The following is a 108,287-nucleotide window of genomic DNA, read 5'->3' on the forward strand; positions in this document are numbered from 1 at the left end:
TGGCGCCTCTTCTTCAACGCCGCGCGGGGTGCTCGCGCAGTTCCTGACAGCTGATGCAGCATTCGCAGCCCGGGGCGGCCTGGCGGCGGGCCTCGGGTATCTGCTCGCCGCAGTCCTCGCACCAGAGGGCGCTGGGCGCCGGGCGAGTGTTCGTCCGCTGGGCCAGGGCGGCCTGGATCATGTTCTCGGCCCGTTCGTTGGCCTGGTCGATCACATCCACAGTCAGTCTCCCTATGCCTGTACTACCGGTGGTACGCCCTTGCTGAGCATGCTGCGCACATTGGCCGCTAGTTCGGTGGGGGCCAGGGCCTTGTCTTGTTTCACAGGCTGCGGGAGCAGCTTCGCAGCCTCGGGGAACAGGTCTTCAACCTGGCGGGAGGTGCGGCAGGCAAGCAAAACGTCCATGGCCTGACTACGAAAAGCGAGGCCTGCTTCAACCACGGACTCCAGTTCTGAGCAGATCAGCAGAGCGAGGCCTTTCAGCTTCAAGTCGGTGATGTCCTCCATGCCATGGAGGCGAGGTACTGCGCCGTTGGGGCAGACGAGGCGTATCTTCCAGTCGCGGTCGTGTCTGGAGTCCAGAAAGCGCTTGACGCCTTCGAATGCCTGGGAAGCGAGCAGGCGTGCGACGAAAGTGTTGCGGAGCTCTTGCTTGTAGTGGCGGGCTACTGCAACGAATTCTTTCGTGACTGGGCTACGGTCCTCCCCACGCTGTTTCTTATAGGTTGGGAAACAGCTCGAAGTGGCAGTGACGGCACCAGCCTGAATCAGGCTTGCCCAAAGCTTTTTTTCGAGCCCGGGAAGGGCTTCGACCTTGGAGCAATGCGCTGTCCAGAACTGCGTATTGAGCGCCTCGAGGTAGCCGGCAATGGCAACCGCATGATGCGCTACGGCCTGGATAGTGAGTTTGTCGACAACCTCCTCACGCATTGCTTGTGTGACAGGGAAGTGCTTTTTCATGGTGTCTCTCCTTCATGGTAATGGCGCCGGGGGAGTTGCCGCTCTCCCGGCACAGGCTCTTGTGTCAACCGAGGCGGTACTTCTTCTCGCCGTCGATCACGTAGAAGTTCACGTCGCTGAGGCGATACACGCCACCGGGCCCCCCGTGCACGACGTAGTCGTCGTAGGGCGCACGGCCGACGCGCACAGCGAACAACTTGTCGGTCTGGTGGGCATGAGGGCTGGATTTCTTCAGCCGTGCATAGAGTTGTTGGCCGACGGGACGGCAGCCCGCAGACCCGTGTGCCGCCTCGAAGCCAAGCCAGGCATTACGGGTTTCCAGCGACAGGAAGCTGTTGCCGTCGTCGCACATAGCCAGGTCATAGCCGCGAGGTTTTGCCCACGCGGCGAAGGCGATCTCCAAGCGCTTCAGTAGCAATTGCTCGGGCGTAACGAATTGGGCCTGCATGGTGTCTCTCCTATCGGGTTGTGGTGCCGGCGTTGCCGCGCCGGCTTGGTGATTCAGAACGGAAGCTGGACGCGACGCCATGCCATGTCCCAAACCTCGCAGTGAGCATTGGTATGGGCCTGATCGGGTAGGTCGTAGAGGCTGTTCAGAGCGTCCAGAAGGGCGAGAATCTGTGCGTGGTTCAAAGCTGTCCGCGCATCCAAGGAGTCGCCCATGTCGTCATGCAGGGCGCTGATGTAGTGCCCGGTCTTGCCCAGGCTGTAGGCCACCAGGTCTTGCCGATGGTATGGGACTGCAAATTGGTTCTCGCAATACGTGCCCAAGGCCTGCAGCGCTGTGCTGCGCTGAGTATTCACGCCGACCTGTTCCTGCTTCAGGTTGACCACGCGAGAGGCGAATGCTGGGGAACCATCAGCCCTGCCGACAATGGCAATCGCGCTTTCATAGGTACTACTGACAGAAACCCCGTCGTGCACACTGAAAGAGCAGTTGTTGAAAAGTGGTTTGAGCATGTCCCAATCGAAATGGGTGGCGGGCTCAAGGACGACTGGCAGGTTGTCCGAATTGAACAAGCGAACCATCAGGGCGGTCTTGGTGTGGGTTTCCGGCGTGACGTTCTGAGCATTTGGCTGACCGGTGAGTCGCCAGAGGGTAGCGATCAAGCTGTCCTGTCCTACTCCCGTGTCTCCGTCAACGAGCAGGAAAGGGTAAGAGCCCTGCAGGTCACGGATGCGCTTGGCGTGCATCGCGCCGAGCCACCAGGCCAGGGCTACCAGCCCCTTCGGGCCGAAACAGGTGTGGAATAGGTCGATCCATTCCGGGGTTTGCTTGTGCATGGTGTCTCTCCTTTGGGGTTGCAGTTCCGGCGTTGCCGCGCCGGTCAGGCTTGGAAAATCCAGCACTTGACGGTGCTGGGTCGGTTGGTGAAAGGGTTCTGGCGGGCGTGTGCCGCCCGCACTGCGCTGTCGACGGCCTTGTATTCGATGAATTTGTGCCGGCGGGACTCTTTCAGCAGGTCGCGCAGGGTTGCCGCGTCGGCCACCTTCTGGCGGTGGTCGGCGGCCAGCTTCACGAACTCGTTGAGGTTGATGGCGATGGTTCCGGGGTTCTTGCTGTGGTTGAGCACTGGCTCTTCGCTGAGGTTTTCGAGGTAGTCGTAGACCTCCCAGAACTCGGCCACCTCGGGCGCGTCGGCGTTGACGGCGTCCTGGCGCTCCAGGGCCATCGTCATCAGGGTCTGCTGAGCGCAGGCGAGCTGGTGCTCGGACAGCGGCACCACCAGGCGCAGTGCGTCGACCAGGGCCATCATCTGCGCGTGGTTGAGAATCAGCCGCTCGATACGAATCTGTTTCAGAGCGCGCAGCGTCGCGCTGTGAACCTTCAGCCGCTCGCGGAAGCACTCCAGCACGCGGGCCTCGGCGCGGATGGCCATCAGCAGGAAGTGGCTGACCTCGAGCACGCCCAGGTGGTTAAGGTTGTCGGCCGCGGCCTGGCTCTCGCGTGTGATTTCCGGGCGAATGAAGTGCAGCTTCACGATACGGGTCATGATCGCTTCGGAGGCCTGCACCGTGGCGTTCTGGCTCATCACCAGGGTGCCGCGGAAGGGGGGCTCGTAGGTCTCGTTGCCGGCGGTCTTCTGGCCGGTCACGCCCAACGCGCGACCGTTGAACAGCGGCTTGAACTCGTCCCAGTCGAAGGACTTGGCGGCGCCGCCGGCGCGGCTGTTGTCGCTGCGGTCGGCCTCGAGCATGACCATGGGCATGTTCGACAGCTGGGTCAGCCAGCGGCGCAGGCCCGCTTTGGTCATTTTCGACGGGTCCTGGCCTTCCTCGTCCGCCCGGCCGAGCAGCTTCCATAGGAAGGTGATCAGCGTGGACTTGCCGGCACCGGCCTCGCCGGTGGCCTCGAGGAACGGAAAGGACTGGAACTCGGCGCGGATCTGCTCCGCGAACAGCGAGCCGAACCAGAACGCCAGCGCCACCAGGCCCTTGGCGCCGAAGCAGGTCCACAGCCAGTCCAGCCACTCCGGGCGGTAGTCCTTGGCGTCGGTGGCGATCTGCAGCTTGATCGAGCGCTGCAGGGTCTTCAGGCGCAGTTTCTGGAACTCGAAGAAGTCTTCGGCGTTGGCCTTCTCGATCACTCCTCCGCGCACCGCCACGTCGCCCAGGACGTAGCAGGCATGCTCCCGGCTGTAGCCCAGATAATCGATGGTGGCCACCGTCTTCAAGCCGGTGAGCTGCAGCTTCATGATCTGGTCGAGCTGCGCACCGCTACCGGTGAATATTGCCCCAGCGGCCACGCCGAGCAGGCGCTTCTTGAACTCGCTGGCCGCCGCGACCTGGGCGCTGGTGAAGGTGTTCTTCACGCTCTCGTCGTCGGGGCGATCGATGCGGAAGTAGTACCAGCTCTCGTCTGTGACCTCGTTGCGCTGGAAGTACAGGGCCTGGGGGAAGCAGTTGGCGATTTCCACGACGCCGCCGGCTTGCTGCAGGGCCTTGTCGCGCATCTGTTTCTGGTTCAGCAATTGGTCGTCGTGGTTGTCGCTGTCCTCGAGGCTCTGCATGGCCTTGTTGAACTTCTCGATATCCAGCTTGAACCAGTAGAGGCGGTTGGCGAAGCGGAAGTGGAATTCACCGCGCTTGCCCCAGTCGTACATCAGCAGGGCCTTCTCGGCGGCACTCTCGGCGATCAGCAGCGCGCCCTCATGACGCGCGGTCTTGAGGTCTTTCTCGATCTGCGCGACGCGCTCGGCCGCGTCATCGATGAACATCCAGCGCTGGTGCAGGTCGTTCCAGTCGAATTTGCGGTTGTTGCGCTGCGGTAGTTGGGCCGCTTCGCAGACGTAGCCCAGGGCACGCGCCTCGGTCACCCACCGCCGGGTGTACCTGTGGGCGCCGGGTTCGTTGTCCAGCGCCCAAATCAGTTTCGGCAGCTTGCCGCCACGGGCTGTCGCGAGTTCGCGCAAAGACTGCTCGGGGAAGGCGTTGGAACTCATGGCCGACACGGCGTCGATGCCGTGGTGCAGCAGCGCGATGGCGTCGAAGATACCTTCGACGATCCACAGCTCCTTCACCTCCTGCAGGTCGACGCTGGGTGGGCACCACCAGACGCCGCGCGGGCTGTCGCCCGGCTTGAAGCGCGCCTTCTTCTTGCCGAAGCGGCTCGGGCGATCGATCAGGCGTTCCCAGTAGCCGCCTTTCTTCAGCGGGAAGCGTACTGTCGCGCTACCGATCTCAAGGTCGCGGTCCCAGTAGTTTTCCTGGCTGTACCAGCCATCGATCAGCGTCAAGTCGAAGCCGCGGGCATGTGCCAGGTACGCCCGGGCCGAGGCGGCGGGTTCCTTGTCGGTGGCCGGCGCTCGCTTGCTCCAGTCGTCGAAGAGCTCCGGGTAGATTTCCTTGATGTGCCAGGTGTCGCCGCACTTGCCGCGCCCGCAGCGGATGAACCAGGGGCTGTCGACCAGGGTGTAGAGCTCCTTTTTGCCGCACGTCGGGCACTCGCCCTTGCGCATGTACTTCGTGCCCTTGATCGGCGTCAGGCCGTACTGATCCTGTAGGCGGCGCAGCACGTCGGCCTTGAGCTCGCGGTCCATTTCCTTCATGCGCGCCCCCGAATCTGCTTGCGCAGTTCGCGGATGGTCCGGCAGATGCCGGCAATGTGTGGGCGGTCCTCGAGGATGCGCTTGCCGCGCAGCCCCTGCGGCGTATAGCGGTAGCGATCGTCGTACCAGCACTCGGCCATGGCGGCTTCGTACTGGCTGACCAGCCAGAGCAGGTACTTCTCAGCCTGGTTCTGGTCGACTTCGACGGTGATTGAAATGTGGCCGCTCATGGCGGAATACCTCGAATTCTGGGCGTAACTTCCCCAAACCCACGGCAGTGGGTAGGGCGTGTCTCAGGGATTACTGGGTGTGCTGGGGGCGCTGTTTGAGCAGGTGCGCGGGCAGATAGCGGGCCGGGATCGGGAAGCGGCAGTGATTGCGGGTGTCGATCAGGTAGACCACCTCGTCGTCTCCCTGGCCCCAGTCGATGCCCAGCCAGATCGGCTCTGGCCCCGCGAAGACTTCATCCCACGCGCGCTGGGCGAGTTGTTCGGCCATGAATTGGGGGACCTCAAGGCCTTTGGCCAGATGGTTGACACAGGCATCGAACAACCGGTCGGAGCCGGAGGAAAGATACTGGTTGGCGTTGGCCTGCAGGTACGCTGCGGCGGCTTGCTGCATGGTGCTGCGGTAGTCGTTGGTGCCGTTCATTGCATGCACTCCACATGATCCAGCAGGTCCAGTTGGTTGGTTGCGGCCGCGAGGTCGCGGCGTGCCAGTTGACGGGTTTTCGAAGGTGCCATGGGGAGCACCAGCAGTGGCCGCTCGAGGCCCGAGGGGCTGAGCTGGTAGTCCCAGCTCAGGGAGCCGGTGAAGGTGGCGCCGCAGAGCGCGTTTGTGCATTGCGCGTACATCGAGCGGAAGCACGGGGTTTGGCCCTCGGAGGAGCGAATCCGCATCCGGCTGTGGCAGCAGGGGCAGACGAGCTTGTAGACGCTCACGCCTTGACCCTCCGGTGCAGGGTGATCACTGCGCCGACCTCGGCGTGCCGTGCGGCCAGGTGTTGGCGGTGGGCGACGATGATTTCGGCGAGTTCGGCCTCGTCGATCTCTCCATCGCGCAGCGCCTCGGCGATGATGCGGTCGACCTCGCCGCGCTTGATGGCGGTGGCGACGCCACGGGCGTACAGGTCGAGGTTGTCCAGCTGAGCCGGATCGGGCATCTGCACGAACATGCCGCCGTACAGGTGGGCGACGTACTCGGGGAAGTGGCTGGTGCCGGTTTCCTGCTCGAGCAAGAGCAACTGGTCGTCGCTGAGCGGCTTGCTGCCGGCGTTCTCGTAGGCGTGGTTGTCGAACTTCTTCAGGTCGAGGCCCAGGCGGGCGGCGGCGCATTCGCGACCGCCGGGGTAGGCGCCGATAATCGCGCTGACCACCTGGCGCCGCGTTTCTAGGAGCGGGCGTTTCATCTTCTGGTGTCCCCCCAGTGCGGTGGCCATTATTGTGCGATCACGCCGTCTTTGATGCCGAGAAGGACAGCCGCGCGATGGGCTTCGCCGCGCAGGCACTTCTTCTGCCGGTTGAGGACGGCGTACACGGTCGAGGGGGTGAGGTTGTTCTTCACCGCCCATTGCCTGGCCGACAGCCCTTGGCTCGCCAGATGCTGGCGCGCTTTCTCGCACGCTTGCTCGGTGGGGTAGGCGTTGTGCATAGTCTCGTTTCGTGTGATTTCGTGTGAATGCAAGGCGATGATGTCCCTGAAAACAGGTAATGTCAACGCTTGAGGTCCAACTTTTATGACCATAGGCGAACGCCTGAAGGAAGAGCGGCAGCGGTTGGGGATGAGCCAAACCGAACTTGCCGAGCAGTGTGGTGTGTCGAAAAACACCCAACTGGCATATGAGAAAGGCGAACGCAGCCCTGACGCGGCCTATCTACTGAGGGCCTCGTTGCTTGGCGCTGATGTGCTTTACGTTATAACTGGGCGTCGCCAGCCTGCAGAGCTTGAGTCACTCAGTCAGGAGGAACTTGATGTGCTGAGGTACATGAAGTCCATGGAGGAAGAAGACCGAATAGCGTACCTACGGGTGGGGCGAGGTATCTCAGAGTCAACTGAGTCGCGTCGTACAAGCAAATAGGACACCTCGCCAGCAGGGAAAAAAATCCCGGGCGACCTACCGTGGATTTCTGCTTCTGGCACGCGGGCCTATGTGAAGAATGGGGTACTCCCGGGCTGCTATCACGGTGACATCGTGTCGCCGGGTGGCCTGTCAAAGGAGTAGACCAATGGATAACCCCATCAACCCCATCGTGCTTACTGCCCTGCTTATCTGCCTTAGCCAGATGAGCGAGCAGGACCAACTGGACCTGCTGCGGTTGGCGTGCGCTCTCAGGGGGCATTGATTGAATGGGCCTTCGGTTGCAGCCGAAGGCCCCACTGTGAAGAGAGGGACGTATGAACTGGCTCAAGGGAACGGCCGCTGCGGTCGGACTGATGGTCTCGTGTGTTGCGGTGGCTGACTCGGCCGCCCAGGTCGAACTGATGGACAACCTGCACCAGAGGATGCTGGATGCGTTGCAGGCCTCGAGTGTTGACCAGGTGACTGAGGTTTTTGGCGATCTGGACCGATACCGCCCTGGTATCCGCAGTAGCGCCAGCGAAACCTGCTTTAAGGCCTATGAGGCATTGGGATGGGTGTTGTCCGATCTGGTGGTACAGGCTGATATGGAAGATCCATTGCCTGAGCTAAAGGGGCACCAGAAGGACTACGAGCAGAAGCGTCTAGCCTGCAAGGCTGGCGCTTGATCTAGCCGAAGATACGTCAGTCGGTGGGCCGAGCGTAGCGATTTTCAGCCGGAAAAGTTCCCACAGGCCGGGATGCATGCGCCGGTCGCCGGCCTCCCATTGCTGCCATGTGCGCAGCTTGCTGTGCACCAGGTCCGCGGCGGCCGTCTGAGATAGTTCTGCCGCTTCGCGGGCAGCGCGGATTTCTGCGGGACTGGGAGTCATTTGACGCGCACCATCTCGGCATCATGTCCCAGCATGTCGATCATGTAGCAAGTGCCTTGCTCATCCTGCATCGAAACACCACGGAATCCTAGAGTCTTCGCGGCCTTGGCGGTGATGGCCTGGATTTCCCACGACAACTCGGCAGCATCCGAGGCGTCGATGTCATCAAGGTTGAAAACGTCGATGCGCTGGGAAATGAGCTCTTCAGCGGTATCTTCGTCACAGCCAGTTAACTGCATCACACGCTCGACCAGGCCGGACAGGTCAGCAGCCCTCTCATGGTAGAAAATCGAGCCCGCCATGATGATGTCGCTCTCGTCTACCTTGATTCTATAAGTGACGTGATCACCAGCAGTCATGACGTACTCGTCGGCGGCGAAGCAAAGGAACTCACCGAAGCGGCCTTGAGTGTTGATGGTGGTGATCTCAACGGGGCTGGTGTGGAAGATTTCCATGTCTATCCTCAGCGGTGCTAACAGAGCAGGGTAGGTCTGCGGCTTTTGTGCTTAAAATACGCTCAATGAGCGTATCGCGCAAGTGCCATTTCCACACGCTTCCCCGACTCCCCGCCTTTAGGCGTTGCTCTCCTGCAACCGCTTCCACTCCCGATCAACGGCCCGCTTCGCGCTGGCCTTGGTGCTGTACAGGTAGCGCAGTCGGCGTGGCGTGCTCTGGTCTCCTGCGGTGATGGTCTTCTCCGTCCCGCTCTTCTCGTCGCGGTAGTAGGCGATGATGCCGGTGTAGTCGCCGCCGGTGTCGTCGGCCAGGTCGCTGACCAGGTCCTCGGGTAACTTGCTTTCCAGCTCCAGGCTGGTGATGTAGCCGCCGTCGGCGCTGAGGCTGTGCTGCACATTGCCGCCGTACCAGATGATCGCGTCTATCTCCGTCTTCACGCCCTGCAGGGTGTATGTCAGTTCCGGGATCAGGTCCGGCCGGCCCCTGGCGAGCACGTAGCTGAGCGTGGCGCTGCCACGCTGCAGGCGGTTCCACTCGGCGCGGGCGGCGCGCAGGGCGCTCTGGCGGTCGCTGTAGGTGTGGCGCAGGTCCTTGAGGTTGTCGCCCTTGGCGCCGGCGATCGCCTCCTGCTTCTTCGCGCTGTTCACGTCATAGAAGTACGCGCGCACGCCGTCGTAGCTGTCTCGATCGGCCTGCAGGTAGCGGTGCTGGTCGCCATCCTGGCGGGTGAGGGTGATGTGCGGCAGCGCCAGACCGCTGGCAGTCTTGCCGCCGCCGGCCGGCAGGCAGAGCAGGCAACCGGCTTTCACGGTGGCCACCGCATCGAAGTCCTCACCCAGGCGGGTCAGCAGGTTGGCGTCGGACTCGTTGGCCTGGTCCAGCTGCAGGATCGGCAGGCCCGCCAGCGCCGGCGCGAGCACCGGCTTCAGGTTGTTGCCGAGGGCGATGTCGGTGAGCACGTCGCCCAGCGTCTTCGGGTTGCTCCAGCTGCGCTCGCGCTTGACCTTCAGGCCCTTGCGCAGGTCCGCCGAGCGGGCACGGATGCTGAGCACGTCCGGCGCGCCGCTGTGCTCGGTTTCGTCGACCGTGTAGGTGCCCTTGTCGACCAGTCCGCTGTCACTCCAGCCCAGCCAGAGGTGCAGCACGGCGCCGCGCGGGGGGATCGCGAGCAGCCCGTCATGATCGCTGAGTGTCACGCTCAACTGATCGGCCTCGAGGCCGCGATTGTCGGTCAGGTCCAGGGCGATCAGTCGTGGGCTGATGAGCTGGGCGATGTCGTTGCCGTCGACCGTGAGCCGGAACACCGGCACCGGGTAGCCGGCGTCGCGCTGCAGCTGGTCGACGGCGCTGGTCAGGTAGCCCGTCACGCGGGCGAGGGCGGCATCGATCACAGGATGCGTCTCAGCAGGTTGCCAGCGGTACCGAGGACCGAGCCGAGCAGATCGGTGCGGCCATCATCGATGCGCTTGAGCTCGAGGGAGAACTCGATCCGCCGCGGGGTACCGTCGGCGAAGAAGAGCGTTCGCGTCTCGGTGACACGCTCGATCACCCACAGGCCGTAGATGCGTCCGGTGCCCTCGACCATGGGCCAGGCCGACCCGGTGTCAGCCATCTGCCGCAGCACGTCCAGGCTCAACGCGCTGCCGGCCAGCTCCGGCAGCAGCACGCCGGGCAGGGTGATCGCGTCGTCGCCGCGACCGACGAACTGGCGCGCCGGCTGGGCGCCGATGCGGCTGCTGCTGGCGTGTCGCCACTCGGTCTGCCGCTGGAACTCTTGGTAGGCCAGCGTGTGCAGGCTGAAGACGAACATCCCGAGGGACAGCATCATAGTGGTTACTCCCGGTCCTGCAGGCGGGCGCGTAGGCGCGCCGCCTTGTTGCGTTCGCGCTCGTCCAGCAGTTGGCTGAGCGTGCGTTTCAGGTCTGCGGTGTCGCTACCCGCGCCGGCCTGGATGGTGATGTAGTAGGTGTCGCCGCCGATGTTGACTGCCGCTGGCGCCGAGCTGACCGGGGGACGGTTGTCGATTGTGATGGCCTGCGCCGGGGCGCTGGCGCCGAGCACCAGGGCACCGATGGCGCCGGCGCTCTTGCCCAGGTCGCCCAGCATGGTCAGCAGCGGCTGGTCGAGCATCGGCGAGCGTTGGCGCTGGGCCGCGACCAGTTCGGTCACCACTGCCGGCGGGGTGATCGTAGAGCGGGTGCCTCGGGTCAGCTCACTGTCCAGGCCGGCGACAGCCTGGCGGCCTGCGTTGACCAGGCCTTGGCCGAGACGTGCAATCACGCCCAGCGGGCCGGCCTGGCCGGCGCCGAGGCCCTGGGCCAGGCCGACCATAGTGAACCCGCCCAGGTCGGCGAACACCCGCGACGGCGAATGGATGCCGAGCTTGTCCTTGAACCAGTCGATCGCGGCGCCGCCGACGCGCTGGACCGCGCGCTTGATCTGCCCGATGCCGGCGAGCAGGCCGTTAACCAGGCCCTGGACGATCATGTTGCCGAAATCGGTAAAGCGTGCCGGTAGATCGATGCCCAGGTAGCCCAGGACGCCGGAGAACGCACGGTAGATCAGACCGAGGGGGCTGAAATTCATCAGGGTTGAAAGAATGCCCCCGATACCGCCGTCGAAACCTGCCTTGATCTCTTCCCACAGTCCCAGCAGGTACGCCTTGACGGCGTCCCAGTTGCGATAGATCAGGTACGCGGCGCCGGCCAGCACCGCCACGACGGCGGCAATTGCCAGGACCACCGGGTTGGCGGCCAGGCCCCACAGCGCGATGCTCACGACGCGCAGTCCGCTCACCAGCGGGCCGATCAACAGACCGGCCAGCATGCGGATCGGTGCGAACAGCAGTTTCAGCAAGCCGATCAGACCGGGCAGGCGAATGCCGATGGTGCCGAGCATGAAGCGGACCGCGATCATCGGGCCGAGGATGCCGGCGAGGGTGATGGCCAGGCTGCCGACGGTGGCCATCAGCGCCGAGAACGCGGCGACGGTGATGACGATGCCCTTGCTGACCTGCGGGTTGGCCTTCAGGAACTCGCCGACGTTGTGCAGCAGGTGACTGAGGTCGGCGGCGAGCTCGCGCAGCCAGGGGCTGTTCTTGTCGAACAGCTCGACCGAAATGTTTTCCAGGGCCGCATGCAGCATGGTCATGTCGCCCTTGAGGTTGTCCAGCTGGGTAGCGGCCACCCTCGCGGCCTCGCCCTCGGAGTTGTTCAGGCTTTCGCGCATGGTCTGGAACTGGCCGCCCTCGACGGCGCGCATCAGGGTGCCGAAGCTGGTCACCGCGTACTGCCCGGCGATGTCCTTGAAGATCGCGCCGCGCTGCACGTTGCCCATGCCGGCGGTCTTCTTGTTGATGTCCTTCAGGATGTCCAGCATATCGCGCATGTTGCCGTTGGCGTCCTTGGTCTGGACGCCCAGCTTGGCTACCGCCTTGGACGTGCCCAGGCGGGTCAGAACAGAGCGCATCGAGGTGCCGGCCATGCTGCCCTGGACGCCGGCGTTGCCGAGCAGAGCCGTGGCGGTGGTGACTGTCTCCAGGCTCTGGCCGTACTCGCGGCCGACGCCGGCGGAGTACTTCAGCGAGTCGCCGAGCATGCGGATGTCGACGTTGTTCCGGGTGAACGCCGCAGTCAGTACGTCGGCCACCTGGTCCATCTTCTCGGCTGGAATACCCATCGCCGTCTGGATGTTCGAGGCGATGTCAGCAGTGTCGCCGAGGTCCATGTCGCCCGCGGCGGCCAGGTTGAGCATGCCGGGCATTGCGCCGAGGATCTGCTTCGCGTTGTAGCCGGTGCGGCCCAGGAAGTACTGGCCCTGGGCGACTTCCTTGTCGGTGAACTTGCTGGACAGCGGCAGGGTTCGGGCCTGTTGCCGCAGCGCTTGCATCTGCGGATCGTCCTTGCGCTCGATGCGGGTCACCGCTTGGGTGGCCGACATCGTTGCGTCGAACTCGTAACCCACGCCGAGCATCTGCCGCAGCTTGTCGCCGGTGTACATGCCCGTCGCGCGCGCCGCCATGCCGGTGCCGGCCAGCGCGGCAGCGCTCTGGATGCCACGGCTGTAGGTGTTGCGGGCGTGGGTTAGGCGCTCCTGCTGTTGGCTGAGGTTGCGTAAGCGCTGCGCCTGGCTGCTGATGGCGCCATTGGCCGCCTGGATCTGCGCGCGCAGGTCGCGCTCATGCTGGCCGAGGTTGCGGGTGCTGATGCCGGCGTTGCCGAGGCGCGTGCGCAGTTGCTGCAGGGCTTGGCTCTGCTGCAGGTGCTGCTGCTTGAGGAAACCAGCTTCACGGATGGCCCGGTTGTAGTCGCGGGTGAGCGCACGGGTGGGGTTGCCGGCGGCGGCCATCTGCTGGGCCAGCGCTTTCACCCGGGCCTGTTGCGCGGCCAGCGCGGTGCTGACCTGCTCCAGGGCGCCGCGCTGGGTACGGAATGCGCGCACGTCGCTCTGCTGAGCGTTGAGCTGTTTCAGGCGCTCGCGAGTTGCCTTGAGCGCCCGGGCCGTCGCGTCGCTGCCTTGCATGATGCGACGCAGGGGGGCGGTGGCTCTGTCGATCGCGCTGAGCAGCACGCGCAGCTGCAGGTCATTCGCCATCGGCGGAACTCCGTACCCGGGCGCGTTCGCGCCATTCCATCAATTCGGTGAGCGAGAGCCGGTCCATATGGTCCGGCGCCCAGTGAAACGTCACGGCCAGGTCGGCCATGGCGTTTTCTACGCGATCAGGGAGGCTGCCGCCAGCGCCCGCTTCTGCAGCAAAAAACCGGCGATCACCTGGCCGCAGGCAAGCAGGTCGGCCGGGTCCATGCCGGCGGCCTCGGGCTCGGTGATGGTCGGCTGGCTGATGCGCGGCAGGATTTTGATGGTCGCGGCCACATCGAACTGCAGCAGGTCGAGCAGGTGCAGGCCGCGCAGTTCGCCAGAGGAGGGCTTGCGCAGAGTGAGGGTGTTGATGATTTGCTCCCCGCGCTTGATGTGCTGGTCGAGGACTACGAAGTTGTCGGTGGTGGTCTGGTCTTCGGCCGGCGTTGCGGTGTTTTTTTCGTTTTTCATGGGTTCGGTATCCAAGGGGGAAAGAAACCGCCGGCCGGGCCGGCGGGAAGGGATTACAGGCCGATGGCCTTGCGCTGTGCCTCGAGCAGGTCCTTGCCGTTGACCTTCTCGACGAAGTTCAGCAGGTCGATCTCGATGACTTCCTCGCCGTTGACGACGAGCTTGTAGTAGCTGCAGGTGGTGGTGATCTTGTGCTCGGTGTCTTCGCCGGGCTGGGCGTCACCCATTTCGATGGTCTCGTGCCGGCCGCGAACGACGATTTCGACGGGCGTGACTTCGCCGGTATCGTCTTGCTGGAATGAGCCGGCGAAGCGCAGCATGACGCCGCTGGCACTGACTGCGCCGTACTGCTTGAGGGCTGTCAGATCCAGGCCGCCGAGGGTCCACTCGAACTGGATGCCGTCATCGTCGATGCCTAGGTCGGCCTTGACCGGGCCGTTCATGCCGCCCCCGCGGAAGGGCTCCATCTTGCGGGCCAGCGGGGGCAGGGTGCAGGACTTCACGACGCCCTGGTAGCTACCGCCGTCGTTGAAGAGGTTCATGTTCTTGAGCTTGCGCGGCATGGCCATGGTAGGGCTCTCCGGGAATCAGGTGGGTCGGCTCCCCGTCCGGGGAGCGCTGGGTGTCAGGCGTTGACGCGGCTGGCGAAGTCGACGAGGTAGCTGTCGGTGATCTTCTGGAAGAAGGTCAGGTCCTCGAGCGGCGGCACCGGGGTGTAGTCGTAGGTGATGCGCAGCTTGCCGGCCTTGAGCGTGTCCTTGTCGTTCACGTTGGGGTCGTACCAGGCTTGGGCGTCGATGATCAGGCCGAGTCCCTTGAGCTCGCGGAACTTGGCGTTCACGCCCTCGAGGATGTCGCGCACAAGCGACGGGTGCATGGGCTTGTCGACCGCCCACATGTGCGCCTCGGCGATGGTGTCGGCCAGCACCTGGGCGGTGCGGGTGTAGTTCTCGAAGGCGAACAGCGGATCATCGCTGCAGGTGCGCGAGCCCCAGAAACGGAATCCGCCTTCCTGCACCAGGGTGGTGACCTCGTTCTCGTTGAGGTAGTTGGCGTCGGTGCTGGGGCTCTGCAGGTCCCAGAACACGTCGGCGCTGATGCCGGTCACGCCGTTGACGGCGACGTTCGACAGGGTCTTGTGCCAACCGACCTCCTGATCGATCCGGGCGCGCAAGCCCAGTGCCTGGGCAACAGCTGGCGCAGGCACGGTCTGGTTGACCACGGTGCTCCACGTCAGGAAGTCCGGCCAGATCACCATGGCTTCGCGCGCGGCGAAGTTCTCGCGGTAGGCGGTGGCCTCTTCCTTAGTCTTGCAGCCGTTGGCGGAGACGTAGGCGAAGCCGCGCAACTGCTGGGCGATGGCGATGAGTGCGGTAGCGACCGGCTGGGTGTCCAGACCCGGCGCGCCGAGGATGCGCGGTACCACGCCCAAGCGGGCCTTGGCAGCGAGCAGGGCCTTCATGCCGGTGTACTTGCCTTCGGCGCTGACGCCGCCGATGACGGCGCTGTTGGTCGTTGCTTCATCTTCGCCCGGCTTCACCCGCACCACCACAGTGGCGGCGTTGGCCTGGTCGGCGATTGCTTGCAGGCTTGCGGCCAGCGTGCCGCTGGTGCCCGCCTTGCCGATGGCGGCCTGAACGTTGGTGATGAGTACCGGCGTATCGAGCGGGAAGGCGGTGGCGTCGGCGTCTTCGGCGGTGGCTACCAGGCCGATGATCGCGGTGGCGATGGTGCGAATGGGGCGGGTCCCGTCATTGATCTCTTGGACCCGGACACCGTGATGGTATTGGTCAGCGGCCATGGGGTGTGCCTGTGCAGTGGTTGGATGACACTGCACAGGCTGCCGCGCGCGCGGCGAAGGGGCGAGGCGTGGGCCTTGTACGGTTGGCCGCTACAAGGTTTGGATCATGCGGGGGAGACAGGCCATTCGACCAGGGAGGGGTAGCCCGCTTGCTGATCTACCCGGTTCAGCGCGATCCGGTATTGCTTCCAGGCCTTGAGCTCTGCCACTTCTGCCTGGGTCGCTTCGTCGAGGTCAATGGCATCCTGCAGCGGTGCAATGCGCAGCGTGGCCTCCTGCAGGAGCGTATCGCGCCGTTTCTCTACATCCGCCACCTGGGCGCTCCGCTCTGCCTGTTCGTCCAGTTCCCAGCTCCTACCACTCCAACGATAAAACGGGCCTGGGGGGGCGGTGCTGGTGTAGCCGTCAGGAATCGGTCCCAGCTCAACCAGCTCGGCCCGTTCGCCGTTACTTGTCGCGTAAATCGGGCCGCGATGATCTTCGACCAGTTCCCAGCCGTCGTTGCCCGCAGCACGCCGTGCGACCTGTCCGTCGCCAGACTCTGGCGGCGCGTCGAGATAGGCGTGTGCCGGGATGAGCCAGTTGCCAGGCTCGCGCGGGTCGGGCTCGGCATGGCCCGTGCCCAGGAACTCTCCCGTCTGCCTGTCGGCGTGGTAGACCGTCAGTTGCTCCATTTTCGTCCTCACTCAGTACTTGATGCAGATCAGCGCGGCGACGTTACGCGAGCGCGTTTCGGTTGCCACTCGCGCCCCGGAAACCTCGACTACCCGATCAGTCACCCGCGTGCCGCCGGGAGAACCCGCGGCGCCGGAGAATTCGCCGGTGCCGCCAGACTGGCCGATGGCGGTGACGACAGACACGTGCGTATGCGCCTGCAGGGCGTCGAGCTGAAGTGAGCCGAACGCCCGGCCTGGGTCGACCCCGCGGCCTAGGTCGACGCCGCGGATGAACTCGCCGCGGTAGTCGGGGAGGTTGAAGGTCGTTGAGCCGTTTCCCGCGCCGTAGGTTGTGCCGATGCGCGCGAAGAGCTCAGCGTACGTAGCTCGCGAGATCGCGGCGCCATTTGCGATGAGGAAACCCGCTGGCGGGTTGGAGCAAGCAAAGGCGACCACCGCGCCGACCACATCGAGATTGCCGTTGTGCCAGAGCTCCCGAGTCGGGGTCCAACTGCTTCCGTCGTTGAGTACCGAACGGACCAGGACCGTAGGCTCCGTGGTGCCTTGCTTGAATCCGATCTGCGCGGCGTAGTCGTTTCGGCCGTAGGGGATATTCACCAGGCAGCTGTATCGGGCGAACGATGTCGGACCGTCGCCGTAGGAGTAGAAGCCACCGGGCAGGCCAATGGTGTCGATCGGCGTATTGGGGGCGATGTTCGTACCGATGCCGAAGTCGCCGCGGGCCAGTGCGTCGGTGATGCCATAGCCGCCGAGCGTGGTCGGTTTGCCACTGTTGATCTTGCTCCAGGGCAAGCTGGGGACATCTGCGACAGAAAGTTCCGCGCCAGCGGTCACCACACCTTTGGCACTCACCGTTACCTTCGGGTAGCTGCCGGCGATGGCTCCACTGTCGGCCAGGGTCAGAGCGATGTTGACATTCGAACCTCCATCGAACGCTGCGCTACCCGAGGCCGCGCCACTGATCGCAATGGTCCGTGGCGTGGCCAGCTTGGTCGCGCTGGCGGCGGTCTCATTTTTCCCAAGCGCATCGGTGATACCGTAGCCCACCAGAGTAGTGGCCTTGTTCGCTTTCTCCGCCAGCTTGTTGTCGGTATCGGTCTTGGTGTAGGCGTCGCTGATCGCGTAGCCGGCCAGGGTGGTCGCCTTGGTGGCGTAGCTGCCTGGGTTGAAGTTTCCCGAGTGCCAGAGTGTGCGCGTCGGTGTCCAACTGCCATCCTGCTTGGTCGAGCGAATGTAGATCGCCGGTTCTGCGGTGCCCTGCTTGAAGCCCAATTGAGCAGAGGATTCAGCGCTGGAGTACGGGATGTTGATGAGCCCGCAATACTCTGTGAATGAGGTCACTCCGCTGCCGTAGGAGTAAAAGCCGCCGGGCATACCGATCTTGTCGATCGGCGCGGCCGGAGCGAGCGATCCGCCGAGGCCATAGGCCCCGCGGGCCAGCGCGTCGGTGATGCCGTAGCCCTCCAGAGTTGTCGGGTTGGCCCCTTCCTCGACGATACCGCGGTTATTGACCTTCACCTTGGTGAAGGTGCCCGCCTTGCGGGTCGCTGGCAGTACATTGAGGATGCTGCTGTCGACGTACTGCCGAGTCGCCAAGACCACGCTGGGATCTATCTTCAGCTCGATATTCGCAGAGCTACTGACGATCAGGTTGAGCCGGACAACCTGGGTACGTCCGCTACCCTGGCTCAGGATCGGCTTGAACGATGGGGCGCAATTGGCCACTGCGACGAGGTCGTTGTCGGCATCGTAGAGTCCGATTTCTCGAATCCACCAGCCGCCGATATTCTCTGGAATGATCTGCTCAGCGATGATAACCGCGGCATTGTTTGGGTCCACTTTCAGCTGGTTCAACGGTGCGCGGCGCCTCTCGTTGATCAGCTTCGTCTGTGCGGCGGATGGAATCGGGTCGGTGCCGTTGGCGTCGCCGACGCCCATCTGGGTCAGCTTCCACGGGATACCCAGCGCGTCGGCATTGGCCTGCTTGGCCGCGCCGACCTCTGTGAGGATGGCGAAGAACTGCGAGTTCTGGTCGATCATGGGTAAACGTCCAGGGTGTCGATGGAATGATCACGCCCGCCGCGACCGATGCTGCCGGTGACCTCGATGTCGCGGTTCTGGGGTGGGTAAACGTCGATCTCGTCGCCATCGTAGATGGCCGCGCCGAGTGGCAGGGCGCCTGTGCTTTCGAGGCTGATGGAGAGTCCGACCAGGTGGCGGGTGAGGGGCTTGGCGTCGTCGATCAGCCAGGTCAGTTCCTCGTACATCTCTTCGGTGATGCCGGTTTCGAGCACGCCCACCAGCAGCGAGAAGGTGCCCGGCACGCCGGCCGGCGCTTTCTGCCACCACTCATGCACTTCGATCAGGTAGCCCAGCGGCTCAACGACACGGCGTAAGGCGCCGATCGTGCCCTTGCGCGAATGGATGACATAGGCGGCACGTATTGCCGCGCGCTTGGCGGACTCCGGCCATTTGCTGTCCCAGCGGTCCACGGAGAATGCCCAGGCAAGGTATGGCAACAGCGGTACAGGGCAGGTGCTGGGGTTCCATAGCGTGCGTAATGGAATCGGGACGCGCTGAATGTCGGCTAGCGCCTGTGCGGCCAGTTGCTCGAGCTCGGTGGCGTTACGAGGCAGGAGAGGCATGCTCATGAGCTTTGCCCCTGTACCAGGGTGACGCCTGCGCAGTACGGTGCCTGCGCCTCCGTGGCGATGATGTCCGCCCACCCGGATAGCTCGACCTTCTTCACGCCCTCGACGTGCAGAGCGGCATGGATCGCGGACTCGGAGACTTCCATGCCCAGTCGGCGGCGCTGCTGGACGAAGGCCAGAAGCCGCATGCGAGCGGCCTCGAGGATCGGCTCGGACTCAGGACCGACCGTATTGAGGTAGAGCGTTGCGCTGACCCTGTATTCGAGTACCTCCGCACTGCGGACGATAAGGCGGTCTGCTACCGGCCGGCGGTCCTCGTCGTTGAGGTACTGCTCGACAACTCTCAGCAGGTCAGCCGATGCGGCACCGTTGCCCAGCGCCGACTGCACGGTGACAACGGCGACCGCGGGCGATGGGCTGACGGCCGAGGCATCGCCGACGCGGCCGTCAGCGGCGCGGGCGTGGAAGATGTAGCTGTTACGCGGTCCCGCGGTGCTGAGGCCTTCCCAGGCCATCTGCGCCCGCTCGCGCAGGCTGTCGTCGGACTCCAGCAGTTCCGGCACGGGCGGCACCTTCGACGGATCTCCGGGCTGGATAACCAGGCGCTTGACGTTGTAGTTCGCGGCGAGCTGGTCGAGGTCGGCGCCCTGGGCGCTGGCCAGCATGTTGGCGAGAGCCGCCTCGTTGACCCGCTGGCGCCAGAGCATTTCGCGGTACGCGTTTTCCTCGAGCAGCTTGGTCAGCGGCTCGGACTCCAGGGCGAGGCGGGCGGCGATTTCCGCCTGCTGATCCTCCGGCCAGAGGCTGATGGCGTAGGCCTTGCGCTCGGCGAGTATCTGCTCGTAGTCCAGCTGCTCCACCGCGTGTGGTGGTGGCAACTGGCTGAGGTCGATGGCGACGAAGTTCGTTGTCATGCGCTGGCGCCCATCTGCAGGGGGATGCTGAGGTTGTGCGGCTCGTTGCTGTCCACCAGGGTGGCGTCAATCTCCATGAGCACCTGGCCGGCCAGGTTCTGGCCGGTGATCTGGACACGGCTCAGGCGGATGCGCGGCTCCCAGCGCATGAGGGCCATGGCGGTGGCGGCATAGACCTGCAGGCGGGTGGTGTCGTTGAACGGAGCATCGATCAGCTCCGGCAACTGGCTGCCGTATTCGCGCCGCATGACGCGGCTACCAATGCGAGTGGTGAGGATGTCGGCGATCGACTGGCGGATGTGTGCCAAGCGGTCGATGGCGCCGCCGGTGTGGGCGTTCATTGCGGTTTCCCCGTCGTAGCGCCGCCCGGCATGACGCCGCCGTGGGTATGACCGACCAGGCTGATGCCCTTGGCGATCACGTCGACGCTCACGGTGACCTTGCCGGTGACGGTTTGGTTGCCGGTCTGGATGTAGTCGCCCTGGTGGGTGATGTCGCCGACGATGTGGATGCCGCCGTCGCTGATGAGCTCGGTGGTACCGCCGGCGGGAAGAACTGCGCGCAAGTGGTGGGCGGCGCTGTCGTACTCGATCACCGCGCCGTCACGGTAGGTGGTGCGATGCAGGGCGTCGCGGTCGCCGTTGGGCGGGGTCAGGTCACTGAACAAGCCGGTCAGGACCACGCCATTTGCGGTCTGCCCGGATGGGCTGAAGAGCAGTACCTGCTCGTCCAGGGTGGGGGCGTTCCATTCGCGGTCGGCGCCGGCCCGCGGCGATGCCCAGGGCAGCCAGCCGGTCAGCAGGTCACCGGTCAACACACGGACGCGCTGCGCGGCATGGTCCACCGCAGCTATCGTGCCGAGGCGGATCAGGTTCTCGATCATGCGGGAGAGGGCGGCGAAGTCGTTCATGCCGCCGATAGTGGGCGACGCGCGCGCGGGAGGCAGCCAGCGGCGTTTGTAGCGGCCACGCGTACATGCTCAGGCTGGAATGTGAGCGAGCAGCCCCTCACGGATCATCTCAAGGTCGGCTTCGGTGAAACCGAGTAGACGCCGCTGTGCATAACGGACCTCTGGGGCGCCACGCTCGGCGCGATCCTTCAGCCCGTACTGGTGGACTCGCGCGATCCGCGTGACCCGGCCGGCGAAGGAAACCGTGATCGCCTGGGCGTCGCCCTTGGCGCGCAGATAGCGCACCGTGCGCAGCTTCTGGAACATCTTGATCTTGCGCCGAATACGGCCCTGCTTGCCGCGCAGTTCGCGCTTCTTGCGTGGCTCGTAGGCGCTGCCGTCGGGGTTGCGCTGTGCCATCACGCGCTTCTGTTGGCTGCGCCGTAGATCGCGGGCGAGCGAACGCGCGAGGGCAGCACGAGGGCCTGGCTCGAGGGCGCGGAGAATCGGCCCTGCCCAGTCTTCCAGAGCCTGAAGGCTGTCAGCCATTGGCCGGGCGCCTGATCTGCGGCGTCTCGAGCATGACGGCCTCGGTAGGCGTCGGCGGCGTCCACTCGGCCAGATGCTCGCCGTTGGCGAGCATCTGCATCGGCCTATCGACCTCGATGGCCTCGGTGAGCTGGGGCTCTTCCGGGTGACTCACATCGTAGCGGCCATCCTCGCGACGCTTGACGACGACACGCTCGGTCAGTGGCAGGACGATACCGAGGTCGACCTTGCTGCGGTCGAGCATGTCGGCCTCGAAGGTGATGCCGTCCTGCACCTTGGTGAGGTTGGCCAGCAGATCCGACTGGTTCACCAGCAGCCAGCCGAGCAGCGGCAGAAACACGCTGTCGGGGTGCCCGGCGAAGTCGGTGAGGATCACCTGCAGGTCATAGGCGTATTCGAAGGACAGGCTCTCGGCCGAGGTGCTGCGGACCCGGCCGTTGTCGATGAATATCACCAGGCGGTCGCCGTTGTTCCTGAGTTCCGGCACGGCGGCGAGCAGATGCGCCTTCAGGCTATCGGGCTTGTTCATGGGTAGCCCCTTGGGTGCGGATGATCATGTCGACCTTCGCGGCGCATTCGGCCCAGGCCAGGCCGATACGCTCGACTTCAGTCTGTAGGTCGCCGTTGTCCTTCGGTGCCGCTGACTCCAGGCTGCAGGGCGTCACGGCGGGACAGCCACTGATGGTAAGCGGCCGCTCCGGTGATAGCGGGGCGCTGTTGCAGCCGGCGAGCAACATCAGGCAGAGGCTGATCAGCCCACTGGCGATAGGGTTCATCGTCACGTTTCAGGTCCTCGATCAAGCGTTCGCGGATGGCCAGCGCCTGGCGCAGCTGCTGCCGCTGTTGGTCCAGGTCGGCCTGGGCCAGGCGCTCGCGGGAAAGGGCGGCCTCGAGGGCCGTGATGGTGCCGGCCTGGCGGGAAAGCTGGGCGTCGCTGGCTTTCCTCGCCAACTCGGCCTGGGCCAGGCGGGCCTGCGCCAGGTCGATGCGCTGCTGCTGTACCCACAGGAGCAAGCCGAGGGCACCGAGCAGGGCGGCGCTGTACAACACCTGGCGCAGAAGGCTCACGTGCTGGCCTCGGCGCAGTTGGCGTGTTGCTCGTAGGCTCGCGCGAGCTTGGTGTCGTAGAGGTTCCGCTTGTAGTCGGGGCCGTTGTAGAGGCGGGCGAAGTCGGCCCATTTGCGAGCCTTCAGCGCCTTGTGTAGCGCCGGGTCGGTGTCGATGAAGCGGACGAACGCTTCGAACTGAGCCGACTCGCTACGCCCCATGGACTCGGCGAAGGCCTGCACGCTGACGTAGCCCAGGCGCTGCCAGTGGAACCCCATGATCTGGAAGGCGCCCCAACTGGCCGACTCCAGGGCGGCGGTATCGTCGATCTGGCGAGCGTTCGCCAGGCGCTGGTGCTCGGCGGTGCCGCCGGCATAGCCGCCCGGGCGAGGGTTCACCAGCGCGGGGAACTGTGCGGCCAGTTGGTCGGCGGTGACCTGATCGTGGGCGGCGAGACGGCGGTACATGATGTGGCGTTCGAACAGGATTGCCGGCTTGCCGTTGCCCAGGAACCCCTGGCCGTTCGACTCGACCTGGTTGACTGCATAGATCGTCGCCAGCGGCAGGTCGAGGCGAGCTCCGGCGGCGACGAGGTCGGCGTTCTGCAGCAGGTGCGAGCAGTCAGCGCCGCCGAGGGCGGCCAGGGTCTTCGGGCCAGCGATGCCATCGGCGACCAGTCCATGCGAACGCTGGAAGGCACGCACCGCGTCCTCGGTGGCGGCGCCGAAGTGGCCGTCCTCGTAGAGGTTGGCGCCGGCCCAGGTGTTCAGTCGACGCTGAAGCTGGAGGACCTCTTGAGAGCGGTCACCATATCGAAGGGTCATGCGGATGGCCTCAGCAGGGCGGCGACGTTGCCGCGGGAACGGAAGATCAGCAGGCACAGCAGGGTGGCGACGATGGCGTGCCAGATGCTGACCGGTGGGCGGTAGAGCAGGATTTCCAGGCCGCAGATGGCCATGGATGCGCCGAGCAGGCTGGCGAGCAACGAGACGCTGCGGCGGAAGCGGGCGCCGCAGCGCTGGTAGCAGACCAGGCGCAGCGCGGCAGCGATGTAGGCCAGGGCGGCGATCAACGGAACGGCAGTCATGAGCATGTCAGCGACCTCCTCGGATGCGGCGCCAGAGGTCGTCGAAGTCGACCTTGTCGACCCAGGCGACCGCCTTGAGGCTGAGGGGAATGACCACCAGGGCGCAGACGAAGGCAGAGAAAGCCAGGTTGGTCAGCCAGGGCACACGGGCGAGGGCGACATCTGCGAACAGGTAGCCGACGCAGGTCGGCAGGATCAGCGACAGCAGGCGCGACCAGGCCTTCAGGTCCTGCTTCGTGCCGGTGGCCAGCCAGGCGCCGAGCAGGGCGCCGAACAGCATGCCGCCGTCAACCGGAAGGGTTACGCCCAGGCCGAGGCCCATGATGGCGCCGGCCGTGGCGGTGGTGGTGAGGTCAGCCATGCGGGGTGGTTCCTTGCAAAGTGGTCAGTCCCATAGGTTCACCATCTGCCGTTCCGGGGCGGCCGTCGGAATGTCCGGCATGGTGACCTTGAGGCCAGGGGGGAGGGTGGGGCCGTGGTCGGCCAGGCCGTGGTTCGCCTCGAGGACCGCCTCGGTCACGCCGGCGGTGCGACCGTAGTGCCGCCAGCACAGCGCCTCGACGGTGTCGCTCTGGTTAGCGATCACGGTGGCCATTAGTTGCACTCCTGGTGCTTGAGCTGATCGGGATAAACGAACGGGCCGTCGTCCGAGACGAGCGCGCCTGGGGAGCGACCGGTTTCTACCTCGCGGCACACGGCATAGCCGAGCGGGTGCATGATTTCCCGGTTGATGCGTTCCAGAAGCCCCAAACGGGAAATTTCGTTCCAGTCGATGATCTTTGGCTCGTTCATCAGATCAGCTCCACCGTCGTGCGGGGACGCTTGAGAAAGTCGCGGATCGCCCAGCGCTGGTCGCGGCGGTAGTCGTCGATGGTGGTTGCGATGTCCTGGGCCTTGTCGTTGCCGCTGGTGGTGGTGTCGTACCAGCGGTAGCGCTCGGCCACTTCGGCGGCGGTGGCAGACTGCACTGCGCGCAGATACAGCTGCACCAGTTCGGAGGTATCCCGCACCTTGTCGGACGGCACCTGGGCGAGTTCGGCATAGCCGGCCGCGATCTTCTCAAGGCGCCAGGCCCGCAGCTCGCGGTTGACGCTGATCACCGCGGCAATGACCGCAACTTCGAGGCGCGCTGGATCGACGCTGGAGTCGATGCGCAGGTTCGCGCGCACATGCTCGAGCACGATGGTGGGCCAGAAGGGATCGCTGTTGATGTGCCCGGCTGGGACCGGGCCGTTGGCGATGAATCCGCTCATGCTGCTGCTCGCTTGAGGTCGCCGGTGGTCGGGGCGTCACTGCTCAGGAAGGAGAGGACCTGGCAGATCGGCCCCGAGCCGGCGGGGCGCGGGGTACGCTCGGTCAACCGCCAGAGGCGGTCAGTTTCTTCTGGAGCCGTTCGGCGGCCTCCAAATCCTTCTTCCCGCCGCACTTGTCGTGCAGCTGGATCGCGCGCTTGAGCAGATCGATGCCGGCTTGCACCTGCCCGGGTTGCCCGGGGCTCTCCACAGAAAGGCCTTCCAGGGTGGCATGGCCGGCGGCGAGGTAGAGCTTCGCGCGGGCTTCGTCGGGCATGTCGGCCTGGTCGGTGAGCAGGAGGGTGCGATGCAAGGTCGCAAGGTCGAAGCTGCCGCCGGTCTTCTGTGCCTTGAGCGCGGCCTCGGCGATCTCTTCGGCGATGACGCAGCCGGCGGTACGCGCGAAGCGGTCGGGCATGATCAGATCGTGTGCGAGCACGTAGTCGGCGATGTCCAGGGCGCCGGCGTAATCGCCGGCATCGATGCGCCAGAGCATGACGGTGGTGACCACCTCGTCCTGGGCGCCCTTGCCGGCCTGCAGCACGCCGGAAATGTACGGCTGGTAGGCCGGCAGCAGCTCGACCTTGAGCGCTGCCTTGCCTTCGCCGGATTGGATGTTCTTCAGGCGGCTGCGATCCTGATACAGCTGGGCGAGCTGCAGCTCATAGGCGTTCGCGCCTTCCATGCCCTGGTGCGGGGCAGTCGCCGCCGCCTCTTGAGCGGCGGTCACGCGCAGGAAGTGCGCCTTGGCGGGACTGAAGGCCATGTCATCTACTCCGCGACTTCGATGTTCTCGACCAGGCAGCCGAGGCCGTAGTCCTCGACGACGTAGGCGTCGTTGCTGGACTCGTAGTTCTCGATGCGGTTCTTCTCCGGTACCTCCTTCAGGTAGCGGCGGCGACCGCCGATCTGCCAGTAGAGCGACAGGTTCTTCAGGGTGGTGACCATGAGGCCCTTCTCGGGCACGTAGGGCACTTCCACCGGCGGCAGGCCGCCCATGCGCTTCTGCGACAGGATGAGGTCGGTGGCGATCTTCTCGGTTGCCGGCTGGTCCTTGTTCACCATCGGGAAGTACTTGTCGTGGACCAGCTCGCGGCCGAGGATCACCACCAGACCCGGGTCACGGCGGTGCCAGGGATCGATCAGGCTGCTGACCACGTCGAACACCAGGGCGTCGAGGTTCTTGTAGTCGGCGTCGGCGCCGTTGCCGACTACCACCTTGCCGGCGGTCTTCCCTTCCTTCAATACCCGTGCCGGAGCGTTGTTGCGGTACTGCTGGAACCAGCCAATGTTCACGTCCTGCAACAGCGGGTTGGCGGCGCGGTTGGTGGTAGCCGCGGCGCTGGTACCGTTGAAGCCGATCATCAGGCGGTCGAGGGCCTGGCGCTTGAGGATCGCGTCGCGCAGCAGGGCCTGGAACTCGGGGAACTTGGCCCAGGCGTCGAGCATGGCGTAGGTGATGGCGGTGTCGAAATCGGTGTGCTTGCACTCGTAACGCTGGTTGTCGAGCGCGGACACGTCGCGCGGCTTGCGTACACCGTCGCCAGTGGTATCGGTACGGCTGGCGATGGTGCCGCTGACGCCGATGCCGATCTTCTCGCCCTGCAGCTCGTCGACGCCGTAGACGTTGATCTGCTTCAGGAACTCGCTGGACTCCTGAATACGTTGCTCCAGCTTCTGCTGGACACTCGGCTCGACGGCGAAGGTCTGGACGGCGGAGTTCACGCCGTTGAGCTTGGCGAGCTGCGCCAGGTAGGCGTCGAACTGTTTGCGGGTTTCGTTGCGCATGGTGCTTTTCCTTTGGATACCGGGGCGGGGGACGGTTAGCAGTCGGTCAGGGCGACACTGCCGCCACCGGTGACCGGGGGCCGCTGCTGTTGGCTGTGGTCCCGGGTGCTATCGAGGGTGCTCTTGAGGTCCGCCAGTTCCTTGGTGACCTTGTCCAACTGGCTGGCCAGTTGCTGGGTCTGCTTCTTCTGCTCGCCGAGTTGCTCGCCCAGGTCGCGGCTGTGTTCGGCGATCGCTTCGACGGCCTCGCCGACCTGGCCGAACTCGGCTTGGGTGCGGGCTTCCTTGCCCTTGAGCAGCTCCTTGACCTTGGTGAACAGCGCCGCGCCGACCGAGGGCTTTTCCTCGTATTCCTCGAACTCGAGGGTGCCCTCTTCGGCAGCGCTGAACAGGGTGTCGGGGTTGGTCTTGCGGCTGGCGAGGGTCCCGTTCTTGGCGCTGAAAGACAGCGCCTCGGTGCCCAGGCTGGCGGGCGAGTCGGTGATGGCCAGGCCGACCAAGTAGGCTTTCCCGGTGTCGGCGAACTTGGGATCGATCTCGACCGAGGTGTAGACCTTCTGCCGCTGCTTGTTCAGTTCCAGCAGCGCCTGGTTGGGCTCCAGTTGGGCGAAGAGGGCGAGCTTCTTCTGCCCGTTGATGTCGATCTCTTCCGCCTTGCACGCCAGCACGTCGCCATAGGCGCCGAACTCACCAGCCGGCCAGGCCCACTTGATGTGCTCGCAGTTGATCCGCGCGCCGTAGGTGTTCGGGTCGTACTGCGCGGCCATCTGCTCGATCCAGTCGCGCTCGATGTTGCGGCCGTCCGTGGTCGCCCCTTCGACGGCGATGCGGAACCATTTGCTGCGGAATTTCTTCATGCCGGGAGTCCTCAATGCGGCTGATGCGGGGTGCATGGCAATGAGGGGCATGTTCGGGACGCGCGCGCGGCCCAGCAATCACGCGGGATTGTAGGGGGCGGAGCTACAAGGGGCGGCGCTACTGAGGGGCGAGGGTGGGCGGCAGCATCTGCGCCATGAACGCTGCCGTCGAAATTCCCATCCGTGACAATCGCCGCCAGGCCAAATTCCTGTACTGGATGGGTTGGCGTGTCTGCGACATCGCCGATCACCTGGGCGAGAAGGACAAGACCCTTCACTCATGGAAGGACCGCGACGGATGGGACCGGGCCGACAGCGTAGAACGGATCGGGGGCGCCCTGGAAGCCCGGTTGGTTCAGTTGATCCTGAAGGACGGCAAGACCGGCGGTGACTACAAGGAAATCGACCTGCTGCATCGGCAGCTTGAGCGCCAGGCGCGGATCCAGCGCTACCAGGGCGGTGGTACGGAAACCGACCTGAACCCCGAGCTTGCCAAGCGTAACGAAGGTCCCAAGCGCAAGCCGAAGCGCAACGACATCAGCGAGGAACTGACCGAGAAACTGGTCGAGGCCTTCCTCGACGGTTGCTTCGACTACCAGAAAGACTGGTACCGCGCGGGCAATCAGCGAACCCGCGTGATTCTCAAGTCGCGGCAGATCGGCGCCACGTTCTACTTCGCCCGCGAGGCGCTGATCGACGCGCTGGAAACTGGGCGCAACCAGATATTCCTGTCGGCCAGCAAGGCCCAGGCACACATCTTCAAGGCGTATATCCAGTCCTTCGCGCGCGATGCGGTAGGTGTCGAACTGAAGGGCGACCCGATCATCCTGCCGAACGGCGCGGAACTGCACTTCCTCGGTACCAACGCGCGGACTGCCCAGGGTTACCACGGTAACTTTTACTTCGACGAGTTTTTTTGGACGTTCAAGTTCAAGGAGCTGAACAAGGTCGCCAGCGGTATGGCGATGCAGAAGCGCTACCGTCGGACCTACTTCTCGACGCCCAGCTCGATGGCGCATGAGGCTTACACATTCTGGACTGGCGAGCGCTTCAACAAGGGCAAGCCGGCCGCCGATCGCATCAAGATCGACGTAAGTCATGACGCCCTGCAGCAAGGGCGGCTGTGCGAGGACCGCATCTGGCGCCAGATCGTCACTATCCTCGATGCCGAGGCCCGTGGCTGCGACCTGTTCGACATCGACGAGCTGCGTCTCGAGTACGACGCCGAGGCTTTCCAGAACCTGCTGATGTGCCAGTTCGTCGACGACGGCGCGAGCATTTTCCCGTTGACCATGCTGCAGCCGTGCATGGTCGATAGCTGGGACCTGTGGTCGGAGGACTACAAGCCGTTCGCGCTGCGGCCGTTCGGTGATCGCCAGGTGTGGCTGGGTTATGACCCCGCCGAGACGGGCGACACCGCGGGTCTGGTGGTGGTGGCGCCGCCGGCGGTACCGGGCGGCAAGTTCCGCGTGCTGGAGCGCCATCAATTCCGCGGCAAGGACTTCGCCGAACAGGCCGAGTTCATCCGCAAGGTGACCCAGCGCTACTGGGTCACCTTCATCGGCGTCGACACCACCGGCATGGGGTCTGGCGTCGCGCAGCTGGTGCGCCAGTTCTTCCCGGGGGTGCGCACCTTCAGCTACTCGCCCGAGGTGAAGACGCAGTTGGTCATGAAGGCCTGGTCGGTGATCAAGAACGGCCGCCTCGAATTCGACGCCGGCTGGACCGACCTGGCCCAGGCGCTGATGGCTATCCGCAAGACCATCACGGCCGGTGGGCGCCAGTTCACCTATACCGCCGGCCGCAACGACAACACCGGCCACGCCGATCTGGCCTGGGCGCTATTCCACGCATTGCAGAACGAGCCGCTCGAGGGGCAGACCCCCGCGAATACCGGGCGCATGGAGATTTTCGGATGAGCAAACGTCGCAGCCACCGCCGCCAGCAGCCAGTTACAGTCCAGTCCGCCCAGGAAGGCGAGTTCATCCCGCGCCAGGGCGGCCGTGCCGAGGCCTTCACCTTCGGTGACCCGATGCCGGTGCTCGACGGCCGGGGCATCCTCGACTATCTCGAGTGCTGGTCGAACGGGCGGTGGTACGAGCCGCCGCTGTCCATGGAGGGGCTGGCCAAAGCGGTGGGGTCGAGCGTTTACCTGCAGTCGGGCCTGAAGTTCAAGCGCAACATGCTGGCCAAGACGTTTATCCCACACCGCATGCTCAGCCGGGCGACGTTCGAGCAGTTCTCCCTGGACTGGCTGACATTCGGCTCGGCATACCTCGAGCAGCCTCGTTCTCGCCTGGGCACGCGGATGCCGCTGCAGGCGCCGCTGGCGAAATACATACGCCGCGGCACCGATCTGGAGACGTTCTACCAGGTGCGCAGCTGGAAGGATGAGCACGAATTCGAGAAGGGCAGCGTGATCCAGCTGCGCGAGGCCGACATCAACCAGGAAATCTACGGGGTGCCGGAGTGGTTCTGCGCCCTACAGAGCGCTCTGCTGAACGAGTCGGCCACGCTGTTCCGCCGCAAGTACTACAACAACGGCAGCCACGCCGGCTTCATCCTCTACATGACCGACGCCGCGCAGAACGAGGAAGACATCGACGCGCTACGCACGGCGCTGAAGACCGCGAAGGGGCCGGGCAATTTCCGCAACCTGTTCGTCTATGCGCCGAACGGGAAGAAGGAGGGGATCCAACTGATCCCGGTCAGCGAGGTGGCGGCCAAGGACGAGTTCGGCTCGATCAAGAACATCAGCCGCGACGACCAGCTCGCCGGCCTACGGGTCTATCCGCAGCTGATGGGGGTGGTGCCGCAGAACGCTGGTGGGTTCGGATCCATCAGCGACGCGGCAGCGGTCTGGGCCAGCCTGGAACTCGAGCCAATGCAGGCGCGCCTGCAGCAGGTCAATGAGCTGATCGGGGAAGAGGTTGTGAGGTTCACTGCCTTGGGCCTGCCTTCACTCCGTTGATCTACCGAGCTTTTGCGCGAGGCAAAAAAAAGCCCTCACTTGATGAGGGCTTTTACGAATCTCTTTGAGTTCAGCCTGCAGCAGCTGCTGCTAGCACCTTGCATTGGCGCTCGGTGGATTTCTTCATCACGACTTTGTATACACGCTTCTTCTCTTCGGAAGACGCGTTACGAACGAATTCAGAGAATTTCGTGGTTGTGCCCGGCTTTTTCACTGTAAAAATGCTCATTTCAATCCTTAGCCTCGCTGTAAAAGCATCTGCTCAAGGGACGCGCGATCATAGGTTTCGGGGACATGGCTGTCAATCCGGTCTATGTTCGCCTCGTAAACACGGTGGGATCCGTCGTTGTTTTTCAGCAGCAGATCCACCTCTATCGACCCTCCGAAGTGTTGCTTGAGCCGATTCACGACGTCTCTCGCCGCGAAATACTGTCTCACAAACTCTTCGATCGGGATTTTTCTTCCCTCTACTCGCTCTCGAGCTTGGACAAAATTCCATGCAAGGTCAGGCCGCTGGTACACGTACAGGATTAGCACAGTCCTGCCCTTGCGCAAGGATCGCTCGATGTTCCGCTCTGCTATCTCGTAGTTCGCTAGCGTGCCATCCAAGAGAAATGACTGTCGCTGATCCAGGGCCAAATCATGAATCTTCTCTACCAAAATAGAGACGGCAGGTTGGAACAGCCAGGAATTCCCTCCCGTGTACCCTTCGAACTCAGACCGCAATTCGTCCGGATCGATCCGTAGAACCTTTGACCCGTTCTCGTCGAACTGAGACAGGAGCTCGATCGAGGCTTCTGTCTTGCCTGCCCCAGGGGACCCGGCCATGAAAACTGACACGGGGTTCTCCTCTCGAGCATATATCTGGGGGTTTGTTAGCCGCTTTGCAATGGACTTCTTGTTCGCTCTGGCGAACGCGATGGCGCCATCGCAAATTGCCTGCTCCTCAGCGCTTAACGGCATGGGACCTCCTGTCACCCATCACAGCTCAAATCTCGCCTACAACCACCGGTTGGCGCCAATCAGCTTTCTCTATCGAGAAATGCCATTTTAAAGGAAAAATGAATGGTTTTTGCGCAATTCCGCTCGGCGCGCGCAGTCGTCCCCCCGCCACGCCTCCGCTCTAAATAGACCTCTTTTTCTGCACTTCTGCACAGCGCCGCCAACGGCCCAGGCTGGGCGCTACCTTCCGATTTCCGAACTCGGAAATCCCTGCGAATCCCTGCACCAGAGGCCCTTTTCTGAGGGCGGCAAGGGGCCTTCCTGGGGGCGTTTTTCTGTTGACCCCTCGGAAAAAGGTAATTTCGGTAATTTGGGGTTCTAAGCGGGCTGTATGCCGCGTGGTTACTGGCTTTCAGCAATTACCTTGAAAGGTAATTTAGGGTAATTGGAAAGGTAATTTTTTTGTAAGCCATTGATTTATAAGGGGTTCATAAATCGGCGAGCTTACCCAGCACAAAGGTAATTCGATTACCTCAAAATTACCCTATTATTACCTTTAAAAAGCTTATGTAAGCTATTGAATTTAAAGGGGGAAATAGCAGTTCTGAAAACGAATTACCAAAATTACCCAATTTCGATGGGTCAACATAAAACGAGGGGTTGCCAGGCGGGGCGGGCATTGGAACCTGGCTCTCTGCCGTTTGTTCACTCTCCGCGCGCACTTGCCAGTGACGCACACAAACGGCCCCCGAAACGGCCCCCAGCACTTGCGCTCGATGCGCCTGGGCGGCTGGAAGGCCCGGAAATACTGGAGCGGGCGAAGGGAATCGAACCCTCGTCATGAGCTTGGGAAGCTCAGGTAATGCCATTATACGACGCCCGCTCGGACGGCTTTTGCGGCCAGGGCGCCTTTTTACCAGATGCGCGGCGGCAGGTGAAGCCCGGGGCGGGGTTTTTGTTGATTTCGCTGGGTTTTTCCGCCAGGGGAGCGGGGCTCCCCGTGGCGGTGGCGGTTAGCTGGCGAGGGCGGCGAGGGGGACGCTGGCGCCGTTGGGCTGGGGGCGGTAGATCGGGTTGAGCGGCTGCGTGCGCTGCGGGCGGAGGAAGGCCAGCAGGGCGTCCTGGGTCTGTTGCCAGGCGGCCTTGTGCTCGACGTCGATGAAGTGGCCGGCATTGCGGATGGTGTGGAATTCCGCGCCGCGGATCAGTTGGCCGAACTGGCGGGCTTCGTGGGGCGTGGTGTAGATGTCCAGCTCGCCGTTCATGAACAGCACCGGGATCTCGATGCCGGCGAAGCTCTCGGTATAACTATCGGCGTTCAGGCGCAGCACTTCGCGGATATGGAAGTGCATCTGGTGGTATTCGTGCTCGTCCAGGCTGCTGACGTGGCGGAAGTTGTAGCGCTTGAACAACTGCGGCAGGTAGCGGCCGATGGTTTCGTTGACCAGGTTGCCGATCTGGGTGCGATCGCAGGCGGCGAGGTAGTCGAGGCCGCGATGCAGGTAGTCGAGCATGGCCGGGTTGAGCTGAGGCGAGAATGAGTTGACCACCGCCCTGCGGATCCGTCCGGGACGTTGCACCAGGGCCAGTAGGGTGGCGACGCCGCCCCACGAGAACGACATCACTACCTCGGCACGGAAGCGTTCGATCAGTTCCAGCAGGATCCTGGCCTCGCATTCCTTGCTGATCGGCGTGTGGTTTTCGTTATGGGGTTTGGACTGGCCGGCATACGGCTGGTCGTAGAGCACCACGTTGTAATGCGGCTGCAGGTACTTCACGGTCTGGGCGAAGGACGCTGTGGTCGACAGCGAGCCGTTGACCAGGATGATGGTCTGCTGCGCCGCGGGGTTGCCGTAGAACTCGGTGTGAATCCTGTATTGCCCGTGGATCTCGATGATGGCTGTTTCCGGCCTCATGTCGCTTCCTCCTGGAATCGTTCGATGGGAACGCGGCGACCTGCTTGTCGCGGCGAATACAAAATGCTCATGGGCAGATGAAAGCGCCTCCCAATGACAGTTGAATGTCATTCGGATGGATTTAATAAACTTTTGATTTTCAACGACTTACAGGCAAATAGAGAGCGTCCGAAATCCTCTCGGATTTTGGCGAAGCGGCTATTGGCCGGGCAGGAAAGGCCGGCGCCGAAGCGCGGGCAGTCACGCGGGCTTTCTTGGAAGTCGTTTGTGACTTGTCAGTCACAACGTGAGCGTCAGTTAAGCAGCCGGCGTGCCGGGCTGCAAGCCCTGTTTCGCTTTTGGATGGGGGAAGGGGGGCTGGAATCCGACGAAATGCCGCGAGGCAAGTACCGATGCTGCGATTTCGGGATGCCGGGAAGGAAAGGGACGGCGCGGCCGCCGCCCCGGCGGTTCATTTGAGCAGGCTGGCGATGACTTCCGGCGTACGCGCCGCACGTGCCACGGCGCAGCTCTGCGGGGCGAGGAAGCGCGAGGTTTCCAGCCACTTCGGCTGTGGGTAGTAGGCGAACACGTAGCTGCCGCGCTTGAGGGTGTTGATCAGCCGGGCGGCCACGGCCGGGCGTACCGCAGGGCAGCCCTGGCTGCGGCCCAGGCGGCCGAGCCCGGGAACCACCCTGGGATCGGCGTAGGCGGCGGAGTGCATGACGATGGCGCGTTCTTCGCTCTTGTCGTTGAAACCCGGCTCCAGGCCAACCAGGCGCAGCGACTGGCCGTGCTTGCCGGTATAGAGCTGGCCGGTCTGGAACAGCCCGATCGACGACTGGTAGCTGTTCGGCCGGTTGGAGAAGGAGGTGGCAAGGTCATCGCCGCTGTTCTTGCCGTGGGTCACCCACTCTTCGAAGAGCAGCTTGCGGGCCTTCAGGTCGAATACCCAGAGGCGCTTGTCGCGCGACGGCCGCGAGTAGTCGATCACTGTCAGCAGGCCGTTGTCGCCACCCTGGCTCGCACTCGCGCAGGCATAGGCGGTGAGGGCCAGTTCGAGGGTCGGCAGGCTGGCCTGGGGAGCGAGTTTCTGAAGGTCCTTGGCGGAGGGAAGTGGCATGGCGAACACCGGCCCGCTGGCCAGTGCGCAAAGGGTGGCGCCCGCCAGGCTCAGCCTGCGCAGGGCGGCACGGAGGAAGGTTGGCATACGAGCAGTATTCCCATCGGTTCAGTGTGGTTTTTACCGGATGAGAGGCATTGTGCTCGATTTTTGAACAACTTGCCGACTACTTTTTAAGCGATTTCGTCGGATTGTTCGGTGTTTCCGTGGCGATCACCGTGAAATCGGAGTCGCTGTGGGTGTCCCGGGTCGAGGCCCAGTCGGTGATCACCAGGGTGCTGCCGACGTCCATGGCACCGAGCATTTCGCGGACGAAGGTCGGGTCCATGCGGATCTTGCCCAGTTGCTCGGAGGGTGTCAGGCCCTGTCCCGGGTTGCTCACCTGGACCACCGACCAGCGCAGGTTCGGCGAGGTCTCGCTGATTTCTTCCGGGGTCGGCTTTTCCAGCAGCGAGAACACCGCCATGCCGGTTTGCGGGCGTGCCGGCAACTGCACCGGTGCGGTGCCGATGCGCTGGCCGCCGCGATAGACATAGGCGCGCTGGTCGGCGCGGCTGATCAGCACCGACAACGGACCGCGTTCCGCGCCGGGGTCGTTCCAGGCGATTTCTCCGGGCTCCACCGGCAGCGTCACCGGTCGCCCGTCCGCTACCGTCGGTGCCAGCAGGCCGGGGTGGTCGACTTCCTTCGGCGCGCTGCTGGCGTTGGAAATGATTACCGTGGTGGAGCTGAATCCGGTGATGCCGTAGAGCTTCTTGGCGAACGCCATGGGCAGGCGGATGCAGCCGTGGGAGGCGGGATAGCCGGGCAGGTTGCCGGCGTGCAGGGCGATGCCGTCCCAGGTCAGGCGCTGCATGTAGGGCATGGGCGCGCTGTTGTAGAGGTCGGACTTGTGGTCGACGCTCTTTTGCAGGATCGAGAACACTCCGGTCGGGGTCTCCCGGCCCTTCTTGCCGGAGCTGAGGGTGCTGACCCCGATGGCGATACCGTTGCGGTAGATGTAGGCCTTCTGTTCGGTAAGGCTGACCACGATGGTCACTGGTCCCTGCGGGGAAACCTCCGGGTACCAGAGGTACTCGCCGGGCTTCATGCTCTTCAGCCGCGCCTTGATGTCGGCCGGCGGCAAAGGCGCGTTCGCTGGGCTGGCGGGCGCCGCGTGGAGGCTGCCGACGGCGAAGGCCAGCAGCAGTACGGCAAGGGATCTTTTCATTGGCGCTTTCTCTTGCTCCATGCGGGAAAGGCTGTCGCTCCGACAGATGCCATTCAGCTTAGCGTCGCTCGCGACGGCCGGCCAAACCCCTGCGGTCCGGCCTCTTTCGGTGGACAGGCGGCGGGCGGCGGGGTTTCACACCGAACAGATTTCTTCAGCATTCAGGGGGCGCCAGGCACCCGGCGGCAACTGCGGGTCGAGACAAATATCGCCCATGCGCTCGCGGTGCAGGCGCAGCACCTTGTTGTCGAAGTGGCCGAACATGCGCTTGACCTGGTGATAGCGGCCTTCGTGCAGGGTCAGGCGGGCGCAGCGTGGGCCGATCGGTTCGAGCTGCGCGGGGAGGGTGACCAGGTCTTCGAAGCGGAAGTGGAGGCCGGCGGCGAAGGCATCCACGTAGCGTTGGTCGATGGGCGCCTCGGTTTCCACGTAGTAGACCTTGTCGCGCCGGCTGCCCGGCAGGGTCAGGCGGCGCGACCACTGGCCATCGTTGGTCAGCAGCATCAGGCCGGTGGTGTTGTAGTCGAGACGACCGCCAATGTGCAGGTCGTCGCGCAGGTCTTCCGGGAACAGGTCGAGGACGGTCGGGTGTTGCGGGTCGCGGGTGGCGCTGACGCAGCCCATCGGTTTGTGCAGCATGTAGTAGCGCGCCGGCTTGCCAGCCTGGAGCAGCCGCTCGTCCAGTTCCACCCGGCTGAACACCCGCACCTCGTGGGTGCCGTCGCGCACCACCTGGCCGTCCACGCGCAAGCGTCCACCGGCGATCAGCATCTGCGCTTCGCGGCGGCTGAGTTCGGGCAGGTTGGCGAGGAAGCGGTCCAGGCGCATCAGTCGTCGGCGTCGGGCGGCAGCAGTTGCGCGCAGCGTGGGCAGAGGCAGGCGCGGCGGCGCAGCTCGGCGGGAATCCGCTCCAGCACGGCCGCATCGATCTCCGTGGTGAAGCACCAGCAAGCCTGGGTGGCGCTAGCGGGATAGGCCAGGCTGCAGCGGTTGGATTGCTGGCACAGCGGGCAGCGGCCTGGATCGATTTCGCTGTTCATGGCGCGGTGGATGGCTGGCGGGTGCCCAGGGTGCAGGGCCCGGCGCGCGGATGCAAGCATCGTGCGCCAGGCGGGGCGTTTCAGCGGCGAACGGCGTTGGTGATCCAGGGCTCCAGGCGCTGGCCGAAGCTGAGGTGCAGTTCCAGCGGCGCTAGCCGGTAGTTTTGTTCGTCGACCTTGGCGAATACCGCGTGCCATTGTCGTGGCACGTTGATCGCGGCGAGGTCGGTACGGCTGATGTAGCCGCCGACCAGCGTCCTGCCTCCGTCGACCGCGGACCAGGGACGCACCCGGCCCTTGACGATGGCGTAGCGCTGGCGCTCGGGGTAGCGCTGGCGCAGGGCGGCCAGGTCGAGGCCGGCGTCGACGATGAACAGTCGACTGGCCTCTCCCTGCTCATGCTTCAGTTGGTGGCGAGCGGCTTCCATCTGGCTGGACAGCATTTCGTCCTTGGGCAGGGCCTTGCTGCGGGCGCTGGCCTCGGCCAGGCGCTCCTCGGCCAGGCGTACTTCGCGGCGATAGGCCGGGCCGTCGAGCTCCAGGACCAGCAGCACCTGTTTTTCCTGTTGGCGGCGGTAGCGCCGTACGCTCTCTTCGTCGAGCGCGTCCGGGATGCTGAAACCGAGGGCGCGCATCTGCTCGGGCGGCAGCGGGGGAGCGAGGTCACTGGGCGGCTCGCTGCTCGGCGAGCGAAGCTCCAGGCGCAGTTCGACGCCACTGTTCTCTTCGCTCCAGAAACCGTAGGACCAGTTGCGCTGGAGCTCGCGCTGGCTGAGCACCAGCTTGCTTTCGGCCTCGCCGGACCGGTTCCAGGCGACGCCACCGAGGGCGGCCAGGTTCGCCGCCAGCAGCAGGAGGCTGCCGGCGATCAGGGCGTTGCGACGGTTGCGATTCATGCGTCAGTCCTCGCGGCGATGCCCAGGGGCGTGCGCAGGCGGCGCAGGACCAGCAGGATCAGCAGGGCGCTGAGGCCGAGCACCAGGAAGAACAGGTACTTCGGCATCGCTTCCCACCACCAGTCGAAGAACTTGGTGTAGAGGAAGATGACGAAGAAGGTGATCCCGGTATTGCTCACGTCCGCCCAGTTGCGTCGCGCGCCGAGCCAGATCACAAGGGCGGCGGCGACGAAGCCGGCGACCTGGTAGAGCCCCTCGATGAGCGCCGACGGTAACGCCAGGTAGCTGCCTGAGCCCCAGTTGGCCAGCACCAGCATCGGCAGGAACAGGCCGAGCAGGGCGAACACCCGGTAGATCACGGCGAAGCCGCTGAAGTTGCGCTGCTCGAAGCACAGCGGCACGGCGAAGATCAGCGCGGCGGCGGGGAAGAAGTTCTCCGGTCGCTCGCCTACGCTCAGCCAGTAGCCGCCGCCCCAGGTACCGACGCGCGCGGCGATGAAACCCATCACGCAGAGGATCGCCGCCGCCAGCAGCAGGCGGGCGTTGCACAGGTAGGCCAGGAGCAGGGCGTAGAGCGCCCAGGGCACCAGCGCCAGGTCGCTGGGGGTGACGTTGAATATCTGCCCGAGCATGGTCAGGTCGAGGACGAAGCAGGCGAACGCGACCATCGCCGCCAGCTTGCTGAAGTAGCCCGAGGCGTCCTTGGCCTGGACCCAGAGCGTGGCGAAGAACGCGGCGAAGGCGCTGCCGATCAGGATCGCCACCTGGGCGACGGTGGGGAACAGGCCCCAGAAGCGATAGAACAGCAGGAACACGCTGGCGGCGAAGGCCAGGGCGCCGAAGAACGAGGCTACCCGCATGCCCAGCGAAAGTTGCTGGCTGCGCAGGTCGTGGTCGATGTCGAAACGGTCGCGGTAGCTGTCCAGCAGGGCCAGGTGATAGTCGGCGAGTTGCCGGGCCTGGGCCGGTTCGAGGCGGAACGCCTGCTCCTGGTCGAGGCGTTGCAGCTCGCGCTGGAACACCAGGATGTCGTTGGCGCGCTGCTGTGCCTGGGCGCGGTCGATGGGTTGCATGCATGCTCCTTGAGCGGTTCCGGCGGGGCCGGCAGTCCTTGGTCCGCGCACTCTACCGAGAAACGCCGGCTGCGGTCACGTTCTGGAGGCCCGTGTCGTTGGTCGGATTCAGGGAATTTCCGTTTTTTCCTTCGGTCTCTATTGCAGCCGGGTTGCAACCGCCGCAACCGGCTTCCCGCTCCATCGGGATCTTGTCCAGGCGTGGTTCGGCTGCGTTCTGCGATGAAGGAGAATGCTGATGGTCATGCGATTGTTCGGGCTGCTACTGGCGGCCTTCCTGATGAGCGGTTGCAGCGTTCGGGTGCCGGGCGCCTACGTCGAACTGGATCCGTTCGACGATGGCTACTACGGCTACGATCGCGGCGGCCCGCCCCATTGTCCTCCGGGCCACGCCAAGAAAGGCTGGTGCTGAGCCCACTTCCATTTCCCGAGTCTTCACGTCGTATGCGCGCCTCGCGGCGTCGCCGGTCGTCCGGCCGGTCGGCAGCGGGGCCGCAGGAGGCTGCCATGTGGCGCACATTCCTGAGAGTCCCGCTTCTTCTGCTTCTCGCCAGCCTGGGTGGCTGCGCGGTGTATGACTACGACTACGATGACGGCGATTGGCGCCACTATCGCGGCCAGCCCTACGGCTACGCCTACGAAGTGCCGCGCTATCGCGTGTATGACGATGGCTGGCGCAGCGAACGGCGCTACTACTCGACGCGCTACTACGACCAACGCTACTACCCGGCGCCACGCCGCTACGATGGCCACCGCGACTACCGGCGCGAGCAATATCGCTACCAGCAGCGCTACCACGAATCGCGCCCGGCCCATCGTGGCGAGCGGCATCCGGGCAACTGGCAGCGCGGCGGCCAGCCGCAATGGCGCGGGCATTCTCCGCAACGCTGGCAACAACACGGTCGGCAGGATCGTCCGGGACACCAGGGCCAGCAGGGCGGGACACCTCGCTGGCGCAACTGAGGTGCGCAAGGAAAGGCGGCGCCTGCGGGCGCCGTCGTGCTTTCCAGTCGAAAGTGCGGACCCTCTTGGCGCATTTGCTCGGCACACTCTGCCGATACCGAAACGAGGAGGTTCCCATGAGTCATTTTCTGTCGTTCGCCAAGGGCGCCCTGGCGATGTTCTGGCTCGTCGCGCTGGTCAACCTGGCCTACCCGCTGGGCGAGTTGCATCGACCGATCCTGCTGTTGTCCGGCGTGCTGGTGCTGGTCCATGCCGCCGAGATCCTGCTGCTCAACGGGCGTCTCAAGGCGCGCCCGGCACCTTGGCTGGAGCGCCTCCAGGTGCTGCTGTTCGGCGTCCTGCACCTGCGTAGCCTCGGCTGATTTACCCAGGCTTTACTCTCGCCGCGGGCACCGCCCGCGCGCCGCGCAGTCCGATGTGCAGGTTCCGGAACAGGCAATCCTCCCGCATCCGCAGGAGAGGCCGGAACCGCACAGGAGGCGCCATGCGTCGTTTGCTTTCCCTGCTGATCCTCGTCCTGCCGCTGTCGGCCTGCGTGGTCTACGACCGCAACGACCACCGGCATCGTCCCGACTACCGCTACGAGCGCTATCACGACCGCGACCGTGACAACCGCGGGCGCGACTGGAACCGTTCCTGGCAGGAGCGCCGCGACGACGCTCGCTGGCGCTGATCCTCAGGTGGCGGCGAAGCGCCGGTCCTGTTCCAGCACCCGCTCGACGAACACTGCCGCGGCCGGCGACAGGCTGCGGCCGGCGCGGCTGACCAGACCGTAGGCGGAGCCCTTGGCGCGGGCGGGCTCGGAGCCGGCGGGCCAGGGCAGCAGCGCCAGGCGGCCGGCCTCGACGTCGGCGGCAACCACGTCCCAGGGCGCCAGGCTGATCAGCTCGCTGGAGCCGACCAGGCCCTTGAGCATCAGCACGTCGTCGCACTGTATGCCGAGCGGTTCTTCGCGTTGCAGCAGGCGCGCCAGGTCGCCGCGGACTGCCTCGGGCAGGCGCGGGCCGGCCAGCGGGTAGTCGGCCAGTTGCTCGGCGCTCGGCCTCACCAGACGCAGCAACGGATGGCCGGGGCGGCAGAAGAGTACGCCGGGATACTCGCGTAGCGGGTGGATGCGCAACTGCGGATCGCCTTGCAGCTCGCGGATATCGGCGACGAAGAGTTCGACGGCGTCATCCAGCAGGCGCTGGCGTAGGGTCTGCCAGTCTTCGATGAGCAGTACGACGCGCACGCGTGGGTGGGCGCTGGAGAAACCGGCCAGTGCCTCGGGCAACAGCCGTGCGGCGGGGAAGGGACCGCCGCCCAGGCGTAGCTCGCCGCTGTCGAGATTGGCCAACTGGCTCACCGCGTTGTGCAGTGCGCGATGCCCGGCCAGCAGGCGCCGAGCGTGTTCCAGCACCAGCCGGCCGTGGGCCGTGAGGGCCACGCCGCGGCTGCCGCGCTCCACCAGGGTGCAACCCAACTGTCCCTCCAGCGCCTGGATGCTGCGTGACAGCGCCGGCTGGCTGAGATTCACCGCTTCGGCGGCGCGGGCATAGTGGCCGTGCTCGGCGAGGGCGACGAAGTGGCGGAACTGGCGTAGATCGCTCATGCGGACTCCGCATCGAATGTGGACCTGGAATGCATTGGAATTATTGCCGTGCCGCTCGGCATAGTGCCAGCCGAAGCCCACAACAATAAAACGGAGTATCCGATGAGCCGTCTGCTTGCACTCCTGGCGCTCGCCCCGCTGCTCGCCGGCGCCGCCGAAACCACCGCGCCCAAACCGCCCAGTGCCTTCACCGTCGAGGCCCAGCGGCGGGTCGAAGCGGAATTGCCCTTCGCCGACCGCGCCGACTTCGAGCGCGCCGAACGCGGCCTGATCCGGCGCCCGGAGCGGTTACTCATCCGCAACCCCGACGGCAGCGTCGCCTGGCAGCTCGGTGGCTACGACTTCCTCCTCGACGGCAAGCCTCGCGACAGCATCAATCCCAGCCTGCAACGCCAGGCCCTGCTCAATCTCAAGTACGGCTTGTTCGAGGTTGCCGAGGGTATCTACCAGGTGCGCGGCTTCGACCTGGCCAACATCACCTTCATCCGCGGCGACAGCGGCTGGATCGTGGTCGACACCCTGACCACCCCGGCCACCGCCAGGGCGGCCTACGAACTGGTCAGCCGCGAGCTGGGCGAGAGGCCGATCCGTACGGTGATCTACAGCCACGCCCACGCTGATCACTTTGGAGGCGTGCGCGGTCTGGTAGAGCCACAGCAGGTCGCCAGCGGCGCGGTGCAGATCATCGCTCCGGCCGGCTTCATGGAGGCGGCGATCAAGGAGAACGTCCTGGCCGGCAACGCCATGATGCGCCGCGCCACCTACCAGTACGGCACGCAACTGCCCAAGGGGCCGCAGGGGCAGGTCGACATGGCCATCGGCAAGGGATTGGCGCGCGGACCGCTGAGCCTGCTGGCGCCGACCCGCCTGATCGAAGGCGAGGGCGAGGACCTGGTGCTGGACGGCGTGCCGTTCACCTTCCAGAACACGCCGGGTACCGAATCGCCGGCGGAGATGAACATCTGGCTGCCGCGGCAGAAGGCCCTGCTGATGGCCGAAAACGTGGTCGGCACCCTGCACAACCTGTACACCCTGCGCGGCGCCGAGGTACGTGATGCGCTGGGCTGGAGCAAGTACATCAACCAGGCGCTGCATCGTTTCGGCAGGCAGGCCGAGGTGATGTTCGCAGTGCACAACTGGCCGCGCTGGGGCAACGCGGAGATCGTCGAGGTGCTGGAGAAGCAGCGTGACCTGTACGGCTTCCTGCACGACCAGACCCTGCACCTGGCCAACCAGGGCGTGACCATCGGCCAGGTGCACAACCGCCTGCGCCTGCCGCCCAGCCTCGACCAGGAATGGTACGACCGCGGCTACCACGGCTCGGTCAGCCATAACGCACGGGCCGTGCTGAACCGCTACCTGGGCTACTACGACGGCAACCCGGCGAGCCTCGACCCGCTCAGCCCGGAGGACTCGGCGGGCCGCTACGTGGAATACATGGGCGGCGCCGAGCGCCTGCTGGAGCAAGCGCGGGCGTCGTACGCCAGGGGCGAGTACCGCTGGGTGGTCGAGGTGGTCAACAGGCTGGTCTTCGCCGAGCCGGATAACCGGGCCGCGCGCGAGCTGCAGGCCGACGCCCTGGAGCAGCTCGGCTACCAGGCGGAGAACGCCGGCTGGCGCAACAGCTACCTCAGCGCCGCCTACGAACTGCGCCACGGCGTACCGCGCGACCAGCCGACGATGAAGGCCGGCAGCGCCGATGCCCTGGCGGCGATGGACACCGGCCTGCTGTTCGACTATCTCGGCGTGCGCCTGGACGCCGGCGCTGCGGAGGGCAAGGCGCTGAGCATCAACCTGCGCCTGCCGGACATCGGTGAGAACTACCTGCTGGAACTGAAGAACTCGCACCTGAACAACCTGCGCGGCGTGCAGAGCGAGGACGCCGGGCAGACCGTGAGCATCGACCGCGCCGATCTCAACCGGCTGCTGCTCAAAGAGGTATCGGCGGTACGCCTGGTCTTCGAGGGCAAGCTGAAGAGTTCCGGCAATCCGCTGTTGCTGGGGCAACTGTTCGGCATGCTCGGCGACTTCGACTTCTGGTTCGATATCGTCACGCCGGCGGCGAAGTCCGAAGGCTGACGACGAAGGCGCCCGAGAGGGGCGCCTGGTCTTTTCAGTAGGCCACGGTGAAGCGCTGGCGATGATGACGGGGCTGCTCGGCCTCGTCGAGCATGGCTACCGCCAGGTCTTCCAGGGAAATCCGGCTCTCGCCCTTGGCGTCGAACAGAACCTGGTCGCCGCCGAGGCGGAACTTGCCGCTGCGCTGGCCGGGTTCGAGGAGCATCGCCGGGCTGAGGAACACCCAGTCCAGTCGTTGCTCGCCGCGCAGTTGGTCGAGGGCGTCGGCGGCGCCGAGGGCGCCCTGCTTCCACTGCTCGGGGAATTCCGGGCTGTCCACCAGGCGCTGGCCGGGGGCGATCTCCAGGCTCCCGGCGCCGCCGAGAACCAGCAGGCGCGGCACGCCGGAGCGTTTCACGCCGTCGAGAATGGCCTGGCTGCCGGCGGCGTGGCGGGCGCGGAGGTCGGCGCTGCCCCAGCCGCCGTTGAAAGCGCTGATGACCACCTCGTGGCCTGCCACGGCGCTGGCCACCTGGGCCGGGTCGCTGACGTCCGCCTGCACTACGCCGAGGCCGTCGCGCGCCGCCAGCTTGCCCGGGTCGCGGACCAGGGCGGTTACCGCGTGGCCGCGTTGCAGGGCTTCGTTGAGGAAATAGTGGCCGACGTGGCCGGTGGCGCCGATCAGGGCGATTTTCATGCTGCACCTTCCGTTCGAGAAATGCCGCAGAGCGGCGTCGATCAGCATCATCCGCCCTGCGCTCGCCGGGATAAACCGCTGCGAGGGGGATGCACTCGTTAGCCCAGCTTAATAATCAGACCTCCTCGCTGTCGCTCATCAGGGTCAGGCTGCGGGCCACGGCGAGGGCGATGAACAGGACCCCGATCACTCCTTCGCTGCCGGCCAGCAGGCGCGCCAGCGGGTTGATCGCCTGGATGTCGCCGTAGCCCACGGTGGTCAGGGTCACCAGGCTGTAGTAGACGAAGGTATCCAGGCCGAGTGCGCCATGGCTGGCGATGAAGCTGGCAGGCTGCATCTGTTCGACCATGTAGTAGGCGAGAGCGAAGGCCAGCGCCATCTGCAGGTAGAGCGCGCAGAGTCCGTAGAGCAGCTCGTGGGTCACCGGGCGCTCCTGGGTGACGCGGCGGAACAGCGCGGCGAACAGGGTCAGGTACAGCAGGATCAGGCTCAGCCCGCGCAGCAGGCCGGGCGGCAGGCTGGAGTAGGGACTGCTGAAGTCCGCAGTGGTGTACAGGGCCAGGCTGAACAGGCCGAAGAAGGCCGTCAGGTAGACCAGCGGGCTGCGTCTGCGCAAGGTGTTCATCCCGGCCAGCACCAGCAGCAGGAGGCTGCCGAGCACCCGTGGCTTGGTGCTCGACGGCAGGCCGAGGATCGCCGTGAACAGCACGGTGGAAAAGAACAGCAGGCGGAAACGGTAACGCAGCAGCAGGGCGTTCAAGGCGGGCTCCTCGCATCGTCGAATCGACCAGCCTGGGCGCGGACCCGCCTGCCTGTCTATTGGCCTTGTGTCGGATCGAACAATTTCTGCACCACGGAAAAGTCCCGCTCCGCATAGCCCTGCTTCAGCAGCAGACGGTACAGGCTCAGCGCCAGGCTGCCCATCGGCGTGCTGCTGGCGCTGGCCTGGGCGGCTTCCTGGGCCAGCCCGAGGTCCTTGGCCATCAACTGGGCCATGAAGCCGCCGCTGTAGTCGCGCGACGCCGGAGCGTTCTCCATAACCCCCGGCCAGGGGTTGTAGACTTCCAGCGCCCAGTTGCCACCGGAGCTGCGGCGCATGATCTCGGCCAGCACCTTCGCCTCGAGGCCGTTGGCCACGCCCAGGGCCATGGCTTCTGCGGTACCGATCATCAGCACCGCGAGGAGCTGGTTGTTGCACACCTTGGCCACCTGGCCGGCGCCGTCGGGGCCGGCATGGAAGATGTTGCGACCCATGGCCTCGAACAGCGGCCGGGCCTTCTCCAGGGCTTCGGGGTCGCCGCCGACCATGAAGGTCAGGGTGCCGGCTGCCGCGCCGGCAGTGCCGCCGGACACCGGCGCGTCGAGCATCGCCAGGCCGCGCTCGCGGGCGGCGGCGTGGACCTTGCGCGCCGAGGTCGGGGCGATGGTCGAGCATTCCAGCACCAGGGTGCCGGGGGCGATGTGCGCGAGCAGGCCATCGTCGTCGAGGTACAGGCCTTCGACGTGCTGGCTGGCCGGCAGCATGCTGATGACCACGTCGGCGCCCTGCACCGCGTCGCGGGCGCTGCGGGCGGCGCTGGCGCCGGCGGCGACCAGGCCGTCGACGGCGCTCTGCACCAGGTCGAAGACGTTCAGCAGGTAGCCGGCCTTGAGCAGGTTGGTGGCCATCGGCGCGCCCATGTGGCCGAGGCCGATGAAGGCGATCTGTTTCATGGAGCTCCTCCTGTGGCGGCCGCGAGGCCTCTTGGGGATGCTGTGAAACAGCTTAGACGCTATGGACGTGGCGGGCCCGCGCCCTCCTTCGGCAGAGGGCGGCGCGGCGGATCAGAGCCCCGCCAGCGGATGCTCGCCCTCCCAGGTCGGCTCGAAGTGCGCCTCGATCACCGCCTGCGGGATCGATTCCACCTGCGGCCAATGCCAGTTCGGTGCGTTGTCGCGATCGATCAGCCTTGCGCGTACCCCCTCGGCGAAGTCCGGATGGCGCGTGCAGTTCAGGCTCATGGCGTATTCCAGGCGGAACACCTCGGCCAGCGACAGGTAGCGCGCACGCTCGATCTGCTGCCAGACCAGATGCGCGGTCATCGGGCAGCCCTCGGCCAGGGTCTTCGCGCCACGCGCAAGCAGCGGGTCGGCGTCGTCGCGCAGCGCCACCAGCGCCTGCCAGGCGCTCGCCAGGTCCGGCTGGTCGAGCAGTGCGTCCAGGCGCGGCCGGCGCGGGAGCAACTGGGCCTCCGGCAGTTCGCCGCGGGCCTCGTGTTCGAGGGCGCGAAGCAGGCTGTGAAGTTGCACCTGGGGCGACTCGTTCCAGTTCATCTGCACCAGGCCGGCGAGCAGGGCGTCCTGCTGGTCGTCGAGAAGGAAGCGGTCGGCCAGGTCGAGGTCGAGAGCGTCGCGGGCGTTCATCTGCGCCGCGCTCAGGCCGAGGAACAGGCCGAGCCTGCCGGGCAGGCGGGCGAGGAACCAGCTGGCGCCGACGTCTGGGTACAGGCCGATGCCGATCTCCGGCATCGCCAGGCGGCTGGACGGGGTGACGATGCGAATCCCGGCACCCTGCATCAGCCCCATGCCGCCACCCATCACATAGCCGTGGGCCCAGCAGATGAAGGGTTTCGGGTAGGTATGGATGCGGTAGTCGAGGCGGTATTCATCGGCGAAGAAGCGTCGCGCCAGGGCCGGTACCTCGCCGGGTTGCTCGCGGCAGGCGTCCACTAGCTTGCGCACGTCGCCGCCGGCGCAAAAGGCCTTGGCGCCGTTGCCGCGCAACAGCACGCAGGCGATGCCGGCGTCCTCGGCCCAGGCGTCGAGTTTCGCCGCCAGGGTCTCGATCATCGGCAGGGACAGGGCGTTCAGACTCTTTTCCGCATCCAGGGTGGCAATGCCGATGCGGAAGCCATGCAGGCTCGGGCGTTCTTCGAAAAGCACGTTCATGTCGGGGCTCTCGGCTCGGGCGGGCTGTGGCGCAGCCCGCCGGGTTCGATGGGAAGGCTCAGCAGTTGCGCCACTTGGGATCGCGCTTCTCGAGGAAGGCGTTGACCCCTTCGCGGGTGTCCTGGGCGTCGAACAGATCGACGAAGCGCTCGCGCTCCTCCGGCAGCCAGGTGTTCGGCGCGCGTTCGCGGGCACCCTGGATCAGCGGCTTGATGGTGCGGATCGCCACCGGGCTCTGGCGTGCCACCTTGGCCGCCAGCAGCAGGGCGGCGCCGCGCGCCTCGCCGCTGTCCACCACCTGTTCGACCAGGCCGATGCGCAGGGCGGTTTCCGCATCCACCCGCTCGTTGCAGAGGATCATCCGCTTGGCCCAGCCTTCGCCCACCAGCCAGGGCAGCGCCTGGGTCCCGCCGGCGCAGGGCAGCAGGCCCACCGCGGCCTCCGGCAGGGCCATCTGCGCCTGGCGCTCGGCGATGCGGATGTCGCAGGCGAGGGCGCACTCCAGCCCGCCGCCCATGGCGTAGCCGTTGATCGCCGCGATCGACACCCCGCGGAAATCGCGCAGCGCCTCGAAGGCTTCGCCGAAGCGGCGGGCCATCTCGCGAGCGCGGGCCTTGTCGCCGTCGGCGAACATGTTCAGGTCGGCGCCGGCGGAGAAGAACTTCGGCCCCTGGCCGGTCACTACCAGGGCGTAGATATCGTCGTCGCGGTTGAGGTGCTCGATCAGTTGGCGCAGGCCGATCAGCGAGTCGCGGTCCCAGGTGTTGGCCGGCGGGTGGTTGATGGTGATCAGCGCGGTGTGCCCGTGCTTTTCCACGGTGAGCTTGTGGGTCAGGTCGAAGGAGGAAGCCTTGTAGGGTTCGACGGCAGTGTTCATGAAGTCCCTCACTGGATCATGGGCCGGGGCGTCCCGGCACTATCGGATGCGATGGTTCGCGGCGTTCACAGCAGGCGATCGAGCATGCCACCCTGCTCCAGCAGGCGGCGGGCGACGATCACCCGCATGATTTCGTTGGTGCCTTCGAGGATCTGGTGCACGCGGGTGTCGCGTACCCAGCGCTCCAGCGGATAATCGTTGAGATAGCCGTAGCCGCCGTGCAGTTGCAAGGCCTCGTTGCAGACATCGAAGCAGCGGTCGGTGGCGAAGCGCTTGGCCATTGCGCAGTACAGGGTCGCCTCGGCGTCGCCGCGGTCCAGCCGATGGGCGCCGAGGCGGACCATCTGGCGGCTGGCGGTGAGTTCGGTGAGCATGTCGGCGAGCTTGAACTGCAAGGCCTGGAAGGTCGCCAGCGGCTTGCCGAACTGCTCGCGCTCCTCGACGTAGCGCATCGACTGCTCCAGCGCCGCCTGGGCGGCGCCCAGGGAACAACTGGCGATGTTCAGGCGGCCGCCGTCGAGGCCTTTCATGGCATAGACGAAGCCCTGGCCCTCCGGGCCGATGCGGTTGCCGGCGGGGATGCGCACGCCTTCGAAGGTGATGGTGCGGGTCGGCTGCGCGCGCCAGCCCATCTTGTCCTCGTTGCGGCCGTAGCGGATGCCGGGCGCGTCGGCCGGCACCAGGAAGCAGGAGATGCCCCTGGCGCCGTCCTCGCCGGTGCGCGCCATGACGATCAGCACCTGGGTGCTGCCGGCGCCGGAAATGAAGCACTTGCTGCCGTCCAGCACGTATTCGTCGCCCTCGCGGCGGGCGCGGGTGCGCAGGCGCGCGGCGTCGGAGCCGGCATCGGGCTCGGTGAGGCAATAGGAGGCGAGCGACTCGCCGCCGATCAGGCCGGGCAGCCAGGCCTCCTTCAGCGCCGCGTCGCCGAACGAGGCGAGCATCCAGGCGGCCATGTTGTGGATGCTGATGTAGGCGGTAGTGGCCACGCAGCCGGCGGCCAGTTGCTCGAAGATCAGCGAAGTGGACAGCCGCGACAGGCCCAGGCCGCCGTCTTCCTCGGCGATGTACAGGCCGAGGTAGCCCTGTTCGGCGGCGGCGCGGATGACTTCCACCGGGAAGTGATGGTCGCGGTCCCAGTCGGCCGCCTTCGGCGCCAGTTCGTGGCGGGCGAAGGCGCGGGCGCTCTCCACCAGCAGGCGTTGTTCTTCGGTGAGGTCGAAATCCATAGGTCCTCGGGTCACTTGAGATGGATGGTCATGTTCGGGCCGGCCGACGATTCGTCGGTCGTCGGTTCATCGTCGAACCAGCGGCTGGTGACGGTCTTGGTCTCGGTATAGAAGCGCACCGCCTGCTTGCCGTAGGCGTGCAGGTCGCCGTAGAAGGAACCCTTCCAGCCGGTGAAGGAGAAGAACGGCAGCGGTACCGGGATCGGCACGTTGATCCCCACCTGGCCGACCTGCACCGCGTGCTGGTAGCGCCGAGCGGCGCCGCCGGAGCGGGTGAACAGGCTGGTGCCGTTGCCATAGGGATTGGCGTTGACCAGGGCTATCGCCTCTTCCAGGGTATCGACCTCCAGGCAAGCCAGCACCGGGCCGAAGATTTCCTCGCGGTACAGGCCCATCTTCGGCGTCACTGCGCGGAACAGGGTGGGACCGAGCCAGTTGCCGTTGGGATAGCCTTCGACCTGGCACTGCGAGCCGTCGAGCAGGCACTCGGCGCCTTCCGCCTTGCCTTCGGCGATCAGGCGCAGCACGCGCTGGCGCGCCTGCGGGCTGATCAGCGGACCATAGGCGGCGTCCGGGTCCTGCCAGTGGCCGGGGCGCAGGGCGGCCATCCGCTCGGCCAGTTCGGGAATCCACTCGCGCGCCGCGCCGACGAACACCGCCGCGCTGATCGCCATGCAGCGCTGGCCGGCGGCGCCGCAACTGGCGCCGACCAGGTTGCCGAGAACCTGGGCCTTGTTCGCGTCGGGGAGGATCACCATGTGGTTCTTCGCCCCGGCGAAGGCCTGCACCCGCTTCAGGTGCGCGGTGCCGGTGCGGTACACGTGCTGGCCGACGGCGACCGAGCCGACGAAGGAAATCGCCCGGATGTCCGGGTGGGTGAGGAGGGCATCGACCTGCTCGCGGCCGCCATGAATCACCTGCAGCACGCCCTTCGGCGCGCCGGCCTCGAGGAACAGCTCGGCGAGGCGGTTGGGTGTCAGCGGATCCTGTTCGGAGGGCTTGAGGACGAAGGTGTTGCCGCAGGCGATGGCCAGCGGGAACATCCACAGCGGGATCATCGCCGGAAAATTGAACGGGGTGATCCCGGCGCACACGCCGAGGGGCTGGATCCAACTGGTGGTGTCGATCTCGCGGGCGACGTTTTCCACCGTCTCGCCCATCATCAGGCTGGCCACGTTGGCGGCGTGTTCGACCACCTCGATGCCGCGCCACACGTCGCCCTTGGCATCGGCGAGGTTCTTGCCGGTCTCCCGGGCCAGCAGTTCGCCGAGTTCGTCGTGGTGTTCCTTGAGCAGGTGCTGGTAGCGCAGCATCAACCGCGCTCGCTCGGGAGCCGGGACTTCGCGCCAGGTCTCGAAGGCGCGCTGGGCGCTGGCGATGGCCTGCTCGATCTCGTCGGCGGTGGCCTTCGGCGCCAGCGCGAGGACGTCCTGGGTCGCCGGATCGGTGACTTCGACCAGCTCGCGGGAACGGCTGCCGCGCCATTCGCCGTCGATCAGCTGGGGGATTGCCTTGGCCATCGTCGCCTCCGCTTCCCGGTGGACCGGGATGTTGTTTTGAGTCGTTATAGCCGGCCGCAAGCCGCCTGTGGATTGACGATCTTGCGCAAGGGATGGACGATCTTGGGATTCAGACTACCGAGTCGCGTCGCCGTGAAGCGTTCCGTACAGACCTCCGCCTGGCCCCTGCCCAACCAGGGGGTGCGTTTCATCACGCCGCCCCGCCTGCGTCGCGCCCTGGCCCGCCATCCGCTCGGCCAGGCCTGCTACCCGCTGGCCCTCGGTTACTATCCGGAGGCGCACGGCCACCACATGCAGCGGCGCGCGCCGGACGACAACCTGTTGATCTACTGCCGGGCCGGACGCGGCTGGCTGGAGTGTGCCGGCGAGCGCGTCGAGGTCGGCGGCGGCGACCTGCTGGTCCTGCCCAAGGGCCGGGAACATGCCTACGGCGCCGACTCGCAGCGGCCCTGGAGCATCTACTGGGTACATTTCGAAGGCGGACTGGCGGAGGATTTCCTGCGTCCGCTGGGCAGCGCCCCGCGCCTGCGCCTGGGCATGCAGCCGCGCCTGCTGGCGGAGTTCGATGCGCTGCTGGCGCTGCGTCGCCAGGGCCTCAGCCTGCCGCACTTCATCCATGCCGCGCACCTGTTGCAGGGCCTGCTCACCTCGCTGGCGGTGCGTCCGGCGCGGGCCAGCCTGAAATCCGGACGGGTGCTGGACATCGACGCGGTGCAGGCGCTGATGCGCGCGCACCTGCACGACAGCCTCAACCTCGACGAGCTGGCGGCGCAGTTCAAGCTGTCGCGCTTCCATTTCGCCAAGACCTATCGCGCCCTGACCGGCCAGGCGCCGATCCAGGATTTCATCCAGATGAAGATGGCCCATGCCTGCCGCCTGCTCGACGAGGGCGCGCTGGAGGTGCGGCAGATCGCCGAGCAGCTCGGCTACGCCGATCCCTATTACTTCTCGCGGCTGTTCCGCAAGGTGGTGGGCATGGCGCCCAGTCACTACCGGGCGCTGCACCAGGGCTAGTGCTCCGGGCATAATGCTGCATCCTGCCCGTGGGCCGAGACCGACAAGGATCGTCGATGCGCAAACCCCTATCGCTCTACCACCCCTGGCTCTACTGGCTGCGGGTCTGGCAACGACGTCTCTGGCGGCACTGCCGCTGGCGTCTTGGCGGCCGTCGCTACGTGCGGTTGCCATCGGTCGACGAGCGCCTGCCGTACCGCTACATCAAGCACACCTCGAAGTTGATCCGCCGCCTCGGCGACAGCGACCTCGCCCTGCAACGCAACAAGGTGGTCAACCTGCGCCTGGCGGTGGACTGCATGAACGGCGTGAGCATCGGCCCCGGCGAGTACTTCTCGTTCTGCCGGCTGGTCGGTCGGCCCAGCGCCCGGCGTGGCTTCGTCGAAGGTATGGAGTTGTCCTTCGGCGAGGCGCGCAGCGGAATCGGCGGCGGCATCTGCCAACTGAGCAACCTGATCCACTGGATGGCCCTGCATTCCCCGCTGCGCGTGGTGGAGCGGGCCAACCACAGCTTCGACCCGTTTCCCGACGAGGGACGGATCCTGCCGTTCGGCTCGGGCGCGGCGATCTTCTACAACTTCATCGACCTGGTGCTGCACAATCCGACGGCGGATACCTTCCAGCTGCGCTTCCATATCGCCGCCCACCAACTGGAAGGCGAACTGCTGTGCAGCGCGCCGCGCCCTGTGCGCTACCACGTCTATGAGAGGGCCCAGCGCTTTGTCCGCGACGGCGATGCGGTGCTGAGGCTCAACGAGATCTGGCGCGACATCCGGGAAAAGGGCCAGGCCGGCACCCTGCTGGCCAGCGAGTGCCTGTACCGCAACCGGGTGCGCGTGAAGTATCCGGTGGAAGAGGCCCGCCTGTCCCGAGATTGACAAGCGCGGCGGGCTTTTCTACGGTTCCGCGGCCACAGGCTGTCGGCGACCTTCTGAAAAAGGCCGGACGACTTTTTCAGTACCGAGACAGGGGGTTCCATGACCGATAACGACGACCGCATCAAGCTCGAGGCGAGCTGGAAGGAAGCGCTGCGCGAGGAATTCGACAAGCCCTACATGAAGCAACTGGGCGAGTTCCTGCGCCAGGAGAAAGCCGCCGGCAAGGCGATCTTCCCGCCCGGGCCGTTGATCTTCAACGCGCTGAACACCACGCCGCTGGAGAACGTCAAGGTGGTGATCATCGGCCAGGATCCCTACCACGGACCAGGCCAGGCCCACGGCCTGTGCTTCTCGGTGCAGCCCGGCGTGCCGACGCCGCCGTCCTTGCAGAACATCTACAAGGAACTCAACCGCGACCTGAACATCCCGATTCCCAACAACGGCTACCTGCAGCGCTGGGCGGAGCAGGGCGTGCTGTTGCTCAATACCTCCCTGACCGTCGAGCAGGCCAAGGCCGGCTCCCACGCCAATGCCGGCTGGCAGCCGTTCACCGACCGCGTCATCGAGGTGGTCAACGAGCGTTGCGAGCGCCTGGTGTTCCTGCTCTGGGGCAGCCACGCGCAGAGCAAGCAGAAGCTGATCGACCCGCAGCGCCACCTGATTCTCAAGTCGGCGCACCCGTCGCCGTTGTCGGCCTACCGCGGTTTCCTCGGCAACGGCCACTTCAGCCGCACCAACAAGTTCCTCGAGCAGAACGGCAAGACGCCTATCGACTGGTCGCTGCCGGACCTCTGAAGGCCGCTGTCGCCCAGCTCTTCACATGGTGGGCGCCGCTGTGTGCCTCTGACCGCGCCCGGAAAAAAAAGCCCGCACGAGGCGGGCTGGAAAACGCCACACATCCAGTGTGGCGGCGTGGCTCGATCAGCCGGCGCGCTTCCTCCAGTAGCGGAAGCACGGCTCGGCGAGGAACAGCACCAGCAATAGCCTCAGTACCTGCAAGGCGGTGACCAGCGGCACCGAGAGCTGCAAGGCTTCGGCGGTCAGGCTCAGCTCGGCGATGCCGCCGGGCATCATGCCGAGCATCAGCGACTGGTGGTCGAGGGTGGTCAGCCAGCCGAGCAACTCGGCGGCGAGCGCCGCGGCGAACATCATCCACAGCGTGCAGACCAGGGTACGACTGACGAAGGCTGGAGCGCTGCGGAAGAAACTGCGGTTGAAATGGCAACCCAGGGCGCTGCCGATCAGCCATTGGCCGACGCCGCTGGAACCGGCCGGCAGGCCGATATGCAGGTCGAAGCCGAGGCTGACGCCGGCCGCCAGCAACAGCGGGCCGAGCAGCCAGGGATTGGGTTGGCGCAACTTCTGCCAGCCCAGCGCGACCAGCGCCCCGGCCGGGAACAGCAGGGCCAGCCAGTGCCAGTCCACCGGCGCGGCCTGGTGCGGGCCTGGCTGGCCGCCGCCGAGCAGGTACTGGAACGCCGCCGGCACCAGCAGCACTACCAGCAACAGGCGCAGGCTCTGCGCTGCGGCGACGCGGCTGAGCACCGCGCCGTGGCGCTGCCCGAGGTTGACCATCTCGCTGGCACCACCGGGCATGCTGGCGAAGAACGCGGTGGCGCGGTCCTCGCCGCTGCGGCGCATGAAGGCGATCGCCAGCACGCTGGAAAGCGTGGTGGCCACGGCGCCGAAGACGATGATCACGCTATGCGCCAGCACTTGCTCGATCACTGCCGGGGTGAAGTGCAGGCCGATGCCGATGCCGACGATCCATTGCCCGCACTTGCGTGCCCCCGGCACTTCGGCCAGCGGCAGGTCGGCCAGGCAACGCACCAGCATCACCGCAAGCAGCGAGCCGATCATCCATGGCAGCGGCCAGCCGACCAGGCTTGCCAGCCAGCCGCCAAGGGCGCCCACCAGCGGCGTCGCCCAGTACAGCCTCCAGGTGACGCGCTCAGGCATCGGCCAGCCCTGTCGCGCGACGGGCCACGCGGCGGCGCCAGGCGCGGACCAGCGGCAACAGCAGCATTACCACCACCAGCGCCCAGGTCACCAGGCTGATCGGGCTCGACCAGAGGATGCCCAGTTCACCGTTGGAGATCGACAGCGCGCGGCGCAGGTTCTGCTCCATCAGTCCACCGAGGATGAAGCCCAGCAGCAGCGGCGAGAGCGGGAAGTCGAGCTTGCGCAGGATATAGCCGATTACGCCGATGCCGACCATCAGGAACAGGTCGAAGGTGGTCGCATGCACGCCGTACACGCCGATCCCGGTGATGATCGCGATGGCCGGCACCAGGGCCCAGTTCGGCACCGCGAGGATGCGGGTGAATACGCGGACCATCGGCACGTTGAGGATGATCAGCATGACGTTGGCGATGAACAGCGAGGCGATCAGGCCCCAGACGATGTCCGGTTGCTGCTGGAACAGCAGCGGGCCGGGAGTGATGTTGTACAGGGTCAGGGCGCCGATCATCACCGCAGTGGTACCCGAGCCGGGCACGCCGAGGGTCAGCATCGGCACCATGGCGCCGCAGGCGGAGGCGCCGATGGCGGTCTCGGGAGCGGCCAGGCCGCGCATGTCGCCCTTGCCGAACTCGCCCTTGGCACCGGCCAGCTTCTTCTCGGTCATATAGGCCACCGCGCTTGCCAGGGTCGCGCCGGCGCCGGGCAGTACGCCCATGACGAAACCGAGCAGACCGCAGCGCAGGTTGACCAGGAATACGCTGGCGGCCTCCTTGAAGTTGAACAGCATGCGTCCGGTGGCTTTCACCGCTTCCTGGCCGTGGTGGGTCTTCTCCAGCAGCAGGAGGATCTCGCTGACCGAGAACAGGCCCAGCACCAGGACCACGAACTGGATGCCGTCGGCGAGGTGGATGCTGTCCCCGGTGAAGCGGTACACGCCGCTGTTGGCGTCGATCCCGACGCTCGACAGGAACAGCCCGAGCAGCGCCGCCAGCAGGGTCTTCAGCGGGCGGTCGCCGGCCATCCCGCCGAGGCAGACGATGGCGAACACCATCAGCACGAAATATTCCGCCGGACCGAAGGCGATCGCCCACTTGGCCAGCAGCGGGGCGAACAGGACCATCCCGCAGGTGGCGATGAAAGCGCCAATGAACGAACTCCAGGCCGACAGCGACAGGGCCACGCCGGCCAGGCCCTTGCGTGCCATCGGGTAGCCGTCGAGGGTGGTCATCACGGTCGAGGCTTCGCCGGGGATGTTGAGCAGGATCGAGCTGATCCGCCCGCCGTATTCGCAGCCCAGGTATACGGCGGCGAGCAGGATCAGCGCGGTTTCCGGCGGCAGGCCGAGGGCGAAGGCCACCGGGATCAGCAGTGCCACGCCGTTGATCGGACCGAGGCCTGGCAGCAGGCCTACGATGGTGCCGATCAGGGTGCCGATCAGCGCGGTGATCAGGTTGGTCGGCGTCATCGCGACGCCGAAGCCCTGGCCGAGGTAGTTCAAGGTTTCCATCACGAAGTCCTCACAGCGGCAGGAAGTCGAGAACGCCCAGCGGCAGCGGGACGTCCAGGGCGCGGTCGAACAGCCAGTAGAGGCCGATCCCGAGCAGGCTCGCGGTGACCACCGCAGGGATTGGCCGGGCGCCGTAGAGAATGGCCATGCAGGAGCCGACCAGGGCGGCGCTGAGGATGAAGCCGAGCGTTTCGAACAGGCCGGCGAACACCAGCAGCAGGGCGATGCAGGCGAGCACCTTGAGCAGCACGGCGCCGCCCAGCGGTTGTTCGTCCTCGGCGTGGCGGATCGGCGTCGGCCGCGCGATCAGCCACGCCAGGCCGGCGCCCATCAGCGCCAGGCAGAGCAGCGGGTAGGCGCGCGGGCCGACCGGTTCGTAGGAAAACGGCGCCTGGTAACGCCAGCCGGCGACCGCCAGGCCGACGCAGGCGAGCAGCCAGAGCCCGGCGAACAGGCGCTGGTACAGGTTGGAACGGGTCATGGGACGATCCTCGTGGCGCGGCCGGGGTCCGGCCGCGCGCGGGCTGGCTTACTGGATCAGGCCGAAGTCCTTGGCCAGTTGCTTGTACTGCTGGACCTGCTGCTTCACGTAGCCGTCGAGTTCCTCGCCGGTCATGGCAAAGGGGAACAGCTCGCGCTGGTCGCGCAGCTTGGCGAAGTCCTCGGAGGCCAGCAGTTGGTCGAAGGCGTTCTTCCACCAGGCGTAGTCTTCGTCGCTGACCTTCGGCCCGAGGTAGAACCCGCGAACCACCGGCCAGACGATGTCGTAGCCCTGTTCCTTGGCGGTGGGGATGTTGGCCATCGCCGCCTCCGGCAGGCGTTCTTCGGAGAACACCGCGAGCAGGCGCATGTCGCCGCTGAGGATGTGCGGCATGGAGTCGGAAATGTCGGTGCTGCCGACCTGGATGTGCCCGCCGAGCAGCGCGGTGGCGATCTCGCCGCCGCCTTCCAGGGCCACGTAGCGCAGGTCGCGCGGATTGATCCCGGCGGCCTTGGCGATCAGCGCGGTCTGCATCCAGTCCTGGCTGCCGACGGTGCCGCCGGAGCCGATCACCACCTTGCTCGGGTCGGCCTTGAGCGCCTTCACCAGGTCGTCGAGGTTCTTGTAGGGCGAGTCGGTGCGCACCGCGATGGCGCCGTAGCTGGTGCCGATGGCGGCCAGCCATTTCACCGCGTTCTCGTCGAAGCGGCCGAACTTGCCCTGGGCCAGGTTCAGCAGCGAGCCGCTGGAGAAGGCGGTGATGGTGCCGGCGTCGCCCGGGCGTTGGGCGACCACCGCGTTATAGGCGACCGCGCCGACGCCGCCGGGCATGTAGGTGACGCGCATCGGCTTGCTCAGCAGCTTGGCCTCGACCAGGGCGCTCTGGGCCAGCTTGCAGGTGAGGTCGAAACCGCCGCCGGGGGACGCCGGGGCGATGCATTCGGGACGCTTGGGTTCGGCCACGGCGGCGCCGGCCAGCAGCAGGCCGGCGGCAACCAAGGCGAGGGGACGAAAAGACAGTTTCATCATCATCGGTGCTCCTGTGGAGTTCTTGTTCTGGCTTACCAGATCGGCAGGGTATAGCTGACGATCAGGCGGTTCTCATCGATGTCGCGGGTGAAATTGGAACGGAAGGTCGCGTTGCGCCAGCGGATTCCGAGGTTCTTCAGCGCGCCGCTCTGGAACACGTACTGCAGTTCGGTGTTGCGTTCCCATTCGCGGCCTTCGCCGCGCTGCCCGGCGAGTTCGACATTGTCGCCCTTGACGTAGCGGGTCATGAAGGTCAGGCCGGGAATGCCGAGGCCGACGAAGTCGTAGTCGTAGCGCAGTTGCCAGGAACGCTCCTTGGGGCCGGCGAAGTCGTTGACCTGGACGAAGTTGACCAGGTACGGGTTGCTGCCTTTCAGGTAGGGGAAGGCGTCGTCGCCGTTCATTCGCTGCCAGGCCGCGCCGAAGGCATGGTTGCCAAGGCTGTAGGTGAACATGCCGTTGAGCGACTTGTTGTCGATGCCGCCGGCCTTGGCCGAGCCGCTGTCGGTGCTGCGGGCGAAGCGCAGGTCGCTGGTCAGTTCGCCGGGACCGATCGGCCAGCTGTGCAGCAGGCCGACGAAGTGCTGGCGGTAGACGTCCTGCAGGTTGCTGTAGTGATAGCTGGCGGTGAGTTGGTCGGTGAGCTTGTAGTCCAGTCCGCCGAGGTCGAAGTGATCGGCGCTGACCCCGGCGAAGCGGCCGTTCTTGTCGTTCAGCGCGAGGTCCTCGGAGTCGCTGGAGTCGCGGATCTTGGTCTTTTCCAGGCGCCCGGCGGTGAAGCCGAGGTCCTTGATCTCCTTCGAGGTGAGCAGCGCGCCTTCGAATATCTGCGGGAAGATCCGCCCGTTGTTCGGTTGTACCGATGGCAGCTTCGGAATCAGCGTACCGACCTTCAGCTCGCTCTGCGAGACCTTGACCTTGGCGGTCAGGCCCAGTTTCGAGTAGGTGTCCGGTGCGCGGCCGTCGGAATCCTTCGGCAGCAGTCCGGTACCGCTGCGGCCGCGGCCGGAGTCGAGCTTGACGCCGAGCATGCCCATGGCGTCGAGGCCGAAGCCGACGGTGCCCTGGGTGTAGCCGGACTGCAGGTTGAGGATGAAGCCTTGCGCCCACTCCTCGCGCTTGGACTGGCCGGGGCCGTCGCGGAAGTCGCGGTTCATGTAGAAGTTGCGGGTTTCCAGGCTGGCCTTGCTGTCTTCGAGGAAGCCGGCGGCGTTGCCCAGGGGCGCGATGCCGGCGAGCACGACGGCGGTGGTGGTCAGGGTGGTGCTGCGGGACGAACGTACAGACCTTGCGGCCTGCGGCAGGGAAGTCGACATGCAGTGGTCTCCGATTCTTGTTCTTGTACGCCGAGCACCACGCTGCAGGGCGTTTTGGCGGACGATCTGCGCCGTCCATCGACTGATCCTAAGACGCCAAGCTTTCGCCAGGCTTTCAGCAATCCCCGGTGGCAGAGAAGCCATTTACCGGAGGGTTTTCCCCGGTACACTTCGCCTCTTGTGCCCTCATCCGGTGGTGGAGAACCGTCCATGCGCATCCTTCTGGTGGAAGATCATCCGCAGCTCGCCGAAAGCGTGGTCCAGGCGCTCAAGGGCGCCGGCTGGACGGTAGACCTGCTGCAGGACGGGGTGGCCGCCGACCTGGCCCTGGCCAGCGAGGAGTACGCCCTGGCGATCCTCGACGTCGGCCTGCCGCGGATGGACGGCTTCGAGGTGCTGGCGCGCCTGCGCGGGCGCGGCAAGACCCTGCCGGTGCTGATGCTGACTGCGCGCGGCGAGGTGAAGGACCGGGTGCACGGCCTCAATCTCGGCGCCGACGACTACCTGGCAAAGCCTTTCGAACTGTCCGAGCTGGAGGCGCGGGTCAAGGCCCTGCTGCGCCGCAGCGTGCTCGGTGGCGAACAGTTGCAGCGCTGCGGCGCCCTGGTCTACGACCTCGGCACCCGGCGCTTCAGCCTCGACGAGCAGCCGCTGACCCTGACCTCGCGGGAACAGGCGGTGCTGGAAGCGATGATCGCCCGTCCGGGGCGGGTGATGAGCAAGGAGCAACTGGCCGCCCAGGTCTTCGGCCTGGACGAGGAGGCCAGCGCCGACGCCATCGAGATCTACGTCCACCGCCTGCGCAAGAAGCTGGAAGGCGGCGCCGTGCGCATCGTCACCTTCCGCGGCCTCGGCTACCTGCTGGAGGCGCAGGGTGACTGATGCCGGCAGCCTGCGCGGAAGGCTGCTGCTGTGGCTGGCCCTGCTCCTGCTGCTGGTGCTCCTGGCGAGCGGCCTGAGCGCCTACTGGAACGGTCGCGAGGTGGCCGACACCGCCTACGACCGGACCTTGCTGGCCTCGGCGCGGGCGATCGCCGACGGGCTCTACGAGAAGGACGGCACCCTGCGCGCCGACGTCCCCTACGTGGCACTGGATACCTTCGCCTACGACAGCGCCGGGCGGATCTTCTACCAGGTCAACGACATCCACGGACGGATGATCTCCGGCTACGAGAATCTTCCGGCGGCACCCGCCGATACCCTGCGCACCGACGACTACCCGGCCCTGGCCAAGTTCTACGACGGCGTCTACCAGGGCGTCGACGTACGCGTGGTGAGCCTGCTGCAACCGGTCAGCGAACCGAGCATGAGCGGCATGGCGGAGATCCGCGTGGCGGAGACCGAAGGCGCCCGCGAGCGCATGGCGCGCAGCCTGATGACCGATACCCTGCTGCGCCTGGGCGTCCTCGGCGTCGGCGCGCTGGTGCTGGTGTGGCTGGCAGTGAGCGCCGCGCTGCGTCCGCTGGATCGCCTGCGCCGCGAGGTGGAAGAGCGCCAGCCGGACGACCTGCGGCCGTTGCCGATGCTAGAGGTCCAGCATGAATTGCGGCCGCTGGTGGAGTCGCTGAACCACTTCACCCAGCGCCTGCGCAGCCTGTTCGAGCGGCAGTCGCAGTTCATCGCCGATGCCGCCCACGAGTTGCGCACGCCGCTGGCGGCGCTCAAGGCGCGCCTGGAACTGGGCCTGCGCGAGCAGGAGCCGGAAGCCTGGCGTTCGACCCTGGAGACCACGGCGAAGAACACCGACCGCCTGATCCACCTGGCCAACCAGCTGCTCTCCCTGGCGCGCATCGAAAGCGGCGCCCAGGCCATCGCCGAGGGCGGCGCCGAGCGTATCGACCTGACCGCCCTGGCCCGGGAACTGGGCCTGGCGCTGGCGCCGCTGGCCTATGCGCGGGGAGCCTCGCTGGCGCTGGAAAGCGCCGGGCCGGTGTGGATCCAGGGTGAACCGACGCTGCTCAACGAATTGCTCAGCAACCTGCTGGACAACGCGCTGGCGCACACCCCGCAGGGCGGCAACGTGATCCTCAGGGTGCTGGAGGGAGGCGTGCTGGAAGTGGAAGACGATGGTCCGGGAATTCCCGCCGCCGACCGCGAGCGGGTCTTCCAGCGCTTCTACCGGCGCGGCGACAGCCCCGGCAGCGGCCTGGGGCTGGCGATCGTCGGCGAGGTCTGCCGGGCGCACCGGGCGCAGATCCAGCTCGACCAGGGCGAACTGGGCGGCTTGCTGGTGCGGGTGCGCTTCCCGGTGGAGTAGGGCGGGCCTATTGCAGCATGCTGGTGGCGGCTTCCAGGGCGCTGGAGAGGTCCTCGTCTTCCTTCATGTCGACGGTCGGCTCGAGGCCGAGCTTGGCGAACGCCGGGATCTGGCTCCAGTCCAGGCGGGTATAGGGATGCTCGCTGCCAAGGTAGCTCTGCAGGGTGGCGACCTGGACCAGGTCGGTATAGTCCGCGCGCGGCGAGTTGCGGGCGAAGTCCAGGTGCTGGCGCGGGACCTCGGCGATCGGCGCGGGGAAATCCCAGGCCTTGAGAATGCGCTCGCCGATCAGCGGATGGATGCGCTCGATCACATGGCTCAGGCTGATGGAGTCCGACAGCAGCTCGTTGTGATCCTCGGCGTAGGTGAGGATCGGCAGCACGCCGATCTGGTGCACCAGTCCGGCCAGGGTCGCCTGGTCCGGCGCCAGGCGGGTGTAGTGACGGGCCAGCACGTGGCAGATGCCGGCGATCTCGGTGCTCTTGTTCCAGACTTCGCGCATCTTGCGATCGACCACGTCGGTGGTGGCCTGGAACATCTGCTCCATGGCCAGGCCGGTGGCCAGGTTGCAGGTGTAGTTGATGCCCAGCCGGCTGATCGCCATCTGCAGGTCGGTGATTTCCTTCGGGCTGCGCAGCAGCGGACTGTTCACCACGCGGATGATGCGCGCGGTCAGCGCCGCGTCGTTGCCGATCACCTTGCTCAGGGCCTGGATGCTGACATCCGGGTCTTCCGCCGCCTCACGGACCTGCAGGGCCACCTCGGGCAGGGTCGGCAGCACCAGTTCATCCTGATCGATGGCGCGGATCAGGTCCTGTTGGACTTTGTCGGCAAGCTTGCTCATGGCATTTCCTTTGAAAACGCAATGGCCGGAGCACGCTCTACGTGCACCGGCCATGGGAATACTGGCGGGCCGTCCGCGGACGGCGAGGCACAGTTTACGGTCAGCGCTGGATTTCGCGGTCGCTGTCCAGCGTGTAAGGCAGATTGAGGAGGACGAGCGGCGCTCCTTCGGCGCTTCCGAGGCTGATCCGGCCGTCGGCGACGGCGTCGTCCTGCAGCACGGCGAGCAATTCCACGCTGTTCTCCGGCGTACGGGCGGCCAGTACCACTTCGCCGACGCTGGTGGAATGGACTGGCGAGAACAGCCCGGTGCCGGGCGCCGGCACCTCGTCTGCGTCCAGCGCCAGGCGATACAGGCGGCGCTTGAGGCGGCCGAGATACTGCATGCGGGCGACGATTTCCTGGCCGGTATAGCAGCCCTTCTTGAAGCTGACCCCGCCGACCGCCTGCAGGTTGATCATCTGTGGGATGAACAGCTCGCGGGTAGCGCCGAACACCTGGCCGATGCCTGCGCGCACCTGGCCGAGCAGCCAATCGTCGAGCGGCGCCTCGCGGCTGTGCTCGCGGAGCGTGGCAAGCACCGCCTCGGCGCGCTGCGCCGGAACCCATAGCTCGACGCGGGCGTCGCCCAGGGCGACGGCGAGCAGGTCGCCGTGGCGGGCGATCCTGCCGCTCTCCGCCGGGGTGTCTATCCCCAGGGCGCGCAGTGCCTCGCTGGCGTCGCGCAAGCCTATGCGGAGCCAGGCTGCGCTCTCGTCGGCAAGGCTGGCCTTGGAGAATACGGCGTATTTCTTCAGGTCCGCCAACTGGGCCTCGAGCAGCTCGCCGGCCATCGCCAGCAGCAGGCCGTCGCCCTCGGGCAGGATGCGGAAGCTCGATAGCAGGCGGCCCTTGATGTTGCAGCGGCCGCCGAGGCTGGAGGTCTCGTCGTTGAGGTAGGCGAGGTTGCAGGTCAGCTGGCCCTGGAGGAACTTGGCGGCGTCAGGGCCGCGGACGGCGAGGATGCCTTCATGGACTAGCGGGGTGTGGAAAGCGGGGTCGGCCATTGCGATGCTGCGCGGTCAGTCAGTCAGGACCGTCATCATAGAACTCGGTCCGAGGCTTGTCAGCGGGCAAGAATGCCTGGCGCATCCGCCTTGGCGGTTGTCGGACACTTCCGAGGCCGCCGTCGGCATGGGCCGGCGTCCCGCGCGGATACCCTTGGTTTGCCGGGCAATACGACCAAGGGCGGACGCCGGCGGAGCGACGCCTCGTCATCGGGCCGCGCCATTCGAGCGCAACCGCCCTATAATGCCGGGCGTTTTCGAGGAGCCCGAACATGGCAGATGAAACCGAACTGAAACGACTCTACTGGCACAGCCGTCGCGGCATGCTGGAACTGGATGTGCTGCTGGTGCCTTTCGTGCAGGAGGTTTACCCGGGCCTGGACGCCGAGGACCAGGCGCGCTTCCGCAAGCTGCTGGAGTGCGAGGACCAGGACATGTTCGGTTGGTTCATGCAGCGCGGCGAGCCGGAAGACGCCGACCTGCGGCGGATGGTGCGGATGATCCTGGACCGTGTCCAGCCGGATTGAGCCGTTCGAATGCCGCTGGTGGGTCTCTCCGATCCTGCTGGCGGCGAGCCTGGCACTGTGGGCCCTGGCGCTGCTGTCGATCCTGCTGGCGGCGCTGCCGGTCTGGCTGAAGCCGCCGCTTGCGCTGGTCTGCCTGGCCTACGGTGCCTGGGGGCTGTACCGCCAGGTACTGCTGCGCGGCTCGCGGGCCTTCCGCGGCTTGCGCCATGACGAGCGGGGCTGGCAGCTGTGGAGCGCCGGAAGCGGCTGGCAAGCGGTGCAATTGCGCCCTGACAGCCTGGCGCTGCCCTGGCTGATCGTACTGCGCGTGCGCCTGCCGGGCCGCTGGCGCATCCTTGGCTGCTGTATCCCGGCCGATGCATTGGGCGCCGACAGCCATCGGCGCCTGCGTGTCCGCCTGCGCTTCAGTCGCCGTAGATGGGCGGCACCAGGATAGTGTCGCGGGCTTCGGGCAGCAGGTCCGGATAATCCAGCGTGTAGTGCAGGCCCCGGCTTTCGCGGCGCTGCATGGCCGAGCGGATGATCAGTTCGGCGACCAGCGCCAGGTTGCGCAACTCGATCAGGTCGCGGCTGACCTTGTAGTTGCTGTAGAACTCGTCGATCTCGCTGAGCAGCAGGCGCACCCGGTGCTGGGCGCGCTGCAGGCGCTTGTTGGTGCGCACGATACCGACGTAGTCCCACATGAAACGCCGCAGTTCGTCCCAGTTGTGCGCGATGATCACGTCCTCGTCGGAGTCGGTGACCTGGCTGGCGTCCCAGCTTGGCAGGCTTTCCGGCACGGGCGTGCCGGGCAGGCGCTGGAGCATGTCGGCGGCGGCAGAGCGGGCATAGACGAAGCATTCCAGCAGCGAATTGCTGGCCATGCGGTTGGCGCCGTGCAGGCCGGTGAAGGTGGTTTCGCCGATGGCGTAGAGGCCCGGCACGTCGGTATGCCCGTGCTGGTCGACGAGCACGCCGCCGCAGGTATAGTGAGCGGCCGGCACTACCGGGATCGGTTGCTGGGTAATGTCGATGCCGAAGTCCAGGCAGCGCTCGTAGACGGTGGGGAAGTGCGCCTTGATGAACTCGGCCGGCTTGTGGCTGATGTCCAGGTAGACACAGTCGATCCCCAGACGCTTCATTTCATGGTCGATGGCGCGGGCCACGATATCCCGGGGCGCCAGCTCGCCACGCGGGTCGAAGCGCGGCATGAAACGCTCGCCATTGGGCAGGCGGAGCAGGGCGCCTTCGCCGCGCAATGCCTCGGTGATGAGGAAACTCTTGGCCTGCGGGTGGTACAGGCAGGTCGGGTGGAACTGGTTGAACTCCAGGTTGCCGACCCGGCAGCCGGCGCGCCAGGCCATGGCGATGCCGTCGCCGGAGTTGCCGTCAGGATTGCTGGTATAAAGGTAGACCTTGCTCGCGCCACCGGAGGCCAGCACGCTGAAGCGGGCACGGAAGGTATCGACTTCGCCGCTTTCCCGATTCAGCACGTAGGCGCCCAGGCAGCGCTTGCTCGGCAGACCGAGCTTGCGCTCGGTGATCAGGTCGACCGCCACTCGCTGCGACAGCAACTCGATGTTCGGTCGCCGCCGGGCCTGGGCCAGCAAGGTATTGAAGATCGCGGCGCCGGTGGCGTCGGCGGCATGGATGATGCGCCGGTGGCTGTGCCCGCCTTCGCGGGTCAGGTGGTATTCGAAGCTGCCTTCCTCGTGGTTGTGCTGCTCGTCGCGGGTGAAGGGCACCCCCTGTTCGATCAGCCACTGGATCGCTTCGCGGCTATGCTCCACGGTGAAGCGCACCGCATCCTCGCGGCACAGGCCGCCACCGGCGACCAGGGTGTCCTCGACGTGGGATTCCACGGTGTCGGTATCGTCCAGCACGGCGGCCACGCCGCCCTGGGCCCAGTAGGTAGAGCCCTGCGACAGTTCGCCCTTGCTGAGGACGGCGATGCGCAGGTGTTCCGGAAGGGTCAAGGCCAGACTCAGGCCGGCGGCGCCGCTGCCGATGACCAGTACATCGTGTTGATAATGTTGGCTCATGCCCGCATTTCCCCGTGGTGGAGCCCTAGTATATAGAAGGGCCTGGCGGCACAATAGCGCACCCCCGCTGCCGGTCCGGCGGATGAGCTGCGGGCCTGTCATCGGCAGGCGTCATCAGAGCGGGGCGATGTAGTGCTGGAACTTTCTTAGACGCATCGGTTCCAAAGCAGGATGCCTGAAGACCTCGTCCGGTTGGCCTACCCAGCGGCACAGAGGCCGGGCCCTGAGCCCGATGCAATCCATTTTCGCGGGGCCCGGACACGATGTCCGGGGCCGCACGTCACGAGCGAGGAAAAAACTCGTGACGCATGCTTGGAGGGGAGAACTTTTGCAAGAAGCCCGAGTCTATCTTGGCAAGACGATTCGCTGGGACGCTCGAAGCTCCTCCAGGTTCGAAGAGGAGCTTTCATGCTAACCCAGGAACAGGATCAGCAACTGGTTGAACGGGTACAGCGCGGAGACAAGCGGGCTTTCGATCTGCTGGTACTGAAATACCAGCACAAGATACTGGGATTGATCGTGCGGTTCGTGCACGACGCCCAGGAAGCCCAGGACGTAGCGCAGGAAGCCTTCATCAAGGCATACCGTGCGCTCGGCAATTTCCGCGGCGATAGTGCTTTTTATACCTGGCTGTATCGGATCGCCATCAACACCGCGAAGAACCACCTGGTCGCTCGCGGGCGTCGGCCACCGGACAGCGATGTGACCGCAGAGGATGCGGAGTTCTTCGAGGGCGACCACGCCCTGAAGGACATCGAGTCGCCGGAACGGGCGATGTTGCGGGATGAGATCGAGGCCACCGTGCACCAGACCATCCAGCAGTTGCCCGAGGATTTGCGCACGGCCCTGACCCTGCGCGAGTTCGAAGGTTTGAGTTACGAAGATATCGCCACCGTGATGCAGTGTCCGGTGGGGACGGTACGGTCGCGGATCTTCCGCGCTCGTGAAGCAATCGACAAAGCTCTGCAGCCTTTGTTGCGAGAAGCCTGACACAGCGGCAAATGCCAAGAGAGGTATCGCTATGAGTCGTGAAGCCCTGCAGGAAACTCTGTCCGCTGTGATGGATAACGAAGCGGATGAACTCGAGTTGCGGCGGGTGCTCGCAGCTTGCGGCGAGGATGCCGAGCTGCGTTCCACCTGGTCGCGTTACCAGTTGGCGCGGTCCGTCATGCACCGCGAGCCTACCCTGCCGAAGCTGGATATCGCTGCGGCGGTCTCTGCTGCCCTGGCCGACGAGGCCGCTCCGCCGAAAGCGGAGAAGGGACCGTGGCGGATGGTCGGTCGCCTGGCGGTCGCTGCCTCGGTGACCCTGGCGGTGCTGGCCGGCGTGCGTCTGTACAACCAGAACGACGCCCTGCCGCAGATGGCGCAACAGGGGACCACCCCGCAGATCGCCCTGCCTCAGGTGAAAGGCCCGGCCGTGCTGGCCGGCTACAGCGAAGAGCAGGGGGCGCCGCAGGTGATCACCAACTCCTCGTCCAGCGATACCCGCTGGCATGAGCAGCGTCTGCCGATCTACCTGCGTCAGCACGTGCAACAATCCGCCGTCAGTGGTACAGAGAGCGCGCTGCCCTACGCTCGGGCAGCCAGCCTGGAAAACCGCTGAGGAGAGACATGCGCACCACCTCCCTGTTGCTTTTGCTTGGCAGCCTGATGGCGGTTCCCGCCACTCAGGCTGCCGACGCTTCCGACTGGCTGAATCGTCTCGCCGAGGCCGATCGCCAGAACAGTTTCCAAGGCACCTTCGTCTACGAGCGCAATGGCAGCTTCTCCACCCATGAGATCTGGCATCGCGTGGAGAGCGATGGTGCGGTTCGCGAGCGCCTGCTCCAGCTCGACGGCGCGCGCCAGGAAGTGGTCCGGGTCGACGGGCGCACCCAGTGCATCAGCGGCGGCCTTGCCGACCAACTGGCCGATGCCCAGCTGTGGCCGGTGCGCAAGTTCGATCCCTTCCAGCTGGCTTCCTGGTACGACCTGCGCCTGGTCGGCGAATCCCGTGTCGCCGGCCGCCCGGCAGTGGTCCTTGCGGTGACTCCGCGCGACCAGCATCGCTACGGCTTCGAGCTGCACCTGGACCGCGACACCGGCCTGCCGTTGAAGTCGCTGCTGCTGAACGAGAAGGGGCAGTTGCTCGAGCGCTTCCAGTTCACCCAGTTGAATACCGGCGCGGCACCTGCCGAAGACCAGTTGCAGGCGGGCGCCGAATGCCAGGTCGTCGGCCCGGCCAAGGCCGACGGCGAGAAGACCGTGGCCTGGCGCTCGGAATGGCTGCCGCCAGGTTTCACCCTGACCCGCAGTTTCATGCGTCGCAGTCCGGTCACCCCCGATCCGGTCGCCTGCCTGACCTATGGCGATGGCCTGGCACGATTCTCGGTGTTCATCGAGCCGCTGCACGGTGCCATGGTTGGCGACGCGCGCAGCCAGCTCGGCCCGACCGTGGTGGTTTCCAAGCGCCTGCAGACCGATGACGGCGGCCAGATGGTGACCGTCGTCGGCGAAGTGCCGCTGGGCACCGCCGAGCGGGTGGCGCTGTCCATCCGGCCCGAGGCCGCCGCCCAGAAATGATCGAGGAGCAGGGGCGAGTGGTGGCGACCGAGCCGGGTGCGGTATGGGTCGAGACCGTGCGCCGCAGTACCTGCTCGTCCTGCTCGGCCAATGCCGGTTGCGGCCAGGGGCTGATGCAGCGCCTGGGCGTCGGCGCGGGGCGTGCCCGGGTGCGCGCGTTGAGCGACCTGAGCCTGCGGGTCGGCGATGCGGTCGTCCTAGGAATTCATGAAGACCTGTTGTTGCGCGCCTCCGTCCTCTTCTATCTTTTCCCTCTGCTCGGGTTTTTCGTGGCAGCATTGCTGGCAACCCGGGCGGGCCTTGTCGAACCTCTGATCATCGTGTCCGGGCTGGCGGGTTTGCTGGCGGCCTGGCTATTGGTGCGTCGGCATGCTCGTCGTCATGCCGATGATCCAGCCTCGCAGCCGGTGGTTCTGCGAGCGCTGATTTCCGGGCCGTCCGATTCGGCCTGAGTCTTTCTCTTCCCTCGAACATCACGGGAGCTGTAGTCGATGCATACCCTAAAACGCTGTATGGCTGCGATGGTGGCCTTGCTGGCCTTGAGCCTGGCGATGACGGCCCGGGCAGAACTGCCGGACTTCACGCCTTTGGTCGAACAGGCGTCGCCGGCGGTGGTGAATATCAGTACGCGGCAGAAGCTGCCGGATCGCGCCATGGCGCGCGGGCAGCTGTCGATCCCCGACCTCGAAGGGCTGCCGCCGATGTTCCGCGACTTCCTCGAGCGCAGCATCCCGCAGGTTCCGCGCAATCCGCGCGGCCAGCAGCGCGAGGCGCAATCGCTGGGTTCCGGCTTCATCATCTCCAACGACGGCTACATCCTCACCAACAATCACGTCGTGGCCGATGCCGACGAGATCCTGGTGCGCCTGTCCGACCGTAGCGAGCACAAGGCCAAGTTGATCGGCGCGGACCCGCGCAGCGACGTGGCGGTGCTGAAGATCGAGGCGAAGAACCTGCCGACCCTGAAACTGGGCGATTCGAACAAGCTGAAAGTGGGCGAATGGGTCCTGGCCATCGGTTCGCCGTTCGGCTTCGATCACTCGGTCACCGCCGGTATCGTCAGTGCCAAGGGGCGTAGCCTGCCGAACGAGAGCTACGTACCCTTCATCCAGACCGACGTGGCGATCAACCCGGGTAACTCCGGCGGTCCGCTGCTGAACCTGCAGGGCGAAGTGGTCGGCATCAACTCGCAGATCTTCACCCGTTCCGGCGGCTTCATGGGCCTGTCCTTCGCCATTCCGATCGATGTCGCGCTGAACGTCGCCGACCAGTTGAAGAAAGCCGGCAAGGTCAGTCGCGGCTGGCTGGGCGTGGTGATCCAGGAAGTGAACAAGGATCTCGCCGAGTCCTTCGGCCTCGACAAGCCGTCCGGCGCGCTGGTGGCGCAACTGGTGGAAGACGGCCCGGCGGCCAAGGGTGGCCTGCAGGTGGGCGATGTGATCCTCAGCCTGAACGGCCAGTCGATCAACGAGTCCGCCGACCTGCCGCACCTGGTGGGCAACATGAAGCCGGGCGACAAGATCAACCTGGACGTGATTCGCAACGGCCAGCGCAAGTCCCTGAGCATGGCGGTAGGCAGCCTTCCGGACGACGACGAGGAAATCGCCTCGATGGGCGCTCCGGGCGCCGAGCGCAGCAGCAACCGCCTGGGCGTGACCGTCGCCGACCTGACCGCCGAGCAGCGCAAGAGCCTGGATATCCAGGGCGGCGTGGTGATCAAGGAAGTCCAGGACGGTCCGGCCGCGGTCATCGGCCTGCGTCCGGGCGATGTCATCACCCACCTGGACAACAAGGCGGTGACCTCGACCAAGGTCTTCGCCGACGTGGCCAAGGCCCTGCCGAAGAACCGTTCGGTTTCGATGCGGGTGCTGCGCCAGGGACGCGCCAGCTTCATTACCTTCAAGCTGGCCGAATAAGCCGGCTGGCGAAAAAAGGGCGGTTTCCACCGCCCTTTTTCATGCCCGTCAATCCGTTACCTGCGTGACGCCTTGCCCGAGCATCAGGTAAACTCCCCGGCTATTTTTCGGCGGATTGCCGCCCTTGCCCTTTTCGAGTGTGTTGAGCCGTGAGCGACCTGAGCCATATCCGCAATTTCTCCATCATTGCCCATATCGACCATGGCAAGTCGACGCTGGCCGATCGCTTCATCCAGATGTGCGGCGGCCTCTCCGATCGCGAAATGGAGGCCCAGGTCCTGGACTCCATGGACCTGGAGCGCGAGCGCGGGATCACCATCAAGGCCCACAGCGTGACCCTGCACTACAAGGCGCAGGACGGTAAGACCTACCAGCTCAACTTCATCGATACCCCCGGCCACGTCGACTTCACCTACGAAGTCAGCCGCTCGCTGGCCGCCTGCGAGGGCGCGCTGCTGGTAGTGGACGCCGGCCAGGGCGTCGAGGCGCAGTCCGTCGCCAACTGCTACACCGCCATCGAGCAGGGGCTGGAAGTGATGCCCGTGCTGAATAAGATGGACCTGCCCCAGGCCGAGCCGGAGCGGGTGAAAGAGGAAATCGAGAGCATCATCGGCATCGACGCCACCGACGCCGTGGCCTGCAGCGCCAAGAGCGGGATGGGCGTGCTGGAGGTGCTGGAGCGCCTGGTGACCGCCATCCCCGCCCCGGAAGGCGAGATCGAGGCGCCGCTGCAGGCGCTGATCATCGACTCCTGGTTCGACAACTACCTTGGCGTGGTCTCGCTGGTACGGGTGAAGAACGGCCGGGTGAAGAAGGGCGACAAGATCCTGGTGAAGTCCACCGGCAAGGTCCACCAGGTGGACAGCGTCGGGGTATTCACTCCGAAGCACACCGAGACCGTCGACCTGAAGGCGGGCGAGGTGGGCTTCATCATCGCCGGTATCAAGGATATCCACGGCGCGCCGGTGGGCGATACGCTGACCCTGAACAACACGCCGGACGTCGAGGTCCTGCCGGGCTTCAAGCGGGTCAAGCCGCAGGTCTACGCGGGCCTGTTCCCGGTCAGCTCGGACGATTTCGAGGACTTCCGCGACGCCCTGCAGAAGCTGACCCTCAACGACTCGTCGCTGCAATACGAGCCGGAAAGCTCCGAAGCCCTGGGCTTCGGCTTCCGTTGCGGCTTCCTTGGCATGCTGCACATGGAGATCATCCAGGAGCGCCTGGAGCGCGAATACGACCTGGACCTGATCACCACCGCGCCCACGGTGGTCTTCGAGATCGTGCAGAAGAACGGCGAGATCATCTACGTCGACAACCCGTCCAAGCTCCCGGACCTGGCGTCCATCCAGGAAATGCGCGAACCGATCTGCCGCGCCACCATCCTGGTGCCCAAGGACCACCTGGGCAACGTGATCACCCTGTGCATCGAGAAGCGCGGCGTGCAGCGCGACATGCACTTCCTCAGCGGCCAGGTGCAGGTGGTCTACGACCTGCCGATGAACGAGGTGGTGCTCGACTTCTTCGATCGCCTCAAGTCCACCAGCCGCGGCTATGCTTCCCTGGACTATAGCTTCGATCGTTTCGAGCCGTCCAACCTGGTTCGTCTCGACGTGCTGATCAATGGCGAGAAGGTCGACGCCCTCGCCCTGATCGTCCACCGCGACAACGCCCCCTACAAGGGCCGCCAGCTGGTGGAGAAAATGAAGGAACTGATCCCGCGGCAGATGTTCGACGTGGCGATCCAGGCAGCCATCGGTGGGCAGATCATCGCCCGCTCGACGGTCAAGGCGCTCAGGAAGAACGTGCTGGCCAAGTGTTACGGTGGCGACGTGAGCCGTAAACGCAAGCTGCTGGAGAAGCAGAAGGCTGGTAAGAAAAGGATGAAGCAGGTCGGTAGCGTGGAAATTCCCCAGGAAGCCTTCCTCGCCGTGCTCAAAGTGGATAGCTAGAACCCATGACACTCAATTTCCCGTTGTTGCTGGTCATCGCCGTGGCTGTATGCGGCGCCCTGGCCCTGGTCGACCTGGTGCTGTTCGCGCCGCGTCGGCGGGCCGCGATCTCTTCCTACGAAGGGCAGGTGAACGAGCCCGATCCGGCAGTGCTGGAGAAGCTCAACAAGGAACCGCTGCTGGTGGAGTACGGCAAGTCGTTCTTCCCGGTACTGTTCATCGTGCTGGTGCTGCGTTCCTTCCTGGTCGAGCCGTTCCAGATTCCCTCGGGGTCGATGAAACCTACCCTCGAGGTCGGCGATTTCATCCTGGTCAACAAGTTCGCCTACGGTATCCGCCTGCCGGTGCTGGACACCAAGGTGATCCCGATCGGTGATCCGCAGCGCGGCGATGTCATGGTGTTCCGCTATCCCAGCGAACCGAACATCAACTACATCAAGCGCGTGGTCGGCCTGCCCGGCGACACCGTGCGCTACACCAAGGAAAAGCGCCTGTACGTCAACGGCGAGCTGGTGGCGGAGAAACTGGTCGGCGAGGAACCGGGCACCCTGGGCAGCGTGACCCTGTACCAGGAGAAGCTGGGCCAGGCCGAGCACCTGATCCGCAAGGAAATGAGCCGCTATCGCATCGAGCCCGACCGCCAGTGGACCATTCCCGCCGGCCACTACTTCATGATGGGCGACAACCGCGACAACTCCAACGACAGCCGCTACTGGAACGATCCGAAGATCCCCAAGGATCTGCTGGGCATGGTTCCGGACCGCAATATCGTCGGCAAGGCCTTCGCTGTATGGATGAGCTGGCCCGATCCGAAGATGAGCAACCTGCCGAACTTCTCCCGGGTCGGCGTGATTCACTGACCTGTGCGCAGGTTCGCCACGCGGAAGGGCGCTCCTGCTGAATAATCGCGAAGCGGGGCTGCTCCCGAGGGCAGCCCCGCTTTCACTTCCGCGAACGCCGCCGCAGGGCCCTGCCCGATGGCGTTACCGCTCGCTGGACGGAATAACTACACTGACATGAGGTCCGACATGAGGTTCGCGCGTTCGCAGAAGGGGATGTCCCTGCTGGGGTGGCTGGTGGTGCTGGGCGTGGTGGCGTTCTTCGCCAGCGCCGCGTTCAAGATCATCCCGCACTACATGGATTACTACTCGCTGGAGAAGGTGATCACTTCCGTGGAGACCGACAAGGCGGCCGAGGTGCGTTCCGTGCCTGAGTTCTACAGCTACGTCGGCAAGGGGATGCAGATCAACGGCATCCGCAACCTGGACCTGGAGAAGGCCCTGGAGGTGCAACTGGAAGACAACCAATTCCGGGCGCACCTGAAATATGAAAAACGCGAGCCACTGATCAGCAACATCGACCTGGTGGTCCACTTCGACAAAGAATTCCGTGTACGCATGCCGTGAGTAATTCGCTGGACCGACTCGAGCGCAAGCTCGGCTATACCTTCAAAGACCGGGACCTGATGGTCCTGGCCCTGACCCATCGCAGCTACGCCGGGCGCAACAACGAGCGCCTGGAGTTCCTCGGTGACGCCATTCTCAACTTCGTCATCGGCGAGGCGCTGTTCCACCACTTCCCGCAGGCTCGCGAAGGCCAGCTTTCGCGCCTGCGCGCGCGATTGGTCAAGGGCGAGACCCTGGCCCTGCTGGCGCGCGGCTTCGAGGTGGGCGACTACCTGCGGCTGGGCTCGGGCGAGCTGAAGAGCGGCGGGTTCCGCCGCGAGTCGATCCTTGCCGATGCGATGGAAGCCCTGATCGGCGCCATCTACCTGGATACCGGCATGGACTCCGCGCGCGAGCGGATCATCGCCTGGCTCGGACCGCAACTGCGCGAGCTGACCCCGGTGGACACCAACAAGGACCCCAAGACCCGCCTGCAGGAGTTCCTGCAGTCGCGTGGCTGCGACCTGCCGCGCTACGAGGTGGTGGATATCCAGGGCGAACCCCATTGCCGGACCTTCTTCGTCGATTGCGAAGTGGCCCTGCTGAGCGACAAGACCCACGGGCACGGCGGCAGCCGCCGCATCGCCGAGCAGGTGGCCGCGGCCGCCGCGCTGGTGGCCCTGGGCGTGGAGAATGGCCATGACTGACATGCACGACGACATCCCCGCCGGCAGCCGTTGCGGCTACGTGGCGATCGTGGGCCGCCCCAACGTGGGCAAGTCCACCCTGCTCAACCACATCCTCGGGCAGAAGCTGGCGATCACCTCGCGCAAGCCGCAGACCACCCGCCACAACATGCTCGGGATCAAGACCGAGGGCGAGGTGCAGGCCGTCTACGTCGATACGCCCGGCCTGCACAAGAGCGGCGAGAAGGCCCTCAACCGCTACATGAACCGTACCGCCAGCGCGGCATTGAAGGATGTCGACGTGGTGATCTTCGTGGTCGACCGCACCCGCTGGACCGAAGAGGACCAGATGGTCCTGGAGCGCGTGCAGTACGTCAGTTGCCCGGTGCTGATCGCGGTGAACAAGACCGACCGCATCGAGGAAAAGGCCGACCTGCTGCCGCACCTCGAATGGCTCACCCAGCAGTTGCCGAAGGCCGAGGTAGTACCGATCTCGGCGCAGCACGGGACCAACCTGGACGTGCTGGAGAAGCTGGTCGCCGAGCGTCTGCCGGAAAGCGAGCACTTCTTCCCCGAAGACCAGATCACCGACCGCAGCAGCCGCTTCCTGGCCGCCGAGCTGGTCCGCGAGAAGATCATGCGCCAGCTCGGCGCCGAGCTGCCCTACCAGATCACCGTGGAGATCGAGGAGTTCAAGCAGGAAGGTCGCATCCTGCATATCCATGCGCTGATCCTGGTGGAGCGCGAGGGGCAGAAGAAGATCATCATCGGCGACAAGGGCGAGCGGATCAAAAGCATCGGCCAGAACGCGCGCAAAGACATGGAAGTGCTGTTCGACTCCAAGGTCATGCTCAACCTCTGGGTCAAGGTCAAGGGCGGCTGGTCCGACGACGAGCGCGCCCTGCGCTCGCTGGGCTACGGCGACCTCTGACCGTTCCCGGCAGCCCGGCGCCAGCCGGGCGCCATCCCTCTCGCGCCCGGTCGACCCGCCATGTCCTTCGCCGCCGCCCAAGCCACCTACGTGCTGCATAGCCGGCCGTACAAGGAAACCAGCGCCCTGGTGGACTTCTTCACCCCGCTGGGTCGCCTGCGCGCGGTCCTGCGCGGCGCCCGCGGCAAGGCTGGCGCCCTGGCGCGGCCATTCGTGCCGCTGGAAGCGGAGTGGCGCGGGCGCGGCGAACTGAAGACCGTGGCCCGCCTGGAAAGCGCCGGTGTTCCCAACCTGCTCAATGGCCAGGCGCTGTTCAGCGGTCTCTACCTCAACGAGCTGTTGATCCGCCTGTTGCCGGCGGAAGACCCGCAGCCGGAAATCTTCGCCCACTACGCCGCGACCCTGCCGCTGCTGGCGGCGGGGCGCCCCATCGAACCGCTGCTGCGCGCGTTCGAATGGCGCCTGCTGGAGCAACTGGGCTATGGTTTCGCTCTCGATGTCGACATCGATGGGCGCCCGATCGAGCCGCAGGCGTTGTACCAGCTTTTGCCAGAGGCCGGCCTGGAGCCGGTGGCGCAACTGCAACCCGGGCTGTTCCAGGGCTCCGAACTGTTATCCATGGCCGACGCCGACTGGAGCGCCCCCGGCGCCCTGGCGGCGGCCAAGCGCCTGATGCGCCAGGCGCTCGCTCCCCATCTGGGCGGCCGGCCGCTGGTCAGCCGCGAGCTGTTCATGAACCGTAAGGAGTCACCCCGTGACTGAAGCCACTCGAATTCTGCTCGGCGTGAACATCGATCACGTCGCCACCCTGCGCCAGGCCCGGGGCACCCGCTATCCGGACCCGGTGAAGGCCGCCCTGGACGCCGAGGAAGCCGGCGCCGACGGTATCACCGTGCACCTGCGCGAGGACCGCCGGCATATCCAGGAACGCGACGTGCGAGTGCTCAAGGAAGTACTGCAGACGCGGATGAACTTCGAGATGGGGGTCACCGAGGAAATGCTCGCCTTCGCCGAGGAGATCCGGCCGGCGCATAGCTGCCTGGTCCCCGAGCGCCGCGAGGAACTGACCACCGAGGGCGGCCTCGACGTCGCCGGCCAGGAACAGCGCATCCGCGACGCGGTGCGACGCCTGGCTGCGGTGGGCAGCGAAGTGTCGCTGTTCATCGATCCCGATCCGCGGCAGATCGAGGCCTCCGCCCGGGTCGGCGCGCCGGCTATCGAACTGCATACCGGTCGCTACGCCGACGCCGAAGACCCCGAGGAGCAGGCCCGTGAGCTGCAGCGGGTACGCGAGGGCGTGGCCCTCGGGCGTTCCCTCGGCCTGATCGTCAACGCCGGGCATGGCCTGCACTACCACAATGTCGAGCCGGTCGCGGCCATCGACGGCATCAACGAGCTGAACATCGGCCACGCCATCGTCGCCCACGCCCTGTTCGTCGGCTTCAGGCAGGCGGTGGCCGAGATGAAAGCGCTGATGCTGGCCGCGGCGACCAAGCGCTGAGGCAATCGCGCCCCGCTTGCCGTCGACCTGCGGGGCGGATGAAAGCAAAAAAAAACCCATCCGAGGATGGGCTTTACCCTATCCGCTGTCAGGGCTTGCGCGCCACCAGCGTGGCGCGCATCGGTGCCGGCAGGCCTTCGACGGTTCGCGAACGGTCCTGCGGATCGAGGAATTCCGGCAGCGACTGGAAACGCATCCATTCGGTGGAGCGTTGTTCCTCGACGCTGGTCAGGCTGACGTCGACGCAGCGCGCGTCGGCGAACCCGGCGCGGCGCAGCCAGAGCTCCAGGGCTGCCACCGAGGGCAGGAACCAGACGTTGCGCATCTGCGCGTAGCGGTCCTCGGGCACCAGCACGGTGCTGGCGTCGCCTTCCACCACCAGGGTCTCCAGGACCAGTTCGCCGCCGCGCTTCAGGCAGTCCTTGAGCGCCAGCAGGTGGTCGATGGGCGAGCGACGGTGATAGAGCACGCCCATGGAGAATACCGTGTCGAAGCCTTCGAGCTTCTCCGGCAGGTCTTCCAGGGCCAGCGGCAGGTGCCAGGCCGGCAGCTCCGGCAGGTAGCGCTTGGCGGCGAGGAACTGGCAGAGGAACAGCCAGTTCGGATCGACCCCGACCACGCTTTCCGCGCCGGCGCCGAGCATGCGCCACTGGTAGTAGCCGTTGCCGCAGCCGACGTCGAGGACGCGTTTGCCACGCAGTTCGACATGTGGCGAGACACGCTCCCATTTCCAGTCGGAACGCCATTCGGTATCGACCTGTACGCCGAAGAAGTCGAACGGCCCCTTGCGCCAGGGAATCAGCCCTTGCAGCGCTTCCTTCACCTGCGCTTGCAGCGCCGCATCGTGGTCGCTGTGCAGGGCGAAGCGCTGGGCCAGTTCGACCTTCGGCGCGGGCACCTGGGGCAGGCGCTGGACCGCGCTCCACCAACGGGCCAGGTCGCCGTGGCCTTCCTCGATGCGCGCGGCGATCTGCGCGGGCAGGCTGGTCGCCCAGCCGTACAGCGGAGAGCCGGCGAGGTGTCGCTGGAGGGCGTCGAGGGCGAGGTGCTGGATCATGGCAGGGCGATCATCGAGGCGAAGTTGAGACACTGGAACCATTGGCTGACCCGGCTGAAGCCGGCGGCCAGGAGCCGTTCACGGTGTTCCTCGAAGGTGTCGGGGAGCATGACGTTTTCCAGCGCGCTGCGCTTCTGCGCGATCTCCAGCTCGCTGTAGCCGTTGGCACGCTTGAAGGCGATGTGCAGGTCGGTGAGCAGCGCGTGCTCCTGCGCATCGGCGAAGCGCAGTTTCTCCGAGAGGATCAGCGCGCCGCCGGGCAGCAGTGCCTGGCGGATCCTGCGCAGCAGGCCGAGGCGCTGGTCGGGGGCGACGAACTGCAGGGTGAAGTTCATCGCCACCAGCGAGGTGGGTTGCAGGTCCAGGGCGAGAATGTCGGCCTCGATCAGCTCGACCGGCAGCAGCTCCTGGTACATGGCGTCCTGGGCATGCAGGTATTCACTGCAGCGCTCGATCATCGCGTGCGAGTTGTCCACCCCGATCACCCGGCAGCCGTCGTTGCGGACGTGGCGGCGCAGCGACTGGGTGACCGCGCCGAGCGAGCAGCCGAGGTCGTAGAGCACGCTGTTCGGCTGGGCGAACTGCGCGCCGAGTACGCCGATGTTCTCGACGATGGTGGGGTAGCCCGGCACGGAGCGCTTGATCATGTCGGGGAACACGCGCACCACGTCTTCGTTGAACACGAAGTCGGCGACACGTTGCTGGGGTTGGGCGAACAGGCGATCGGACTCGCTCACGCGGGTGACCTCGGGCATCACGGCTTTTCAGGGGGCCGAATTGTAGCCGAGGGATGAGCGTCGCCCAACTGCGCGGCGACGATTCACCCATGCGCGCAGGCGAATCACCTGAGCTTGTCGGAGAAGTACTCTCCCGCGCCCTGCAGCGGACCCAGCGGGTTCTTCTTGTCTTCCAGGCGATGGATGTTCGGTTCGCCGTTGCTGACCTTGTGCACCAGCACGTCGTTGACGAAGACGAACACCGCCTTGAACGACCAACCCTGCAACTCCCGTTTCTTGCGGAAGTTGAACACGTCCGCCCAGAAGCTGCCGACCCGCTGGGTGTCGGTCTTGCTGAAATCGAAGGCGTAGCCGATGCAACGGTCCTTCGCTTCCAGGCATTGCACCAGGCCGCCCGGCAGGTAATCGATGGGGATGTTCGGCTGGATGAACATGAGCCGCACGTCGATGAACGACAGCATGCGGCCGTTGCCCTGGGTCAATGGATCGAAACCCAGCCCGAACAGCTGCGAACGGGTCGTGCTGCCGGGTTGCGCCTGGGAATAGCGCAGTTCGGCATCGAGGTAGTCGACGAAGGGGGATTGGACTTCCGCTCGTTCGCTGGGCAGCAGGCTGCCGCAGGAGGAAACGAAGACAGTGGATGCCCAGAGCAGTGAGTAACGAAGAGCGGTGCCCATGACGCGCCTCCTTTCGGTGCCGTCGTAGATTGAGTAATAGACGACGCCAAAAAGGCCTGCCGGAATTTATTCAATCGGCTGAAAGCAGCGTGGTTGCTGGTCTGGCGGCGGATTTCCGGCGGCCCGGAAAGTCATTCGAAAGAAAGCCTATAGCGCTCGCCGAGGACCTTCAGGGTGCCTTCGCGACGCAGTTGGCGTAGCCCTTCGTCGAGTTCCGCGAGACGCGCGTCGACCTCCGGCAGGTGCGGGCTGAGGCCGACGTGCAGCGGCTGCCGCCCGGGTAGTTCGCCGGCGCGGCGGATCTGTCCGGCGAGCTGCGGATGATGCTCCAGGTAGTGCTCGATGATGTCGCGGTCTTCCAATAGCACGTCGATGCGGCCGAGCAGCAGTTTCTGCAGGTTGCGCGGCAGCACGCGCTCGCCGCCGAGGACCTGCAGGTGCAGGTCGTCGTCGCCGGCCTGGCTGCGCCAGGCTTCGAAGCGCGGATTGTTCACGTAGCCCTGGGCGAGGCCCAGGCGCTGGCCGAGCAGGGATGCATCGCCGGAGTAGTGCCAGTCGCTGTCGTGGCGGGTATAGAAGGCCAGCCCGACCCAGCCGATGGGCTCGCTGCCGACCCGCAGGCCGTCGAGTCCATAGGCGCCGACCAGGCCGTCGCGATGGCCGTCGCGGACCATCTGCACGGCGCGCGGCCAGGGCAGGCTGTCGAAGTGCGGTGGCTCCCGAAGGACCTGGCTGAGCGCCTCGACCAGGTAGCCGGGCCGCTGCGGCGTGCCAGGGCACAGGTAGGGGCAGCCGTCGTCGCCTGCGAAGCGCAACGGTTCGGCCAGCGAGAGCAGAGGAGCGGCGCAGGACAGGGCGAGCAGGACGAAGGAGGCGCGGAGCATGGAGTCCTCAGGGCGACGGGGCCTGTCAGGATAGGCCAGGTCGCCACGGCGCAGGACGTCGGTCTTCGTACAGAATGTGTCCGCCGCGGGCAGCGGTTTCAGCGCACCTGGATCGCGCAGGAAAAGCTTTCCGCCGGTTCCGCGTCCTTTTCCCAGGGCCGCCGGTAGACCAGTTCCAGGCGGTCGTCGCCGCTGGCGGCGACGCGGAAGCGCCAGGTCGATTCGCCGCCGCTGCCAACCAGGCCGCTGTCTTCTTCGGAATTGCTGTAGACCTCCGGGCCAAGGCGCTTGAGCACGCTGGCAGCAGGGTTGCGCAGTTCCCAGCGGAAGCCGGTGGTGGGATTGCTCGGCAGGGTCAGCACCAGTTCCTGGCCTTGCGTCAGCTTCAGCGGCGAACAGTCGTCGGCGTCGTCCAGGGTGACCACCGGCTTCTGTTGCCCGGCGCAGCCGGCCAGGACCACGATGGACAATGGCAGCAGCAGACGGGAGGGGGAAAAGGACATGCAGCGCTCCTCGGCTCGAATGGAAAGGGCGCCAGCATAAACCCTGCTGGCGCCCGAGTGCCAAGGTTGGCGCGGCGGACGGCCGAACCGGTCGGCCATCCGCCGCCGGCTCAGGCCGGGAACAGCACCTTGGCCACGTCGCCGTAGCGCTTGGCGAAATGCACGGTCAGCCCTTCCCTGAGATAGTCGGGCAACTCTTCGAAGTGGCCGCGGTTGGCTTCCGGCAGGATCAGCTCGAAGATCTTCTGCCGGCGCGCGGCGATCACCTTCTCGCGGACCCCGCCGATGGGCAGGACCTGGCCGGTCAGGGTCAGTTCGCCGGTCATCGCCACGCCTTTCTTCGGCACCTGGTTGCGCGCCAGGGAGAGCAGGGCGCTGGCCATGGTGACGCCGGCGCTGGGACCGTCCTTGGGCGTGGCACCTTCCGGCACGTGCAGGTGGACGAACGCCTGGTCGAAGAAGGTCGGGTCGCCGCCATACTTCTTCAGGTGCGAGCCGATGTAGCTATAGGCGATCTCGGCGGATTCCTTCATCACGTCGCCGAGCTGGCCGGTGAGCTTGAAGCCACGGTTCAGCGTGTGGATGCGGGTCGCCTCGATCGGCAGGGTGGCGCCGCCCATGCTGGTCCAGGCCAGCCCGGTGATCACGCCGATCCCGGAAAGCACCTGCTCGCTGCGGAACACCGGCATGCCGAGGTAGTCCTCGAGGTCCCTGGGACCGATCTTCACCTTCGACTCGGGATCCTCCAGCAGCTTGACCACCGACTTGCGCACCAGCTTGCCGAGCTGTTTCTCCAACTGGCGCACCCCGGCTTCCCGCGCATAGCCCTCGATCACCGCACGCAGCGCGGCATCGCTGATGCTCAGGCGGCCCTTGGGCACACCGGCCTTTTCCAACTGCTTGGGCCACAGGTGACGCTTGGCGATGGCCAGTTTTTCCTCGGAGATGTAGCCGGACAGGCGGATCACTTCCATCCGGTCGAGGAGCGGTCCGGGGATCGAGTCGAGGGTGTTGGCGGTGCAGACGAACAGCACCTTGGACAGGTCCAGGCGCAGGTCCAGGTAGTGGTCGAGGAATTCGACGTTCTGCTCCGGGTCGAGGGTTTCCAGCAGCGCCGAGGCCGGGTCGCCCTGGTAGCTGGCGCCGAGCTTGTCGATCTCGTCGAGCATGATCACCGGGTTCATCACCTCGACTTCCTTCAACGCCTGCACCAGCTTGCCGGGCAGGGCGCCGATGTAGGTGCGGCGGTGGCCCTTGATCTCCGCCTCGTCGCGCATGCCGCCGACGCTGAAACGGTAGAACGGCCGGCCGAGGCTCTCGGCGATGGATTTGCCGATGCTGGTCTTGCCCACTCCCGGCGGGCCGACCAGGAGCACGATGGAGCCGGCGATCTCGCCCTTGAAACTACCCACGGCGAGGAACTCGAGGATGCGATCCTTGATGTCGTCGAGGCCCGCGTGATGCTTGTCGAGGACCTTGCGCGCATGCTTGAGGTCGAGCTTGTCCTTGCCGTACACGCCCCAGGGCAGGGCTGTGGCCCAGTCCAGGTAGTTGCGGGTGACGGCGTACTCGGGCGAGCCGCTCTCGAGGATCGACAGCTTGTTCAGCTCTTCGTCGATACGCTTGCGCGCCTGCTCGGGCAGCACCTTGCCTTCCAGGCGGGCGCGGAATTCGTCGGCGTCGGCGCTCTTGTCGTCCTTGGTGATGCCCAGCTCCTGCTGGATGATCTTCAACTGTTCCTTGAGGAAGAATTCGCGCTGGTGTTCGCCGATCTTGCGGTTGACCTCGGCGGACAGTTCCTTCTGCAGGCGCGCGACTTCCACCTCCTTGCGCAGCAGCGGCAAGACCTTCTCCATCCGCTTGAGGATCGGCACGGTGTCCAGCACTTCCTGCAGTTCGCCGCCGGGCGCGGTGGTCAGGGCCGCGGCGAAGTCGGTGAGTGGCGACGGGTCGTTGGGACTGAAGCGGTTCAGGTAGTTCTTCAGTTCCTCGCTGTACAGCGGATTGAGCGGCAGCAGCTCCTTGATCGCGTTGATCAGGGCCATGCCGTAGGCCTTCACTTCGTCACTGGGATCGATCGGGGTCTTCGGATAGTCCACCTCCACCATGAACGGCGGACGATGGCGCTTGATCCAGCCCCGGATACGCACCCGCGACAGGCCCTGGGCGACGAACTGCAGCTTGCCGCCCTCGCGCGAGGCATGGTGCACTCGGACCAGCGTGCCGTGCTCGGGCAGGCTGTTGACGTCGAAGTGGCGCGGGTCTTCCGGAGGATTGTCCATGAAGAACAGGGCCAGCGAATGGTGGTCGGTCTTGGCCACCAGTTCGAGGGTTTCCGCCCAGGGTTCTTCGTTGACGATCACCGGCAGCACCTGCGCCGGGAAGAACGGGCGGTTGTGGATCGGGATCACGTAGAGGGTGGTCGGCAGGGTCTGGCCGGGCAGCACCAGGCCGGTGCCGGCGGGCTGCGCGTCGCTGATGTGTTCGGGATTAACGTCCTGGTCGCTCATGAGGCACCTGACTGACTGAAACATGAGAGTCTAGATGGGGCCCCGGGGGCGGGTTTCAATCCCTGTCCGTTCAAGGATGTTGCCGAAGGTTTCCACGCAGCACGCGGTACGCAGGTACCACTTGCGGCAAGGTGCTGGGCAGCGTCGGGCAAGTCGAGTAGAGTGCGCAAAAATTGAGCAGTTGCCGTTCATGTTCGACACCCGCCTCATCCGTCTGCCCGACCAGTCGCACACCCACGCCCACGAGCATCACCAACTGGTGATGTCGCTGGCCGGGCGCGCCGAATTCGAGGTCAACGGCTGTGGCGGGGAAGTCTGCCGGATGCGCGCCTGCCTGGTGCCGGGCGAGGCGGGCCACGTGTTCGCCGGGGTGGGCGACAACCGCATGCTGATCATCGACCTGGGCGAGGACAACCCGACCCCGGAAGACCCCGACCTGCTCGCGCGCCTGTTCGAGGCGCCGCGCTACCCGACCCTGGACGCCGACTTCCAGAACCTGCTCAGCTACGCCGGCGCCGAACTGGCCCGCTACGGCAGCGACCCGCTGCTGACCCGTGCCCTCGGCGGAGTGCTGATCCGCGCCCTGCACCTGCGCCTGTTCGGCGAGCAGCAGCCCCTGGCGGCCAGCGGGCCGCTCGACCTGGAGCGCCTGGACGCGCATATCGTGCGGAACCTGGCGCGGCGCATCACGGTCGCCGAACTGGCCCAGGTCGCCTGTCTCAGCCCGAGCCATTTCCACGCGCAGTTCAAGGACAGCGTCGGCCTGACCCCGCACCAGTACCTGCTCAAGGTCCGCCTCGACTGCGCCGCGCGGTTGCTGCGGGAAAGCCGCCTGCCTCTGGTGCGGATCGCCGAGGAATGCGGCTTCTCCAGCCAGAGCGCGCTGACCACGGCGATGCGCCGCTACCTGGGGCTGACGCCGAAGTCGCTGCGCAAGGGCTGAGCGCCATCCGCCACCTTCGGCGGATAACCGCAGGCGGTTATTCGCCCTACCGGCAGGAGTCCATATACGGATAACGGCGCGGACGTCATCCGCCGAGCGAATTCGTCCCGCACGGCCTGTCTCAGAACGCCACCTTCACCCCCGCCTCGATGCCGCGTCCCGTCGCCGGCACCCGGTCGCGCAGGATCGAACTGGCGTAGCGCACGGTCTGGTTGGTCAGGTTGGTGCCCTTGACGAAGGCCAGCCAGCGGCTCTCGCCGAGGTCGAAGTTGTAGCCGAGGCTGGCGCCGAGGGTGGTGTAGCCGTCGGTGGAGAGTTCTTCCTCCGGCACGCGGTGCTGCGAGGCGGCGTGTTCGACGTCGACCCGCGCCTGCCACTGCTGCAACTCCCAGATCAGCGCGGTGTTCAGGCGCAGCGGGGCGATGCGTGGCAGCGGTTCGCCGGTGTCCTTGTTCTTGGCGCGGGTGTAGTCCCCGGAGAGTTCCAGGTCGAAGTTGCCGTACGGGCTTTCCAGCAGGTGGATGCGGTCCTGCGCCTCGACGCCGTAGAAGTCCGCGCGAACGCCGCTGTAGAGGTATTCCGGCAGCGCCTCGTCATCGCCGGCGGCGACCACTTCGCCTTCCTCGTTGCGATGGCGACCGCTGGCGAGCAGGCCGATGTAGTTGGAGAAGCGGCTGTAGAACACCCCGACGCTGCCCTTGTGCACGCCGTTGTCGAAGCGCAGGGCGAGGTCGGTGGAGACCGCCTTTTCCTTGTCCGCGTCGGCATCGCCTACCTCGTAGGTGCCGGTGGCGGCGTGCGGACCGTTGGCGTACAGCTCGTAGAAGGTCGGGGCGCGCTCGGTGTAGCTGAGGGTGGCGGCCAGCGACCAGATCGGCGTCAGCTTGTACACCGCGCCGGTGGACAGGCTGCCGGTGGTGAAGCTCTGCGAACCGTCGTTCTCGGCGAAGCGCTCGTTGCCCTTGGCGTCGGGGTCCACGCGGGTGTGCTCCAGGCGGGCGCCGAAGCTGAGGTCGAGGCGGTCGCTGAGCTTCCATTCCTCCAGGGCGAACAGCGCGGCGCTGTCGGTTTCCGTGTGCGGCACGAAGGCTTCCTCGCCGAGGGCGGAGAAGCGGCTGTTGGCGAACTGCGCGCCGACCACCCCGTTCAGCGGGCCGAGCGGGCGGTGGCGGGCCTCGATGCGGCCTTCGTAGCCTTCGTTCTTGAAGGTGGTGCCGGTCTCGCCGTCCTCGATTTCCTTGTGCTCGTACTTGGTATAGGCGGCGTCCAGCTTCAGCGAGGTGAACGGGCCTTCGAGGTCGCGGATCTCGGAGGCGAAGGCGTAGCGGTCCTGCTGCATCTTCAGGCGCACGTCGTCCTCGGCCGGCGAGCCATAGTTGCTGTCGTAGCCGCTGTAGGAGAGGCCGGCGTAACCGTGCTCCCAGTGATAGGAGCCACCGACGGCGCCGCCGTCCTGGCGGCCGTCGCTGTTCTGCACCCGATGCTTGCCGGTGTCGCCGTCGATCTGCCGCTGGCGGCTGGAATGGGCGTAGCCGGGAATCCTGACGTCGTTGAACTCGCGGCTGGCGGCGTCCACGTGCAGGGCGAAGTTGCCGTCGCCGGCCTCCAGTGCGCCGGAGCGGCTACGGGTGGTGTCGGCGCCGCCGTAGCGCAGTTCGCCGCTGCCGTGGATGCCGTCGACGGGTTCGCTGGGGATGCGGTTGTCGAAGCTGTTCACCACCCCGCCGATGGCATTGCCGCCGTAGAGCAGGGCGGCCGGGCCGCGTACCACTTCCAGGCGCTCGACGCTGTTGGGGTCTTCCGGCACCGCGTGGTCGTAGGACAGCGACGAGGCGTCGAGCGCACCGACGCCGTTGCGCAGCAGGCGGATGCGATCACCGTCCATGCCGCGGATCACCGGTCGGCTGGCGCCCGGTCCGAAGTAGGTGGAGGACACCCCGGGCAGGCCGTTGAGGGTTTCGCCGAGGCTGCCTTTCTGTCGCAGGGTCAGCTCGTCGCCTTCGAGCACGCTGCTGGGCGTGGCGGGAGATTCGTTGCCCAGCGGGTTGGCGGTGATCACCTGGGAGGGCAATTCGCTGGGGCGGCCGTCGGCGCCGAGCGTTTCCCCCGAAACGATCAGGCAGGCCAGCGCCAGTGGCGTGAGAGGCCAGAGCGGACGGGAAGGGAAAAGGCCGGAAGAGGACATTGCGGGCTCCATGGTCATGGGTCGGACTTTTTTCAGGCCAAAGCGAACCCAGGCCCTTCCCGGAGGAAGGGCGACGGGGTCGGATCGGCGTATTTATTGGGATGTTATATTATTTCTTTTTGTGTCGGTAGACCCGCGTAGCCACTCTGCATGGCGTCGTGCCGACGTGCAGCGGCAATGTCCGCATGCCTGCCGGCGAAGAGGAACGGGAAAGTTCCGCAGCCAGGAGTTTTCCGCAAAAACTCCAGAGTCTTTCGCAAGAATCGCCCCTCTCGCAGCCACTACATTCCGCTATCCGCTGGTGCCTCGCGCCGGCGGAATGGGCCTGACCCATACTGATCCGTATTCCCGCGCCACAGGATGTGCCGCGCCGCCGGCACAACCCGCCGGCGGCGGTGCCCCGGGCAATGGACGCCTGGCCGGACTTCTTTCAATAACAATGGCTCCACAAGAGGAGGGCGTGATGTTCAAAGCCAGTCACGTCTTGCAGGGCGAGGACCAGACCCGGTCCGCAGCCGAATTCTTCCCTGTCATCAGCGCCAACTACGCGGTCGACGAGGAAGCCTACCTGGGCGAACTGCTGCAGCTCGCCGACCCCGGTCCCGACGGCATCGAGGCTATCCGCCGCAACGCCCGCGCACTGATCGAAACCGTGCGCAGCCGGGACAACGCCGTCGATACCCTCGACGCACTCCTGCGCCAATACAGCCTGGACACCCAGGAAGGCCTGATGCTGATGTGTCTGGCCGAGGCGCTGTTGCGTGTGCCTGACGCGGCGACCGCCGACGCGCTGATCCGCGACAAGCTGTCCGCCGCCGACTGGCAGCGCCATCTCGGCCAGAGCGACAACGTTCTGGTCAATTTCGCCGCCTGGGGCCTGGTGATGACCGGCAAGGTGGTGAACATCGACGAACGCACCGACGGCCGCGCCCCGAGCGTCATCAGCCGGCTGGTGCAGCGCTCTGGCGAACCGGTGATCCGCGCCGCGATGAACCAGGCGATGAAGCTGATGGGCAAGCAGTTCGTGCTTGGCCGGACCATCTCCGAAGCGCTGAAGAACGGTCGTCCATGCCGCGAGCAGGGCTACACCTATTCCTTCGACATGCTCGGCGAGGCCGCGCTGACCGCCGCCGACGCCGAGAAATACATGGCCGACTACCGCCAGGCCATCGACACCGTCGGCGCCGAGCCGCAGGTCGGTCCGGGGCCGCGGCCGTCGATCTCGATCAAGCTCTCGGCGCTGCATCCGCGCTACGAAGTGGCGCAACGCGAGCGGGTGCTCAGCGAGCTGTTCGCCAATGTCCTGGAACTGGCGGTGCGCGCGCGCAAGCTGAACGTCGGCATCACCATCGACGCCGAGGAAGCCGATCGCCTGGAGCTGTCCCTCGAACTCTACGAGAAGCTGATGCGCGACCCGGCCATCGCCGGCTGGGGCGAGTTCGGCCTGGTCATCCAGGCCTACTCCAAGCGCTGCCTGCCGGTGCTGGTATGGCTGACCCTGCTCGGCCGCGAGCTTGGCGCACGCATCCCGCTGCGCCTGGTGAAGGGTGCCTACTGGGACAGCGAGATCAAGCAGTGCCAGGTGCAGGGCGCCGATGGCTACCCCGTCTACACCCGCAAGGAAGGCACCGACACTTCCTACCTGGCCTGCGCCCGCTACCTGCTCAGCGAGCACACCCGCGGGGTGATCTACCCGCAGTTCGCCAGCCACAACGCCCACACCGTGACCGCCATCCTCGCCCTGGCCGACGAAGCCAGGGCCGCCGGCGGCGAGGAGCGCGACTTCGAGTTCCAGCGCCTGCACGGCATGGGCGACGCGCTGTACGACACGGTGATCGAGAAGTACCGCCGCAACGTGCGCATCTACGCCCCGGTCGGCGCGCACAAGGACCTGCTGCCGTACCTGGTCCGCCGCCTGCTGGAGAACGGCGCCAACTCTTCCTTCGTGCACAAGCTGGTGGACCCGCGCGTGCCGGTGGAGACGCTGATCCAGCACCCGGTTACCCAACTGCGCCAGTTCAAGACGCTGGCCAACGACCGTATCCCTCTGCCCCAGGCGATCTTCGGCGCCGGGCGGAAAAACTCCCAGGGCATCAACATGAACATCCAGAACCAGTGGAACGAGCTGGAGCTCGCCTACAAGCCGCACCTGACCCGCCAGTGGCAAGCCGCGCCGATCGTCAACGGCGAGAAGCTCTCCGGCCCGGCCCACGAAGTGCGTTGCCCGTACGACCTGGAGAGGCTGGTCGGCAGCGTCCAGTACGCGTCCGCCGAGCAGGCCGGCAAGGCCCTCGACGTGTTGCAGGCGGCCTGGCCGCGCTGGAGCGCCACCCCGGTGGACGAGCGTGCCGGCATCCTCGAGCGTCTCGCCGACCTGCTGGAAGCCCAGCGCGGCGAGCTGATGGCGCTGTGCACCCTGGAAGCCGGCAAGTCGTTGCAGGACGGTATCGACGAGATCCGCGAGGCGGTCGACTTCTGCCGCTACTACGCCCAGCAGGCCCGCCAGCGCCTGGTCCGCGAGGAACTGCGCGGCCCGACCGGCGAGCGCAACGAGCTGTTCTACGAAGGCCGCGGCATCTTCGCCTGCGTCAGCCCGTGGAACTTCCCGCTGGCGATCTTCCTCGGCCAGATCAGCGCCGCGCTGGTGGCCGGCAACACTGTGCTGGCCAAGCCGGCCGAGCAGACCAGCCTGATCGCCGCGCGCACCGTCGAACTGATGTTCGAAGCAGGCCTGCCGAAGGACGTTATCGCCCTGCTGCCGGGCGACGGCGCCACCCTCGGCGGCGTGTTCTGCCGTGACGCGCGGGTCGCCGGGGTGGCCTTCACCGGCTCCACCGACACCGCCCGCATCATCAACCGCCAACTGGCCGAGAAGCCCGGCGCCATCGCCACCCTGATCGCCGAGACCGGCGGGCAGAACGCGATGATCGTCGATTCCACCGCTTTGCCGGAACAGGTGATCAAGGATGCGGTACAATCCGCGTTCACCAGCGCCGGCCAGCGCTGCTCCGCGCTGCGCGTGATGTACGTGCAGCAGGACATCGCCGAGCGGGTGATCGAGTTGCTCAAGGGCGCCATGGCCGAGCTGAAGGTCGGCCCGACCGACGTGCGCGTCAGCGACGTCGGCCCGGTGATCGACGCCGAGGCCAAGGCCGGCCTGGAGCAGCACATCGCCGCGCTGAAGGCCGCCGGCAAGCTGATCGCCGAGACCAAGGTGCCGGGCAACCTGAACGGTCACTTCGTCGCTCCCGTCGCGTTCGAGATCAGCGGCATCGACGAGCTGAAGAAAGAGAACTTCGGCCCGGTGCTGCACGTGGTGCGTTATGCCGCGCAGGACCTGGAAAAGGTCGTGCAGGCGATCAACGCCACCGGTTTCGGCCTGACCATGGGGGTCCATAGCCGCAACGAGGAAACCGCCCGTCGCATCGAAGAGCTGGCGCGGGTCGGCAACCTCTACATCAACCGCAACCAGATCGGCGCGGTGGTGGGCGTGCAACCGTTCGGCGGCCACGGCCTGTCCGGCACCGGTCCCAAGGCCGGCGGGCCGAACTACCTGCTGCGTTTCGTCAGCGAGCGCACCACGTCGGTGAACACCACCGCGGTGGGCGGCAACGCGTCGCTGCTGTCGCTGGCCGACGCCGAGTGATACTCCGTTCCCGGGCGCCTTGGCGCCCGGGTCGGTTTCCGGGGTTCGCCGCAGCGAACGCCGAGGGAAATGACCGCCGTTCCGGTGCGTGCCCGGAACGGACCATAAAGGACGATTTTCCCTGCCCGACAGGGGAGGGATCGTGAGGCGTGGGCCTGTTCGGACTCGTTTGAGGCCACCCACGTTTCCGGCTTGCTCCGGCAAGCGCTCACGGAGTGACGCCACAAGCGCCATTCTGCCAACCAAGGGCCCGCTACCCGTTGCTTGCACACGCAAGGGCCCGGATAAAAACAAGCAATAGGGGAGTCCCTATGAGTGTCAATACGCCCACGCTGATCACCTTCGTGATCTACATCGCGGCCATGGTCCTGATCGGCCTGGCGGCATATCGCTCCACCAACAACTTCTCCGACTACATCCTCGGTGGCCGCAGCCTCGGCAGCTTCGTCACGGCGCTGTCCGCCGGCGCCTCCGACATGAGCGGCTGGCTGCTGATGGGCCTGCCCGGCGCGGTGTACCTGTCGGGCCTGTCCGAAAGCTGGATCGCCATCGGCCTGATCGTCGGCGCCTACCTCAACTGGCTGTTCGTCGCCGGCCGCCTGCGGGTGCAGACCGAGCACAACGGCAACGCGCTGACCCTGCCCGACTACTTCACCAACCGCTTCGAGGACAACAGCCGCCTGCTGCGGATCTTCTCGGCCCTGGTGATCCTGGTGTTCTTCACCATCTACTGCGCTTCCGGCATCGTCGCCGGTGCGCGCCTGTTCGAGAGCACCTTCGGCCTCTCCTACGAGACCGCGCTGTGGGCCGGCGCCGCGGCGACCATCGCCTACACCTTCATCGGTGGCTTCCTCGCGGTGAGCTGGACCGACACCGTGCAGGCCTCGCTGATGATCTTCGCGCTGATCCTCACCCCGGTGATCGTGATGCTCGCCACCGGCGGCGTCGAGCCGACCTTCACCGCCATCGAGCTGAAGGACGCGACCAGCTTCGACATGCTCAAGGGCGCCTCCTTCATCGGCGTGATCTCGCTGATGGCCTGGGGCCTGGGCTACTTCGGCCAGCCGCACATCCTGGCGCGCTTCATGGCCGCCGACTCGGTGAAATCGATCCCTGCCGCGCGCCGCATCTCCATGACCTGGATGATCCTCTGCCTCGGTGGCGCCGTGGCCGTGGGCTTCTTCGGCATCGCCTACTTCCAGGCGCATCCGGAGCAGGCCGGCGCGGTCAGCGAGAACCCCGAGCGGGTATTCATCGAGCTGGCCAAGATCCTGTTCAACCCGTGGATCGCCGGCGTGTTGCTGTCCGCCATCCTCGCCGCGGTCATGAGCACCCTGAGCTGCCAGCTGCTGGTCTGCTCCTCGGCGCTCACCGAGGACTTCTACAAGGCCTTCCTGCGCAAGGGCGCCAGCCAGCTGGAACTGGTCTGGGTCGGTCGCGCCATGGTGCTGCTGGTGGCGGTGATCGCCATCTGGCTGGCCTCCAACCCGGAAAACCGCGTGCTCGGCCTGGTGTCCTATGCCTGGGCCGGCTTCGGCGCCGCCTTCGGCCCGCTGGTGCTGTTCTCCCTGCTGTGGAAGCGGATGACCCGCAACGGCGCGCTGGCCGGCATGATCGTCGGCGCGGCGACGGTGATCCTGTGGAAGAACCTGTTGGGCTGGACCGGCCTGTACGAGATCATCCCCGGCTTCCTCTTCGCCAGCGTCGCCATCGTCGTCTTCAGCCTGCTCGGCAAGGCGCCTTCGACGAGCATGCTCAAGCGCTTCGACGATGCGGAGCAGGAGTACCGCGAGGCGCACCAGGGTTCCGCCGCTCCGGTAACCCAGCGCTGATCGAGCCTGCGGGCGGGTAAAGCGCCCGCGCATGGAGACGGCCCGCCCCGCAAGGTGCGGGCCGTCGTTTTGTCCGGCGGCTGCTGCGCCTCTCCGCGCAGGACGGATAACGGCAGCCGCGTTGTCCCTGTCCCGCCGCGCCGCTCAGGCGTCCCGCTCCAGCCGGCAAGCGTGCCCCGACTGTCGTGCCTCCAGCCTCAGCCATTCGAAGAATGCCTTCACCGGCGGATGACGTTCCCGTCCGGGCACGCATAGCGCGCTGTAGCCGGCGCCGTCGACACTGATATCCGCTCTGTAGGGTTGCAGCAGGCCGCTGGCGACGCTTTCCGAAACCAGGATCGAACTGGCCAGCACCAGTCCCTGGCCGGCGATGGCCGCCTGCAGGGCATAGTGCTCCTCGTCGTACTGGCGGATCACCGGCTGGCCCTCCATCCAGTCTTCGCCGGCCTGCGCGCACCAGGCCTCCCAGCCGTGGGCGTAGAGCCTGGAGTTGTGCCAGCGCACGCTGATCAGGGTCGGCTGCCGTTCTCCGGCCAGGGCGACCTGGGCCGGCGAGCCGTAGACCGCGAAGCATTCGTCGAACAGGCAGAGACCGTAGAAGTTCGGGTAGTCGTCGAGGCTGTAGCGGATCACCAGGTCGATGCTGGCGTCCTGGTGCAGGTCGAGGACTTCGCAGTTGGTGTCCAGGCGCAGGTTGATCTGCGGGTGCGCGGCGTAGAAGCGGCCGAGACGCGGCACCAGCCAGAGGGCGGCGAAGGCCGGGGTGGTGGAGACCGTCAGGTTGCCGCCGCTGCGCTGCGGACGCAGGGTGTCGACGCTCTGCGAAATTTCCAGTAGGGCCCCGTGCAGGCTGCGGAACAGCCGTTCGCCGCAGTCGGTCAGGCGCACTTTCCGTGGCAGACGCTGGAACAGCGGTACGCCGAGCCAGGCTTCCAGCGAACGGATCTGGTGGGAAACCGCGGTTGGCGTTACCGCAAGCTCCTCGGCGGCGGCCTTGAAGCTCGACTGGCGGGCCGCCGATTCGAAGGTGCGCAACGCGGTCAGCGGCAGGGAAGCGAACATGGGAATCTCCATGGGTGAACTGAATTCACCCTGAACAACTATTGCTCATTTGTCGGGAACCCCCGCTGCCAATAATTTCTGGCTCCAGGAGAAGGGCCTTGAGGCCATTCGAGTCTAGCCGAATCCAAGGAGATACAGATGAGTAGAATTCTTGCAGTGCATGCCAGCCCGCGAGGCGATCGCTCGCAATCCCGGCGTCTCGCCGAGGTTTTCCTGGCGGCCTATCGCGAAGCCCATCCGCAGGCCCGCGTGGCTCGCCGCGAAGTCGGCCGGGTACCGCTTCCGGCGGTCACCGAGGCCTTCGTCGCCGCCGCCTTCCATCCCCAGCCGGAACAGCGTTCGCTGGCGATGCAGGCCGACCTGGCGCTGAGCGACCAACTGGTCGGCGAACTGTTCGACAGCGACCTGCTGGTGATCTCCACGCCGATGTACAACTTCAGCGTGCCCAGCGGCCTGAAGGCCTGGATCGACCAGATCGTGCGCCTCGGGGCGACCTTCGATTTCGTCCTCGACAATGGCATCGCCCAGTACCGGCCGCTGCTGCGTGGCAAACGTGCGCTGATCGTCACCAGTCGCGGTGGCCATGGCTTCGGCCCGGGCGGCGAGAACCAGGCGATGAACCACGCCGATCCCTGGTTGCGCACCGCGCTGGGTTTCATCGGCATCGACGAGGTCACGGTGGTCGCGGCGGAAGGCGAGGAATCCGGCGGCAGGTCCTTCGAGGACTCCTGCGCCGAGGCGGAACAGCGCCTGCTGGCGCTGGCGCGGTCGGCCTGAGGAGCCGCCATGGCCTGGTTCCATCTGCTGGTGGCGGCGGCCTTCGAGGTCGCCTTCGCCATGGGCATGAAGTTCTCCAACGGCTTCGGCAGGCTCTGGCCGTCGTTGCTGACGGTGGTCGCGGCGATCGGCGGGATCTATTTCCTGACCCTGGCGCTGCGCGAGTTGCCGGTCAGCGTCGCCTATCCGATCTGGACCGCGATCGGCTCGCTGGGCACGGTGTTCCTCGGCGTCCTGCTGCTTGGCGAGAGCCTGACGGCGGTGAAGCTGGTTTCTGTCGGGTTGATCGTCGCCGGGGTGGCCGGGCTCAAGTAAGCGATGCGGCATTTGGCCTACAATCGGCCGCGTTTCCGTTCCTTCGAGAGCAGCCATGCTGACCACCCTGGCGGTGTCCAACTACCGCACCCTGCGCGACCTGGTGATGCCGCTGCGGCGCCTGAACCTGATCACCGGCGCCAACGGCGCCGGCAAGTCCAACGTCTACCGGGCCTTGCGCCTGCTGGCGGACAGCGCGCGCGGCGAAGTGATCCCGTCGCTGGCGCGCGAGGGCGGCCTGCCATCGACCCTGTGGGCGGGACCGGAGGACATCAGCCGGGCCATGCGCAGTGGCGCCCAGCCGATCGAAGGCAGCGTGCGCCGGCAGTCGGTGAACCTGCGCCTGGGCTTCGCCGGGGAGGATTTCGGTTATTGCATCGACCTCGGCCTGCCGGAGCCAAGCCAGAGCAAGTTCGGTCTCGACCCGGTGATCAAGCGCGAATGCATCTGGGCCGGCCCGTTCCTGCGCCCGGCCAATGTCCTCGTCGACCGTCGCGGGCCGTTGTTGCGCGCACGCGGCGGCGGCGGTCGCTGGGAAGTGGCGGCGCAGCACCTCGCCACCTTCGACAGCATGCTGGGCGCGGCGGTGGACCCGCGACAGGTGCCGGAACTGCTCGGCCTGCGCGAGCGGATCCGCTCCTGGCGCTTCTACGACCATTTCCGCAGCGACGCCGAGGCACCGGCGCGGCGGCCGCAGATCGGCACCCATACGCCGGTGCTGGGCGCCGACGGCGCCGACCTGGCCGCGGCCCTGCAGACCATCCGCGAGATCGGTGATGCGGCGGCGCTGGACGAGGCGGTGGACGATGCCTTTCCCGGCAGCCGCCTGCACATCGACAACCCGGGAGGGCGCTTCGAAGTGCTGATCGAGCAGCCCGGCCTGCTGCGGCCGCTGCGCACCGCGGAGCTGTCGGACGGCACCCTGCGCTACCTGCTGTGGATCGCCGCCCTGTTGTCGCCGCGGCCGCCGGCGCTGCTGGTGCTCAACGAACCGGAAACCAGCCTGCATCCCGACCTGCTGCCGGCCCTCGGGCGCCTGGTCGGCCAGGCCGCGCAGCACTCCCAGGTGCTGGTGGTGTCGCACGCCGCGCGGCTTGTCGCGACGCTCGAAGAGCACCCGGAATGCCATTCGCTGGGGCTGGAGAAGGACTTCGGCGAGACCCGCATCCAGGGGCTGCGCGAGCTGGACCGGCCGGCCTGGTACTGGCCGGTGCGCTGAACCGCTACAGGCGGCCGATCTGTTGCGGCGACAACGGTACCTGGCAGCGGGTGGCGGTGCGTGGGTCGAGGTAGTCCCTGAGGAGCGGTGCCATGCCCTTGAGTACCTGCACTGGCAGGGCCGAGGTGAACTTGAACTGGCTCGACTCGCTGCCGTCGACGTAGGCGGTGAGGGTACCGAAGTGCCGCGGGCCGATGTAGAAGACGAAAGTGGCGGTGCGGTTCAGTGCCTTCGAACTGCGCACGTGGCCGCCGGCGCTGAAGGTCTGCAGGCGGTTGTCGCCGGTGCCGGTCTTGCCGCCCATCACCAGTGGCGCGCCGTCCGGACGGCTGAAGGTGCCTTGCAGGCGCCGCGCGGTGCCGGCGTCGACCACCTGGGACAGCGCGTTGCGCAGGGTCGTGGAGACCTCCGAGGTCATCACCCGCTGGCCGAGGGTGGCTTCCGGGGCGAAGCGCGTCTCGTAGGGCGTACCCAGGGCGAAGTCGAGGTGCTCCAGGCGCAGGGTCGGCATGCGCACGCCATCGTTGACGATGATCCCCATCAGTTCGGCCAGCGCCGCCGGGCGGTCGCCGGAGCTGCCCAGGGCGGTGGCGTAGGAGGGCACCAGGTGATCGAAGGGATAGCCGAGTTTCTTCCATTGCTGGTGCAGGTCGAGGAAGGCCTCCACCTCCAGCAGGATGCGGATGCGCTTGTCGCGGGCGTTCTTGTGCCGCGACTTGAACAGCCAGCCGTAGACCTCCTTGCGCTCGGCGCCGCTGGCCGCCACCGCCTCGCCGAAGGTCGCCTGCGGCTGCTTCTGCAGATAGCCGAGCAGCCATAGCTCCAGCGGGTGCACGCGGGCGACGTAGCCCTGGTCGTTGAGGTTGAACTTGCCCGGGCCGTAGCGCTCGTACAGCTCGGCGGCGCGCTTGTCGGTCAGGCTGCCGCGGGGCAGGCGTTCGCGGAGGAAGGCGCTGAAGCTCGCCAGGTCGGCCTGTGGCTGCAGGTAGCGGTGGATCGCGGCCAGCCGCACCGGCCAGGGACGCAGGCCGTCGAGGAAGGTCTCCAGGCGCTGGTTGGCGTCCTTGTCGCGGTACTTGACCCAGAAGCGGCGCAGGTAGACCTGGCTTTCCTTGTCGACGAAACGGTCGAGGTAGTCGGCGCGGCGCGGGTCCTTGTCGTCGGCCAGCAACTGCACCTTGCTCCCGGCGTTCTGGTAGATATCGTGGCGGATCAGGTCGCGCAGCAGGCGCACGAAGGGCAGGTTGATCGATTCGCGCAGGGCTTCCAGCAGCATCGGCCGGCGGCCGTTGTCTTCCTTGCGGAAGTTGTTGAAGGTGTGCAGCCCGCCGCCGGTGAAGAAGCTCTCGTAGGGGCTGGCCGAATAGCGCCGTTCCATGGCCGCCTGGAGCATCGCGGAAAGATCGCGGTCGCGGCTGGCGACCAGGTAGTCGATGCCCCAGCGGAGGATGAAATCGAGCGGCTCCACTTCCACCTTGCGCAGCTCGGCGACGCTCATGCCGCCATAGTCGCGGTGGATCTGCGCGACGGTCTCCAGGTAGCTGGCCAGCACCCGTAGCTTGGCGGTGGAGCCCAACTCCAGCTTGCTGCCTTCGTTGATGTCGAAGGGCTGGTCGGTGTTGTCGGTCTGCACCCGCACCTGGTTGCCGCTCGGCGTACGTTCGAACAGGGTGAAGCTGTAGCGTACCGAGCGGGTCGAGGTCGGGGTCAGCAGGCGTTCGCCGATCAGCCCGAGCTGGGCGGCGTAGTCCGGGTCGGCGAGTTTCTGCAAGTAGGCGGTGACGCTTTCCTGCAACTCGTGCTGGAGGGTGGTATTGGCCCGCAGGTCGAGACGGTCGAGGTCGTACAGTGGCACGCCGAGCATCCCGGCCAGGCGGGTGCGAGCCAGGGTCACGCCCTTGTTGGTCGGCAGCGGTTGCACCGTCGGCTGGCTGCGTGGGTCGCGGAACGCCAGCTTCTGCGCCAGCGCCGCATCGCGTAACGGCGCCTCGATGACGCCGGCCTGGGTCAGGACCCGCAGGTGGCTGTCGGTCATCCGGTCCAGCTCGTCGCGGCCGCGCGGCGCCAGATAGAAGGAAGGCCGGCGGTGGGCGATCATCAGCGCCAGCACCTGGCGCAGGGCCAGGCCCTGGGCGGCGAGTCCGGCCTTGCCGTCGAGTGCCTCGCCGACCTGCCGGTAGTCGGCGCCGTACCAGACCCACAGGCCATCGGCCAGGCCGGTGACCTCGCCGTAGCCCGGCGCCGCCGACAGTGGCACCGAGTTGAGGTAGGTGAGCACGATGTCCTGGCGCGCAGCGAAGTTGGCCGGGCCTTCGCGATAGCTGCGTACGCTGGCCGAGAGCATCTGCCGCAGCTTGTCGCCGATGCTGCCGGTGCGCCCTTCGGCAGAGTGGCGGTATTTCTCGATCTGGGTCGCCAGGGTGCTGCCGCCGGAGGAGTGCGCGCTGAAGCCGAGCATCTTGCCGACCTGCGACAGCGCCGCCTGGGTGAAGCGACCCCAGTCCACCGCCGGGTTGAGGTAGGGGCGTTCGTGATCGAGCAGGTCGCGGTTCTCGATGAACAGCAGGCTCTGCACCACCAGCGGCGGCAGGCTGGCGAAGTTCGCGTAGCGCCGTTGCGGATAGCGGAAGTCGTAGATCGGCACGCCGCGGCAATCGGCGATGTCCAGCCCGGCCTGGGCCTTTTCCGCGTAGGGCGGGAACAGCCGGTGTTCGGCGTAGCGCATCAGTGCCGGGGAGAAGTGCGCCTGGCGGGTGATGGCGTAGTCGCGGTCGTACAGGCGCTGCATGAACGAAGGCAGCAACTGGTAGCCGAGGCGGCGGTCGAAGGGGCCGTCCGCCGGGAACAGGATGGCCTCGCTGGGACCCTGGCGCACCTCGTAGTCCAGGGTCGCGGCATAGCGTGCCAGCTCGCGTGCCTGCAGCCGCGAGGTGTGCGCTTCGTGAAGTACCACGATGCCCACCGCGGCGAGGATCGGCAAGGCGAAGCCGATCAGCATCAGGCGTTGGCGGAGACGGCTTTTTCGAGGAGAAGCGGAGGCAGGGAGACTGCAGGGTTGCAGCTCGGAAGGGTCGTTCGTGGATCGTTCTGATGCACCCATGCTCGCACCGCCTGTAGCTGCGCAATTCATCCGCACCTGGGGGGAAGTCTAGTTGTCCCGCTGCAACCCTGCTGTCATTCGTGCAAGGAAAATCTCCCCGGCGGCAATCGGACGACCGAGGATTGGAGCGGCGTGGCGCAGGGGTTAGAGTGTCTGTCTGAGTTCCTTGTGTTTCGGGTCCGGAATGTCGATGCGCACACTTTTCCCCCTTCTCGTCGGTGTCGTCCTGGCGGGTTTCTCCGGCCTCGCGGCGCAGGCCGCGCCGGCGCCCTTCTACAAATGGCAGAGCAAGCTCGACGGCCAGGTCGCCTGCATGCAGACCTCGCCGGGAGACGGCTGGGTCAGGCTCGACGGCCCCTACCGCGATCTCCGCTGCCGCGAACCCCTGCGCTGACCCCATGCAGCGCAGCCGGCTGCTCGAGCGCAGCTGGCGCCTGCAAGGCCAGCGCGAAACCGTCCACTCCCGGCTCGGCCGGCCGCTGTCCCTGCTGCCGCGCGCGCGGCCCAGGGAGTGAATCCATTCAGCGTTGGCGGTCCTTACGCCTTTGGTCCAGTTGCCCCATCGCGGGGCATGACGGCCTTGAAATCTTGTGTAAAACTCCGGCCCGACCTCAGTTGTAGTCGACTCCCGCAATGCCCACGTTCGCTCCACGAGAGCGGACAGCCTCTTCCGGTGTGCAGTCCTGGAACCTATGACGCCCCGTCGTCGCCCGCTGTGCGGTATCGCGCAGGGGCCGCGCCGTTGGCGAAATCCGCTTCCCTACCCCGACCGCACGAGCGAGTCCGCAACTGATCTATCTCAATAACAAAATGAGGTTGTTCCCATGTCGTCTGTCGGCGAACAGAAGGTTCAAGACGGCTCCCTGAAGCGCGAGCTCGGTGAGCGACACATCCGCCTGATGGCGCTCGGCGCCTGTATCGGCGTCGGCCTGTTCCTGGGCTCGGCGAAGGCCATCCAGATGGCCGGCCCGGCCATCATGATCTCCTACATCCTCGGCGGCCTGGCGATCCTGGTGATCATGCGCGCCCTCGGCGAGATGGCGGTACACAATCCGGTGGCCGGTTCCTTCAGCCAGTACGCCAAGGACTACCTGGGCCCGCTGGCGGGCTTCATCACCGGCTGGAACTACTGGTTCCTCTGGCTGGTGACCTGTGTCGCCGAAATCACCGCCGTCGCCGTCTACATGGGTATCTGGTTCCCCGACGTGCCGCGCTGGATCTGGGCCCTGGCGGCCCTGGCGAGCATGGGCACGATCAACCTCATCGCGGTGCGTGCCTTCGGCGAGTTCGAGTTCTGGTTCGCCCTGATCAAGATCGTCACCATCCTGGCGATGGTGGTGGTCGGCATCGGCATGATCGCCTTCGGCTTCGGCAACGACGGCATCGCCACCGGCATCTCCAACCTCTGGGCCCACGGCGGCTTCATGCCCAATGGCATCCAGGGCGTGCTGATGTCGCTGCAGATGGTGATGTTCGCCTACCTCGGGGTGGAAATGATCGGCCTCACCGCCGGCGAAGCGCGTAACCCGACCAAGACCATTCCCAGCGCGATCAACTCGGTGTTCTGGCGCATCCTGCTGTTCTATGTCGGCTCGCTGTTCGTGATCATGTCGCTCTATCCGTGGAACGAGATCGGCACCCAGGGCAGCCCCTTCGTGATGACCTTCGAGCGCATGGGCATCAAGACCGCCGCCGGGATCATCAACTTCGTGGTGATCACCGCCGCACTGTCGTCCTGCAATGGCGGCATCTTCAGTACCGGGCGCATGCTCTACAGCCTGGCCCAGCATCGCCAGGCCCCGGCCTTCTTCGGCAAGGCCTCGCGCAGCGGCGTACCGCGCCGGGCGCTAATCCTGTCGATCCTGGCGCTGCTGCTGGGCGTGTTGCTGAACTACCTGGTGCCGGAGAAGGTATTCGTCTGGGTGACTTCCATCGCCACCTTCGGCGCGATCTGGACCTGGGCGATGATCCTGCTGGCCCAGTTGCGCTTCCGCAAGACGCTCAGCCCGGCCGAGTGCGACAAGCTGCAATACCGCATGTGGCTGTACCCGGTCAGTTCCTACCTGGCGCTGGCGTTCCTGGTGATGGTGGTGGTGCTGATGGCCTTCTTCGAGGACACCCGCATCGCCCTCTACATCGGCCCGCCGTTCATCCTGCTGCTGACCGTCCTGTACTACGCCTTCAACCTGGCGCCGAAGGAGCCTGCCGGCACCGGCTCGGTAAGCCGCGCGGCGTCCTGAGCGGTGTAGCGCCGGAAAAGAAAAGGGGCCTCGGACGAGGCCCTTTTTTCGTTGCGCCGATATCCGGTCCGGTGCATCCGGCGGATAATGCCGTTGGCGTTATTCGCCCTACCCAGGCTGGGGCATCAGCCCGCCAGCATGCTCAGCATCACCGCCGCCAGCAGGCCGACGTACACCCGTGCATGCAGCGCATCGGGAATCCGCCCGATCAGCGGGGTCGCCAGGCGGATGCCGAGCCAGCCGCCGCCGGCCAGGGTGGCGAAGGCCAGCAGGTCGATGTAGCCGACGAAGCCTCGGCCCAGGCCTTGCTCCTGGTAGCCGGCCAGGACCAGGTAGGTAAGGGTGCCGCCAAGAGCCACCGGCAGGCTCAGCGGGTTGGCCATGGAGGTCGCCTGGGTCATGCTCAGCCCGCAGCGGCGCAGCAGTGGTACGGTCATCACGCTGCCTCCGACGCCGAGGAAGGTGGCGATCGCACCGATCAGCGTTCCGCCCAGGCGCGTCTCGCCGACGCCCAGCGGCCGCGCCTGGCGCTCCTCGGCGCGGCTGAGGAAGCCGCGACGCAACAGGCAGTCGAGGATGGTGATGGCGAGGTAGGCGACGAAGGCCAGGCGAATGAAGTCGCCGCTGGCCAGGCCGACCAGCGCCGCGCCAAGCACCGCGCCGATACCGATGTACGCGCCCAGCGGCCAGACATAGGCGCGCAGCAGGCTGCCGGCGCGCCGGTGGCGATAGGTGGCGAGGGCGGCGTTGACGATCATCACGCAGGTCGAGGTGGCCACCGCGACCTGCATGGCCGCCTGGGCCAGCGGGTCGTCGGCGGCGCGACCGAGTTGCAGCAGGTGATAGAGCAGCGGCACCACCACGAAGCCGCCGCCAAAGCCGAACAACACGGCGCTGACCCCGGTGAGGCAGCCGCAGAGAAAGAGCAGGAGATAGAACATGGCGGGTTTCCGGAGCGAGAGCGGAAGGCCAGCTTAGGCGTCCCGGGACTGGCCCGCTTCGCGAGGTTGGCCAATACTATTCGTGTTTCGGCCAGGTGCTTCGACCATGCGCAACGCTTCCATCGAGCAGTACGACGCCACGCCCCGGGCCGTGGTGGCCATGGGTACCGACTATCCCGACGGCTACCTGCTGCCGCGCCATCGGCATCGTCGCGCGCAATTGCTGTACGGTGCCAGCGGGGTGATGCAGGTGCGTACCGGCGACGCCGGTTGGGTGGTGCCGCCACAGCGCGCAGTGTGGATTCCGCCGGGCGTCGAGCACGAGGTGCGAATGCTCGGGGTGAGCACCCGCAGCCTGTACATCGAGCCCGGCAGCGCCATGGCGATGCCGGCGCACTGCCAGGTGCTGGCGGTGTCGCCGCTGCTGCGGCAACTGTTGCTGGCGGCGGTGGACATGCCCCTGGAATACGACACCGAAGGTCGCGACGGCGCGTTGGCGACGCTGTTGCTCCATGAGCTGGCGGCGGCCGAGACGCTGCCGCTGCACGTGCCCTTGCCGCCCGAGCCGCGCTGGCTGGCGCTCTGCGAGGCGTTCCTCGTCGAGCCCGACATCCGCGCCAGCGCCGAACGCTGGGCCGGGTTGCTGCATACCAGCCTGCGCAGTTTCAACCGCACCTTCCGTCGCTACACCGGCCTCAGCTTCGGTGCCTGGAAGCAACGCGCCTGCGTGGTGCAGGCACTGGCGCGGCTGGCCGGCGGCGAAACGGTCACCGCCATCGCCCTGGACTGCGGCTACCAGAGCCCGGCAGCCTTCTCGACCATGTTCCGCCGGGTCCTCGGCCAGCCGCCCAGCGCCTTCCAGGCGGGCGCGCTCAGATCGCCAGGAGGTCCATGAAGCGGTTCACCGGCGTGGCTTCCAGCGATGCCTGGTGGCTGCACAGGTCGAAGATCCTCTGGCAGCGCTGCGGCGGGAAGCGCGTGGCCAGGTTGGCCTTGAACTTCTCCTGCAGCAGCGGAATGCCTTCGGCGCGCCGGCGGCGATGGCCGAGCGGGTACTCCACGGCGACCTGGCCGGTGCTGCTGCCGTCGTCGAAGAACACTTCCACGGCGTTGGCGATGGAGCGCTTGTCCGCCTCCAGGTATTCACGGCTGTAGCGCGGCTCCTCGACGATCTCCATTTTCTCGCGCAAGCGGTCGATCAGCGGGTGGGCGGCGTGGAAGGCGTCCTCGTAGTGCTCGGCCACCAGGTCGCCGAAGATCAGCGGCACGGCGGTCATGTACTGCAGGCAATGGTCGCGGTCTGCGGGGTTGGCCAGCGGGCCGACCTTGGAAATGATGCGGATCGCCGACTCGTGGGTGGTGATGACGATGCGGCTGATCCGTTGCAGGCGGTCCTTCACCAGCGGATGCAGGCGCACGGCGGCCTCGGCGGCGGTCTGCGCGTGGAATTCGGCGGGGAAGCTGATCTTGAACAGCACGTTTTCCATCACGTAGCTGCCGTAGCCCTGGGGGAAGCTGAAGCGCCGCTTGTCCTCGGGCTTGGTCGCCAGGTCCTTGCTGGTGTGGCTGAACAGGACATCGTAGAAACCCCACTGCGGCGCGCTGAGCACGCCGGGAATGCCCATCTCGCCGCGCAAGGCGATGTCCGCCAGGCGCACGCCGCGGCTCGTCGCGTCGCCAGCGGCCCAGGACTTGCGCGAGCCGGCGTTCGGTGCGTGACGGTAGGTGCGCAGGGCCTGGCCGTCGACGAAGGCGTGGGAGAGGGCGGCCAGCAGTTGCTCGCGGTCGGCCCCCATCAGCTTGGCGCAGACGGCGGTGGACGCGACCTTGACCAGCAGCACATGGTCGAGGCCGACGCGATTGAACGAGTTCTCCAGGGCGATCACGCCCTGGATCTCGTGGGCCATGATCATCGCTTCCAGTACCTGGCGCATGCTCAGCGGCGCTTCGCCGTTGGCCAGGCGTTTCTGCGAGAGGTGGTCGGCGACGGCGAGGATGCCGCCGAGGTTGTCCGAGGGATGGCCCCACTCGGCGGCCAGCCAGGTGTCGTTGTAGTCCAGCCAGCGGACGATGCAGCCGATGTCCCAGGCGGCCTTGACCGGGTCGAGCCGGAAGGAGGTGCCCGGCACCCGCGCGCCGTGCGGGACCAGGGTGCCCTCGACCAGCGGGCCGAGGTGCTTGGTGCATTCCGGGAAGCGCAGCGCCAGCAGGCCGCAGCCGAGGGTATCCATCAGGCAGTTGCGGGCGGTGTCCAGGGCCTCCGTGGAATCGATGCGGTAGTCCAGCACGTAGTCGGCGATGTCCTGCAGGACGGCGTCGTAGTCGGGACGTTGGTTGAGATCGACGTTGGCACTCATCGCGTACTCCAGTGGTTCGTAAGTGGTGGGTTTCCTCTCGGGTCAGGCTGGTTCGGGGATGGTTTTTCTTGTCGTGGCTGCAAGACGCCCCGGCCTTTCGCGGTGGCGGAAGGCCGGGGCAAGGATAGGTCGGTTCAGAAGGCGTCGCCGGGTACGCGCACCCAGCCTTCCATGAGGATTCGCGCGCTGCGGCTCATGATCGCCTTGGTCACCGTCCATTCGCCGTTCGCCTGGCTGGCCTCGGCGCCCACTCGCAGGGTGCCGGAGGGATGGCCGAAGCGTACCGCGCTGCGTTCGCCGCCGCCGGCGGCGAGGTTCACCAGGGTGCCGGGAATGGCTGCGGCGGTGCCGATGGCCACCGCCGCGGTACCCATCATCGCGTGGTGCAGCTTGCCCATGGACAGCGCGCGGACCAGCAGGTCGATATCGCCGGCCGCCACCAGCTTGCCGCTGGCGGTGCGGTAGTCGCGGGGCGGGGCGACGAAGGCGATCTTCGGCGTATGCTGGCGGGTCGCGGCTTCCTCGGGGGTCTTGATCAGGCCCATGCGCAGGGCGCCGGCGACGCGGATCCGTTCGAAGCGCGCCAGTTGCTGCGGGTCTCCGTTGATCTCTTCGCGCAGCTCGGTGCCGCGGTAGCCGATCTCCTCGGCATTGACGAACACCGTGGGAATCCCGGCGTTGATCATGGTCGCCTTGAAGGTACCGACCCCCGGCACCTCCAGATCGTCCACCAGGTTGCCGGTGGGGAACATGGCGCCGCCGTCCTCGCCGTCGTCGGACGGGTCGAGGAACTCCAGCACGATCTCGGCCGCCGGGAAGGTCACTCCGTCCAGCTCGAAGTCGCCGGTTTCCTGGACTTGGCCGCCGCTCACCGGCACGTGGGCGATGATGGTCTTGCCGATATTGGCCTGCCAGATGCGCACCTCGCAGATGCCGTCTTCCGGTATCCGCGCCGGATCCACCAGCCCGGCGTGCAGGGCGAAGGCGCCGGCCCCGGTGGAGAGGTTGCCGCAGTTGCCGCTCCAGTCGACGAAGGGCTTGTCGATGGAGACCTGGCCGTAGAGGTAGTCGACGTCATGGCCCGGCTGGCTGCTCTTCGAGAGGATCACGCACTTGCTGGTGCTGGAGGTGGCGCCGCCCATCCCGTCGATGTGCGCGGCATAGGGGTCGGGACTGCCGATCACCCGCATGAACAGCCGGTCGCGCGCCTCGCCGGGGACCCGGCAGGATTCCGGCAGGTCTTCCAGGCGGAAGAACACGCCCTTGCTGGTGCCGCCGCGCAGGTAGGTGGCGGGGATGCGGATCTGGGGTGGGTGGGCCATGCGTCGTCGTCCTCGGCAATCGAATTCAGGGGCAGCGGCTGCGTTCGACAGCCGCTGCCGGTCGTCGGCGGATGACGCTACGCGTCGTCCGTCCTACCAGGGTGTTTCGCCGGCGCCACCAGGCGCCGGCCGCCTCCAGGAAGTCCTGGGCGAAGCGTTGCAGTACGCCGCCGGCTTCGTAGATGGAGACTTCCTCGTCGCTGTCCAGGCGGCAGGTCACCGGCACTTCGAGCCGCTCCCCGTCGCGCCGGTGGATGACCAGGGTCAGGTCGGCGCGCGGCCGGCGAGCGCCGAGCACGTCGAAGGTCTCGCTGCCGTCGATCCCCAGGGTCAGGCGGGTGGTACCCGGCTTGAACTCCAGCGGCAGCACGCCCATGCCGATCAGGTTGGTGCGGTGGATGCGCTCGAAGCCCTCGGCGACGATCGCCTCCACCCCGGCCAGGCGCACGCCCTTGGCTGCCCAGTCGCGCGAAGAACCCTGCCCGTAGTCGGCGCCGGCGACGATGATCAGCGGCTGCTTGCGCTCCATGTAGGTCTCGATGGCTTCCCACATGCGCATCACCTTGCCTTCCGGCTCGACCCGCGCCAGCGAACCCTGCTTCACGCTGCCGTCGGCGTTGCGCACCATCTCGTTGAACAGCTTCGGGTTGGCGAAGGTCGCGCGTTGTGCGGTGAGGTGGTCGCCGCGGTGGGTGGCGTAGGAGTTGAAGTCCTCCTCGGGCAGGCCCATTTTCGCCAGGTATTCGCCCGCCGCGCTGTCGGCGAGGATCGCGTTGGACGGCGACAGGTGGTCGGTGGTGATGTTGTCCGGCAGCACCGCCAGCGGGCGCATGCCGCGCAGGGTGCGTTCGCCGGCGAGGGCGCCTTCCCAGTACGGCGGGCGGCGGATGTAAGTGCTCGTCGGGCGCCAGGCGTAGAGCGGGTCGACCTTCTCGCGCTCGCCGTGGGTGATGTCGAACATCGGGATGTAGACCTGGCGGAACTGCTCGGGCTTCACCGCCGCCCTGACCACCGCGTCGATCTCCTCGTCGCTCGGCCAGAGGTCCTTCAGGCGGATCTCCTTGCCGTCCACCACGCCGAGCACGTCGCGCTCGATGTCGAAGCGGATGGTCCCGGCGATGGCGTAGGCCACCACCAGCGGCGGCGAGGCGAGGAAGGCCTGCTTGGCGTAGGGGTGGATGCGCCCGTCGAAGTTGCGGTTGCCGGAGAGCACCGCGGTGGCGTACAGGTCGCGCTCGACGATCTCCTGCTGGATCGCCGGGTCGAGGGCGCCGGACATGCCGTTGCAAGACGTGCAGGCGTAGGCCACCACGCCGAAGCCGAGGGCTTCCAGGTGCGGCAGCAGGCCGGCTTCGCGCAGGTATTCGGTGACCACCTTGGAGCCGGGTGCCAGCGAGGTCTTCACCCATGGCTTGCGGACCAGGCCGAGGCGGTCGGCGTTGCGCGCCAGCAGGCCGGCGGCGATCACGTTGCGCGGGTTGCTGGTGTTGGTGCAACTGGTGATCGCGGCGATGATCACCGCGCCGTCCGGCATCAGGCCCTCGGCTTCCTCGGCGCGGGCCCGCTCGAGGTTGCCGGCGATGCCTTTCGCCGCCAGTTCGCTGGTGGCGACCCTGGCGTGCGGATTGGACGGGCCGGCCATGTTGCGCACCACGCTGGACAGGTCGAACTTCAGTACCCGCTCGTACTCGGCGTCGACCAGGCTGTCGGCCCAGAGTCCGGCGGTGCGCGCATAGGCCTCCACCAGGGCGACCTGCTCGTCGTCGCGGCCGGTGAGGCGCAGGTAGTCGATGGTCTGCTGGTCGATGGCGAACATCGCCGCAGTGGCGCCGTATTCCGGAGCCATGTTGGAGATGGTCGCGCGGTCGCCGAGGGTCAGGCTGGAGGCGCCTTCGCCGTAGAACTCCAGGTAGGCGCCGACCACCTTCTGCTTGCGCAGGAACTCGGTCAGGGCCAGCACCACGTCGGTGGCGGTGATGCCCGGCTGGCGACGGCCGCTCAGCTCGACGCCGACGATGTCCGGCAGGCGCATCCAGGAGGCGCGGCCGAGCATCACGTTTTCCGCTTCCAGGCCGCCGACGCCGATGGCGATCACGCCCAGGGCGTCGACGTGCGGGGTATGGCTGTCGGTGCCCACGCAGGTATCGGGGAAGGCCACGCCGTCGCGCGCCTGGATCACCGGCGACATTTTCTCCAGGTTGATCTGGTGCATGATGCCGTTGCCCGGCGGGATCACGTCGACGTTGCGGAAGGCCTGCTTGGTCCAGTCGATGAAGTGGAAGCGGTCCTCGTTGCGGCGGTCCTCGATGGCGCGGTTCTTGGCGAAGGCCTCGGGGTCGTAGCCGCCGCATTCCACCGCCAGCGAGTGGTCGACGATCAGTTGCACCGGCACCACCGGGTTGACCTGGGCCGGGTCGCCGCCCTTGTCGGCGATGGCGTCGCGCAGGCCGGCGAGGTCGACCAGCGCGGTCTGCCCGAGGATGTCATGGCAGACCACCCGCGCCGGGTACCAGGGGAAGTCGAGGTCGCGCTTGCGCTCGACCAGTTGGCGCAGCGAAGCCTCCAGGGTCGCCGGGTCGCAGCGGCGCACCAGGTTCTCGGCGAGCACGCGGGAGGTATAGGGCAGCTTGGCGTAGGCGCCGGGCTGGATCGCCTCGACCGCCTCGCGGGCGTCGAAGTAGTCCAGGCGGGTGCCGGGGAGCGGTTTGCGGTGTGCGCTGTTCATGGCTCGGACTCAATCACGGGGTGTTCGGAAGCGTGTCGCTCGCGCCGTGGCGCAGCCCACGCCGGCCTTTCGAATTCTGGGTGCGGCAACCGTCCGGCGCGCTCGCGTTCGGCGCGCCGGACGGCGTGGATCAGCGTTGCTCCAGCGGCACGAACGCGCGCTGCTCGACGCCGGTGTACTCGGCGCTCGGGCGGATGATGCGGTTGTTGGCGCGCTGTTCGAAGACGTGGGCGGTCCAGCCGCTGGTCCGCGAGCAGACGAAGATCGGCGTGAACAGCTTGGTCGGGATGCCCATGAAGTGATACGCCGAGGCGTGGTAGAAGTCGGCGTTGGGGAACAGCTTCTTCTGCTCCCACATGGTCTTGTCGATGGCCTCGGAAACCGCGAACAGGACCTTGTCGCCGACCTCGTCGGCGAGCTGCTTCGACCAACCCTTGATCACTTCGTTGCGTGGGTCGGAATCCTTGTAGATGGCATGCCCGAAGCCCATGATCTTGTCCTTGCGCTCGAGCATCTTCAGCAGCTCGGCGGTGGCTTCCTGCGGCGAAGAGAAGCGTTCGATCAGTTCCATCGCCGCCTCGTTGGCGCCGCCGTGCAGCGGGCCGCGCAGCGAGCCGATGGCGCCGGTGACGCAGGAGTACAGGTCGGACAGGGTCGAGGCGCAAACCCGCGCGGTGAAGGTGGATGCGTTGAACTCATGCTCGGCGTAGAGGATCAGCGAGACGTTCATCACCTTCACGTGCAGCTCGCTGGGCTTCTTGCCGTGGAGCAGGGCGAGGAAGTGCCCGCCGATGGTCGGCTCGTCGCTGTTGCAGTCGATGCGCTGGCCTTCGTGGGTGAAGCGGTACCAGTAGGTCATGATCGCCGGGAAGGCGGCGAGCAGGCGGTCGGCGACGTCGCGCTGCTGGTCGAAGCTCAGCTCCGGTTCCAGGGTGCCGAGGACCGAGGCGCCAGTGCGCATCACGTCCATCGGGTGGGCGTCCTTGGGAATCCGTTCGAGAACTTCCTTCAGCGCCTGCGGCAGGTCGCGCTGGCCCTGGAGCTTCTTCAGGTAGGCGTCGAGCTGTTGCTTGTTCGGCAGTTCGCCGTAGAGCAGCAGGTAGGCGACTTCCTCGAAGATCGCCGCCGCCGCCAGGTCGCGGACGTCGTAGCCACGGTAGGTCAGGCCGGCGCCTGCCTGGCCGACGGTGGACAGGGCTGTCTGACCGGCCACCTGGCCACGCAGGCCGGCGCCACTCAGTACTTTTGCTTCAGCCATTGCTCTCTCCTTTCTTGAACTTTTTCTGGATGCTGCAACTCGGTTTCACGGGGTTCGCGGACCGGCGCTCAGGCGCACGCCGGGCTCGATGTTCAGGCGTTCTTCTTCTGCGCGAAGAGCGCGTCGAGCTTCTGCTCGAAGCTGTGGTAATCGAT

Annotated in this window: 113 protein-coding genes, 1 tRNA gene and 2 pseudogenes (1 of these 116 running past the window's edge); 37 read left to right on the forward strand and 79 right to left on the reverse strand. The window is 66.1% G+C overall.

Annotated elements, in window-relative coordinates:
* Nucleotides 1-13: 13 nt before the first annotated feature.
* The 10 genes from ACTJJX_RS18425 to ACTJJX_RS18470 form a co-directional block, all read right to left on the reverse strand.
* The gene (locus ACTJJX_RS18425; RefSeq protein WP_023093091.1) at nt 14-220 is read right to left on the reverse strand and encodes a TraR/DksA family transcriptional regulator; all 207 of its coding nucleotides are present in this window, start codon (nt 218-220) and stop codon (nt 14-16) included.
* 11 nt (nt 221-231) lie between these two features.
* Nucleotides 232-960 (reverse strand): hypothetical protein, encoded by a 729-nt coding sequence (locus ACTJJX_RS18430; protein WP_023093090.1) that lies wholly within the window; start codon nt 958-960, stop codon nt 232-234.
* A gap of 64 nt (nt 961-1,024) precedes the next feature.
* Nucleotides 1,025-1,408, reverse strand: coding sequence for a hypothetical protein (locus tag ACTJJX_RS18435; protein ID WP_023093089.1), 384 nt, complete (start codon nt 1,406-1,408; stop codon nt 1,025-1,027).
* A 53-nt stretch (nt 1,409-1,461) separates the two neighbouring features.
* Nucleotides 1,462-2,244 (reverse strand): hypothetical protein, encoded by a 783-nt coding sequence (locus ACTJJX_RS18440; protein ID WP_033943434.1) that lies wholly within the window; start codon nt 2,242-2,244, stop codon nt 1,462-1,464.
* Nucleotides 2,245-2,288: 44 nt separating this feature from the next.
* On the reverse strand, nt 2,289-5,009 hold the full coding sequence (locus tag ACTJJX_RS18445) for a toprim domain-containing protein (protein WP_033943435.1): 2,721 nt from the start codon (nt 5,007-5,009) through the stop codon (nt 2,289-2,291).
* Nucleotides 5,006-5,239: a hypothetical protein gene (locus tag ACTJJX_RS18450; protein WP_003098410.1), complete on the reverse strand. Its 234-nt coding sequence runs from the start codon at nt 5,237-5,239 to the stop codon at nt 5,006-5,008. Before ACTJJX_RS18450 ends, ACTJJX_RS18445 begins: the two co-directional genes overlap by 4 nt.
* Nucleotides 5,240-5,309: 70 nt before the next feature.
* A complete protein-coding gene (locus ACTJJX_RS18455) occupies nt 5,310-5,660 on the reverse strand; it encodes a hypothetical protein (protein ID WP_022580410.1) in 351 nt (116 codons plus the stop codon).
* Entirely contained in the window at nt 5,657-5,950 is a 294-nt protein-coding gene (locus tag ACTJJX_RS18460) for an ogr/Delta-like zinc finger family protein (protein WP_003098408.1), read from the reverse strand. Before ACTJJX_RS18460 ends, ACTJJX_RS18455 begins: the two co-directional genes overlap by 4 nt.
* On the reverse strand, nt 5,947-6,417 hold the full coding sequence (locus tag ACTJJX_RS18465; RefSeq protein WP_031275681.1) for a YmfL family putative regulatory protein: 471 nt from the start codon (nt 6,415-6,417) through the stop codon (nt 5,947-5,949). The genes ACTJJX_RS18460 and ACTJJX_RS18465 overlap by 4 nt, the downstream gene beginning before the upstream one ends.
* 29 nt (nt 6,418-6,446) lie before the next feature.
* Nucleotides 6,447-6,659: a DNA-binding protein gene (locus tag ACTJJX_RS18470; RefSeq protein ID WP_023876135.1), complete on the reverse strand. Its 213-nt coding sequence runs from the start codon at nt 6,657-6,659 to the stop codon at nt 6,447-6,449.
* Nucleotides 6,660-6,744: 85 nt separating this feature from the next.
* On the opposite strand from ACTJJX_RS18470, the gene ACTJJX_RS18475 reads away from it, so the two are divergent.
* Together ACTJJX_RS18475 and ACTJJX_RS18480 are read left to right on the forward strand one after the other, a co-directional pair.
* Entirely contained in the window at nt 6,745-7,086 is a 342-nt protein-coding gene (locus tag ACTJJX_RS18475) for a helix-turn-helix domain-containing protein (RefSeq protein WP_031633864.1), read from the forward strand.
* Between the two features lie 317 nt (nt 7,087-7,403).
* Nucleotides 7,404-7,754 carry a hypothetical protein gene (locus ACTJJX_RS18480; RefSeq protein WP_033936090.1) on the forward strand — a complete coding sequence of 117 codons (351 nt, stop codon included), beginning with the start codon at nt 7,404-7,406 and terminating at the stop codon, nt 7,752-7,754.
* Here ACTJJX_RS18480 and ACTJJX_RS18485 read toward each other — a convergent pair.
* From ACTJJX_RS18485 to ACTJJX_RS18620, 28 genes and pseudogenes are all read right to left on the reverse strand, one after another.
* On the reverse strand, nt 7,731-7,958 hold the full coding sequence (locus tag ACTJJX_RS18485) for a helix-turn-helix domain-containing protein (RefSeq protein WP_071557704.1): 228 nt from the start codon (nt 7,956-7,958) through the stop codon (nt 7,731-7,733). The two genes, ACTJJX_RS18480 and ACTJJX_RS18485, sit on opposite strands and share 24 nt — an antisense overlap.
* On the reverse strand, nt 7,955-8,413 hold the full coding sequence (locus ACTJJX_RS18490) for a hypothetical protein (protein ID WP_033943436.1): 459 nt from the start codon (nt 8,411-8,413) through the stop codon (nt 7,955-7,957). Before ACTJJX_RS18490 ends, ACTJJX_RS18485 begins: the two co-directional genes overlap by 4 nt.
* 117 nt (nt 8,414-8,530) lie before the next feature.
* A complete protein-coding gene (locus ACTJJX_RS18495) occupies nt 8,531-9,805 on the reverse strand; it encodes a phage late control D family protein (RefSeq protein ID WP_033943437.1) in 1,275 nt (424 codons plus the stop codon).
* Nucleotides 9,802-10,242, reverse strand: a complete 441-nt coding sequence (locus ACTJJX_RS18500; protein ID WP_015967206.1) for a phage tail protein — start codon at nt 10,240-10,242, stop codon at nt 9,802-9,804. The genes ACTJJX_RS18495 and ACTJJX_RS18500 overlap by 4 nt, the downstream gene beginning before the upstream one ends.
* A gap of 5 nt (nt 10,243-10,247) precedes the next feature.
* Nucleotides 10,248-13,007: a phage tail tape measure protein gene (locus tag ACTJJX_RS18505; protein WP_033943438.1), complete on the reverse strand. Its 2,760-nt coding sequence runs from the start codon at nt 13,005-13,007 to the stop codon at nt 10,248-10,250.
* A complete protein-coding gene (locus ACTJJX_RS18510) occupies nt 12,997-13,116 on the reverse strand; it encodes a GpE family phage tail protein (RefSeq protein ID WP_003098394.1) in 120 nt (39 codons plus the stop codon). The genes ACTJJX_RS18505 and ACTJJX_RS18510 overlap by 11 nt, the downstream gene beginning before the upstream one ends.
* An 8-nt stretch (nt 13,117-13,124) precedes the next feature.
* Complete coding sequence (locus ACTJJX_RS18515) at nt 13,125-13,463, reverse strand: phage tail assembly protein (protein WP_033943440.1); 339 nt, start codon at nt 13,461-13,463, stop codon at nt 13,125-13,127.
* Between the two features lie 53 nt (nt 13,464-13,516).
* Complete coding sequence (locus ACTJJX_RS18520) at nt 13,517-14,032, reverse strand: phage major tail tube protein (protein WP_033943441.1); 516 nt, start codon at nt 14,030-14,032, stop codon at nt 13,517-13,519.
* Between the two features lie 56 nt (nt 14,033-14,088).
* A complete protein-coding gene (locus ACTJJX_RS18525; RefSeq protein ID WP_033942396.1) occupies nt 14,089-15,264 on the reverse strand; it encodes a phage tail sheath protein in 1,176 nt (391 codons plus the stop codon).
* Between the two features lie 104 nt (nt 15,265-15,368).
* A complete protein-coding gene (locus tag ACTJJX_RS18530) occupies nt 15,369-15,938 on the reverse strand; it encodes a tail fiber assembly protein (protein ID WP_023093075.1) in 570 nt (189 codons plus the stop codon).
* Between the two features lie 12 nt (nt 15,939-15,950).
* The gene (locus ACTJJX_RS18535) at nt 15,951-17,981 is read right to left on the reverse strand and encodes a phage tail-collar fiber domain-containing protein (RefSeq protein WP_039843306.1); all 2,031 of its coding nucleotides are present in this window, start codon (nt 17,979-17,981) and stop codon (nt 15,951-15,953) included.
* Nucleotides 17,978-18,586, reverse strand: a complete 609-nt coding sequence (locus tag ACTJJX_RS18540) for a phage tail protein I (protein WP_079280554.1) — start codon at nt 18,584-18,586, stop codon at nt 17,978-17,980. Before ACTJJX_RS18540 ends, ACTJJX_RS18535 begins: the two co-directional genes overlap by 4 nt.
* Nucleotides 18,587-18,588: 2 nt before the next feature.
* The gene (locus tag ACTJJX_RS18545; RefSeq protein WP_023093072.1) at nt 18,589-19,506 is read right to left on the reverse strand and encodes a baseplate assembly protein; all 918 of its coding nucleotides are present in this window, start codon (nt 19,504-19,506) and stop codon (nt 18,589-18,591) included.
* Complete coding sequence (locus tag ACTJJX_RS18550) at nt 19,503-19,847, reverse strand: GPW/gp25 family protein (protein ID WP_023093071.1); 345 nt, start codon at nt 19,845-19,847, stop codon at nt 19,503-19,505. Before ACTJJX_RS18550 ends, ACTJJX_RS18545 begins: the two co-directional genes overlap by 4 nt.
* Nucleotides 19,844-20,416 carry a phage baseplate assembly protein V gene (locus ACTJJX_RS18555; protein WP_033943386.1) on the reverse strand — a complete coding sequence of 191 codons (573 nt, stop codon included), beginning with the start codon at nt 20,414-20,416 and terminating at the stop codon, nt 19,844-19,846. The genes ACTJJX_RS18550 and ACTJJX_RS18555 overlap by 4 nt, the downstream gene beginning before the upstream one ends.
* A gap of 69 nt (nt 20,417-20,485) precedes the next feature.
* On the reverse strand, nt 20,486-20,944 hold the full coding sequence (locus ACTJJX_RS18560) for a phage virion morphogenesis protein (RefSeq protein WP_023093069.1): 459 nt from the start codon (nt 20,942-20,944) through the stop codon (nt 20,486-20,488).
* Nucleotides 20,937-21,473, reverse strand: coding sequence for a phage tail protein (locus tag ACTJJX_RS18565; protein WP_033943383.1), 537 nt, complete (start codon nt 21,471-21,473; stop codon nt 20,937-20,939). Before ACTJJX_RS18565 ends, ACTJJX_RS18560 begins: the two co-directional genes overlap by 8 nt.
* The gene (lysC, locus tag ACTJJX_RS18570) at nt 21,457-21,726 is read right to left on the reverse strand and encodes an Rz1-like lysis system protein LysC (RefSeq protein WP_223656435.1); all 270 of its coding nucleotides are present in this window, start codon (nt 21,724-21,726) and stop codon (nt 21,457-21,459) included. The genes ACTJJX_RS18565 and lysC overlap by 17 nt, the downstream gene beginning before the upstream one ends.
* Nucleotides 21,650-22,123 (reverse strand): annotated as a pseudogene (lysB, locus tag ACTJJX_RS18575) (Rz-like lysis system protein LysB); the annotation flags it as partial. The pseudogene lysB and the gene lysC, both read right to left, overlap by 77 nt.
* Nucleotides 22,009-22,815 (reverse strand): N-acetylmuramidase domain-containing protein, encoded by an 807-nt coding sequence (locus tag ACTJJX_RS18580; protein ID WP_033943377.1) that lies wholly within the window; start codon nt 22,813-22,815, stop codon nt 22,009-22,011. The pseudogene lysB and the gene ACTJJX_RS18580, both read right to left, overlap by 115 nt.
* Complete coding sequence (locus tag ACTJJX_RS18585) at nt 22,812-23,084, reverse strand: phage holin family protein (RefSeq protein WP_015967189.1); 273 nt, start codon at nt 23,082-23,084, stop codon at nt 22,812-22,814. Before ACTJJX_RS18585 ends, ACTJJX_RS18580 begins: the two co-directional genes overlap by 4 nt.
* Nucleotide 23,085: 1 nt before the next feature.
* Nucleotides 23,086-23,439 carry a putative holin gene (locus ACTJJX_RS18590; protein WP_003098379.1) on the reverse strand — a complete coding sequence of 118 codons (354 nt, stop codon included), beginning with the start codon at nt 23,437-23,439 and terminating at the stop codon, nt 23,086-23,088.
* Between the two features lie 24 nt (nt 23,440-23,463).
* The gene (locus tag ACTJJX_RS18595; RefSeq protein ID WP_015967188.1) at nt 23,464-23,673 is read right to left on the reverse strand and encodes a tail protein X; all 210 of its coding nucleotides are present in this window, start codon (nt 23,671-23,673) and stop codon (nt 23,464-23,466) included.
* Nucleotides 23,673-23,870, reverse strand: a complete 198-nt coding sequence (locus ACTJJX_RS18600) for a DUF7415 domain-containing protein (RefSeq protein ID WP_015967187.1) — start codon at nt 23,868-23,870, stop codon at nt 23,673-23,675. The genes ACTJJX_RS18595 and ACTJJX_RS18600 overlap by 1 nt, the downstream gene beginning before the upstream one ends.
* Entirely contained in the window at nt 23,870-24,331 is a 462-nt protein-coding gene (locus tag ACTJJX_RS18605) for a head completion/stabilization protein (RefSeq protein WP_033943375.1), read from the reverse strand. Before ACTJJX_RS18605 ends, ACTJJX_RS18600 begins: the two co-directional genes overlap by 1 nt.
* A gap of 103 nt (nt 24,332-24,434) precedes the next feature.
* Nucleotides 24,435-25,136: a terminase endonuclease subunit gene (locus tag ACTJJX_RS18610; protein ID WP_033943373.1), complete on the reverse strand. Its 702-nt coding sequence runs from the start codon at nt 25,134-25,136 to the stop codon at nt 24,435-24,437.
* Nucleotides 25,137-25,141: 5 nt separating this feature from the next.
* Nucleotides 25,142-26,158: a phage major capsid protein, P2 family gene (locus tag ACTJJX_RS18615; protein ID WP_023093064.1), complete on the reverse strand. Its 1,017-nt coding sequence runs from the start codon at nt 26,156-26,158 to the stop codon at nt 25,142-25,144.
* Nucleotides 26,159-26,193: 35 nt separating this feature from the next.
* Nucleotides 26,194-27,015: a GPO family capsid scaffolding protein gene (locus ACTJJX_RS18620; RefSeq protein ID WP_023089196.1), complete on the reverse strand. Its 822-nt coding sequence runs from the start codon at nt 27,013-27,015 to the stop codon at nt 26,194-26,196.
* A 155-nt stretch (nt 27,016-27,170) separates the two neighbouring features.
* Between ACTJJX_RS18620 and ACTJJX_RS18625 the strand changes: the two genes are divergently transcribed.
* Both ACTJJX_RS18625 and ACTJJX_RS18630 read left to right on the forward strand, forming a co-directional pair.
* Nucleotides 27,171-28,934, forward strand: coding sequence for a terminase ATPase subunit family protein (locus ACTJJX_RS18625; RefSeq protein ID WP_033943390.1), 1,764 nt, complete (start codon nt 27,171-27,173; stop codon nt 28,932-28,934).
* On the forward strand, nt 28,931-29,986 hold the full coding sequence (locus ACTJJX_RS18630; RefSeq protein WP_033943371.1) for a phage portal protein: 1,056 nt from the start codon (nt 28,931-28,933) through the stop codon (nt 29,984-29,986). The genes ACTJJX_RS18625 and ACTJJX_RS18630 overlap by 4 nt, the downstream gene beginning before the upstream one ends.
* A 70-nt stretch (nt 29,987-30,056) precedes the next feature.
* Here the strand turns inward: ACTJJX_RS18630 and ACTJJX_RS18635 are convergent, their stop codons facing one another.
* The 10 genes from ACTJJX_RS18635 to ACTJJX_RS18680 all read right to left on the reverse strand — a co-directional run bounded on the left by ACTJJX_RS18635 (nt 30,057) and on the right by ACTJJX_RS18680 (nt 38,165).
* Complete coding sequence (locus tag ACTJJX_RS18635; RefSeq protein WP_162836249.1) at nt 30,057-30,215, reverse strand: hypothetical protein; 159 nt, start codon at nt 30,213-30,215, stop codon at nt 30,057-30,059.
* Nucleotides 30,216-30,223: 8 nt separating this feature from the next.
* Complete coding sequence (locus ACTJJX_RS18640; RefSeq protein ID WP_016852020.1) at nt 30,224-30,949, reverse strand: zeta toxin family protein; 726 nt, start codon at nt 30,947-30,949, stop codon at nt 30,224-30,226.
* Nucleotides 30,950-31,737: 788 nt separating this feature from the next.
* Nucleotides 31,738-31,811: transfer RNA gene (locus ACTJJX_RS18645), tRNA-Gly, on the reverse strand.
* A gap of 130 nt (nt 31,812-31,941) precedes the next feature.
* Nucleotides 31,942-32,844, reverse strand: coding sequence for a (R)-3-hydroxydecanoyl-ACP:CoA transacylase (gene phaG / locus ACTJJX_RS18650; RefSeq protein WP_014603238.1), 903 nt, complete (start codon nt 32,842-32,844; stop codon nt 31,942-31,944).
* A 451-nt stretch (nt 32,845-33,295) separates the two neighbouring features.
* Nucleotides 33,296-34,033 carry a murein L,D-transpeptidase catalytic domain family protein gene (locus tag ACTJJX_RS18655; protein WP_003085453.1) on the reverse strand — a complete coding sequence of 246 codons (738 nt, stop codon included), beginning with the start codon at nt 34,031-34,033 and terminating at the stop codon, nt 33,296-33,298.
* 79 nt (nt 34,034-34,112) lie between these two features.
* Nucleotides 34,113-35,156: a L,D-transpeptidase gene (locus ACTJJX_RS18660; RefSeq protein WP_003098363.1), complete on the reverse strand. Its 1,044-nt coding sequence runs from the start codon at nt 35,154-35,156 to the stop codon at nt 34,113-34,115.
* A 135-nt stretch (nt 35,157-35,291) separates the two neighbouring features.
* Nucleotides 35,292-35,984: a pseudouridine synthase gene (locus ACTJJX_RS18665; protein ID WP_016851968.1), complete on the reverse strand. Its 693-nt coding sequence runs from the start codon at nt 35,982-35,984 to the stop codon at nt 35,292-35,294.
* Nucleotides 35,984-36,196 carry a cysteine-rich CWC family protein gene (locus ACTJJX_RS18670; RefSeq protein WP_023082749.1) on the reverse strand — a complete coding sequence of 71 codons (213 nt, stop codon included), beginning with the start codon at nt 36,194-36,196 and terminating at the stop codon, nt 35,984-35,986. The genes ACTJJX_RS18665 and ACTJJX_RS18670 overlap by 1 nt, the downstream gene beginning before the upstream one ends.
* Before the next feature lie 80 nt (nt 36,197-36,276).
* Nucleotides 36,277-37,092, reverse strand: a complete 816-nt coding sequence (locus ACTJJX_RS18675) for a DUF4824 family protein (RefSeq protein WP_003098357.1) — start codon at nt 37,090-37,092, stop codon at nt 36,277-36,279.
* Nucleotides 37,089-38,165: a DUF2157 domain-containing protein gene (locus ACTJJX_RS18680; RefSeq protein WP_003098356.1), complete on the reverse strand. Its 1,077-nt coding sequence runs from the start codon at nt 38,163-38,165 to the stop codon at nt 37,089-37,091. Before ACTJJX_RS18680 ends, ACTJJX_RS18675 begins: the two co-directional genes overlap by 4 nt.
* A 232-nt stretch (nt 38,166-38,397) precedes the next feature.
* Here ACTJJX_RS18680 and ACTJJX_RS18685 point away from each other — a divergent pair, with 232 nt between their 5' ends.
* The 4 genes from ACTJJX_RS18685 (at nt 38,398) to ACTJJX_RS18700 (ending at nt 39,801) form a co-directional block, all read left to right on the forward strand.
* The gene (locus ACTJJX_RS18685) at nt 38,398-38,577 is read left to right on the forward strand and encodes a hypothetical protein (RefSeq protein ID WP_003098355.1); all 180 of its coding nucleotides are present in this window, start codon (nt 38,398-38,400) and stop codon (nt 38,575-38,577) included.
* A gap of 95 nt (nt 38,578-38,672) precedes the next feature.
* Entirely contained in the window at nt 38,673-39,128 is a 456-nt protein-coding gene (locus ACTJJX_RS18690) for a hypothetical protein (protein ID WP_003114164.1), read from the forward strand.
* A gap of 116 nt (nt 39,129-39,244) precedes the next feature.
* Nucleotides 39,245-39,490: a DUF1145 domain-containing protein gene (locus ACTJJX_RS18695; protein ID WP_003085479.1), complete on the forward strand. Its 246-nt coding sequence runs from the start codon at nt 39,245-39,247 to the stop codon at nt 39,488-39,490.
* Between the two features lie 122 nt (nt 39,491-39,612).
* The gene (locus ACTJJX_RS18700) at nt 39,613-39,801 is read left to right on the forward strand and encodes a hypothetical protein (protein WP_003098351.1); all 189 of its coding nucleotides are present in this window, start codon (nt 39,613-39,615) and stop codon (nt 39,799-39,801) included.
* Nucleotides 39,802-39,804: 3 nt separating this feature from the next.
* On the opposite strand, the gene ACTJJX_RS18705 is transcribed toward ACTJJX_RS18700, so the two are convergent.
* On the reverse strand, nt 39,805-40,719 hold the full coding sequence (locus tag ACTJJX_RS18705) for a LysR family transcriptional regulator (protein ID WP_003098349.1): 915 nt from the start codon (nt 40,717-40,719) through the stop codon (nt 39,805-39,807).
* A gap of 102 nt (nt 40,720-40,821) precedes the next feature.
* Here ACTJJX_RS18705 and ACTJJX_RS18710 point away from each other — a divergent pair, with 102 nt between their 5' ends.
* Nucleotides 40,822-42,798, forward strand: a complete 1,977-nt coding sequence (locus ACTJJX_RS18710; protein ID WP_004348205.1) for an alkyl/aryl-sulfatase — start codon at nt 40,822-40,824, stop codon at nt 42,796-42,798.
* Between the two features lie 34 nt (nt 42,799-42,832).
* On the opposite strand, the gene ACTJJX_RS18715 is transcribed toward ACTJJX_RS18710, so the two are convergent.
* The 7 genes from ACTJJX_RS18715 to ACTJJX_RS18745 form a co-directional block, all read right to left on the reverse strand.
* A complete protein-coding gene (locus ACTJJX_RS18715; RefSeq protein WP_003085485.1) occupies nt 42,833-43,474 on the reverse strand; it encodes an NAD(P)-dependent oxidoreductase in 642 nt (213 codons plus the stop codon).
* Nucleotides 43,475-43,589: 115 nt separating this feature from the next.
* Complete coding sequence (locus tag ACTJJX_RS18720; RefSeq protein ID WP_003085490.1) at nt 43,590-44,234, reverse strand: potassium channel family protein; 645 nt, start codon at nt 44,232-44,234, stop codon at nt 43,590-43,592.
* Nucleotides 44,235-44,290: 56 nt separating this feature from the next.
* A complete protein-coding gene (gene mmsB, locus ACTJJX_RS18725) occupies nt 44,291-45,187 on the reverse strand; it encodes a 3-hydroxyisobutyrate dehydrogenase (RefSeq protein WP_016851966.1) in 897 nt (298 codons plus the stop codon).
* Nucleotides 45,188-45,298: 111 nt separating this feature from the next.
* On the reverse strand, nt 45,299-46,402 hold the full coding sequence (locus tag ACTJJX_RS18730) for an enoyl-CoA hydratase/isomerase family protein (RefSeq protein WP_003120788.1): 1,104 nt from the start codon (nt 46,400-46,402) through the stop codon (nt 45,299-45,301).
* Between the two features lie 58 nt (nt 46,403-46,460).
* Nucleotides 46,461-47,279, reverse strand: coding sequence for an enoyl-CoA hydratase (locus ACTJJX_RS18735; protein WP_003085498.1), 819 nt, complete (start codon nt 47,277-47,279; stop codon nt 46,461-46,463).
* Nucleotides 47,280-47,344: 65 nt separating this feature from the next.
* Entirely contained in the window at nt 47,345-48,508 is a 1,164-nt protein-coding gene (locus tag ACTJJX_RS18740; RefSeq protein WP_003085499.1) for an isobutyryl-CoA dehydrogenase, read from the reverse strand.
* Nucleotides 48,509-48,519: 11 nt separating this feature from the next.
* Nucleotides 48,520-50,028, reverse strand: a complete 1,509-nt coding sequence (locus ACTJJX_RS18745) for a CoA-acylating methylmalonate-semialdehyde dehydrogenase (protein WP_016851965.1) — start codon at nt 50,026-50,028, stop codon at nt 48,520-48,522.
* Between the two features lie 132 nt (nt 50,029-50,160).
* On the opposite strand from ACTJJX_RS18745, the gene ACTJJX_RS18750 reads away from it, so the two are divergent.
* The 3 genes from ACTJJX_RS18750 to ung all read left to right on the forward strand — a co-directional run bounded on the left by ACTJJX_RS18750 (nt 50,161) and on the right by ung (nt 52,715).
* Nucleotides 50,161-51,042: an AraC family transcriptional regulator gene (locus tag ACTJJX_RS18750; RefSeq protein WP_003106441.1), complete on the forward strand. Its 882-nt coding sequence runs from the start codon at nt 50,161-50,163 to the stop codon at nt 51,040-51,042.
* A gap of 56 nt (nt 51,043-51,098) precedes the next feature.
* Nucleotides 51,099-51,920, forward strand: coding sequence for a VanW family protein (locus tag ACTJJX_RS18755; protein ID WP_003114171.1), 822 nt, complete (start codon nt 51,099-51,101; stop codon nt 51,918-51,920).
* Between the two features lie 99 nt (nt 51,921-52,019).
* The gene (ung, locus tag ACTJJX_RS18760; RefSeq protein ID WP_003085510.1) at nt 52,020-52,715 is read left to right on the forward strand and encodes a uracil-DNA glycosylase; all 696 of its coding nucleotides are present in this window, start codon (nt 52,020-52,022) and stop codon (nt 52,713-52,715) included.
* A gap of 126 nt (nt 52,716-52,841) precedes the next feature.
* Here ung and ACTJJX_RS18765 read toward each other — a convergent pair whose 3' ends face one another.
* Genes ACTJJX_RS18765 through ACTJJX_RS18785 form a run of 5 tightly spaced genes read right to left on the reverse strand, consistent with a single transcriptional unit; the run spans nt 52,842 to nt 58,215 of the window.
* Nucleotides 52,842-53,879, reverse strand: a complete 1,038-nt coding sequence (locus ACTJJX_RS18765) for an AbrB family transcriptional regulator (RefSeq protein ID WP_003114172.1) — start codon at nt 53,877-53,879, stop codon at nt 52,842-52,844.
* Nucleotides 53,872-55,389: a tripartite tricarboxylate transporter permease gene (locus ACTJJX_RS18770; RefSeq protein ID WP_003116509.1), complete on the reverse strand. Its 1,518-nt coding sequence runs from the start codon at nt 55,387-55,389 to the stop codon at nt 53,872-53,874. Before ACTJJX_RS18770 ends, ACTJJX_RS18765 begins: the two co-directional genes overlap by 8 nt.
* Nucleotides 55,390-55,399: 10 nt before the next feature.
* Nucleotides 55,400-55,870: a tripartite tricarboxylate transporter TctB family protein gene (locus tag ACTJJX_RS18775; protein ID WP_003101933.1), complete on the reverse strand. Its 471-nt coding sequence runs from the start codon at nt 55,868-55,870 to the stop codon at nt 55,400-55,402.
* 48 nt (nt 55,871-55,918) lie between these two features.
* Nucleotides 55,919-56,902, reverse strand: a complete 984-nt coding sequence (locus ACTJJX_RS18780) for a tripartite tricarboxylate transporter substrate binding protein (RefSeq protein ID WP_003085519.1) — start codon at nt 56,900-56,902, stop codon at nt 55,919-55,921.
* Between the two features lie 29 nt (nt 56,903-56,931).
* A complete protein-coding gene (locus ACTJJX_RS18785) occupies nt 56,932-58,215 on the reverse strand; it encodes an OprD family porin (RefSeq protein ID WP_016851964.1) in 1,284 nt (427 codons plus the stop codon).
* Between the two features lie 210 nt (nt 58,216-58,425).
* Here ACTJJX_RS18785 and ACTJJX_RS18790 point away from each other — a divergent pair, with 210 nt between their 5' ends.
* Nucleotides 58,426-59,097: a response regulator gene (locus ACTJJX_RS18790; protein WP_003085524.1), complete on the forward strand. Its 672-nt coding sequence runs from the start codon at nt 58,426-58,428 to the stop codon at nt 59,095-59,097.
* Complete coding sequence (locus ACTJJX_RS18795; protein ID WP_012614480.1) at nt 59,090-60,472, forward strand: sensor histidine kinase; 1,383 nt, start codon at nt 59,090-59,092, stop codon at nt 60,470-60,472. Before ACTJJX_RS18790 ends, ACTJJX_RS18795 begins: the two co-directional genes overlap by 8 nt.
* Nucleotides 60,473-60,479: 7 nt before the next feature.
* On the opposite strand, the gene ACTJJX_RS18800 is transcribed toward ACTJJX_RS18795, so the two are convergent.
* Together ACTJJX_RS18800 and ygfZ are read right to left on the reverse strand one after the other, a co-directional pair.
* Nucleotides 60,480-61,316, reverse strand: coding sequence for an HDOD domain-containing protein (locus ACTJJX_RS18800; protein WP_003114179.1), 837 nt, complete (start codon nt 61,314-61,316; stop codon nt 60,480-60,482).
* 100 nt (nt 61,317-61,416) lie between these two features.
* Nucleotides 61,417-62,361: a CAF17-like 4Fe-4S cluster assembly/insertion protein YgfZ gene (gene ygfZ / locus ACTJJX_RS18805; protein ID WP_003101947.1), complete on the reverse strand. Its 945-nt coding sequence runs from the start codon at nt 62,359-62,361 to the stop codon at nt 61,417-61,419.
* 272 nt (nt 62,362-62,633) lie between these two features.
* Here ygfZ and ACTJJX_RS18810 point away from each other — a divergent pair, with 272 nt between their 5' ends.
* Together ACTJJX_RS18810 and ACTJJX_RS18815 are read left to right on the forward strand one after the other, a co-directional pair.
* On the forward strand, nt 62,634-62,888 hold the full coding sequence (locus ACTJJX_RS18810; protein ID WP_003085532.1) for an FAD assembly factor SdhE: 255 nt from the start codon (nt 62,634-62,636) through the stop codon (nt 62,886-62,888).
* On the forward strand, nt 62,872-63,324 hold the full coding sequence (locus ACTJJX_RS18815) for a protein YgfX (protein ID WP_016851963.1): 453 nt from the start codon (nt 62,872-62,874) through the stop codon (nt 63,322-63,324). The genes ACTJJX_RS18810 and ACTJJX_RS18815 overlap by 17 nt, the downstream gene beginning before the upstream one ends.
* Here the strand turns inward: ACTJJX_RS18815 and nadB are convergent.
* Nucleotides 63,293-64,909, reverse strand: coding sequence for an L-aspartate oxidase (gene nadB, locus ACTJJX_RS18820; protein ID WP_003114182.1), 1,617 nt, complete (start codon nt 64,907-64,909; stop codon nt 63,293-63,295). The two genes, ACTJJX_RS18815 and nadB, sit on opposite strands and share 32 nt — an antisense overlap.
* 408 nt (nt 64,910-65,317) lie before the next feature.
* Here nadB and rpoE point away from each other — a divergent pair, with 408 nt between their 5' ends.
* The 12 genes from rpoE to pdxJ all read left to right on the forward strand — a co-directional run bounded on the left by rpoE (nt 65,318) and on the right by pdxJ (nt 75,842).
* Nucleotides 65,318-65,899, forward strand: coding sequence for an RNA polymerase sigma factor RpoE (gene rpoE / locus ACTJJX_RS18825; protein WP_003085543.1), 582 nt, complete (start codon nt 65,318-65,320; stop codon nt 65,897-65,899).
* A gap of 31 nt (nt 65,900-65,930) precedes the next feature.
* On the forward strand, nt 65,931-66,515 hold the full coding sequence (gene mucA / locus ACTJJX_RS18830) for an anti-sigma factor MucA (protein ID WP_003101958.1): 585 nt from the start codon (nt 65,931-65,933) through the stop codon (nt 66,513-66,515).
* Between the two features lie 8 nt (nt 66,516-66,523).
* Nucleotides 66,524-67,474, forward strand: coding sequence for a sigma factor AlgU regulator MucB (mucB, locus tag ACTJJX_RS18835; RefSeq protein WP_016851962.1), 951 nt, complete (start codon nt 66,524-66,526; stop codon nt 67,472-67,474).
* Nucleotides 67,471-67,926 carry an alginate biosynthesis regulator MucC gene (gene mucC, locus ACTJJX_RS18840; protein WP_003110245.1) on the forward strand — a complete coding sequence of 152 codons (456 nt, stop codon included), beginning with the start codon at nt 67,471-67,473 and terminating at the stop codon, nt 67,924-67,926. Before mucB ends, mucC begins: the two co-directional genes overlap by 4 nt.
* A 39-nt stretch (nt 67,927-67,965) precedes the next feature.
* A complete protein-coding gene (gene mucD / locus ACTJJX_RS18845) occupies nt 67,966-69,390 on the forward strand; it encodes a serine protease MucD (protein WP_003114183.1) in 1,425 nt (474 codons plus the stop codon).
* 149 nt (nt 69,391-69,539) lie between these two features.
* Complete coding sequence (gene lepA / locus ACTJJX_RS18850) at nt 69,540-71,339, forward strand: translation elongation factor 4 (protein ID WP_003085555.1); 1,800 nt, start codon at nt 69,540-69,542, stop codon at nt 71,337-71,339.
* 5 nt (nt 71,340-71,344) lie between these two features.
* Nucleotides 71,345-72,199 (forward strand): signal peptidase I, encoded by an 855-nt coding sequence (gene lepB, locus ACTJJX_RS18855; RefSeq protein WP_003101969.1) that lies wholly within the window; start codon nt 71,345-71,347, stop codon nt 72,197-72,199.
* 168 nt (nt 72,200-72,367) lie between these two features.
* Entirely contained in the window at nt 72,368-72,745 is a 378-nt protein-coding gene (locus ACTJJX_RS18860) for a DUF4845 domain-containing protein (protein WP_003085562.1), read from the forward strand.
* A complete protein-coding gene (gene rnc, locus ACTJJX_RS18865; RefSeq protein WP_003085565.1) occupies nt 72,742-73,431 on the forward strand; it encodes a ribonuclease III in 690 nt (229 codons plus the stop codon). The genes ACTJJX_RS18860 and rnc overlap by 4 nt, the downstream gene beginning before the upstream one ends.
* Nucleotides 73,424-74,341, forward strand: a complete 918-nt coding sequence (gene era, locus ACTJJX_RS18870) for a GTPase Era (protein ID WP_003085566.1) — start codon at nt 73,424-73,426, stop codon at nt 74,339-74,341. Before rnc ends, era begins: the two co-directional genes overlap by 8 nt.
* A gap of 60 nt (nt 74,342-74,401) precedes the next feature.
* Nucleotides 74,402-75,103 carry a DNA repair protein RecO gene (recO, locus tag ACTJJX_RS18875; protein ID WP_003101972.1) on the forward strand — a complete coding sequence of 234 codons (702 nt, stop codon included), beginning with the start codon at nt 74,402-74,404 and terminating at the stop codon, nt 75,101-75,103.
* Nucleotides 75,096-75,842, forward strand: coding sequence for a pyridoxine 5'-phosphate synthase (pdxJ, locus tag ACTJJX_RS18880; RefSeq protein ID WP_003101974.1), 747 nt, complete (start codon nt 75,096-75,098; stop codon nt 75,840-75,842). The genes recO and pdxJ overlap by 8 nt, the downstream gene beginning before the upstream one ends.
* An 88-nt stretch (nt 75,843-75,930) precedes the next feature.
* Here pdxJ and cmoB read toward each other — a convergent pair whose 3' ends face one another.
* From cmoB to lon, 6 genes are all read right to left on the reverse strand, one after another.
* Nucleotides 75,931-76,899, reverse strand: a complete 969-nt coding sequence (gene cmoB / locus ACTJJX_RS18885; protein ID WP_003085573.1) for a tRNA 5-methoxyuridine(34)/uridine 5-oxyacetic acid(34) synthase CmoB — start codon at nt 76,897-76,899, stop codon at nt 75,931-75,933.
* Entirely contained in the window at nt 76,896-77,636 is a 741-nt protein-coding gene (cmoA, locus tag ACTJJX_RS18890; RefSeq protein WP_003123029.1) for a carboxy-S-adenosyl-L-methionine synthase CmoA, read from the reverse strand. Before cmoA ends, cmoB begins: the two co-directional genes overlap by 4 nt.
* A gap of 104 nt (nt 77,637-77,740) precedes the next feature.
* Nucleotides 77,741-78,313: a hypothetical protein gene (locus ACTJJX_RS18895; protein ID WP_003085577.1), complete on the reverse strand. Its 573-nt coding sequence runs from the start codon at nt 78,311-78,313 to the stop codon at nt 77,741-77,743.
* A 131-nt stretch (nt 78,314-78,444) separates the two neighbouring features.
* Nucleotides 78,445-79,197, reverse strand: a complete 753-nt coding sequence (locus ACTJJX_RS18900) for a substrate-binding periplasmic protein (protein WP_003114186.1) — start codon at nt 79,195-79,197, stop codon at nt 78,445-78,447.
* 98 nt (nt 79,198-79,295) lie between these two features.
* Nucleotides 79,296-79,700, reverse strand: coding sequence for a protease inhibitor I42 family protein (locus ACTJJX_RS18905; RefSeq protein ID WP_003085581.1), 405 nt, complete (start codon nt 79,698-79,700; stop codon nt 79,296-79,298).
* Nucleotides 79,701-79,810: 110 nt separating this feature from the next.
* A complete protein-coding gene (gene lon / locus ACTJJX_RS18910) occupies nt 79,811-82,210 on the reverse strand; it encodes an endopeptidase La (protein WP_003101982.1) in 2,400 nt (799 codons plus the stop codon).
* A 190-nt stretch (nt 82,211-82,400) separates the two neighbouring features.
* Between lon and ACTJJX_RS18915 the strand changes: the two genes are divergently transcribed.
* Complete coding sequence (locus tag ACTJJX_RS18915; RefSeq protein ID WP_003085585.1) at nt 82,401-83,153, forward strand: AraC family transcriptional regulator; 753 nt, start codon at nt 82,401-82,403, stop codon at nt 83,151-83,153.
* Nucleotides 83,154-83,274: 121 nt separating this feature from the next.
* Here the strand turns inward: ACTJJX_RS18915 and ACTJJX_RS18920 are convergent, their stop codons facing one another.
* A complete protein-coding gene (locus tag ACTJJX_RS18920) occupies nt 83,275-85,338 on the reverse strand; it encodes a TonB-dependent receptor (protein WP_016851961.1) in 2,064 nt (687 codons plus the stop codon).
* Nucleotides 85,339-85,801: 463 nt separating this feature from the next.
* Between ACTJJX_RS18920 and putA the strand changes: the two genes are divergently transcribed.
* Nucleotides 85,802-88,984 (forward strand): bifunctional proline dehydrogenase/L-glutamate gamma-semialdehyde dehydrogenase PutA, encoded by a 3,183-nt coding sequence (putA, locus tag ACTJJX_RS18925; RefSeq protein ID WP_003085590.1) that lies wholly within the window; start codon nt 85,802-85,804, stop codon nt 88,982-88,984.
* 311 nt (nt 88,985-89,295) lie between these two features.
* The gene (putP, locus tag ACTJJX_RS18930; protein WP_003103073.1) at nt 89,296-90,816 is read left to right on the forward strand and encodes a sodium/proline symporter PutP; all 1,521 of its coding nucleotides are present in this window, start codon (nt 89,296-89,298) and stop codon (nt 90,814-90,816) included.
* Nucleotides 90,817-90,960: 144 nt separating this feature from the next.
* Here the strand turns inward: putP and ACTJJX_RS18935 are convergent, their stop codons facing one another.
* On the reverse strand, nt 90,961-91,890 hold the full coding sequence (locus tag ACTJJX_RS18935; RefSeq protein WP_004348238.1) for a LysR substrate-binding domain-containing protein: 930 nt from the start codon (nt 91,888-91,890) through the stop codon (nt 90,961-90,963).
* A 126-nt stretch (nt 91,891-92,016) separates the two neighbouring features.
* On the opposite strand from ACTJJX_RS18935, the gene azoR1 reads away from it, so the two are divergent.
* Genes azoR1 through ACTJJX_RS18950 form a run of 3 tightly spaced genes read left to right on the forward strand, consistent with a single transcriptional unit; the run spans nt 92,017 to nt 94,189 of the window.
* The gene (azoR1, locus tag ACTJJX_RS18940) at nt 92,017-92,655 is read left to right on the forward strand and encodes an FMN-dependent NADH-azoreductase AzoR1 (RefSeq protein WP_016851960.1); all 639 of its coding nucleotides are present in this window, start codon (nt 92,017-92,019) and stop codon (nt 92,653-92,655) included.
* Nucleotides 92,656-92,664: 9 nt separating this feature from the next.
* Nucleotides 92,665-92,970 (forward strand): DMT family transporter, encoded by a 306-nt coding sequence (locus ACTJJX_RS18945; protein ID WP_003103070.1) that lies wholly within the window; start codon nt 92,665-92,667, stop codon nt 92,968-92,970.
* Between the two features lie 55 nt (nt 92,971-93,025).
* Nucleotides 93,026-94,189 (forward strand): AAA family ATPase, encoded by a 1,164-nt coding sequence (locus tag ACTJJX_RS18950; protein ID WP_003109755.1) that lies wholly within the window; start codon nt 93,026-93,028, stop codon nt 94,187-94,189.
* 4 nt (nt 94,190-94,193) lie between these two features.
* On the opposite strand, the gene ACTJJX_RS18955 is transcribed toward ACTJJX_RS18950, so the two are convergent.
* Nucleotides 94,194-97,319 carry a transglycosylase domain-containing protein gene (locus ACTJJX_RS18955; protein ID WP_016851959.1) on the reverse strand — a complete coding sequence of 1,042 codons (3,126 nt, stop codon included), beginning with the start codon at nt 97,317-97,319 and terminating at the stop codon, nt 94,194-94,196.
* 154 nt (nt 97,320-97,473) lie between these two features.
* Here ACTJJX_RS18955 and ACTJJX_RS18960 point away from each other — a divergent pair, with 154 nt between their 5' ends.
* Both ACTJJX_RS18960 and ACTJJX_RS18965 read left to right on the forward strand, forming a co-directional pair.
* Nucleotides 97,474-97,683, forward strand: a complete 210-nt coding sequence (locus ACTJJX_RS18960) for a hypothetical protein (RefSeq protein ID WP_009875978.1) — start codon at nt 97,474-97,476, stop codon at nt 97,681-97,683.
* Between the two features lie 430 nt (nt 97,684-98,113).
* Nucleotides 98,114-99,529 (forward strand): amino acid permease, encoded by a 1,416-nt coding sequence (locus ACTJJX_RS18965; RefSeq protein ID WP_003103066.1) that lies wholly within the window; start codon nt 98,114-98,116, stop codon nt 99,527-99,529.
* A 125-nt stretch (nt 99,530-99,654) separates the two neighbouring features.
* Here ACTJJX_RS18965 and ACTJJX_RS18970 read toward each other — a convergent pair whose 3' ends face one another.
* Nucleotides 99,655-100,470, reverse strand: coding sequence for a sulfite exporter TauE/SafE family protein (locus ACTJJX_RS18970; RefSeq protein WP_003159593.1), 816 nt, complete (start codon nt 100,468-100,470; stop codon nt 99,655-99,657).
* Nucleotides 100,471-100,576: 106 nt separating this feature from the next.
* Here ACTJJX_RS18970 and ACTJJX_RS18975 point away from each other — a divergent pair, with 106 nt between their 5' ends.
* Nucleotides 100,577-101,365, forward strand: coding sequence for an AraC family transcriptional regulator (locus ACTJJX_RS18975; protein ID WP_003103062.1), 789 nt, complete (start codon nt 100,577-100,579; stop codon nt 101,363-101,365).
* On the opposite strand, the gene prpD is transcribed toward ACTJJX_RS18975, so the two are convergent.
* The 5 genes and pseudogenes from prpD to prpB form a co-directional block, all read right to left on the reverse strand.
* Entirely contained in the window at nt 101,343-102,827 is a 1,485-nt protein-coding gene (prpD, locus tag ACTJJX_RS18980; RefSeq protein ID WP_003103059.1) for a 2-methylcitrate dehydratase, read from the reverse strand. The genes ACTJJX_RS18975 and prpD overlap by 23 nt on opposite strands.
* 134 nt (nt 102,828-102,961) lie before the next feature.
* The gene (gene prpF / locus ACTJJX_RS18985) at nt 102,962-104,149 is read right to left on the reverse strand and encodes a 2-methylaconitate cis-trans isomerase PrpF (protein ID WP_003103056.1); all 1,188 of its coding nucleotides are present in this window, start codon (nt 104,147-104,149) and stop codon (nt 102,962-102,964) included.
* Between the two features lie 121 nt (nt 104,150-104,270).
* Nucleotides 104,271-106,874, reverse strand: a pseudogene (gene acnD, locus ACTJJX_RS18990) (Fe/S-dependent 2-methylisocitrate dehydratase AcnD); the annotation flags it as partial.
* A gap of 130 nt (nt 106,875-107,004) precedes the next feature.
* Complete coding sequence (gene prpC / locus ACTJJX_RS18995) at nt 107,005-108,132, reverse strand: bifunctional 2-methylcitrate synthase/citrate synthase (RefSeq protein ID WP_016253810.1); 1,128 nt, start codon at nt 108,130-108,132, stop codon at nt 107,005-107,007.
* 92 nt (nt 108,133-108,224) lie between these two features.
* Nucleotides 108,225-108,287: the 3' portion of a methylisocitrate lyase gene (gene prpB, locus ACTJJX_RS19000; RefSeq protein ID WP_003085630.1), read on the reverse strand. The gene runs 834 nt beyond the window's last position; only the last 63 of its 897 coding nucleotides appear in the window; its start codon lies off the right edge, out of view; its stop codon occupies nt 108,225-108,227.

Origin of the sequence: Pseudomonas sp. 22490 (assembly GCF_052044465.1) — a bacterium.
Lineage (GTDB): Bacteria > Pseudomonadota > Gammaproteobacteria > Pseudomonadales > Pseudomonadaceae > Pseudomonas > Pseudomonas aeruginosa.

Coding starts and splice junctions, on each gene's coding strand:
- ACTJJX_RS18430 (WP_023093090.1), bottom strand. CDS start 960: ATGAAAAAGCACTTCCCTGTCACACAAGCAATGCGTGAGGAGGTTGTC.
- ACTJJX_RS18435 (WP_023093089.1), bottom strand. CDS start 1,408: ATGCAGGCCCAATTCGTTACGCCCGAGCAATTGCTACTGAAGCGCTTG.
- ACTJJX_RS18440 (WP_033943434.1), bottom strand. CDS start 2,244: ATGCACAAGCAAACCCCGGAATGGATCGACCTATTCCACACCTGTTTC.
- ACTJJX_RS18445 (WP_033943435.1), bottom strand. CDS start 5,009: ATGAAGGAAATGGACCGCGAGCTCAAGGCCGACGTGCTGCGCCGCCTA.
- ACTJJX_RS18450 (WP_003098410.1), bottom strand. CDS start 5,239: ATGAGCGGCCACATTTCAATCACCGTCGAAGTCGACCAGAACCAGGCT.
- ACTJJX_RS18455 (WP_022580410.1), bottom strand. CDS start 5,660: ATGAACGGCACCAACGACTACCGCAGCACCATGCAGCAAGCCGCCGCA.
- ACTJJX_RS18465 (WP_031275681.1), bottom strand. CDS start 6,417: ATGAAACGCCCGCTCCTAGAAACGCGGCGCCAGGTGGTCAGCGCGATT.
- ACTJJX_RS18470 (WP_023876135.1), bottom strand. CDS start 6,659: ATGCACAACGCCTACCCCACCGAGCAAGCGTGCGAGAAAGCGCGCCAG.
- ACTJJX_RS18475 (WP_031633864.1), top strand. CDS start 6,745: ATGACCATAGGCGAACGCCTGAAGGAAGAGCGGCAGCGGTTGGGGATG.
- ACTJJX_RS18480 (WP_033936090.1), top strand. CDS start 7,404: ATGAACTGGCTCAAGGGAACGGCCGCTGCGGTCGGACTGATGGTCTCG.
- ACTJJX_RS18485 (WP_071557704.1), bottom strand. CDS start 7,958: ATGACTCCCAGTCCCGCAGAAATCCGCGCTGCCCGCGAAGCGGCAGAA.
- ACTJJX_RS18490 (WP_033943436.1), bottom strand. CDS start 8,413: ATGGAAATCTTCCACACCAGCCCCGTTGAGATCACCACCATCAACACT.
- ACTJJX_RS18500 (WP_015967206.1), bottom strand. CDS start 10,242: ATGATGCTGTCCCTCGGGATGTTCGTCTTCAGCCTGCACACGCTGGCC.
- ACTJJX_RS18505 (WP_033943438.1), bottom strand. CDS start 13,007: ATGGCGAATGACCTGCAGCTGCGCGTGCTGCTCAGCGCGATCGACAGA.
- ACTJJX_RS18510 (WP_003098394.1), bottom strand. CDS start 13,116: ATGGCCGACCTGGCCGTGACGTTTCACTGGGCGCCGGACCATATGGAC.
- ACTJJX_RS18515 (WP_033943440.1), bottom strand. CDS start 13,463: ATGAAAAACGAAAAAAACACCGCAACGCCGGCCGAAGACCAGACCACC.
- ACTJJX_RS18520 (WP_033943441.1), bottom strand. CDS start 14,032: ATGGCCATGCCGCGCAAGCTCAAGAACATGAACCTCTTCAACGACGGC.
- ACTJJX_RS18525 (WP_033942396.1), bottom strand. CDS start 15,264: ATGGCCGCTGACCAATACCATCACGGTGTCCGGGTCCAAGAGATCAAT.
- ACTJJX_RS18530 (WP_023093075.1), bottom strand. CDS start 15,938: ATGGAGCAACTGACGGTCTACCACGCCGACAGGCAGACGGGAGAGTTC.
- ACTJJX_RS18535 (WP_039843306.1), bottom strand. CDS start 17,981: ATGATCGACCAGAACTCGCAGTTCTTCGCCATCCTCACAGAGGTCGGC.
- ACTJJX_RS18540 (WP_079280554.1), bottom strand. CDS start 18,586: ATGCCTCTCCTGCCTCGTAACGCCACCGAGCTCGAGCAACTGGCCGCA.
- ACTJJX_RS18545 (WP_023093072.1), bottom strand. CDS start 19,506: ATGACAACGAACTTCGTCGCCATCGACCTCAGCCAGTTGCCACCACCA.
- ACTJJX_RS18550 (WP_023093071.1), bottom strand. CDS start 19,847: ATGAACGCCCACACCGGCGGCGCCATCGACCGCTTGGCACACATCCGC.
- ACTJJX_RS18555 (WP_033943386.1), bottom strand. CDS start 20,416: ATGAACGACTTCGCCGCCCTCTCCCGCATGATCGAGAACCTGATCCGC.
- ACTJJX_RS18560 (WP_023093069.1), bottom strand. CDS start 20,944: ATGGCTGACAGCCTTCAGGCTCTGGAAGACTGGGCAGGGCCGATTCTC.
- ACTJJX_RS18565 (WP_033943383.1), bottom strand. CDS start 21,473: ATGAACAAGCCCGATAGCCTGAAGGCGCATCTGCTCGCCGCCGTGCCG.
- ACTJJX_RS18580 (WP_033943377.1), bottom strand. CDS start 22,815: ATGACCCTTCGATATGGTGACCGCTCTCAAGAGGTCCTCCAGCTTCAG.
- ACTJJX_RS18585 (WP_015967189.1), bottom strand. CDS start 23,084: ATGCTCATGACTGCCGTTCCGTTGATCGCCGCCCTGGCCTACATCGCT.
- ACTJJX_RS18590 (WP_003098379.1), bottom strand. CDS start 23,439: ATGGCTGACCTCACCACCACCGCCACGGCCGGCGCCATCATGGGCCTC.
- ACTJJX_RS18595 (WP_015967188.1), bottom strand. CDS start 23,673: ATGGCCACCGTGATCGCTAACCAGAGCGACACCGTCGAGGCGCTGTGC.
- ACTJJX_RS18600 (WP_015967187.1), bottom strand. CDS start 23,870: ATGAACGAGCCAAAGATCATCGACTGGAACGAAATTTCCCGTTTGGGG.
- ACTJJX_RS18605 (WP_033943375.1), bottom strand. CDS start 24,331: ATGAGCGGATTCATCGCCAACGGCCCGGTCCCAGCCGGGCACATCAAC.
- ACTJJX_RS18610 (WP_033943373.1), bottom strand. CDS start 25,136: ATGGCCTTCAGTCCCGCCAAGGCGCACTTCCTGCGCGTGACCGCCGCT.
- ACTJJX_RS18615 (WP_023093064.1), bottom strand. CDS start 26,158: ATGCGCAACGAAACCCGCAAACAGTTCGACGCCTACCTGGCGCAGCTC.
- ACTJJX_RS18620 (WP_023089196.1), bottom strand. CDS start 27,015: ATGAAGAAATTCCGCAGCAAATGGTTCCGCATCGCCGTCGAAGGGGCG.
- ACTJJX_RS18625 (WP_033943390.1), top strand. CDS start 27,171: ATGAACGCTGCCGTCGAAATTCCCATCCGTGACAATCGCCGCCAGGCC.
- ACTJJX_RS18630 (WP_033943371.1), top strand. CDS start 28,931: ATGAGCAAACGTCGCAGCCACCGCCGCCAGCAGCCAGTTACAGTCCAG.
- ACTJJX_RS18635 (WP_162836249.1), bottom strand. CDS start 30,215: ATGAGCATTTTTACAGTGAAAAAGCCGGGCACAACCACGAAATTCTCT.
- ACTJJX_RS18640 (WP_016852020.1), bottom strand. CDS start 30,949: ATGCCGTTAAGCGCTGAGGAGCAGGCAATTTGCGATGGCGCCATCGCG.
- phaG (WP_014603238.1), bottom strand. CDS start 32,844: ATGAGGCCGGAAACAGCCATCATCGAGATCCACGGGCAATACAGGATT.
- ACTJJX_RS18655 (WP_003085453.1), bottom strand. CDS start 34,033: ATGCCAACCTTCCTCCGTGCCGCCCTGCGCAGGCTGAGCCTGGCGGGC.
- ACTJJX_RS18660 (WP_003098363.1), bottom strand. CDS start 35,156: ATGAAAAGATCCCTTGCCGTACTGCTGCTGGCCTTCGCCGTCGGCAGC.
- ACTJJX_RS18665 (WP_016851968.1), bottom strand. CDS start 35,984: ATGCGCCTGGACCGCTTCCTCGCCAACCTGCCCGAACTCAGCCGCCGC.
- ACTJJX_RS18670 (WP_023082749.1), bottom strand. CDS start 36,196: ATGAACAGCGAAATCGATCCAGGCCGCTGCCCGCTGTGCCAGCAATCC.
- ACTJJX_RS18675 (WP_003098357.1), bottom strand. CDS start 37,092: ATGAATCGCAACCGTCGCAACGCCCTGATCGCCGGCAGCCTCCTGCTG.
- ACTJJX_RS18680 (WP_003098356.1), bottom strand. CDS start 38,165: ATGCAACCCATCGACCGCGCCCAGGCACAGCAGCGCGCCAACGACATC.
- ACTJJX_RS18685 (WP_003098355.1), top strand. CDS start 38,398: ATGCTGATGGTCATGCGATTGTTCGGGCTGCTACTGGCGGCCTTCCTG.
- ACTJJX_RS18690 (WP_003114164.1), top strand. CDS start 38,673: ATGTGGCGCACATTCCTGAGAGTCCCGCTTCTTCTGCTTCTCGCCAGC.
- ACTJJX_RS18695 (WP_003085479.1), top strand. CDS start 39,245: ATGAGTCATTTTCTGTCGTTCGCCAAGGGCGCCCTGGCGATGTTCTGG.
- ACTJJX_RS18700 (WP_003098351.1), top strand. CDS start 39,613: ATGCGTCGTTTGCTTTCCCTGCTGATCCTCGTCCTGCCGCTGTCGGCC.
- ACTJJX_RS18705 (WP_003098349.1), bottom strand. CDS start 40,719: ATGAGCGATCTACGCCAGTTCCGCCACTTCGTCGCCCTCGCCGAGCAC.
- ACTJJX_RS18710 (WP_004348205.1), top strand. CDS start 40,822: ATGAGCCGTCTGCTTGCACTCCTGGCGCTCGCCCCGCTGCTCGCCGGC.
- ACTJJX_RS18715 (WP_003085485.1), bottom strand. CDS start 43,474: ATGAAAATCGCCCTGATCGGCGCCACCGGCCACGTCGGCCACTATTTC.
- mmsB (WP_016851966.1), bottom strand. CDS start 45,187: ATGAAACAGATCGCCTTCATCGGCCTCGGCCACATGGGCGCGCCGATG.
- ACTJJX_RS18730 (WP_003120788.1), bottom strand. CDS start 46,402: ATGAACGTGCTTTTCGAAGAACGCCCGAGCCTGCATGGCTTCCGCATC.
- ACTJJX_RS18735 (WP_003085498.1), bottom strand. CDS start 47,279: ATGAACACTGCCGTCGAACCCTACAAGGCTTCCTCCTTCGACCTGACC.
- ACTJJX_RS18740 (WP_003085499.1), bottom strand. CDS start 48,508: ATGGATTTCGACCTCACCGAAGAACAACGCCTGCTGGTGGAGAGCGCC.
- ACTJJX_RS18745 (WP_016851965.1), bottom strand. CDS start 50,028: ATGGCCAAGGCAATCCCCCAGCTGATCGACGGCGAATGGCGCGGCAGC.
- ACTJJX_RS18755 (WP_003114171.1), top strand. CDS start 51,099: ATGCGCAAACCCCTATCGCTCTACCACCCCTGGCTCTACTGGCTGCGG.
- ung (WP_003085510.1), top strand. CDS start 52,020: ATGACCGATAACGACGACCGCATCAAGCTCGAGGCGAGCTGGAAGGAA.
- ACTJJX_RS18765 (WP_003114172.1), bottom strand. CDS start 53,879: ATGCCTGAGCGCGTCACCTGGAGGCTGTACTGGGCGACGCCGCTGGTG.
- ACTJJX_RS18770 (WP_003116509.1), bottom strand. CDS start 55,389: ATGGAAACCTTGAACTACCTCGGCCAGGGCTTCGGCGTCGCGATGACG.
- ACTJJX_RS18775 (WP_003101933.1), bottom strand. CDS start 55,870: ATGACCCGTTCCAACCTGTACCAGCGCCTGTTCGCCGGGCTCTGGCTG.
- ACTJJX_RS18780 (WP_003085519.1), bottom strand. CDS start 56,902: ATGATGATGAAACTGTCTTTTCGTCCCCTCGCCTTGGTTGCCGCCGGC.
- ACTJJX_RS18785 (WP_016851964.1), bottom strand. CDS start 58,215: ATGTCGACTTCCCTGCCGCAGGCCGCAAGGTCTGTACGTTCGTCCCGC.
- ACTJJX_RS18790 (WP_003085524.1), top strand. CDS start 58,426: ATGCGCATCCTTCTGGTGGAAGATCATCCGCAGCTCGCCGAAAGCGTG.
- ACTJJX_RS18800 (WP_003114179.1), bottom strand. CDS start 61,316: ATGAGCAAGCTTGCCGACAAAGTCCAACAGGACCTGATCCGCGCCATC.
- ygfZ (WP_003101947.1), bottom strand. CDS start 62,361: ATGGCCGACCCCGCTTTCCACACCCCGCTAGTCCATGAAGGCATCCTC.
- ACTJJX_RS18810 (WP_003085532.1), top strand. CDS start 62,634: ATGGCAGATGAAACCGAACTGAAACGACTCTACTGGCACAGCCGTCGC.
- nadB (WP_003114182.1), bottom strand. CDS start 64,909: ATGAGCCAACATTATCAACACGATGTACTGGTCATCGGCAGCGGCGCC.
- rpoE (WP_003085543.1), top strand. CDS start 65,318: ATGCTAACCCAGGAACAGGATCAGCAACTGGTTGAACGGGTACAGCGC.
- mucA (WP_003101958.1), top strand. CDS start 65,931: ATGAGTCGTGAAGCCCTGCAGGAAACTCTGTCCGCTGTGATGGATAAC.
- mucB (WP_016851962.1), top strand. CDS start 66,524: ATGCGCACCACCTCCCTGTTGCTTTTGCTTGGCAGCCTGATGGCGGTT.
- mucC (WP_003110245.1), top strand. CDS start 67,471: ATGATCGAGGAGCAGGGGCGAGTGGTGGCGACCGAGCCGGGTGCGGTA.
- mucD (WP_003114183.1), top strand. CDS start 67,966: ATGCATACCCTAAAACGCTGTATGGCTGCGATGGTGGCCTTGCTGGCC.
- lepB (WP_003101969.1), top strand. CDS start 71,345: ATGACACTCAATTTCCCGTTGTTGCTGGTCATCGCCGTGGCTGTATGC.
- ACTJJX_RS18860 (WP_003085562.1), top strand. CDS start 72,368: ATGAGGTTCGCGCGTTCGCAGAAGGGGATGTCCCTGCTGGGGTGGCTG.
- era (WP_003085566.1), top strand. CDS start 73,424: ATGACTGACATGCACGACGACATCCCCGCCGGCAGCCGTTGCGGCTAC.
- recO (WP_003101972.1), top strand. CDS start 74,402: ATGTCCTTCGCCGCCGCCCAAGCCACCTACGTGCTGCATAGCCGGCCG.
- cmoB (WP_003085573.1), bottom strand. CDS start 76,899: ATGATCCAGCACCTCGCCCTCGACGCCCTCCAGCGACACCTCGCCGGC.
- ACTJJX_RS18895 (WP_003085577.1), bottom strand. CDS start 78,313: ATGGGCACCGCTCTTCGTTACTCACTGCTCTGGGCATCCACTGTCTTC.
- ACTJJX_RS18900 (WP_003114186.1), bottom strand. CDS start 79,197: ATGCTCCGCGCCTCCTTCGTCCTGCTCGCCCTGTCCTGCGCCGCTCCT.
- ACTJJX_RS18905 (WP_003085581.1), bottom strand. CDS start 79,700: ATGTCCTTTTCCCCCTCCCGTCTGCTGCTGCCATTGTCCATCGTGGTC.
- lon (WP_003101982.1), bottom strand. CDS start 82,210: ATGAGCGACCAGGACGTTAATCCCGAACACATCAGCGACGCGCAGCCC.
- ACTJJX_RS18915 (WP_003085585.1), top strand. CDS start 82,401: ATGTTCGACACCCGCCTCATCCGTCTGCCCGACCAGTCGCACACCCAC.
- ACTJJX_RS18920 (WP_016851961.1), bottom strand. CDS start 85,338: ATGTCCTCTTCCGGCCTTTTCCCTTCCCGTCCGCTCTGGCCTCTCACG.
- putA (WP_003085590.1), top strand. CDS start 85,802: ATGTTCAAAGCCAGTCACGTCTTGCAGGGCGAGGACCAGACCCGGTCC.
- putP (WP_003103073.1), top strand. CDS start 89,296: ATGAGTGTCAATACGCCCACGCTGATCACCTTCGTGATCTACATCGCG.
- ACTJJX_RS18935 (WP_004348238.1), bottom strand. CDS start 91,890: ATGGAGATTCCCATGTTCGCTTCCCTGCCGCTGACCGCGTTGCGCACC.
- azoR1 (WP_016851960.1), top strand. CDS start 92,017: ATGAGTAGAATTCTTGCAGTGCATGCCAGCCCGCGAGGCGATCGCTCG.
- ACTJJX_RS18945 (WP_003103070.1), top strand. CDS start 92,665: ATGGCCTGGTTCCATCTGCTGGTGGCGGCGGCCTTCGAGGTCGCCTTC.
- ACTJJX_RS18950 (WP_003109755.1), top strand. CDS start 93,026: ATGCTGACCACCCTGGCGGTGTCCAACTACCGCACCCTGCGCGACCTG.
- ACTJJX_RS18955 (WP_016851959.1), bottom strand. CDS start 97,319: ATGAATTGCGCAGCTACAGGCGGTGCGAGCATGGGTGCATCAGAACGA.
- ACTJJX_RS18960 (WP_009875978.1), top strand. CDS start 97,474: ATGTCGATGCGCACACTTTTCCCCCTTCTCGTCGGTGTCGTCCTGGCG.
- ACTJJX_RS18965 (WP_003103066.1), top strand. CDS start 98,114: ATGTCGTCTGTCGGCGAACAGAAGGTTCAAGACGGCTCCCTGAAGCGC.
- ACTJJX_RS18970 (WP_003159593.1), bottom strand. CDS start 100,470: ATGTTCTATCTCCTGCTCTTTCTCTGCGGCTGCCTCACCGGGGTCAGC.
- ACTJJX_RS18975 (WP_003103062.1), top strand. CDS start 100,577: ATGCGCAACGCTTCCATCGAGCAGTACGACGCCACGCCCCGGGCCGTG.
- prpD (WP_003103059.1), bottom strand. CDS start 102,827: ATGAGTGCCAACGTCGATCTCAACCAACGTCCCGACTACGACGCCGTC.
- prpF (WP_003103056.1), bottom strand. CDS start 104,149: ATGGCCCACCCACCCCAGATCCGCATCCCCGCCACCTACCTGCGCGGC.
- prpC (WP_016253810.1), bottom strand. CDS start 108,132: ATGGCTGAAGCAAAAGTACTGAGTGGCGCCGGCCTGCGTGGCCAGGTG.